General features: G+C 40.9%; 111 protein-coding genes, 1 pseudogene and 1 riboswitch (1 of these 113 running past the window's edge). Of the genes and pseudogenes, 25 read left to right on the plus strand and 87 right to left on the minus strand.

Annotated elements, in window-relative coordinates; translation table 11 throughout:
* Window positions 1-329: 329 nt before the first annotated feature.
* The 7 genes from rpsD to M1R56_RS01880 form a co-directional block, all read right to left on the minus strand.
* Complete coding sequence (gene rpsD, locus M1R56_RS01850) at window positions 330-941, minus strand: 30S ribosomal protein S4 (protein ID WP_000092756.1); 612 nt, start codon at window positions 939-941, stop codon at window positions 330-332.
* A gap of 194 nt (window positions 942-1,135) precedes the next feature.
* Window positions 1,136-2,188 carry a HAMP domain-containing sensor histidine kinase gene (locus M1R56_RS01855; protein WP_248034393.1) on the minus strand — a complete coding sequence of 351 codons (1,053 nt, stop codon included), beginning with the start codon at window positions 2,186-2,188 and terminating at the stop codon, window positions 1,136-1,138.
* Entirely contained in the window at window positions 2,188-2,883 is a 696-nt protein-coding gene (locus tag M1R56_RS01860; RefSeq protein ID WP_248034394.1) for a response regulator transcription factor, read from the minus strand. Before M1R56_RS01860 ends, M1R56_RS01855 begins: the two co-directional genes overlap by 1 nt.
* A gap of 123 nt (window positions 2,884-3,006) precedes the next feature.
* Window positions 3,007-5,601 (minus strand): fibronectin-binding SSURE repeat-containing protein, encoded by a 2,595-nt coding sequence (locus tag M1R56_RS01865; RefSeq protein WP_248034395.1) that lies wholly within the window; start codon window positions 5,599-5,601, stop codon window positions 3,007-3,009.
* A gap of 157 nt (window positions 5,602-5,758) precedes the next feature.
* A complete protein-coding gene (locus tag M1R56_RS01870) occupies window positions 5,759-6,424 on the minus strand; it encodes a TrkA family potassium uptake protein (protein ID WP_248034396.1) in 666 nt (221 codons plus the stop codon).
* A gap of 13 nt (window positions 6,425-6,437) precedes the next feature.
* Entirely contained in the window at window positions 6,438-7,814 is a 1,377-nt protein-coding gene (locus M1R56_RS01875; RefSeq protein ID WP_248034397.1) for a potassium transporter TrkG, read from the minus strand.
* A 32-nt stretch (window positions 7,815-7,846) separates the two neighbouring features.
* Window positions 7,847-8,611, minus strand: coding sequence for a nucleoside phosphorylase (locus M1R56_RS01880; RefSeq protein WP_248034398.1), 765 nt, complete (start codon window positions 8,609-8,611; stop codon window positions 7,847-7,849).
* Between the two features lie 187 nt (window positions 8,612-8,798).
* Between M1R56_RS01880 and M1R56_RS01885 the strand changes: the two genes are divergently transcribed.
* The 3 genes from M1R56_RS01885 to M1R56_RS01895 all read left to right on the plus strand — a co-directional run bounded on the left by M1R56_RS01885 (window position 8,799) and on the right by M1R56_RS01895 (window position 10,200).
* Window positions 8,799-9,251: a DUF3290 family protein gene (locus M1R56_RS01885; protein WP_248034399.1), complete on the plus strand. Its 453-nt coding sequence runs from the start codon at window positions 8,799-8,801 to the stop codon at window positions 9,249-9,251.
* Window positions 9,248-9,880 (plus strand): DUF421 domain-containing protein, encoded by a 633-nt coding sequence (locus M1R56_RS01890; protein ID WP_248034400.1) that lies wholly within the window; start codon window positions 9,248-9,250, stop codon window positions 9,878-9,880. Before M1R56_RS01885 ends, M1R56_RS01890 begins: the two co-directional genes overlap by 4 nt.
* Window positions 9,881-9,996: 116 nt before the next feature.
* Window positions 9,997-10,200 (plus strand): CsbD family protein, encoded by a 204-nt coding sequence (locus M1R56_RS01895; protein ID WP_000020982.1) that lies wholly within the window; start codon window positions 9,997-9,999, stop codon window positions 10,198-10,200.
* 162 nt (window positions 10,201-10,362) lie between these two features.
* On the opposite strand, the gene M1R56_RS01900 is transcribed toward M1R56_RS01895, so the two are convergent.
* From M1R56_RS01900 to M1R56_RS01915, 4 genes are all read right to left on the minus strand, one after another.
* Window positions 10,363-10,986, minus strand: a complete 624-nt coding sequence (locus tag M1R56_RS01900) for a TetR/AcrR family transcriptional regulator (RefSeq protein ID WP_248034401.1) — start codon at window positions 10,984-10,986, stop codon at window positions 10,363-10,365.
* Between the two features lie 39 nt (window positions 10,987-11,025).
* A complete protein-coding gene (locus tag M1R56_RS01905; RefSeq protein ID WP_001259055.1) occupies window positions 11,026-12,108 on the minus strand; it encodes an ABC transporter permease in 1,083 nt (360 codons plus the stop codon).
* 1 nt (window position 12,109) lies between these two features.
* Window positions 12,110-12,826 (minus strand): ABC transporter ATP-binding protein, encoded by a 717-nt coding sequence (locus M1R56_RS01910; protein WP_248034402.1) that lies wholly within the window; start codon window positions 12,824-12,826, stop codon window positions 12,110-12,112.
* A gap of 134 nt (window positions 12,827-12,960) precedes the next feature.
* Complete coding sequence (locus M1R56_RS01915; protein WP_248034403.1) at window positions 12,961-14,178, minus strand: carbohydrate-binding domain-containing protein; 1,218 nt, start codon at window positions 14,176-14,178, stop codon at window positions 12,961-12,963.
* A gap of 206 nt (window positions 14,179-14,384) precedes the next feature.
* Between M1R56_RS01915 and M1R56_RS01920 the strand changes: the two genes are divergently transcribed.
* Entirely contained in the window at window positions 14,385-15,161 is a 777-nt protein-coding gene (locus M1R56_RS01920) for a polyphosphate polymerase domain-containing protein (RefSeq protein ID WP_248034404.1), read from the plus strand.
* On the plus strand, window positions 15,154-15,837 hold the full coding sequence (locus tag M1R56_RS01925; protein ID WP_248034405.1) for a DUF4956 domain-containing protein: 684 nt from the start codon (window positions 15,154-15,156) through the stop codon (window positions 15,835-15,837). The genes M1R56_RS01920 and M1R56_RS01925 overlap by 8 nt, the downstream gene beginning before the upstream one ends.
* Before the next feature lie 143 nt (window positions 15,838-15,980).
* Here M1R56_RS01925 and M1R56_RS01930 read toward each other — a convergent pair whose 3' ends face one another.
* The 3 genes from M1R56_RS01930 to M1R56_RS01940 form a co-directional block, all read right to left on the minus strand.
* A complete protein-coding gene (locus M1R56_RS01930; protein WP_248034406.1) occupies window positions 15,981-16,544 on the minus strand; it encodes a sugar O-acetyltransferase in 564 nt (187 codons plus the stop codon).
* A gap of 250 nt (window positions 16,545-16,794) precedes the next feature.
* Entirely contained in the window at window positions 16,795-20,457 is a 3,663-nt protein-coding gene (gene rpoC, locus M1R56_RS01935) for a DNA-directed RNA polymerase subunit beta' (RefSeq protein ID WP_248034407.1), read from the minus strand.
* A 32-nt stretch (window positions 20,458-20,489) separates the two neighbouring features.
* Window positions 20,490-24,092 carry a DNA-directed RNA polymerase subunit beta gene (locus M1R56_RS01940; RefSeq protein WP_248034408.1) on the minus strand — a complete coding sequence of 1,201 codons (3,603 nt, stop codon included), beginning with the start codon at window positions 24,090-24,092 and terminating at the stop codon, window positions 20,490-20,492.
* Window positions 24,093-24,524: 432 nt separating this feature from the next.
* Here M1R56_RS01940 and M1R56_RS01945 point away from each other — a divergent pair, with 432 nt between their 5' ends.
* The gene (locus M1R56_RS01945; protein WP_248034409.1) at window positions 24,525-25,382 is read left to right on the plus strand and encodes a 5'-nucleotidase, lipoprotein e(P4) family; all 858 of its coding nucleotides are present in this window, start codon (window positions 24,525-24,527) and stop codon (window positions 25,380-25,382) included.
* A 143-nt stretch (window positions 25,383-25,525) separates the two neighbouring features.
* Here the strand turns inward: M1R56_RS01945 and M1R56_RS01950 are convergent, their stop codons facing one another.
* From M1R56_RS01950 to M1R56_RS02015, 14 genes are all read right to left on the minus strand, one after another.
* Entirely contained in the window at window positions 25,526-27,028 is a 1,503-nt protein-coding gene (locus M1R56_RS01950; protein ID WP_248034410.1) for a zinc ABC transporter substrate-binding protein AdcA, read from the minus strand.
* A 9-nt stretch (window positions 27,029-27,037) separates the two neighbouring features.
* Complete coding sequence (locus M1R56_RS01955) at window positions 27,038-27,844, minus strand: metal ABC transporter permease (RefSeq protein WP_153224529.1); 807 nt, start codon at window positions 27,842-27,844, stop codon at window positions 27,038-27,040.
* Window positions 27,837-28,541, minus strand: coding sequence for a metal ABC transporter ATP-binding protein (locus M1R56_RS01960; RefSeq protein WP_001269493.1), 705 nt, complete (start codon window positions 28,539-28,541; stop codon window positions 27,837-27,839). Before M1R56_RS01960 ends, M1R56_RS01955 begins: the two co-directional genes overlap by 8 nt.
* Window positions 28,541-28,981: a zinc-dependent MarR family transcriptional regulator gene (gene adcR / locus M1R56_RS01965; protein WP_248034411.1), complete on the minus strand. Its 441-nt coding sequence runs from the start codon at window positions 28,979-28,981 to the stop codon at window positions 28,541-28,543. The genes M1R56_RS01960 and adcR overlap by 1 nt, the downstream gene beginning before the upstream one ends.
* Window positions 28,982-29,225: 244 nt before the next feature.
* On the minus strand, window positions 29,226-31,262 hold the full coding sequence (gene nt5e, locus M1R56_RS01970; protein WP_248034412.1) for a cell surface ecto-5'-nucleotidase Nt5e: 2,037 nt from the start codon (window positions 31,260-31,262) through the stop codon (window positions 29,226-29,228).
* Between the two features lie 139 nt (window positions 31,263-31,401).
* Window positions 31,402-32,670, minus strand: a complete 1,269-nt coding sequence (gene dltD, locus M1R56_RS01975; protein WP_248034413.1) for a D-alanyl-lipoteichoic acid biosynthesis protein DltD — start codon at window positions 32,668-32,670, stop codon at window positions 31,402-31,404.
* Window positions 32,663-32,902, minus strand: a complete 240-nt coding sequence (gene dltC, locus M1R56_RS01980; protein ID WP_000351968.1) for a D-alanine--poly(phosphoribitol) ligase subunit DltC — start codon at window positions 32,900-32,902, stop codon at window positions 32,663-32,665. The genes dltD and dltC overlap by 8 nt, the downstream gene beginning before the upstream one ends.
* Window positions 32,903-32,915: 13 nt before the next feature.
* A complete protein-coding gene (gene dltB, locus M1R56_RS01985) occupies window positions 32,916-34,160 on the minus strand; it encodes a D-alanyl-lipoteichoic acid biosynthesis protein DltB (RefSeq protein ID WP_248034414.1) in 1,245 nt (414 codons plus the stop codon).
* Window positions 34,157-35,707 carry a D-alanine--poly(phosphoribitol) ligase subunit DltA gene (dltA, locus tag M1R56_RS01990; protein ID WP_248034415.1) on the minus strand — a complete coding sequence of 517 codons (1,551 nt, stop codon included), beginning with the start codon at window positions 35,705-35,707 and terminating at the stop codon, window positions 34,157-34,159. Before dltA ends, dltB begins: the two co-directional genes overlap by 4 nt.
* A gap of 20 nt (window positions 35,708-35,727) precedes the next feature.
* The gene (locus tag M1R56_RS01995) at window positions 35,728-35,859 is read right to left on the minus strand and encodes a teichoic acid D-Ala incorporation-associated protein DltX (RefSeq protein WP_000375187.1); all 132 of its coding nucleotides are present in this window, start codon (window positions 35,857-35,859) and stop codon (window positions 35,728-35,730) included.
* Window positions 35,860-36,086: 227 nt separating this feature from the next.
* Window positions 36,087-36,791 carry an MIP/aquaporin family protein gene (locus M1R56_RS02000; RefSeq protein WP_248034416.1) on the minus strand — a complete coding sequence of 235 codons (705 nt, stop codon included), beginning with the start codon at window positions 36,789-36,791 and terminating at the stop codon, window positions 36,087-36,089.
* Between the two features lie 70 nt (window positions 36,792-36,861).
* Entirely contained in the window at window positions 36,862-38,688 is a 1,827-nt protein-coding gene (glpO, locus tag M1R56_RS02005) for a type 1 glycerol-3-phosphate oxidase (RefSeq protein ID WP_248034417.1), read from the minus strand.
* A gap of 41 nt (window positions 38,689-38,729) precedes the next feature.
* Window positions 38,730-40,238 carry a glycerol kinase GlpK gene (gene glpK, locus M1R56_RS02010; RefSeq protein WP_248034418.1) on the minus strand — a complete coding sequence of 503 codons (1,509 nt, stop codon included), beginning with the start codon at window positions 40,236-40,238 and terminating at the stop codon, window positions 38,730-38,732.
* Between the two features lie 156 nt (window positions 40,239-40,394).
* Window positions 40,395-41,822, minus strand: a complete 1,428-nt coding sequence (locus M1R56_RS02015) for a helix-turn-helix domain-containing protein (protein WP_248034419.1) — start codon at window positions 41,820-41,822, stop codon at window positions 40,395-40,397.
* Window positions 41,823-41,986: 164 nt separating this feature from the next.
* Between M1R56_RS02015 and hslO the strand changes: the two genes are divergently transcribed.
* Window positions 41,987-42,859: an Hsp33 family molecular chaperone HslO gene (gene hslO, locus M1R56_RS02020; RefSeq protein WP_248034420.1), complete on the plus strand. Its 873-nt coding sequence runs from the start codon at window positions 41,987-41,989 to the stop codon at window positions 42,857-42,859.
* Window positions 42,846-43,826, plus strand: coding sequence for a tRNA dihydrouridine synthase DusB (dusB, locus tag M1R56_RS02025; RefSeq protein WP_248034421.1), 981 nt, complete (start codon window positions 42,846-42,848; stop codon window positions 43,824-43,826). Before hslO ends, dusB begins: the two co-directional genes overlap by 14 nt.
* A 250-nt stretch (window positions 43,827-44,076) precedes the next feature.
* Here the strand turns inward: dusB and tnpA are convergent.
* The 18 genes and pseudogenes from tnpA to M1R56_RS02115 form a co-directional block, all read right to left on the minus strand.
* A pseudogene (gene tnpA, locus M1R56_RS02030) lies at window positions 44,077-44,592 on the minus strand (IS200/IS605 family transposase).
* A 276-nt stretch (window positions 44,593-44,868) separates the two neighbouring features.
* Window positions 44,869-45,468: a response regulator transcription factor gene (locus tag M1R56_RS02035; protein ID WP_248034422.1), complete on the minus strand. Its 600-nt coding sequence runs from the start codon at window positions 45,466-45,468 to the stop codon at window positions 44,869-44,871.
* On the minus strand, window positions 45,469-46,566 hold the full coding sequence (locus M1R56_RS02040; RefSeq protein WP_248034423.1) for a sensor histidine kinase: 1,098 nt from the start codon (window positions 46,564-46,566) through the stop codon (window positions 45,469-45,471).
* Window positions 46,566-47,303 (minus strand): ABC transporter permease, encoded by a 738-nt coding sequence (locus tag M1R56_RS02045; protein WP_248034424.1) that lies wholly within the window; start codon window positions 47,301-47,303, stop codon window positions 46,566-46,568. Before M1R56_RS02045 ends, M1R56_RS02040 begins: the two co-directional genes overlap by 1 nt.
* Before the next feature lies 1 nt (window position 47,304).
* The gene (locus M1R56_RS02050; RefSeq protein WP_248034425.1) at window positions 47,305-48,189 is read right to left on the minus strand and encodes an ABC transporter ATP-binding protein; all 885 of its coding nucleotides are present in this window, start codon (window positions 48,187-48,189) and stop codon (window positions 47,305-47,307) included.
* Window positions 48,176-48,370, minus strand: coding sequence for a hypothetical protein (locus M1R56_RS02055; protein WP_223140270.1), 195 nt, complete (start codon window positions 48,368-48,370; stop codon window positions 48,176-48,178). The genes M1R56_RS02050 and M1R56_RS02055 overlap by 14 nt, the downstream gene beginning before the upstream one ends.
* Window positions 48,367-48,558 carry a hypothetical protein gene (locus M1R56_RS02060; protein WP_248034426.1) on the minus strand — a complete coding sequence of 64 codons (192 nt, stop codon included), beginning with the start codon at window positions 48,556-48,558 and terminating at the stop codon, window positions 48,367-48,369. The genes M1R56_RS02055 and M1R56_RS02060 overlap by 4 nt, the downstream gene beginning before the upstream one ends.
* A gap of 165 nt (window positions 48,559-48,723) precedes the next feature.
* Window positions 48,724-49,266 (minus strand): SP0191 family lipoprotein, encoded by a 543-nt coding sequence (locus M1R56_RS02065; RefSeq protein ID WP_248034427.1) that lies wholly within the window; start codon window positions 49,264-49,266, stop codon window positions 48,724-48,726.
* Window positions 49,267-49,276: 10 nt separating this feature from the next.
* Window positions 49,277-50,941 (minus strand): DAK2 domain-containing protein, encoded by a 1,665-nt coding sequence (locus M1R56_RS02070; RefSeq protein ID WP_248034428.1) that lies wholly within the window; start codon window positions 50,939-50,941, stop codon window positions 49,277-49,279.
* A 2-nt stretch (window positions 50,942-50,943) separates the two neighbouring features.
* Window positions 50,944-51,309 (minus strand): Asp23/Gls24 family envelope stress response protein, encoded by a 366-nt coding sequence (locus tag M1R56_RS02075; protein ID WP_000216431.1) that lies wholly within the window; start codon window positions 51,307-51,309, stop codon window positions 50,944-50,946.
* 150 nt (window positions 51,310-51,459) lie between these two features.
* Window positions 51,460-51,648 carry a 50S ribosomal protein L28 gene (rpmB, locus tag M1R56_RS02080; RefSeq protein ID WP_001140948.1) on the minus strand — a complete coding sequence of 63 codons (189 nt, stop codon included), beginning with the start codon at window positions 51,646-51,648 and terminating at the stop codon, window positions 51,460-51,462.
* Window positions 51,649-51,755: 107 nt separating this feature from the next.
* The gene (locus M1R56_RS02085) at window positions 51,756-52,430 is read right to left on the minus strand and encodes a hypothetical protein (RefSeq protein WP_248034429.1); all 675 of its coding nucleotides are present in this window, start codon (window positions 52,428-52,430) and stop codon (window positions 51,756-51,758) included.
* 4 nt (window positions 52,431-52,434) lie between these two features.
* Window positions 52,435-52,881 carry a LytTR family DNA-binding domain-containing protein gene (locus M1R56_RS02090; protein WP_248034430.1) on the minus strand — a complete coding sequence of 149 codons (447 nt, stop codon included), beginning with the start codon at window positions 52,879-52,881 and terminating at the stop codon, window positions 52,435-52,437.
* Window positions 52,882-52,999: 118 nt separating this feature from the next.
* On the minus strand, window positions 53,000-53,503 hold the full coding sequence (locus M1R56_RS02095) for a phosphatase PAP2 family protein (RefSeq protein ID WP_248034431.1): 504 nt from the start codon (window positions 53,501-53,503) through the stop codon (window positions 53,000-53,002).
* Between the two features lie 2 nt (window positions 53,504-53,505).
* Window positions 53,506-53,862, minus strand: a complete 357-nt coding sequence (locus tag M1R56_RS02100) for a DUF2200 family protein (protein ID WP_248034432.1) — start codon at window positions 53,860-53,862, stop codon at window positions 53,506-53,508.
* A 64-nt stretch (window positions 53,863-53,926) separates the two neighbouring features.
* Complete coding sequence (locus M1R56_RS02105; protein ID WP_248034433.1) at window positions 53,927-55,687, minus strand: ABC transporter ATP-binding protein; 1,761 nt, start codon at window positions 55,685-55,687, stop codon at window positions 53,927-53,929.
* Window positions 55,677-57,446, minus strand: a complete 1,770-nt coding sequence (locus tag M1R56_RS02110; RefSeq protein WP_248034434.1) for an ABC transporter ATP-binding protein — start codon at window positions 57,444-57,446, stop codon at window positions 55,677-55,679. Before M1R56_RS02110 ends, M1R56_RS02105 begins: the two co-directional genes overlap by 11 nt.
* Window positions 57,430-57,891: a MarR family winged helix-turn-helix transcriptional regulator gene (locus M1R56_RS02115; RefSeq protein ID WP_248034435.1), complete on the minus strand. Its 462-nt coding sequence runs from the start codon at window positions 57,889-57,891 to the stop codon at window positions 57,430-57,432. Before M1R56_RS02115 ends, M1R56_RS02110 begins: the two co-directional genes overlap by 17 nt.
* A 197-nt stretch (window positions 57,892-58,088) precedes the next feature.
* On the opposite strand from M1R56_RS02115, the gene M1R56_RS02120 reads away from it, so the two are divergent.
* Window positions 58,089-58,748 (plus strand): hypothetical protein, encoded by a 660-nt coding sequence (locus tag M1R56_RS02120; RefSeq protein ID WP_248034436.1) that lies wholly within the window; start codon window positions 58,089-58,091, stop codon window positions 58,746-58,748.
* Between the two features lie 221 nt (window positions 58,749-58,969).
* On the opposite strand, the gene M1R56_RS02125 is transcribed toward M1R56_RS02120, so the two are convergent.
* Together M1R56_RS02125 and M1R56_RS02130 are read right to left on the minus strand one after the other, a co-directional pair.
* Window positions 58,970-59,686, minus strand: coding sequence for a YebC/PmpR family DNA-binding transcriptional regulator (locus M1R56_RS02125; protein ID WP_248034437.1), 717 nt, complete (start codon window positions 59,684-59,686; stop codon window positions 58,970-58,972).
* Window positions 59,687-59,782: 96 nt separating this feature from the next.
* On the minus strand, window positions 59,783-61,153 hold the full coding sequence (locus tag M1R56_RS02130) for an MATE family efflux transporter (RefSeq protein ID WP_248034438.1): 1,371 nt from the start codon (window positions 61,151-61,153) through the stop codon (window positions 59,783-59,785).
* A 108-nt stretch (window positions 61,154-61,261) separates the two neighbouring features.
* On the opposite strand from M1R56_RS02130, the gene M1R56_RS02135 reads away from it, so the two are divergent.
* A complete protein-coding gene (locus M1R56_RS02135) occupies window positions 61,262-61,816 on the plus strand; it encodes a GNAT family N-acetyltransferase (RefSeq protein ID WP_248034439.1) in 555 nt (184 codons plus the stop codon).
* Window positions 61,817-62,167: 351 nt separating this feature from the next.
* Here the strand turns inward: M1R56_RS02135 and M1R56_RS02140 are convergent, their stop codons facing one another.
* The 7 genes from M1R56_RS02140 to M1R56_RS02170 all read right to left on the minus strand — a co-directional run bounded on the left by M1R56_RS02140 (window position 62,168) and on the right by M1R56_RS02170 (window position 68,568).
* A complete protein-coding gene (locus tag M1R56_RS02140) occupies window positions 62,168-62,362 on the minus strand; it encodes a PspC domain-containing protein (RefSeq protein ID WP_248034440.1) in 195 nt (64 codons plus the stop codon).
* 176 nt (window positions 62,363-62,538) lie between these two features.
* Window positions 62,539-63,693: a recombinase RecA gene (recA, locus tag M1R56_RS02145; protein ID WP_153224556.1), complete on the minus strand. Its 1,155-nt coding sequence runs from the start codon at window positions 63,691-63,693 to the stop codon at window positions 62,539-62,541.
* 41 nt (window positions 63,694-63,734) lie between these two features.
* Window positions 63,735-65,003 carry a competence/damage-inducible protein A gene (locus M1R56_RS02150; RefSeq protein ID WP_248034441.1) on the minus strand — a complete coding sequence of 423 codons (1,269 nt, stop codon included), beginning with the start codon at window positions 65,001-65,003 and terminating at the stop codon, window positions 63,735-63,737.
* 79 nt (window positions 65,004-65,082) lie between these two features.
* Window positions 65,083-66,102: an LCP family protein gene (locus M1R56_RS02155; RefSeq protein WP_248034442.1), complete on the minus strand. Its 1,020-nt coding sequence runs from the start codon at window positions 66,100-66,102 to the stop codon at window positions 65,083-65,085.
* 4 nt (window positions 66,103-66,106) lie between these two features.
* Window positions 66,107-66,628, minus strand: coding sequence for a GNAT family N-acetyltransferase (locus M1R56_RS02160; protein ID WP_248034443.1), 522 nt, complete (start codon window positions 66,626-66,628; stop codon window positions 66,107-66,109).
* Window positions 66,618-67,061, minus strand: a complete 444-nt coding sequence (tsaE, locus tag M1R56_RS02165) for a tRNA (adenosine(37)-N6)-threonylcarbamoyltransferase complex ATPase subunit type 1 TsaE (RefSeq protein WP_248034444.1) — start codon at window positions 67,059-67,061, stop codon at window positions 66,618-66,620. The genes M1R56_RS02160 and tsaE overlap by 11 nt, the downstream gene beginning before the upstream one ends.
* Window positions 67,062-67,146: 85 nt before the next feature.
* Window positions 67,147-68,568 (minus strand): NCS2 family permease, encoded by a 1,422-nt coding sequence (locus M1R56_RS02170; RefSeq protein WP_248034445.1) that lies wholly within the window; start codon window positions 68,566-68,568, stop codon window positions 67,147-67,149.
* Window positions 68,569-68,764: 196 nt separating this feature from the next.
* On the opposite strand from M1R56_RS02170, the gene M1R56_RS02175 reads away from it, so the two are divergent.
* Entirely contained in the window at window positions 68,765-69,577 is an 813-nt protein-coding gene (locus M1R56_RS02175) for a Cof-type HAD-IIB family hydrolase (RefSeq protein WP_248034446.1), read from the plus strand.
* Window positions 69,578-69,705: 128 nt separating this feature from the next.
* Here M1R56_RS02175 and M1R56_RS02180 read toward each other — a convergent pair whose 3' ends face one another.
* From M1R56_RS02180 to M1R56_RS02295, 24 genes are all read right to left on the minus strand, one after another.
* Window positions 69,706-70,143, minus strand: a complete 438-nt coding sequence (locus M1R56_RS02180; RefSeq protein ID WP_248034447.1) for an SP_0198 family lipoprotein — start codon at window positions 70,141-70,143, stop codon at window positions 69,706-69,708.
* A 146-nt stretch (window positions 70,144-70,289) separates the two neighbouring features.
* Window positions 70,290-71,528: a folylpolyglutamate synthase/dihydrofolate synthase family protein gene (locus tag M1R56_RS02185; RefSeq protein ID WP_248034448.1), complete on the minus strand. Its 1,239-nt coding sequence runs from the start codon at window positions 71,526-71,528 to the stop codon at window positions 70,290-70,292.
* A 354-nt stretch (window positions 71,529-71,882) separates the two neighbouring features.
* On the minus strand, window positions 71,883-72,188 hold the full coding sequence (locus M1R56_RS02190; protein WP_000017624.1) for a DUF1292 domain-containing protein: 306 nt from the start codon (window positions 72,186-72,188) through the stop codon (window positions 71,883-71,885).
* Between the two features lie 15 nt (window positions 72,189-72,203).
* The gene (ruvX, locus tag M1R56_RS02195) at window positions 72,204-72,623 is read right to left on the minus strand and encodes a Holliday junction resolvase RuvX (protein WP_049502846.1); all 420 of its coding nucleotides are present in this window, start codon (window positions 72,621-72,623) and stop codon (window positions 72,204-72,206) included.
* Between the two features lie 3 nt (window positions 72,624-72,626).
* Window positions 72,627-72,893: an IreB family regulatory phosphoprotein gene (locus tag M1R56_RS02200; RefSeq protein ID WP_000507060.1), complete on the minus strand. Its 267-nt coding sequence runs from the start codon at window positions 72,891-72,893 to the stop codon at window positions 72,627-72,629.
* Window positions 72,894-72,989: 96 nt separating this feature from the next.
* Window positions 72,990-73,562 (minus strand): SP0191 family lipoprotein, encoded by a 573-nt coding sequence (locus tag M1R56_RS02205; protein WP_075229630.1) that lies wholly within the window; start codon window positions 73,560-73,562, stop codon window positions 72,990-72,992.
* A 66-nt stretch (window positions 73,563-73,628) separates the two neighbouring features.
* Entirely contained in the window at window positions 73,629-74,027 is a 399-nt protein-coding gene (spx, locus tag M1R56_RS02210; RefSeq protein WP_000591165.1) for a transcriptional regulator Spx, read from the minus strand.
* A gap of 135 nt (window positions 74,028-74,162) precedes the next feature.
* The gene (mgtA, locus tag M1R56_RS02215; protein WP_248034449.1) at window positions 74,163-76,823 is read right to left on the minus strand and encodes a magnesium-translocating P-type ATPase; all 2,661 of its coding nucleotides are present in this window, start codon (window positions 76,821-76,823) and stop codon (window positions 74,163-74,165) included.
* 192 nt (window positions 76,824-77,015) lie between these two features.
* Window positions 77,016-77,169: riboswitch (M-box (ykoK) riboswitch) on the minus strand.
* Between the two features lie 53 nt (window positions 77,170-77,222).
* Entirely contained in the window at window positions 77,223-78,284 is a 1,062-nt protein-coding gene (locus M1R56_RS02220; protein ID WP_248034450.1) for a Xaa-Pro peptidase family protein, read from the minus strand.
* Window positions 78,277-81,108: an excinuclease ABC subunit UvrA gene (uvrA, locus tag M1R56_RS02225; protein WP_248034451.1), complete on the minus strand. Its 2,832-nt coding sequence runs from the start codon at window positions 81,106-81,108 to the stop codon at window positions 78,277-78,279. Before uvrA ends, M1R56_RS02220 begins: the two co-directional genes overlap by 8 nt.
* Before the next feature lie 332 nt (window positions 81,109-81,440).
* On the minus strand, window positions 81,441-81,833 hold the full coding sequence (locus tag M1R56_RS02230) for a type II toxin-antitoxin system PemK/MazF family toxin (protein ID WP_248034452.1): 393 nt from the start codon (window positions 81,831-81,833) through the stop codon (window positions 81,441-81,443).
* Window positions 81,823-82,338 carry a type II toxin-antitoxin system antitoxin SocA domain-containing protein gene (locus M1R56_RS02235; protein WP_248034453.1) on the minus strand — a complete coding sequence of 172 codons (516 nt, stop codon included), beginning with the start codon at window positions 82,336-82,338 and terminating at the stop codon, window positions 81,823-81,825. Before M1R56_RS02235 ends, M1R56_RS02230 begins: the two co-directional genes overlap by 11 nt.
* A gap of 422 nt (window positions 82,339-82,760) precedes the next feature.
* On the minus strand, window positions 82,761-83,180 hold the full coding sequence (locus tag M1R56_RS02240; RefSeq protein WP_248034454.1) for a DUF1492 domain-containing protein: 420 nt from the start codon (window positions 83,178-83,180) through the stop codon (window positions 82,761-82,763).
* A gap of 321 nt (window positions 83,181-83,501) precedes the next feature.
* Window positions 83,502-84,005: a hypothetical protein gene (locus M1R56_RS02245; RefSeq protein ID WP_248034532.1), complete on the minus strand. Its 504-nt coding sequence runs from the start codon at window positions 84,003-84,005 to the stop codon at window positions 83,502-83,504.
* A gap of 102 nt (window positions 84,006-84,107) precedes the next feature.
* On the minus strand, window positions 84,108-84,641 hold the full coding sequence (locus M1R56_RS02250; RefSeq protein ID WP_248034455.1) for a hypothetical protein: 534 nt from the start codon (window positions 84,639-84,641) through the stop codon (window positions 84,108-84,110).
* 361 nt (window positions 84,642-85,002) lie between these two features.
* Window positions 85,003-86,445 carry a DNA primase family protein gene (locus M1R56_RS02255; RefSeq protein ID WP_248034533.1) on the minus strand — a complete coding sequence of 481 codons (1,443 nt, stop codon included), beginning with the start codon at window positions 86,443-86,445 and terminating at the stop codon, window positions 85,003-85,005.
* Window positions 86,446-86,524: 79 nt separating this feature from the next.
* Complete coding sequence (locus M1R56_RS02260; protein ID WP_248034456.1) at window positions 86,525-87,385, minus strand: primase alpha helix C-terminal domain-containing protein; 861 nt, start codon at window positions 87,383-87,385, stop codon at window positions 86,525-86,527.
* A 140-nt stretch (window positions 87,386-87,525) separates the two neighbouring features.
* Complete coding sequence (locus M1R56_RS02265) at window positions 87,526-87,801, minus strand: XRE family transcriptional regulator (protein WP_248034534.1); 276 nt, start codon at window positions 87,799-87,801, stop codon at window positions 87,526-87,528.
* A complete protein-coding gene (locus tag M1R56_RS02270; protein ID WP_248034457.1) occupies window positions 87,794-88,135 on the minus strand; it encodes a DNA-binding protein in 342 nt (113 codons plus the stop codon). Before M1R56_RS02270 ends, M1R56_RS02265 begins: the two co-directional genes overlap by 8 nt.
* Window positions 88,116-88,346 carry a hypothetical protein gene (locus M1R56_RS02275; protein ID WP_248034458.1) on the minus strand — a complete coding sequence of 77 codons (231 nt, stop codon included), beginning with the start codon at window positions 88,344-88,346 and terminating at the stop codon, window positions 88,116-88,118. The genes M1R56_RS02270 and M1R56_RS02275 overlap by 20 nt, the downstream gene beginning before the upstream one ends.
* 1 nt (window position 88,347) lies before the next feature.
* Window positions 88,348-88,548, minus strand: a complete 201-nt coding sequence (locus tag M1R56_RS02280) for a hypothetical protein (protein ID WP_248034459.1) — start codon at window positions 88,546-88,548, stop codon at window positions 88,348-88,350.
* A 10-nt stretch (window positions 88,549-88,558) separates the two neighbouring features.
* Window positions 88,559-89,059, minus strand: a complete 501-nt coding sequence (locus tag M1R56_RS02285) for a hypothetical protein (protein ID WP_248034460.1) — start codon at window positions 89,057-89,059, stop codon at window positions 88,559-88,561.
* Between the two features lie 305 nt (window positions 89,060-89,364).
* On the minus strand, window positions 89,365-89,991 hold the full coding sequence (locus tag M1R56_RS02290; protein ID WP_248034461.1) for a Rha family transcriptional regulator: 627 nt from the start codon (window positions 89,989-89,991) through the stop codon (window positions 89,365-89,367).
* 14 nt (window positions 89,992-90,005) lie between these two features.
* The gene (locus tag M1R56_RS02295; RefSeq protein WP_000040966.1) at window positions 90,006-90,206 is read right to left on the minus strand and encodes a helix-turn-helix domain-containing protein; all 201 of its coding nucleotides are present in this window, start codon (window positions 90,204-90,206) and stop codon (window positions 90,006-90,008) included.
* 206 nt (window positions 90,207-90,412) lie between these two features.
* Here M1R56_RS02295 and M1R56_RS02300 point away from each other — a divergent pair, with 206 nt between their 5' ends.
* From M1R56_RS02300 to M1R56_RS02330, 7 genes are all read left to right on the plus strand, one after another.
* Window positions 90,413-91,036: a helix-turn-helix transcriptional regulator gene (locus M1R56_RS02300; protein WP_248034462.1), complete on the plus strand. Its 624-nt coding sequence runs from the start codon at window positions 90,413-90,415 to the stop codon at window positions 91,034-91,036.
* Window positions 91,037-91,094: 58 nt separating this feature from the next.
* Window positions 91,095-91,634, plus strand: a complete 540-nt coding sequence (locus M1R56_RS02305) for a hypothetical protein (protein ID WP_248034463.1) — start codon at window positions 91,095-91,097, stop codon at window positions 91,632-91,634.
* A 724-nt stretch (window positions 91,635-92,358) separates the two neighbouring features.
* The gene (locus M1R56_RS02310; RefSeq protein WP_248034464.1) at window positions 92,359-93,525 is read left to right on the plus strand and encodes a site-specific integrase; all 1,167 of its coding nucleotides are present in this window, start codon (window positions 92,359-92,361) and stop codon (window positions 93,523-93,525) included.
* 171 nt (window positions 93,526-93,696) lie between these two features.
* Window positions 93,697-94,641 (plus strand): magnesium transporter CorA family protein, encoded by a 945-nt coding sequence (locus M1R56_RS02315; RefSeq protein ID WP_000815631.1) that lies wholly within the window; start codon window positions 93,697-93,699, stop codon window positions 94,639-94,641.
* A 12-nt stretch (window positions 94,642-94,653) separates the two neighbouring features.
* Window positions 94,654-95,328 carry a DUF1129 domain-containing protein gene (locus tag M1R56_RS02320; RefSeq protein WP_006146142.1) on the plus strand — a complete coding sequence of 225 codons (675 nt, stop codon included), beginning with the start codon at window positions 94,654-94,656 and terminating at the stop codon, window positions 95,326-95,328.
* Between the two features lie 199 nt (window positions 95,329-95,527).
* Window positions 95,528-95,791, plus strand: a complete 264-nt coding sequence (locus M1R56_RS02325; RefSeq protein ID WP_004250486.1) for a SemiSWEET family transporter — start codon at window positions 95,528-95,530, stop codon at window positions 95,789-95,791.
* Window positions 95,792-95,944: 153 nt separating this feature from the next.
* Entirely contained in the window at window positions 95,945-96,982 is a 1,038-nt protein-coding gene (locus M1R56_RS02330; protein ID WP_248034465.1) for a S66 peptidase family protein, read from the plus strand.
* Between the two features lie 52 nt (window positions 96,983-97,034).
* Here the strand turns inward: M1R56_RS02330 and M1R56_RS02335 are convergent, their stop codons facing one another.
* Genes M1R56_RS02335 through mutL form a run of 3 tightly spaced genes read right to left on the minus strand, consistent with a single transcriptional unit; the run spans window position 97,035 to window position 100,169 of the window.
* Window positions 97,035-97,601 carry a DNA-3-methyladenine glycosylase I gene (locus M1R56_RS02335; RefSeq protein WP_248034466.1) on the minus strand — a complete coding sequence of 189 codons (567 nt, stop codon included), beginning with the start codon at window positions 97,599-97,601 and terminating at the stop codon, window positions 97,035-97,037.
* A gap of 9 nt (window positions 97,602-97,610) precedes the next feature.
* Window positions 97,611-98,204 (minus strand): Holliday junction branch migration protein RuvA, encoded by a 594-nt coding sequence (gene ruvA / locus M1R56_RS02340; RefSeq protein WP_248034467.1) that lies wholly within the window; start codon window positions 98,202-98,204, stop codon window positions 97,611-97,613.
* Window positions 98,205-98,219: 15 nt separating this feature from the next.
* Window positions 98,220-100,169: a DNA mismatch repair endonuclease MutL gene (gene mutL, locus M1R56_RS02345; RefSeq protein WP_248034468.1), complete on the minus strand. Its 1,950-nt coding sequence runs from the start codon at window positions 100,167-100,169 to the stop codon at window positions 98,220-98,222.
* Window positions 100,170-100,352: 183 nt separating this feature from the next.
* Between mutL and tyrS the strand changes: the two genes are divergently transcribed.
* Window positions 100,353-101,609 carry a tyrosine--tRNA ligase gene (gene tyrS, locus M1R56_RS02350; protein ID WP_248034469.1) on the plus strand — a complete coding sequence of 419 codons (1,257 nt, stop codon included), beginning with the start codon at window positions 100,353-100,355 and terminating at the stop codon, window positions 101,607-101,609.
* A gap of 76 nt (window positions 101,610-101,685) precedes the next feature.
* On the opposite strand, the gene M1R56_RS02355 is transcribed toward tyrS, so the two are convergent.
* Complete coding sequence (locus M1R56_RS02355; protein WP_248034470.1) at window positions 101,686-103,749, minus strand: heavy metal translocating P-type ATPase; 2,064 nt, start codon at window positions 103,747-103,749, stop codon at window positions 101,686-101,688.
* Window position 103,750: 1 nt separating this feature from the next.
* Window positions 103,751-104,029, minus strand: a complete 279-nt coding sequence (locus M1R56_RS02360; protein ID WP_000910909.1) for a DUF6110 family protein — start codon at window positions 104,027-104,029, stop codon at window positions 103,751-103,753.
* Between the two features lie 151 nt (window positions 104,030-104,180).
* On the opposite strand from M1R56_RS02360, the gene M1R56_RS02365 reads away from it, so the two are divergent.
* Entirely contained in the window at window positions 104,181-105,029 is an 849-nt protein-coding gene (locus M1R56_RS02365) for a putative RNA methyltransferase (RefSeq protein ID WP_248034471.1), read from the plus strand.
* Window positions 105,030-105,137: 108 nt separating this feature from the next.
* Here M1R56_RS02365 and M1R56_RS10085 read toward each other — a convergent pair whose 3' ends face one another.
* From M1R56_RS10085 to malQ, 3 genes are all read right to left on the minus strand, one after another.
* The gene (locus tag M1R56_RS10085; RefSeq protein ID WP_317627985.1) at window positions 105,138-105,344 is read right to left on the minus strand and encodes a hypothetical protein; all 207 of its coding nucleotides are present in this window, start codon (window positions 105,342-105,344) and stop codon (window positions 105,138-105,140) included.
* A 279-nt stretch (window positions 105,345-105,623) separates the two neighbouring features.
* Complete coding sequence (gene glgP / locus M1R56_RS02370; protein WP_248034472.1) at window positions 105,624-107,882, minus strand: glycogen/starch/alpha-glucan family phosphorylase; 2,259 nt, start codon at window positions 107,880-107,882, stop codon at window positions 105,624-105,626.
* 22 nt (window positions 107,883-107,904) lie between these two features.
* Complete coding sequence (gene malQ / locus M1R56_RS02375) at window positions 107,905-109,422, minus strand: 4-alpha-glucanotransferase (RefSeq protein WP_248034473.1); 1,518 nt, start codon at window positions 109,420-109,422, stop codon at window positions 107,905-107,907.
* A 418-nt stretch (window positions 109,423-109,840) separates the two neighbouring features.
* Between malQ and M1R56_RS02380 the strand changes: the two genes are divergently transcribed.
* The 5 genes from M1R56_RS02380 to M1R56_RS02400 all read left to right on the plus strand — a co-directional run.
* Window positions 109,841-111,109 carry an extracellular solute-binding protein gene (locus M1R56_RS02380; protein WP_075232327.1) on the plus strand — a complete coding sequence of 423 codons (1,269 nt, stop codon included), beginning with the start codon at window positions 109,841-109,843 and terminating at the stop codon, window positions 111,107-111,109.
* Between the two features lie 96 nt (window positions 111,110-111,205).
* Window positions 111,206-112,495: a sugar ABC transporter permease gene (locus M1R56_RS02385; RefSeq protein WP_282434658.1), complete on the plus strand. Its 1,290-nt coding sequence runs from the start codon at window positions 111,206-111,208 to the stop codon at window positions 112,493-112,495.
* A 1-nt stretch (window position 112,496) separates the two neighbouring features.
* Entirely contained in the window at window positions 112,497-113,339 is an 843-nt protein-coding gene (locus M1R56_RS02390) for a sugar ABC transporter permease (protein ID WP_045613887.1), read from the plus strand.
* Between the two features lie 310 nt (window positions 113,340-113,649).
* Window positions 113,650-114,450: a DUF1189 domain-containing protein gene (locus M1R56_RS02395; protein ID WP_248034475.1), complete on the plus strand. Its 801-nt coding sequence runs from the start codon at window positions 113,650-113,652 to the stop codon at window positions 114,448-114,450.
* Window positions 114,451-114,459: 9 nt separating this feature from the next.
* Window positions 114,460-115,343, plus strand: the 5' portion of a protein-coding gene (locus M1R56_RS02400; RefSeq protein ID WP_248034476.1) for a LacI family DNA-binding transcriptional regulator. Its footprint extends 103 nt past the window's final position; only the first 884 of its 987 coding nucleotides appear in the window; its start codon is at window positions 114,460-114,462; the stop codon falls past the right edge of the window.

A 115,343-nucleotide genomic window follows, 5' to 3' on the forward strand; every position in this document is an offset into this window, starting at 1 on the left:
CGTCTCATTCGAACAATGTATTACCTCATTACGCATAACAAACTTTACGATTACTCTTTGACCCAAAATCGATAAGGCTATCTATGCCGTATTATTATAACACCTTGTTTCAAAAAATACCAGATGAGGTGTTTTTTTAGCATGCCCTTTTATGGATCAATAAGTGGTAAAAATAAGACAGTAACCTCAGAATAGCTACTGTCTCATCTCTTTTTTTACTTAAGCTCCTTGATATACTTGACAAATGGTAGAAAAGAGCCTCATATTCTTGATTTCATATAAAGCAAAAAGCCCACTGTTGTAGGCTTTCTGTAAGATATTTCTTAAAATTAAAGCATTTTGTTGTAGAATTCAACGACAAGTGCTTCATTGATTTCTGGGTTGATTTCATCGCGTTCTGGCAAGCGAGTCAATGAACCTTCCAATTTTTCAGCGTCAAATGATACGAATGCTGGACGTCCAAGAGTTGCTTCTACTGCTTCAAGGATTGCTGGAACTTTCAATGATTTTTCACGAACTGAGATTACTTGACCTGGAGTTACACGATATGATGGGATATCAACGCGTTTTCCGTCAACAAGGATGTGACCGTGGTTTACGAATTGACGAGCTTGGCGACGAGTAGTCGCAAGACCAAGACGGTAAACAACGTTATCCAAACGGCGTTCCAAAAGAAGCATGAAGTTGAAACCAAGGATTCCGCCTTTGATTTTTGTAGCTTGTACGAACAAGTTACGGAATTGTTTTTCACCTACACCGTAAGTGAAACGAAGTTTTTGTTTTTCAGCTAATTGCAAACCGTATTCTGACAATTTAGAACGGTTGTTTGGTCCGTGTTGTCCTGGTACGTAGTTACGACGTGCCAATTCTTTACCTGTACCTGTAAGTGAAAGGCCAAGGCGACGAGCTTGTTTCCAAGATGGTCCTGTATAACGTGACATGTGAATGTCCTCCTGATATAAATAATATTTCGGTGGAAATAGTCACTTAGAAAGCCCTGATTCGTGCAGATGCCCTTCGCCTAAACAGCCAAGGTTACTTATCATAAGACACCTGTTGACGAGCTTCATGCTTTCCTGCTGATATTTCACACAAAATCCATTTTACCATGAATAGCTGGATTTGTAAAGGGGTTTTAGGCTTTATTTTCACTGCCAAAGAGGTTAAGAAGGAGGGTAAAGGTGCTTCCCCGTCCGTACTGGCTGGTAACTGTGATTTCTCCACCCAATTGATGGGCCAATTCACGCGCAATCGCAAGACCTAAGCCATGACCACCTGTTTTCATATTGCGCGAAGTTTCGACACGATAAAGGCGTTTGAAAATATTCTCCAAGTCCTCTGGTGCAATGCCCTGCCCCTCATCGGTCACACTGATTGAAAGCTGGTTCTTCTCCAGTTTAGCTACCACCTCCAGCTTAGTTCCTGGAGCAGAGTATTTAAAAGCGTTATTGACCAGATTTACCAAGATACGAGAAAGTTTGGCATAATCTCCTTCAATCCGGGCAGACTCTGAGATTACCTGCAAGTGGACATCTCGCTCCTCCTGCTCAATCAAGAACTGAAATTCACTCATACACTCAATCAAGAGCTGGTCCAAAAAAATGCTGTCTTTGCTGGTAGTTTCTACCTGATTTCTAGCTGTGTTTAGGGTCGAAAAATTCAATTCCTCAACCAGTTTATTAAGTCTTTCTGTCTGGCGTCCAATGGTTGCTAGATAATGGGCTTGCTCTCCCTCCTTGATAACCCCGTCCAAAATCCCTTCTATCGTCGCTTGGATCGAAGTGATGGGGGTCTTGATATCATGCGACAGCTGGGCAATCATTAATCCCTTTTCTCGTTCGCTTTCTTCTAATGAATCAAAGGTCGCCTGCAAATCATGGGACATTTCATTGAAGGCTTGGCCTAATTGCTGAAATTCTACAGGCCCTTGAACCTCCAGATTTGAAGGAAAATCCTTGTCCGCTACTCGCTTGGCATGTTCCTTAAGTTTGGCCAATGATGTAAAGACAGGCGATAGGAGAAAGAGACTAATCCCAGCACCGACAAAACTTGCCATGAGAGTCATTCCCACTAGGAAATAAATCTCTCTTTCGTCAATTAACATTCGCTGGACTGCCCAAAAAACCACGATAATCGTTAGAAGTGTTGAAATGATATAACCCACTAGAATATAACTTTTTAATTTCATTAACTACCTCGTGCTTTCTCAATTTTGTAGCCCAAGCCCCAAACGGTTTTGATGGTGGGAGTTTCTGCACTGGCATGTTTAGCCAACTCCTGTCGAAGAGCATGAATATGAACATTCAAGGTATTGGTATCATCCACATAATCTTCTTGCCAGACCTTTTCATAGAGGTCTGTCTTAGAGAAAACCCGCTCTGGATTACTAGCTAAAAGCCATAGAAGTTCGAAGGATTTGACTGTCAAATCAAGCGCCACATCTCCGACTTGGACCTCATGGCTACCGTGATTCATCCGTAAATCTCCGAGACTGACGACCTCTGTCTCACCTCCACGATGAAGGCGACGCAAGATATTGTGGACACGCAAAACCAGCTCACGTGGGCTAAAAGGCTTGGCAATAAAGTCATCTGCCCCTAAGCTCAGACCGTAAATCTTGTCCTGCTCACTGGTCTTAGCCGTAATAAAGAGAAAAGGCTGATCCGGATATTGATACTGGACCTCACTAATCAAATCATAACCATCCATCCGAGGCATCATGATATCTGTAATAATCAAATCAATAGGTTTTCGCTTGAATATTTCTAAAGCCTCTACTCCATCATGAGCCACCAAAACCTGATACCCTGCCTGAACCAGATAGCGTTGATGAATATCTGTGATTTCTACCTCGTCGTCAACGAGTAAAATTGTCTTTCCCATCTGTCTCTCCTTTGAAAAAAACAGTGCTATACCACAATAGTATAACACTATTTTAATCGCTTTACGAACATTCTAATCGCTATCTGGATTTTTCAAATCCTAGATAGAAAGTCTGTAGCTAGACTAGTCATTTTCCTCTTTTTTAGCTTTCAAACTGAGACCACCTAACAGTCCGGCCAAGGCGAGTCCAAAGAATCCAAGAGTAGCCATTGATGTTTGGGCTTCGCCAGTATATGGAAGCATGTCTTTTTGGTCTTTCATTTTATCAGCCATCATTGGATTTGACGCCTTGTTATTAGCTGCCATCTTGCCTTCATCAGACATTTTTCTTGAGGCTGCTGGAGCTTGATCTTGTTTCATGCTTGGTGTTGCCATAGGCTGGCTAGCATTCATGGTTTTATCCTGCTCTTTGTTAGGCATCATCTTATCCTGGCTAGCAGCTGGCATCTGCGATTTCATCGGAGTAAGAGACTGATGTCCATTCAAGTTTACTGTCAAATCCTTAGTCGCTACAAGGTTAGTTAAATCAGGCTTGCCGTCTTTTACACCGTAAACCTTGATGGTAGCCTTATAGCTTTGTGTACCGTTTTGTTTCAAGAGGTCTAGAAGCTCTTTATCAGATTTACCTTGGGTGCCGGCCAAATCCACTTCGTAGAAGTAGAGGCCTTTGCCCAATTTCTCTACTGGTGGGAGAGCTGGATTTTTTGCCGAACCGTTATCTGACCATGGAGCCTTGTCGGATGCTTTCAAAATCAGGCGAGTCAACATACCGTCACCGGCGAAGAATTCATACGGAATGACTTGGTTGACTCCGGCTGTGAATGGACCAGGGAAATTGGCTTTATCAAGGTAGGTAGCTGGGACATCTACTGTGGCTTTAGTGTTGTCAGCCACGCCTTTTTGAACTTCAGATGGAGTAGTCAAGCCATTCAAGTTGACATCCAAATCCTTAGTCGCTACAAGGTTAGTTAAATCAGGCTTGCCGTCTTTTACACCGTAAACCTTGATGGTAGCTTTATAGCTTTGTGTACCGTTTTGTTTCAAGAGGTCAAGCAGCTCTTTATCTGATTTGCCTTGAGTACCTGCCAAATCCACTTCATAGAAGTAGAGACCTTTGCCCAATTTCTCTACTGATGGGAGAGCTGGATTTTTAGCTGAACCGTTGTCTGACCATGGGGCCTTGTCTGAGGCTTTCAAGATAAGGCGAGTCAACATGCCGTCACCGGCGAAGAATTCATATGGGATAACTTGGTTAACACCGGCTGTGAATGGACCTGGGAAGTTGGCTTTATCCAAGTAAGTAGCTGGAACATCTACTGTGTCTTTAGTATTGTCAGCCACGCCTTTTTGGACTTCAGCTGGAGTTGTTAAGCCATTCAAGTTGACATCCAAATCTTTTGTCGCTACGAGATTGCTCAAATCAGCCTTGCCATCTTTAGCACCGTACACTTTAATGGTAGCTTTATAGCTTTGAGTGCCGTTTTGTTTCAAGAGGTCAAGCAAGTCCTTATCTGATTTTCCTTGAGTCCCTGCTAAATCCACTTCATAGAAGTAAAGGCCTTTGCCCAATTTTTCTACTGGTGGAAGAGCAGGATTTTTAGCTGATCCGTTGTCTGACCATGGGGCCTTGTCAGAAGCTTTCAAGATAAGGCGAGTCAACATGCCGTCACCAGCGAAGAACTCGTATGGAATAACTTGGTTGACACCAGCTGTGAATGGCCCTGGGAAGTTGGCTTTATCCAAGTAAGTAGCTGGTACATCTACTGTGTCTTTGGTATTGTCGGCCACACCTTTTTGTACTTCAGCTGGGGTGGTCAAGCCGTTCAAGTTTACTGTCAAATCCTTAGTCGCTACAAGGTTGCTCAAATCGGCCTTGCCATCTTTGGCACCGTACACTTTGATGGTAGCTTTATAGCTTTGAGTACCGTTTTGTTTTAAGAGGTCAAGCAAATCTTTATCAGATTTACCTTGGGTATTTGCCAAATCCACTTCGTAGAAGTAGAGGCCTTTGCCCAATTTCTCTACTGGTGGAAGAGCTGGATTTTTTGCTGAACCGTTATCTGACCATGGAGCCTTGTCAGAGGCTTTCAAGATAAGACGAGTCAACATACCGTCACCGGCGAAGAATTCATATGGAATGACTTGGTTGACACCGGCTGTGAATGGACCTGGGAAGTTAGCTTTGTCCAAGTAAGTTGCTGGAACATCCACTATGTCTTTGGTGTTGTCTGCCACGCCGTTTTGTACTTCAGCTGGGGTGATTGCTGGTTGCGCTTCACTTGCTTCATGGTCTTGTCCAGCAACTGTAGCTGCAGGACTTTCCACAGGTTTAACCGCATCTTCTGTTTGTTTCTTAGATTCTGGTTTTGCTTGCACTTCTTCTTTTGGCGCTACTGCTTGGTCTTTATCAGATACATCCGCTTTTTCTGTAGAGCTTGCAGTATCCAAGCTTGCTTTAGGTGTTGAGTCTACGCGTTCTGAAGGAAGAGCTGTATCGACGGCTTCTTTGAGAAACTCTACTGGTAAGTCGCTCTTTGCACTCTCCGAAGCTGCATCTGGCACAACTTGAGCAGGGGTCGGATTGACCACATCGGCACGTACCGAACTTGGTTGACCAACTAGGACAAAGAAGCCACTGGCAACAACAACTGAGGCAACACCGACACTGAGGCGGCGAATAGACCAACGAGTATATCTTTGATTTGGATTGAATTTCATAGGATTCTCCTTAGAGTTTTTCTTTATTTGATGACTCTAGTATAATCTCCTAAAATTAAAAAGGATTAAGAAAAAGTTAAAATTTTTCTTAAATCACTCTTATAAAATACTTATATTGACTCAGTAGTCGTTGAAAAAAAGAATAGTCCTTCCTCTTCTACTCACTGAGGTTTGCTAGGGTATCCAAATATTGGTTATTAATAACCGCCATGATGTAGGTATCGGCTTTCAAAAGGTCATTTGGTCCAAATTGAACATCCAAGGGAGCATTTTCATGATCACGAAAGCCAAGGATATTGAGATTGTATCGTCCTCGAAGGTCTAGTCGACTTAGGCTCTTGCCTTCCCACGACTGTGGAATTTTCATCTCGACAATTGAGACATTTTTGTCCAACTGAAAAACATCTACGCTGTTATTAAATAGAATAGTCTGCGCTAACGAGCGTCCCATCTCATACTCTGGTGAAATGACTGAGTCTGCACCAATTTTTTCAAGAACTTTTTTTGCTGTATGGCTTTTGACCTTGGCAATAACTGTCGGTACGCCTAAACTCTTGCAATGCATGACTGCAAGCACACTAGACTCTAGATTTTCACCAGTTGCGACAACTACGGTATCGCAGGTATCAATCCCTGCTGAGAGCAAGAGGTCTTCATCGGTTATATCTCCAACAACTCCACGAATCAAGACTGGTTCGAAATGATTGATTCGTTCCTCATGGTCGTCAATGGCGATAATATTTATATCATGCTGAGCAAGAGCGGTAAGGACACTACTCCCAAAAATTCCCAAGCCTAAAATTCCAATTGTTCGATCTGACATAGACTTTCCTTTCTTAACCAATAGTAATATCTGCTTTCATATAATGGATCATGTCTTTCTTATCTGGCTGATATTCAGCCAAACTGACTAATAGCGTGAGTGGGCCGATCCGTCCTATGAACATCAGTAGCATGACAAAACTAAGTGCTAACTTGCCTAACTCTGGTGTCAGATTGGCAGTCACACCAACCGTGGCAAGAGCTGAAATCGTCTCGAACATGATGTAGATAAAGCGCGGATTTCCCTCGGCTGTTATTCCTATTAAGATTAAGCCCGCTAAAAAAGTTATCAAGAAGATGATGAAAACACTGAAAGATTTCTGGACTGTTCGTGGTTCGATCGTTCTTCGAGCTATATTGGCATGTGGCAAGCCTAAAAGCTCACTGCGTGCAAAGATCAATAAGACAAAGAAGGTTGTGATTTTAAGTCCCCCTGCAGTTCCGCCAGGAGCCCCACCAAGAAACATTTGTAAAATATAAATCAGTAGTGTAACAGGTCTAGCTTGAGTATAATCAATAGAAGCAAAGCCTGCCGTTCTCATGCTAACTGTTTGGAAAAAGCTGACTAGCAATTTATCCGGGATGCTGAGATTGCCAATCGTTCCCGAATTGTTCCACTCTATCAAGAGGGTTGAAACTGTTCCCGTCAATAAAATTCCAGCTGTCAAGAAGAGAACCAATTTGGTATGGAAGCGAAGCCGACGTTTTTTCTTACTCAACCGTGTAGCCAGGTCAAACCAAACCATAAATCCTAGACCGCCTGTGATTATCAAGGCAGCAAGCACTAAATTAATCAACGGGTCAGTTTGAAAAGCTACTAAACTTGTACTTCCAAAATTATCAAAACCAGCATTACAAAAAGCTGAAACAGCTACGAAGATAGAGGTAAATACTCCTCGAACCCAACCAAATTCAGGAACAAAACGGAAACTTAGCAGGATGGCTCCTAGTCCTTCAATGAGAAAAGTCGTCAAGAAAATTGAGCGTATGAAAACCTTTAAAGACTGAGTTTCTCCATAATTAAAGCTCTCTAGAATTGTTTCACGGCTACGAAGACTAAGCTTTTGCTTACTTTGAATATAAAAGACCCCTATAAAGGTCATAAGCCCCAAACCACCAATCTGGATCAAAAACATACAGATCAACTGCCCCCAGATGTTATATGTTGTAGCTACTGGTTGAGTAAAGAGCCCTGTCACACAGACCATGGATACTGCTGTAAAGAGATGGTCAAAATAGGTCGCTTGGGAGCTTGTTGCTTGCACAAATGGCAGGCTCAAAAGGAGAGAGCCTACGAAAATAACCAAAGTAAAACTTAAAAAAATGCGACGGGCAGATGATAAACGCCCCAAGGTCGTGTTTATTTTTTCCGAAAATAATTTGAATAACATAGCTACATTGTACCATAAAATTGTTAAAGCAGTCACATATGACTAACAATTTCAAGACAGAGTTCCAAGGCCTTGTCAAAAGCTTCTGAACCCCAATCGCGACTATCATAATTTTCTAAATCCGCTAGAGAGTCGGCTGTAAATAGAAGTTGACCCCAAACTACTCCTCGAAGCTGGGCAACTGCTGCAAGAGCTGCACACTCCATCTCTACAACTGCACAACCTTCTTCCTTACGATAGGCAACTTTTTCAGCGGTTTCTCGATAAAATCCGTCTGTCGACCAAGTCATGACTTCTTCGTAAGGGACACCTAGTTGTTCCAAAACTTGCTCGATGGCAGAAACAGCTTCTACATGAACATCCATATAACGAGAAGGAGGTGCATAATGGTAGCTTGCTCCTTCATCCCGCAATGCTCTGACTGGAACTAGAAAGGCATTTTCTTCTATATTAATAAGCACCCCACAAGTACCGGTAGAGATGATTTTCTCCACACCGTAGCCAATCAACCAATCCATGAACTGGGCGGCTGGTGCAGAACCAACAGGAGCCTGGGTTAGACAAACTTTTTCACCTTTGTAGTCCATGACATAAACAGGATAAGTCTTTGTGGCAGAAATAAACTCCCCAACGCACTCTGCTCCCACTTCCTGAGCATAGCGGTCAATCTCCTCCTCCAAAAATGCATAGATGCACTTCCTTGGCAACTGTAAATCTAGGCCTTCATGGTTGGGCATGATAACTGCTTGAGGATTGTCATCAAACTCTAAAATAGGAATAGCGTGTTTCTGAATCATAGAATACCTCCTCTAAATTTTTACTATTGTATCAAATACAAAGGGAAAGTCAAGTTCTAGTCTAAGTTCAATAAACTTACTTTAAATAGGAAACAACAATTAAATGCTTTTTCCGTCATAATAAAATTGCTATATCTTAGGAATTATCTTATAATAGATTGAATTTTAAAAAAAGTGAGGGAGTTTTATGAAATTCTATTCCTATGACTATGTGCTCAGTCAGATTAGTCAACAGAATTGGGCCATGATTATCGTATCAGCTTTACTGCTTATCGTGACTGGATTTTTTGCATTTAAAGCTTTCAAAGATAAAAAAGGGAGCAAGTTCCGTGAATTATCGCTCATTTCTATTTTGACCTTAATCGCATTCGTTTTGATAAGCATTACGAATCTTCAAAACAACCAATCCAATGATAATCAATTTCGTAGTTCCTTACACTTCATCGAGATTGTATCAAAAGAGTTAGGTGTTGACAAAAAGAATGTTTATGTCAATACATCAGCTACAACTGATGGAGCTATTATTAAGGTTGACGACAGTTTTTATCGCGCTATTAGCGGAACAGACCCAGATAGCTATTTATTGGAAAAAATGGAACTCTATAAATCAGATGTTGAACTCGTGGAGGTTGAAAAATGATAAGCTTTTTTGCTACAATTGCAATTAAATTGGCCTTGGGGCTTCTTTCTCTTGTTTTTGTTATTAACGTAACAGGTAAAGGAAATCTAGCACCAAGTTCTGCAGTGGACCAAATCCAGAACTTTGTTCTCGGGGGTATTATCGGTGGGGTTATCTACAATAGTTCTATTACCATCATCCAATACATTGTTATCCTCATTATTTGGACTATTCTCATTTTACTCCTTAAATGGTTGAATACCAATGTTTCCTTCATCAAACATCTGATTGACGGAAAACCTACGATTATCATTAAAAATGGAACATTAGATCCAGAAGCTTGTCGCTCAAAAGGTCTTGCGGCTGCAGATGTAGCTCTTAAATTGCGCTCTCAAGGAATCTTTCAATTAAAGGATGTCAAGAGAGCTGTGATTGAGCAAAATGGACAGCTAATTGTTGTAAGAATGGGTGACGAAAATCCTAAGTACCCCGTCATTACAGACGGTGTTGTCCAAGTTGAAATCCTAGAAACCATTGGCAAATCCGAGGAGTGGCTAACTGAGAAATTGAAAGAAGAAGGTTTCGAAGAAGTCTCAAATATCTTTATTGCTGAATATGATAAAGGTCAATTGAATGTTGTAACCTATTAAAAAATAAACTGATGCTTTTCGTATCAGTTTTTTGCTTTTTAGCATAAAAGGGTATATACTTAAATTAATATCTGATGTAATTTAGATAATACAAAAAATTAACGGAGGTATCCCCCATGTCAATCGAAGAAAAATTCAACCAAGCTAAAGGTTCTGTTAAAGAAGGTTTTGGTAAACTAACTGGCGATACAAAAACTCAAGCAGAAGGAGCTGCAGAAAAAGTAGCTTCAAAAGCTAAAGAAGTTGCTGAAGATGCAAAAGAAGCTGTCGAAGGTGCAGTATCTGGCGTAAAAAACATCTTTAAAAAAGACGGAGAATAATTCTTTCTCGTCCTAATAACATAAGAAACTCTTATTCCAAGCTGTTAATATGCTAGGGATAAGAGTTTTTTCTTTAAATTATTATGTTTTTTAATATTAGAAAATACTTCTTATGATGTGTTGCTCAACCTAAAGCAAAAAGAACTAATTCCTATACTCCTCCTATTTCCACAAACCACCTAAGATTTGTTTTTCCAATAAGCCTAAGTCCTCTTCACTAATTTCGACATTGTCACCAATGATATATAGTTGAGAGAAGTAAGCTAACAATGGACCTATACAGATGCGAACCATTTGAGGAATCGTTATCTCTGGATTTACACGTGGATCTGCTAGCAATTCTTTATGAAGCACTCGAAGTTTATCTTGAATAGCATTCCAGATAAAAATCTGTTCATTTTTTAGTTTCTTATTTGAAAAACTCTCCTGCAGAATGATTTTCATCAAAGCACGATTTTTTTTGAGATAGCTCATACGATCGTGGACGAGATAACGAACCCTCTCTTCTGTCGTTTCAAAAGCTAAGAGTTCCTCAACAAAACTACCGAAAATGCCTGGGACTACAGGATGTAAAATAGCCGTCAGTAGATCATCCTTCGTCTTAAAATACTTAAACAAAGTTGCCTGGCTTAGTCCAGCACGCTCAGCTATGTGAAGAGTTGAGGTCCCATGGTAACTCCTAGTTGATATGAGATCCACTGCTGCCTGCATGATTTTTTTCTTTCCTTGAGGGTAATTCGCTTCTTCTAAGTAATCTTCAAACGATTCAAAAACAGTCTTATCCATCTAATCTTCACACCTTTTTAGCATTATTTATGTTGATTTCTAAACTTTACGATAACGACGCAATCCAACAATATTGAGAATTGTTAAAATGATCAAGAAAATCATTAAAACACCAAGATTTGGCAAAATATCACCAAGATTGTGTCCGTAAAGAATAATCTGGCTTATTGCATCACCAGAATAGGTTAATGGCAAAAATTTCCCCACAGTTGGAGCCCATGCTCCCATGGATGACAATGGAATAATCCCTGAGAAAAAGAGTTGAGGCATAATCACGAGAGGAATAAATTGCATCATTTGGAATTCTGATTTTGCTAGAGTAGACAAAAGAATTCCAAAAGCTAGTGCTACAAGAGCCAGTACCACATTAACTATTATAACATTTAAAATATTTCCTACAACTTCTACATCTAGTAGCCAAATTGCTGCTAAGACGACAACTGCCGTTTGAAAAATCGCAATAATACCGTAAGACAACATATAGCCATAGACAATTTCAGAACGTTTCACTGGGGTTGCTAACAAGCGATCCAAGGTTCCACTTGTGCGCTCTTTCAAAAGTGCCATACCAGAAATCAAAAAGACAAAGAAGAAGACCACAAAGCTAATTAAAATTGGAATCATACGTGCAAAGAATCCAGTATTTTTATCTCCATATTGGTAAGATTCTTTGATTTCAGGCGCCTTTGCATCTAATTTCAATTGTGGAAAAGCTTGTTTGACACGAGATAGTAACTGATCGGTGCCTTCACTGGCGATACTTGTTCGTAACACTTGTCGTATCATAGATGTCTTGGAGGCATCTGTATTTGCGTAGTCGACCTGATACTCACCGTCTTTATAAGAAATCACAGCATCGACTTTTTCATTTGCTAGCGCTTCTTTGGCCTGATCTAAGTCTTGATAAGTCTCGATGTCCACATGATCAAGCTCATCCATTTTCGTTATCAAACCAGTTGGTAGATCTTGTGTCGCTAACTTGACATTCACGGTTGTACTAGCTGAAAACATGAGGTTCATCAGCCACATAATAAATACCGGCGCTACAAACATCATAGCCAAGGTTCGTTTGTCACGAAGCAATTCTTTGATAACTTTTTTAGCAATAGCAATGGTTCTCATCTTACTCTCCTTCTGCTTTCAAAAATACTTCTTCAATACTTGAAACTTGATAACTTTCTTTTAAGTGTTGCGGTGTATCAAAAGCAATGATTTTTCCACCTAATAATAAGCCGACCTTATCCGTTAACTCTGCTTCATCCATAACATGGGTAGTAACTAATATCCCAACCCCATTGTCTCTAAGCGCGAATAATTCTTTCCAGATTTTCTTCCGAAGAGAAGGGTCGATTCCAACTGTCGGTTCGTCCAAAATCAAGAGCTGAGGATTCCCCAGAAGCGCGATGGCTAAAGACAAGCGTCGCTTCATTCCTCCAGAATAACCGGATACCGTTTTATTCAAATGCTCTGCCAGATCCACAACTTGAGCCACATGGGCAATTTCAGCTGTCAGATCTCTTTTGGATAGCCCTTTTAGCTGACCAAAAAATTCCAGATTTTCTTGACCTGACAAAGCCTCATATAAGGCATCTGACTGGGCCATATAACCAATATCTCCTAAAATATGACGATTGGGCATAGTATGATCCAATACCAAAGCAACCCCTCCGTCAGCTTTTTCCATCCCTAACATAGTCTTAATCATAGTCGATTTACCAGCACCAGACGGACCTATTAAGCCTATAATTTCTCCCGGCTGCAATTCAAAGCTGACATGATTCAAAACTACTTGACGACAAAAAGACTTATCCAAATCTTGTAAATGTAGCAATTTTTTCATATGCTTCCTCCTAGGTGAGTGTTTACTCACTTTTTAATCATGAGACTATTATAGTGAGTGAACGCTCACTTGTCAAGTAGAAAGTAGAAAATTGAAAAAAAATCTCCCTTCTCTTTCGAGAAAGGAGATTTTTTTTATGGTCGTCCACCAGGGCCTCCATTTCCTTGAGGTCCACCTCCACCAGGTATCGAATTGACAATCTCAGTCTGTTTTTCACCATTGAAATAGATATCTCCACCTGTGTAGGTCGCTGTTCCATCAAAGTCAAAGCCAGATTGACCAGTCATTTTGATGGTTCCTCCATTAACTGTGATATTCCCATTTGAGTCAATTGGATCTGTGTCCCCTTGGCCAACTTCAACGGTCAAATTCCCACCATTCATAGTAAAGAAAATTTCACTTTGTTGGGCATTTTTGTTGGCTGCATTGACACCATCATCCGTTGAATAGATGGTGATATCTCCACCGTTGATAGTGATTGACTTACCTTCAAGTCCTTCTGTAGAATTCTTAACAGTATAGGTACCACTATCGATGACCAAATCACCTGAAGCATGGATACCATCATCACCTGCAGTAACAGTGATGGTATTGTCAGAGAGATACATGGTTCCAACAGAAGTATCGTCATCATTATCAACCTTAACTCCGTCTTCCTTGGCATCGATAGTCATGGTTGTTCCAGTAATGTTAAGTTCGTCATTGACATTAAAGGCATCTCCGACTGCTGTGATATTGTAAGTACCGCCTGTGATGTGAAGTGTATCGTTGGCCTTGATAGCATTGTTTTTCTTACCATCTACATTGAGAGTTCCTTTACCATTGATGGTCAAGTCTACTTTAGAGAAGAGGGCCGCGTCAGCCTTGTCATCACTATTTGAAGCTGAATCTGAGAGGCTATTGGTTGTGCCATCTGCTAGAGTTAGGTAAACATGTCCAGCTGATGTTGCAGAAATAGCTGCATTGGTATTGGTCATTGTTACACCATTTAGAACGATGTGTGCGTCATCTGAACTTCCAGCTTCGATCTTGATTTGAACTCCATCAGATTGACCAGAAATCACATAGGTACCTGACTTAGAGATTGTAACGGTAGATCCTGATACGGCCACTCCGTCACCTGATACCGTCGCCGTTGACCCTGACAAAGTTACAGTTGCAGCTGTTTTTTCATCATAAGAAGTATCATAGTCCTTATCTGTAAAGTAACTAGTTGTTTTCTTATTGGTAGTCACTGTTGTCGTTGCAGTACTATTGCTAGCTGTTGTATTTGAAGTTGACTGGGTACAAGCTGTCACTAGTGCTAGAGTTGCTATACTCGTTAATAAGAATGTCCATTTTTTTGCTTTCATGCTCGTTTCCTCGACTTTCATTTTACATGCTCTTAGTCTACGTGACTTTCCTAAAATAAGCCTAAATTTTTTCTGAAAGTTTTCTTAAGTTTAGTTTCAATTAAGTTAAATTTAACAAAAGTTTTAGAAAAGCCTCCTAAAATCAAACACAAGCAAGTTTACCTTGTTTAAAAATAGTATAACCTAAGATTAGAGGAGAAGGAATTATGAAACCAATCGAAACAACTTTTAAACGGATTGAAACCAAATATATTATCTCCAAAGATAAACTAGACAAACTCATCCAAGATTTAAAGGAATATTTGGTAGAAGATGACTATCCAATTTCAACCATTTCAAATATCTACTTTGATACGGAAGACTTTGATGTCCTCCTAGATGATGATTTTGGAGCTAAGCGAAAAGAAAAGGTGCGGATGCGGACCTATCTCAGCCACCCCAAAGCAGATAGTCAAGTATTTTTAGAAATTAAAACCAAGGACCAAGAAGGAGTTGGTCGCAAATTTAGACTACTCTCAACTCCTATTTCTATCCTTAACTTTATGACCAAAGGGCACTTGGATGCTAGTATTACTGATACAGTTGTCATTGAAAAAGTGAAAAAGCTTCACCAAGATTACAAGCAGGCTATCAAGCCTCGTATGTACATCTACTACGATCGTTATTCATTAAAAGAAAAAAAATACATCGAGGGCTGCAACTATAATAAAATTCGTATCACCATTGACCAAAATCTAATCTATAGAGATGAAAATGTCAGTCTCTTTGCAGGAAATCAAGGGGCTCCTCTATTAGATGACAATACTGTGATTATGGAGATTAAAGCTCCTGGAAACAAACCTCAGTGGTTACAAGACATTCTAGACAAGTATGGTTTGATGGAGCACAAATTTTCAAAATACAGTTGTGCTTACCACAAATCTCAAGGTCTTCCTTATGCACCACGTCCCAGTATAGAAAGCGCAGGTATCGCTTATGCTTAATCTTTTTAATTCCATTTTCAACAACGCCACTGCAAGTGCAGATCCCTTCCAACTACTGCTGTCACTTCTAGTCAGTCTAGTCCTCGGTTTGGCACTTACTTGGACCTACAAATATCGAACCCTCTACACCAGAGAATTTGCTATCAGCTTGACTCTGCTTCCTTGCCTTATGACCTTGGTTATTTTTCTGGTCAATGGGAGCTTGGGTACGTCAATTGCTGTAGCCGGAACCTTTAGTTTGATCCGTTTCCGTTCTGCAACTAGTGGTTCAAGAGAACTGATTGCGATTTTCCTAGCCATGATTATCGGTCTAGCTTGTGGAACAGGCTATCTCTTCTTGGCTATTCTCTTCACCCTCTTTATCTTGGGTGTTTGGTTCCTTTTGGAAAATCAACAGGTCAAAACTGACAATCAACGCCGTAGACTTTTAACAATCACGGTAACTAATCAAGAGAAGATTCAAGATGCTATCCAATCTGCTCTTGACCAATTCTGCTCAGAAATTGACATGATTACGATCAATAGCACAAATGCAGGGGACAACCTTAGCATTGTCTATGAAGTCGAGCTAAAAACAGATGCCGATGATTTCCAAGTGACTAGCTATCTTACACAAAATATTGATCAATGCGATGTGGCATTGACTAAAAAAGCTAAAAAGAGAAAAAATCTCTAAAGACGAAAAACGAGGCTGGGATAAAAATTCCGACCTCGTTTTTTGCTAGCAATAAGTTTTTGATACTGATACTGAGACTGGTTAGGCTATTCGATTTCAAAGAGCTCTTTTGAAAAAGACTTCACTTTCTCTTTCTACAACTTTTAATTTCCTTTAACTGGAATCTCTTTGATAACTCGTGCTGGATTTCCTGCTAGAACTACGTTGTCACCAAAGGATTTTGTAATGACCGCTCCTGCTCCTGCAACGACATTATCCCCTAAAGTAACACCCGGAAGGACAATGACACCACCACCTGCCCAAAAGTTCTTACCAATCGTGATGGGTTTGCCAAATTCTAATCCCGAGTTTCGTTCATCGGGATCCAGCGGATGAAGAGGTGTTAAAAACTGACAATTAGGACCAATCATGGCATTATCACCAATAGTAATCGGACATACGTCCAACATGGTCAGATTCCAATTGGAATAAAAATTTTCTCCCAAATGAATATTGACACCATAATCCACCACCAAGCGAGTATTGATATAGAGATTTTCACCAGTAGAACCAAACCATCCTTTGATGATTCCCATACCTTTTACTGGATCTACCTCTTCATTAAAAGTGGCTTGCTTTTGTCGCGCTGTTTGTGCTAGAGAACGGAGGTCTGGGGCGAATGGGTGATAGGGTTCTCCCGCGATCATTTTTTGATATTCTGTTTTCATGTTTTAATTTCCTTGCTTTTTTAGATGATTGTAGCATAGTATTGTATCTCGAGCAAGTTAAAATAAGTCGCTCTTTATGAATTGAAAATGTGAGTAGAACGCAAACCTAACATTAAATACAAAAAGCGAGCAAAGCCAGTTTTCTGACAATCAGAATTCTGCCTTGTTCGCTTTTTTATCTAGTAGATCCTTCTTAAGAATCTATAGTGAATGATTAATCTTTTCATCTCAGATATTAAGTAACATCTACTTATTCGCTTACTTCAACAGTTTCAACGATTTCTTCTACAGTCGTATCAACTGGAGCATCTTCTTGTGAAGATGCCAGGTAAGACTCTTCGTTGACTGCTTGTGGTTCAAGGTTACGATAACGGGCCATACCAGTACCTGCTGGGATGATCTTACCGATGATAACATTTTCTTTAAGTCCAAGGAGATGGTCTTTCTTACCACGGATAGCTGCATCTGTAAGGACACGAGTTGTTTCCTGGAAGGAAGCCGCTGACAAGAAACTATTTGTTTCAAGTGAGGCTTTGGTAATTCCCATAAGGACTGGGCGACCTGTCGCTGGAACTCCACCTGCGATAAGGACATCTTTGTTAGCATCTGTAAAGTCATTGATATCCATAAGGGTACCCATGAGAAGGTCTGTGTCACCTGGATCCATGACACGGACTTTACGGATCATTTGACGAACCATTACCTCGATGTGTTTGTCACCGATTTCTACCCCTTGGCTACGGTAAACTTTTTGTACTTCACCGAGAAGATAAGTTTCAACTGACAAGACATCACGGACTGCAAGGAGACGTTTTGGTTGGATAGAACCTTCTGTAAGAGCAGCACCACGCGCTACTTGGTCCCCAACTTCGACACGCATACGAGCTGTAAATGGAACGACGTATTCCCCTTCGCCAGTTTCACCCTTAACAAAGACTTTCTTAGTACGAGTTGAAGCGTCTTCTTCGATAGCGGTAACTTGTCCTTTAACCTCTGTGATAACCGCTTCCCCTTTAGGATTGCGGGCTTCAAAGATTTCTTGGACACGAGGAAGACCCTGAGTGATATCGGTATTTGAGGCAACCCCACCCGTGTGGAAGGTACGCATTGTAAGCTGTGTACCAGGTTCCCCGATAGATTGGGCAGCGATTGTACCAACTGCTTCACCAACTTCAACCGCATCACCAGTCGCCAAATTGATACCATAACAGTGACGGCAGACACCATGACGAGTGTTACATGTAAATACGGAGCGGATGGTTACTTCTTCAACACCAGCATTGACAATTTCTCGTGCCTTGTCTTCTGTAATCAACTCATTTGGACCAATGATCACTGCACCAGTTTCTGGATGTTTAACAGTTTTCTTAGTGTAACGACCATTGAGACGTTCTTCAAGAGACTCAATCATCTCTTTACCTTCAGTGATAGAACGGATCAAGAGACCACGGTCTGTTCCACAGTCATCCTCACGGATGATCACGTCTTGGGCAACGTCAACCAAACGACGAGTCAAGTAACCTGAGTCGGCTGTCTTAAGGGCTGTATCGGTCATACCTTTACGAGCACCGTGAGTTGAGAAGAACATTTCGAGTACTGACAAACCTTCACGGAAGTTTGAAAGGATTGGCAATTCCATGATACGTCCGTTCGGAGCAGCCATCAGACCACGCATACCGGCAAGCTGTGAGAAGTTTGAGATGTTACCACGGGCTCCAGAGTCCATCATCATAACGATTGGGTTCTTAGGATCTTGGTTGGCAATCAAGCGTTTCTCAAGTTTTTCACGGGCAGCACGCCATTCAGCTGTAACAGCATTATAACGTTCGTCGTCTGTGATCATACCACGACGGAATTGTTTAGTGATTTGTTCTACACGTTTGTGTGATTCTTCGATGATTTCAGCCTTGTCTTCAACAACTGGAATATCGGCAATACCCACTGTCAATCCTGCAAGAGTTGAGTGGTGGTAACCGAGGTTCTTCATACGGTCAAGTAGGGCAGAAGTTTCTGTCGTACGGAAACGTTTGAAGATTTCAGCGATGATATTTCCAAGGTTTTTCTTCTTGAATGGAGGGTTAAGCTCAAGTTTGCTGATAGCCTCCTTGATATCTCCTCCTAGTGGCAAGAAGTATTTATCTGGAACACCTTCTGTCAAGTTAGCATTGTTTGGCTCTTGCAAGTAAGGTAGACCTTCTGGCATGATATCGTTGAAGAGAATCTTACCAACAGTTGTAAGCAAGACTTTATGTTTTTGCTCTTCTGTCCATGGTTTGTTCAAGCTATCTGTTGCGATACCAACACGTGAGTGAAGGTGAACATAACCATTGCGGTAAGCCATGACAGCTTCGTCACGGTCTTTGAAGACCATGCCTTCACCTTCACGACCAGCTTCTTCCATGGTCAAGTAGTAGTTACCCAAAACCATGTCCTGAGATGGAGTAACAACGGGTTTACCGTCTTTAGGGTTCAAGATATGCTCAGCAGCAAGCATCAAGATACGAGCTTCTGCTTGGGCTTCTTCTGAGAGCGGTACGTGGATGGCCATTTGGTCACCGTCAAAGTCGGCATTGTAGGCTTCACAGACAAGTGGGTGCAAGCGAAGGGCTTTACCGTCAATCAAGACAGGTTCAAAGGCTTGGATACCCAAACGGTGAAGGGTAGGTGCGCGGTTCAAAAGTACTGGGTGTTCTTTGATCACTTCTTCGAGGATATCCCAGATACGTTCATCTCCACGTTCTACCAAGCGTTTAGCCGCTTTAACGTTTTGCACGATATCGCGCGCAACGATTTCACGCATAACGAATGGTTTAAAGAGCTCGATAGCCATTTCACGTGGCACACCACATTGGTACATCTTAAGAGTTGGACCAACGGCGATAACGGAACGTCCTGAGAAGTCAACACGTTTACCGAGCAAGTTTTGACGGAAGCGTCCTTGTTTACCTTTGAGCATGTGGCTCAATGATTTCAGTGGACGGCTACCTGGTCCTGTAATTGGACGACCACGACGACCATTGTCAATCAAAGCATCAACCGCTTCTTGAAGCATACGCTTCTCATTTTGAACGATAATACCTGGTGCATTCAACTCAAGCAAACGAGCCAAACGGTTGTTACGGTTGATAACACGGCGGTACAGGTCGTTCAAGTCAGATGAGGCAAAACGGCCACCATCCAACTGCAACATTGGACGAAGATCTGGTGGAATAACCGGAAGGATGTTAAGAATCATCCATTCAGGTTTGTTTCCAGACTTGTAAAAGGCATCCAAAACATCCAAACGACGGATGGCTTTGATACGTTTTTGTCCAGTTGCTGTCTTCAATTCTTCTTTAAGTTCAGCAATTTCTTTTTCAAGATCTACTTGTTTCAAGAGGTCTTGGATAGCTTCGGCACCCATTTTAGCAACGAATGATCCGTAGCCATATTCACGCAAGCGCTCACGGTATTCACGCTCTGTCATGATAGATTTGTGTTCGAGTGGTGTATCCTTCGGATCGATCACCACATAAGCTGCAAAGTAGATAACTTCCTCAAGTGCACGAGGACTCATATCAAGGGTCAAGCCCATACGGCTTGGAATCCCCTTGAAATACCAGATATGAGATACAGGAGCTTTCAACTCGATGTGTCCCATACGTTCACGACGAACTTTTGTACGCGTTACTTCAACACCACAACGGTCACAAACAATCCCTCTGTAACGAATGCGTTTGTACTTACCACAAGCACATTCCCAGTCTTTTGTAGGACCAAAGATGACTTCGTCAAATAGTCCTTCACGTTCTGGTTTCAACGTACGGTAATTGATTGTTTCAGGTTTTTTGACTTCTCCATAAGACCATGAACGGACTTTACTTGGAGAAGCTAGTGTGATTTGCATACTTTTAAAACGATTTACGTCAACCACTATTTCTTCCCTTTCTATTCTAAGTGAGCTACTTATTCTTGTTCAGTAGCTTCTTCTGTTGCTTCCGCTTTTGCACCTTCTTCAGCTTCAAAAGCAGCTTTTGCTTCTTCAGCAGCTTTTTTACGTGCTTTTTCAAGGTCATCTACGTGGATGACATCTTCGTCCATGCCCTCATCAAGATCACGAAGTTCAACTTCTTGATCATCTTCGTCAAGGACACGCATGTCAAGACCAAGTGATTGCAATTCTTTAACAAGAACTCGGAAGGATTCTGGAACACCTGGTTTTGGAATTGGTTTTCCTTTTGTAATAGCTTCATAAGCTTTCAAACGTCCGTTGATATCGTCAGACTTGTAAGTCAAGATTTCTTGAAGGACATTTGACGCACCATAAGCTTCAAGCGCCCAAACCTCCATCTCACCGAAACGTTGTCCACCAAACTGAGCTTTACCTCCGAGTGGTTGTTGCGTAACGGTTGAGTATGGTCCGACTGAACGTGCGTGCAATTTATCATCAACCATGTGGTGGAGTTTGATCATGTACATGACACCAACTGACACACGGTTATCAAATGGTTCACCAGTACGTCCATCGTAAAGGATCGTCTTAGCATCGCTATCCATACCTGCTTCTTTAACAGTTGACCAAAGATCTTCAGAACTTGCTCCGTCAAAGACTGGTGTTGCGATGTGAATACCAAGGGTACGAGCTGCCATACCAAGGTGGAGCTCCATAACCTGACCGATATTCATACGTGATGGCACCCCAAGTGGGTTCAACATGATATCGACTGGAGTTCCGTCCGGAAGGTAAGGCATGTCTTCTACAGGAACAATACGAGAGACAACCCCTTTGTTTCCGTGACGTCCGGCCATCTTATCTCCAACCTTAATCTTACGTTTTTGAGCGATGTAAACACGAACCAGCATATTAACACCTGATTGTAATTCATCACCATTTGCACGTGTAAAGATCTTAACATCACGAACAACACCATCGGCACCGTGGGGTACGCGAAGTGAAGTATCGCGAACTTCACGAGATTTGTCTCCGAAAATAGCGTGCAAGAGACGTTCTTCAGCTGAAAGATCTTTCTCACCCTTAGGTGTTACTTTACCTACAAGGATGTCACCTTCTTTAACCTCAGCACCGATACGGATAATCCCCATTTCGTCAAGGTCTTTAAGGGCATCTTCACCAACGTTTGGAATTTCACGAGTGATTTCTTCAGGTCCAAGCTTTGTATCGCGTGTTTCTGATTCGTATTCTTCAAGGTGGACAGATGTATAAACATCGTCTTTAACCAAGCGTTCGCTCATGATAACGGCATCCTCGAAGTTGTAACCTTCCCAAGTCATGTAGGCAACGATTGGGTTTTGTCCAAGCGCCATTTCTCCATTTTCCATAGAAGGTCCGTCAGCGATAAAGTCACCTTTCTCTACAAGATCACCAACTCGAACAAGGGTACGTTGGTTGTAGGCAGTACCTGAGTTTGAACGACGGAATTTTTGAATGTGGTAAACATCAAGGGAGCCATCTTCACGACGAACTTCTACCTTATCCGCATCCGCATAGGTAACCTTACCACCATGTTGTGCAATAACTGCAGCTCCTGAGTCATGGGCTGCTTGATATTCCATACCAGTACCAACGTAAGGTGCTTTGGGATTGATCAAAGGAACAGCCTGACGTTGCATGTTGGCACCCATGAGGGCACGGTTGGAGTCGTCGTTTTCCAAGAAAGGAATACATGCTGTCGCAACGGCAACTACCTGTTTTGGAGAAACGTCCATGTAATCTACAACACTAGCTGGGTACTCTTGGTTGACCCCTTGATGACGTCCCATAACTGTTTTCTCAGCAAATGTGCCATCTTCGTTCAATTTAGAGTTAGCCTGTGCTACTGTGTACTCATCTTCTTCATCAGCAGTCAACCAAACGATTTCGTTAGTTACTTTTCCAGTTTCACGATCAACCTTACGATATGGTGTTTGAATGAAACCATACTTGTTGAGGTGTCCATATGAAGACAAGTTGTTGATCAAACCGATGTTTGGTCCCTCAGGTGTCTCGATTGGACACATACGACCATAGTGAGTGTAGTGCACGTCACGCACTTCATATCCAGCGCGGTCACGTGTCAAACCACCAGGCCCTAAGGCAGACAAACGACGTTTGTGTGACAACTCAGAAAGCGGGTTGTGTTGGTCCATGAACTGTGACAATTGAGAAGAACCAAAGAATTCTTTGATCGCTGCAGTTACTGGACGGATATTAATAATTTGTTGTGGTGTTAGTACTTCGTTATCTTGAACAGACATACGTTCACGAACGTTACGTTCCATACGTGAAAGCCCAAGACGCACTTGGTTGGCAAGCAATTCACCAACAGCACGGATACGACGATTTCCAAGGTGGTCGATATCATCCACACGACCAATACCTTCAGCCAAGTTGAGGAAGTAACTCATCTCAGCCAAGATATCTGCAGGCGTTACGATACGAACCTTGTCATCTGGATTTGCATTACCGATGATAGTTACAACACGATCTGGATCAGTTGGTGCAACAACCTTGAATTTTTGAAGAACAACTGGCTCTGTTACTACAGCAGCATCATTTGGAATGTAGACAATCTTGTTCAAATCGCCATCCAAATGGCTTTCAATGCTTTCAATCACGCTACGAGTCATGATTGTTCCAGCTTCTACCAAGATTTCACCTGTTTCAGGGTCTACCAATGGTTCAGCAATGGTTTGGTTAAGCAAACGTGTTTTAACATTGAGTTTTTTATTGATTTTGTAGCGACCAACTGCAGCCAAGTCATAACGACGTGGGTCGAAGAAACGAGCTACAAGCAAGCTACGTGAGCTTTCAGCAGTCTTAGGCTCACCTGGGCGAAGGCGTTCGTAAATTTCCTTCAAAGCTTCGTCTGTACGAGAGTCCATTGGATTCTTGTGAATATCTTTTTCAACAGTGTTACGAACAAGATCGCTGTCACCAAAGATATCAAAGATTTCATCATCGCCTGAGAAACCAAGCGCACGAACCAAGGTCGTAAATGGAATCTTACGAGTACGGTCAATACGAGTGTAGGCGATGTCTTTTGAGTCGCTTTCAAGTTCCAACCAAGCTCCACGGTTAGGAATAACAGTTGAACCGTAACCCACTTTACCATTTTTGTCTACCTTGTCATTAAAGTAAACACCTGGAGAACGCACCAACTGTGATACGATGATTCGTTCACCACCGTTGATGATGAAAGTACCCATCTCAGTCATGATTGGGAAATCACCAAAGAATACTTCCTGTGTCTTGATTTCGCCAGTTTCTTTGTTAATCAAGCGGAAGGTTACAAAGATAGGTGCTGAGTAGCTAGCATCGTGGATACGAGCCTCTTCAAGCGTATATTTAGGTTCTTTGATTTCGTAGCCAACAAATTCCAACTCCATTGTGTCTGTGAAGTTTGAAATCGGCAATACATCTTCAAATACTTCCTTCAGACCATGGTCTAGGAAATCTTTGAATGAATCTGTTTGAATTTCAATCAAATTTGGTAAGTCAAGAACTTCTTTGATTCTTGAAAAACTACGACGGGTACGATGTTTCCCGTATTGAACGTCATGTCCTGCCAAGATGATTCTCCTTTTTAAATAAAGTTCCAAGCTTAGTGATCTAAGCTAGTAATTATCGTTAGAGGGTTCTAAAAACCCTATCAACTTATCCCCCTCGACTAATTTTCAGAATCTTTAAATCTTTGTTACAATCACTAGAAAACCTGAAAAAAAGCACAAAAAGAGCAGCTAAATCTGACTTTTGTAAGAAGATTTAACTGCTGTGAGCCTTGCCTGGACAATATTTCAGACAAAACCTACGACAAATGATTATTTACATTATACCCTATTTAGTTAGATTTTTCAAGGGTTTTGAGAGATTTTTCTCTTCCTCTAATCCGTTAATTATCTACATCTTTCTTTGAAAAATCAAGTCCATATTTAGGAAAACGCTTGCCTTAACTATTCCCTCATGCTATACTGTTATTGAAATTAATAGACAGGAGACATTTTATGAAAACAGCTAAAACCACTCTTACAATCGTTTCTGCACTTGCATCTGTCATCTTATTGACCAGCTGCGCCACAAAATCCACAGAAACACAAACATCCGCTAATAACTCATCTGACAATCAGATTACAATGACTTACGACCAACTACGGTCTAGAGAAAATACCATGTCAACTCTCTGGTATCAAAAAGCGGCCGAAACAAAAGCCTTGTATCTACAAGGTTATAATGTTGCTACAGATCGTCTAAAGGAATTACTGAAAACAGAATCAGACAAGCCTTATTCGATTGTTTTGGACTTGGACGAAACGGTCCTAGATAACAGTCCTTATCAAGTTCAAAATGTCAAAGATGGAACAGCATTCACACCTGAAAATTGGGATGTTTGGGTGCAAAAAGCTGCAGCTAAAGCCGTCCCAGGTGCTAAAGATTTTCTTCAGTTTGCCGATCAAAATGGTGTCCAAATCTACTATATTTCTGACCGCTCAGTTGACCAAGTAGATGCTACCATTAAAAATCTAGAAAACGAAGGTATCCCTGTACAGGGACGTGACCACCTCATGTTCCTAGAGAGTGGTGTAAAATCTAAAGAAGGTCGTCGCCAAGCTGTTCAAGAAAAAACAAATCTTGTGTTACTATTTGGTGATAACCTTGTAGACTTTGCAGATTTTTCTAAAACTTCTGAAGCTGATCGTGACAAACAACTTGAAGAATTGCAAAAAGAATTTGGTGAAAAATTCATCATCTTCCCAAATCCAATGTATGGATCATGGGAAACAGCAGTTTACGGTGGTAACAAACTAGATGCCAAGGGACAAGTAGACGAACGCGAAAAAGCCTTACAAGGCTTTGACAAATAAAGTAAGCTTGAAACTGAATAAATTTATAAGCACATAAATAGGGACAATGGCTCTTTAACTTACAAAACTCAAAAAAAGCGGACAAGAGAGGATTCTGATAACCAGAAAACTTTCCTGTCCGCTTTTATCATGTGATTCGTATCTTAATGAGCCAACATTTCTTGAGCAATCTCTTGACCTGATAAGCCATCTGGATAGTAGGTTGGCCAGTTGTCCATCTCTTCAAAGAGGGCTTCTTGGCTAGTGCCTCCAAAGAAGATATGGAAATGTTCTGCCTTGACCGGAGCGATATTGTGGTCGCTAAACTGAACATACTTGAATTGCCCAGCGTCTGCATCCGTCGCTTCAAAGAGGAAGCGCACTCCTCGATTCCCTTTCTTATAAGTCAAAATTTTCTTGCCGACATACTTGTATGTATATTTCTTACTTTGATCACCTTGGATGAATTCCATAGTGTTATCCGTGATATTAATCTTAGATACATCGGTTTGATAGCCCTTTTGATAGTAGGCTTTGTATTCATCCTTGGTCATTTTACCAGTCAATTTAGCCTTGTAGTCAAAGACTTGATCTAGAGTACCATCTTCAAGGAAAGGATAGACTGACTGCCAGTTGCCAGCATAGTCACTTAAGGTACGATCCTTGACATCTGTATCCTCAAAGTAACCATTTTGAACGGTTTTAGTTTCCTCTGCTTTTTCTGGTTCAATTTCTGCCCCTGCCTGGTCAGTTGTTTGCTTGAGGGCCTTGAGATTTTTCTCCATGACAGAGATATAGTTTTCTCCAGCTTTCATGTCCTCTTCGGTCAAGCTTTCCAGAGGATTCAGAACGTCTAACTTAACTCCTGTTTCTTTTGAGAGAGTATTAGCTAGGGCTTGTGAGGCATTTTCTTCAAAGTAGATATAAGAAATCTTGTTTTTCTTGATATATTCGGTCAATTCTGCCAAGCGGCTTGCTGAAGGCTCCGCATCTGGGGAAAGACCTGAGATAGAAACTTGATTGAGTCCGTAGTCTAAAGCTAAGTAACGAAAGGCAGCGTGTTGAGTCACAAAACTCTTTTGTTTTGCACTAGAAAGTCCTTCAGTATAGGCCTTGTCCAAGGCTTGTAGTTTTTCGATATAGGCAGCTGCATTTTGCTCGAAAGTCGCCTTCTTATCTGGATAGTCAGCTGAAAGACTATCACGAATGTACTCTACAAGCTTAATGGCACGCGCAGGAGACAACCAAACATGAGGGTCATACTCGTGATGATGACCTTCTTCACCGTGATCATGGTCTTCCTCTTCTTCACTTCCTGGAAGAAGCAACATATCACCAGTCGCCTTGATTGTTTTTACTTTTTTCGCATCTAGTGAATCTAAAAGCTTGGGAACCCATGTTTCCATGTTCTCATTTTCATAAACAAAGGCATCAGCGTCTTGGATTTTAGCAACTGCCTTAGGCGATGGTTCATAATCATGTGGTTCTGTCCCTGCCCCAATCAAGAGCTCGACATTGGCTGTATCGCCTGCTACTTGTTTGGTAAATTCGTAGACAGGATAGAAAGTTGTGACAATATTTAATTTTCCGTCTGCCTGTTTTTGATTGGAACAAGCGACTAAGAATAGTGTCACAAGACTTGCCAAAAATAGGCCTAGTTTTTTCATTTTCTTCTCCTATTTGATAAAACGTTTGAGTAAGCTGACTAACAAAAAGACAACTACAAAGATAATGGTAATACTTGCACTCGGTGGTGTTTCTGCATAATAGGATATATAAAGTCCTGCCACCATACCTAGAAAACCAATAACGCTGGCAAGAATCATCACCGAACTAAAGTTCTTCCCTAAACGCAAAGCAATACTTGCTGGCAAGACCATGATAGTTGATACCAAAAGTGCTCCCGCAGCTGGGATCATGAGAGCGATAGCCACACCCGTTACCATATTAAAGAGAATTGACATGGTACGCACTGGAAGACCATCTACAAAAGCTGTATCCTCGTCAAAAGTTAAGATGTACATGGGTCTCAAAAAGAGGAAGGTCAGAATTAAAACAACCGCTGCAATGATGAAGAGCCCAATTACCTGCTCTTGACTAATAGTCACAATAGAACCAAAAAGGTATTGGTCCAAGCTCATAGAACTAGAGCTCTTACCCTTACTCATCACAATGAGTGAAACTGCAAGTCCTGTAGACATGAGAATAGCTGTCCCAATCTCCATAAAGCTCTTGTAAACCGTACGGAGATACTCAAGGAATACAGCCGCAATCAAGACAATGGCAATGGTCGAGATGGTTGGAGAAATCCCCAAAACCAAACCAAAGGCAACACCCGAAAGTGAGACGTGACTCAGAGTATCACTCATGAGACTTTGACGGCGCAAAATGAGGAAGGTCCCAAGGACTGGTGAAAAGAGACTCATGGCAATAACCGCTAAAAAGGCTCGCTGCATAAAATCATAAGAAAATAGATTAAGCATGTTCCACCTCCTGATCATTTTCATGGACATTGAAACAACGCCATGGCGAATCTTGGTCACGAACAAGGTGGATATTACGATCTGCGTAATCCTTAACTTCTTCAGGATCGTGGGTAATCATCAAAACAGCCTTACCATGATGGTGGGCACTATGGTGCATGAGCTCATAAAATTCATTCTTGGTACCTGCATCCATCCCTGTTGTCGGCTCATCCAAGATAAAGATATCTGGATCTGAAGCAAACATACGTGCAATGACCGCTCTTTGCTTTTGCCCACCAGAGAGAGAACCAATGCGTTTATCCCGATGTTCCCACATGCCAACTGAGTTTAAACTAGCCTTGATGTGTTCTTCATCATGGGCATTCAGACGACGGAACCAGCCCTTTCTTGGGTAGCGACCTGATTTGACAAATTCATAAACAGTACTTGGAAAGCCCGCATTAAAACTGGCGATCTGCTGGGGAAGGTAGGCAATTCTTAATTTTTTCCCATGAATATTTGTCTTTGAGATGGTTACTTTTCCAATTCTCGGTTGTAAAATACCTAGACTGGCCTTGATAAGAGTGGTCTTTGCCGCTCCATTTTCTCCAGTAAGGGTGACAAATTCCCCGCTGTCAACACTGTAATTGATATGCTCAAGCACAGGTTCCTTGTCATAATAGAAGGACAAATCCTCTACTGTGATGTATCTCATTACTTGATTTCTCCTACTAAAGCAGTTAAAAACCGCTGGATAATTTTTTGTTCGTTTGGTGTGAACTGAGTGGCAACCTGCTCATAAGTCAAGAGGGTATGTTCATGATGATGGTGGTGTTCCTCAGCAATAGGTCGAGCCAAGTCTGTCAATTGATAGAAGACAACGCGAGCATCCTTAGGATCCTTAGACGTTTCTAACATTCCCTCCTTAACTAGGGATTTGATAGCCTTTGTAACGGCAGCTTGACTGACATTGAGACGACGCGCCAACTCAGAGTTGGTGAGCGACTCCTCTGATAAAAGCATGAGAATATGCTCCTGGGTATTTGTCAAAGCCACATCACTGGTACAATGACCAACGAGAATTTCATGCTGGTTTTCCGCCTTGAGAATAATCTCATTTAAAAAACGATCGATATCTTTTGCCAACTGTCTCATGATTTGCTCCTTTCTCAGAACGGAATTTCTATAAATACAAGGTTTTCATACTCTTCAAAAATCAAATTCAAACCACGTCAGCTTCGTCTTGGCGTACTCAAGTACAGCCTGCGTCTCGCTTCCTAGTTTGCTCTTTGATTTTTATTGAGTATCACACCATTCCTTTACTAGTTAAGTATATCACATCCAAGCAAGGAGTCAAGAAAAAAGATGAAAACACCTGAGATGTTTTCATCCTTTAGAATTATTTTTCTTGTTTACGGCTAGTCCAGAGAGCTGTCGCTCCAAGAATCATACCAAGTAGCATCATGAAAATAGATTGCTCACTACCTGTATTTGGAAGTAGTTTCTCTGAGACTACTGTTTTCTTAGCAAACTTATCTGCAACCTTATAATCAACTTTTACAGTAGACGGTTGAGTCGGTTTTGTTGCTGGGTCTTCTTCTGGTTTAGCTGGATCTTGCTCTTTACCTTGCTCTTCTGGCAGTTTAAATGTTTTTGAATCCACAGAAATCGTGCGTGAATTTGGATTTACCTTTTCATACTGAGTCAAATCAGCTGTTTTGAGATAGTCTTCAAAGGCAGCATCCATTGAAGGACCTTCTTCTCTAGCACCACCAAGCATGGTATAACCGTCACCACCTGCTGCAAGGAAGTCATTGGTTGCTAGATAGTAGATTTTCACCAAATCTAGTTTTTCATAAAGACCAGTTGCACGATTCTTAACTTGAATAGCCAAGATACGTTTGCCTGCAGCTAGATTTGTATCGTAATAGACCTTGGCTCCTGAAATCTGTAAGAATCCGCCACTTGGTTCTAGCAATGGTTGACCATTTTCATCCAAGACAGTTTTTCCTGCCTTATCAACCTGCAAGATAGATCCGAGTGATTTTTCAAACATATCCAGAACTTGCTGACCAGTTACTTGAATTTGTGAGATGGTGTTTCCAAATGGCAAGACTGCAATGACATTTCCTTTTGTAATTGGCTTATCTTTGGAAATCGTTTCACGCAAGCCACCACCATTTGTCACAGCGATATCTGTTGGATGACTGAAGCCTGTTTGACCGTACTGATAGAGAGAATCTGCGACAACATTTCCAAGGTTTGTCTCGCGGACACGGACATTTTCACGGTCACCGTTCAATTCAACTGGGCTATTTGAAACAACTTCTACAGCATTTTCAGCGTCATATTTTTCTTTGATTTCTTTGACCATGGCTGCAATCTTTGGATTGGCTTCTAATTTCTTAGCATCTGCAGCAGGTACCTGGCTTGGATTTCCCAATAATTGACGAGATTTGTAAGTGATTTTACCAACGTTATGGAGATAGCTTCCTGTCTGGTTGTAGGTTACATTGTCCCCATAGGTAGTAGATTCTACTGTATGAGAGTGACCATCAATCACTGTAACACGCTTACCTTTCAAAAGAGGATTTTTTGAAAGTGCTTCTGCAAGGGTAGAACCACGCCATTCTACAGGCGTTGTTGTATCAACTCCCAAGTGAGCGAGAACAACATAATGTTTGTAGTCTTTGCCTTCTGCCAAGGCTTTAGCTTGAATTTCTTCGATAACCTTGTTAACCTCTGCAATAGGTTCTGTAAAGGTTACGCCTTTAACATTTTTAGGGTGGGTCTTAGTAGCTGTTTCAGGTGTTGTCACACCGATGACGACAAACTCATCACCTGCAACATCCTTGTTCTTATCAACAATTGTTGCTGCTTCAAATAGACGAGCTCCATTTACATAAGTATTTGAGCTAAGCAGTGGGAAGTTCAAGATTTCTTTGTATTTTTTAGCTTCGTCAAGTCCAAAGTCAAACTCATGATTTCCTACAGCCATAGCATCGTAGCCCATCTCGTTTAGGATTTTGGCACGAGCTTCACCCTTTGTTGAGTTTGAAATCGGCAGACCTTGGAAGGCATCACCTGCATCCACTACTAGAGTCGTTTGGTTGCCCTTTTCTCGCTCCTTCTCAATAACTGTCGCGAGCTTGGCATCTCCAATTACTCCTTTTTCTTCTACGATACGACCATGCACGTCATTGGTATGCAAGATAACAGTATCTGCTTCTTCTTTTTGAGGTGCAACCTCTTCAGCTGGTGTTGCCGTACTTGTAACAACCTCAGGAGTCGCTGCTACTACTGGTGCTTCTGCAGTATTTACAACTTCTGTAGCTTCTGAAGAACTAGTATTTTCTTCAGCATAGACCTGTCCAGCTAAAAAGGCTGGAGCTAATAGGGCTGTCGATAGGACAGGCAACAAAAAACGTTTATTCATATTGAAATCCCTTTCTCTTCTTTCTTCTACCATTATACGCTATTTAGCATCATTTTAAAACTTTTAACCTTTTTGAAGGTAACCTATCCGACATTTCATAAAAAAAGTCTGAACAAAAAGTTCAAACTCCTTTTCTATATTATTGAAAATCTTTAATATTCCCATCGTAATTTGCCCAATCCTGGCTAAAGAAGCGGTCATTCATTTGGTAACTAGGAGCTGTTGTCGGATTGCTCAAAAAGGGATTTACCACCTTATCAAATGCTAACCAGCCTAACCAACCGATATGAATCGTATCCTTAACAAAGTAGGGATCTCCACCATTTTTTGAAAAGTCAGCAATGTTGGTAAAACCCTGACTTTCCAACTGGTAACGAATTTTTTCAATAGAGTGTTGATACATTTCTTCGTTCAAACCTGTATAGTTCATCCATTTTTTATTGACAGGTTGAAAGACAAAGAGCACATTAACCTTAGACTTGGCGAATTGATCAAGCACTAGCTGCAAATCATTGTACTCACTTGATTGGAGAAAGTTATAATTCTTTTGATAGCCTTCTAAATTTTTTAAGTCCTTCTTAAGTTGAGTGGTATAAAAGTGGTTTTCCATTCCCAAATCATTATTGGTCGTATTTTCTTCTGCATCCTTACGTGCAATATTTTCCAATTCTTCATAAGAAAATTGCTCTGGGAGACTGCTCAAATATTTTTCAATATGATCTTTGTACTTTAATCGACCATGAATGGAGAATTGACCAAAAAGAGCAGCTTGTCTTTCATTGAACTCGGCAGAGAGATTAACCATCGTTTGATCAAAGTCTGACAATTGTTCATTCTTGGCCAGCTTCTCAACAATCCCCTTCATCGGTACTCTTGGATTTTTCTTCAAGAGTCTAGTAGCCGCATATTGAGCAGCCAGATCTCCGGATTGATTTTCCAAAAAGGCAGTCAACTGGTCATTGTTAAAAAAGCTTTGAAAAGTAGGCGAATCGTGCTCCTCTTTTGTAAACCATTGTGGAGAGATTACAAATACCGCTTGTTTGTTTTCAAGCTCAGATGTGATTTGTTGTAGTCCAAAGTACTGACTAAGAGAAGCTGCTCCTGCCTGCCCCATAAAATAAGGGCGATAGGAGCGATTATACTTTTCAGCTAATACTCCTGGATGCATGCTATCAAAACGAATCCATTCACTCGAACCCAAAAAGGGTATAAAACGCATATCAGGATCCGTAAGAGCTCTTACTTTTTGACTTCTTTCCTTAAAGCTTTCTGCACTTATCGAAGCGGCAGAGTATTTTTCCTCCATGAGATTATGACTTGGACTACTTGGATAGAAACAGATAAGAAGGCACACCAGCAAGCCCGCTACAAAGACAGGCCCGAAAATCAGCCACAAGCGTTTAAGCATTCTTTAACTCCGTAATCCCTGCTACGATTTTATTAGCTGTATTCCAGTCGTCACGACCAAATTCTGTAACTGGGACACGAATATCAAAGCGATTTTCGATTTCCACGATCAATTCAACGGTTCCCATGCTGTCCAAGACACCTGCGTCAAAAAGATCCTCATCCATCATGTCAGATACATCTTCCATAAATAATTCATCAATAATTTCAATAACTTCTGATTTGATATCCATTTTTTAATTCCTTTTATTTTTTAAACCATAAATCATTCAAAAATCCAGAAAAGATTAAGAATGAAACCATCACGACATGGAAGGTTATCACCATGCCAAGCAACTGAGCCCAACGGTTCTCAGGCAAGGGAGGTCGCCCTGCTTTCTTACGTTCTTTATTGAGCGTTTTTTTCTTTCGAACCCAGGCATCATTAATGACTAAGCCCACTCCATGAAAGAGTCCGTAGGCGATGTAAAACCAAGTTATCCCATGCCAGAACCCCATAAGGAGCATGTTCAGGATATAGGCGACACTTGAGGTCACATTTCGATTCTTAAAAAGCTTCTTTCTCGTCATCACCATGACCATGCGCATAAAGACAAAGTCACGGAACCAGAAGGATAAACTCATGTGCCAACGATTCCAAAACTCCTTCAAATCTCTTGACAAGAAAGGTTTGTTGAAGTTGATCGGACTACGAATCCCCATCAGATTTGAAATAGCTAGAGCAAACATGGAATAACCCGCAAAGTCAAAGAAGAGCTCCAGACCAAATGTGTACATGACTGCAACTACATAGTAGTTAAAGAAGCCACCTGTTTGTAAAGCTAAATTCTTTAGCGGTGGCAATAAAATCTCGCCTAAAATATGAGCTAGGATAAATTTATACAGAAATCCCCACATGATATACCGAACGGACTCGGCTAGCATATTCATCAACTCATCGCGCTCTGGAATCGTCTGATAATTTTCATTAAAACGTTTGAAACGATCAATAGGACCACTTGAAAATGTCGGCATAAAGAGAAGAAAACGCAAATACTCCCACATTTTCAAATCCTTAATGACTCCATCTCTGAGTTCGATGATGATTCCCACCGAACGAAATGTCAAATAAGAAATTCCGATAAAACCCAGCAAGGATTGTGTTCCGTTAATGGCTGTTTGCGCCTTTACAAATATAATTGGAAGTAAAGACAACAGACTAACCAGATAGAAAATCCATTTGCCATCTCGAATTTTTCGATACTGCTTGTAAAAAAGAACCAGTACTATTTGCCAAATTAGATAGATTCCTAAGGCAGCTAATTGATTGGTCTTGCCTCCCGTCAACATAGTGACTATAAAGAAGAGACTAACCAATATTTCATACCAGCCAAAACGTTTTTTGAAAAAAAGTCCGATAAAGATTGGCAAGGTAGCCGTAATTACGTACAAAAAATACTGCGGATTCCCATAAGGCTCAATATGAGGTAGCTGTTTTAGGAAATCCATCATCTATTATTCACCTCGTTAATCAATCCTTTAATATCAATCTTGCCATTTGGAGTTAATGGCAAATCTTGTCTATAAAGGAACTTAGACGGCATCATGTAAGACATCATGATATCCTCCAAGTCTTCTTTGATGGCTTTCGTGATATCAATTTCGCGCTCAAATTGTTCTTTGACCCCATCTTTTAAGATAACATAGGCCAAGAGATTTTGGACCTTGTGATCTTTATTATAACGCGGTACTGCGACTGCTGAGTCAATATACTTGGATTTGTTCAAGTTTTGAGAAACGTCTTCTAGCTCGATACGGTAACCGTTAAACTTGATCTGGAAGTCCATCCGTCCACCGTAAAGAAGAAGGCCTTCGTCCATCATGGTTCCGACATCTCCTGTATGGTAGGCTGGCAAACCTTCAAATTCGAAGAAAGCTTCAGCTGTTTTTTCAGGATTGTTCATGTAGCCTTTTGAAACAGCTGGACCAGATACGATGATCTCCCCTTGCTCACCATTTGGCAATTTGTTTCCTGCCTCATCAATGATGAAGGTTGGAGAATCTTCTTTGGTATAGCCAATTGGCAAGCGTTTAAGAGTCGCTAACATCTCATCTGTAATAGCGACTGCCGACAAAGCAACAGTCGCTTCCGTTGGACCGTAGGCATTGATGATGCGTGCATTTGGAAAACGCTCGCGCAATTTCTGAGCAGTTTTAACGGTCAACTCTTCCCCATCAAAGTAGAAATGGGTAATCCCTGGCATCTTTTCAGTATTGAAATCTTCAGACAACATGGCCATATCTGCAAAAGATGGTGTTGAAGTCCAGATAGCAATCGGAAGAGAAAAGATAGTTTCAAAGAGTTGTTTGAAGTCTTGAGTAATGGCTGACGGGAGGGCAAAAAGGGTTCCTCCAAGAGCCAAAGTCGGTGCCCAATACATGACAGACAAGTCAAAAGAATAGGGCGGTTGTGCCAACATTTGCGGACGCTCTGGCGTCGCAAATTCCTTGTCCGTAATCATCCAGTTGGTAAAGCTGAGCAGATTATCATGCGAAATCTGCACCCCTTTTGGTTTCCCAGTTGTCCCTGAAGTAAAGATGATGTAGTAATTATCATCGCCCTTGACTGGATGCGTCATCTCATAGCTTGCCCCTTGAGCAAAGGATTCTTGAACCTGAGCTAGATTCATCATCGGTGTAGAAACCTGCTTCAATGGAAAGTCTGAGATAGCAATAATCAAACTTGGTTCTGCAACCTCCAATATAGCCGAAACTCGCTCCAAGGCCGAATGACTGTCAATTGGAATGTAGGCATGACCTGACTTGGTCAAGGCTACAAAGGTAGCCAACATCTCATACTCCTGACCACCAAAAACGACTACAGGAGATTTTTCAGGTAAATCTAGTTGATCGATGGTTGCAGCCAAACTGTCTGAATCAGCCTTCAAATCAGCATAGGTACGTTCCTCACCAAGAACATTATAGACTGGAAAGCTAGGCTGAGTTTGGGCGAAGTGCTCAATCGCTTCAATCATATCTTTTATCGGTTTATTAGACACAGTTCGTTTTCTCCTTAAAGTTAAAATTCATTGTAGATAAAGCCACCCTGACCTTGACCTAGGTAACTAAAAAAGTAAAGCAAACCCAGTAGAACAATAAAATACAGGACCGTTTGCCCTAAAAAAATATATAATGGTTTCTTTCTATCCATGATCGATTTCTTTTCTGTAAATTTCCGTCAATTTTTCCACAAACAATTACTATTTTTTCTTGTTCCCATTTTACCACTTTATTCCCTCTATTTTCAACTGTTTACCATTTTTAGAAAGCACATTTTAGTTTATTTTAAGACAAGTTAAAATATTAATGTTTTGCCCTCAAAAAACAACAAAGTTTGAGAATCCAATCTCAAACTTTGTTACAAATAGCTCTTTTATCTTAGAAAAGTGAGAATACAAGCACAGCCAAGGCTGCACCGATAACAGGTCCCACAACTGGAATCCAGGCATAAGACCAGTCTCCATCTCCCTTGTTTGAAATTGGCAAGATACTGTGCATGATACGAGGGCCAAGGTCACGAGCTGGGTTCAAGGCATAGCCTGTTGTCCCACCTAGTGATAGACCGATACCGACAATCAAGGTTCCCACTGCAAAGGTTCCGATACCAGGCTGAAGGTCATAAAGCCCCAAAGCAAAGATTGTCAACACCAAAACAAAGGTTCCAAGGATTTCACTGATCAAGTTAGAAACTGTATCCTTTATGGCTGGACCAGTGCTGAAGGTTGCCAGGATATTGCCTGCATTTTCCTCTGCCTCATAGTGCGGCTTGAATTGCAACCAAACCAAAATCTGACCGAGCATAGCCCCTGCGAACTGAGCTAAGATATATGGAAATACGGAAGCCCAAGGCAGACCACCTTTTAAGGCCACACCGATGGTCACAGCTGGGTTTAAATGAGCTGGACTGAGCTTGCCAGATACAAAGACTGCAACCGCAACTGCAATCCCCCAACCCATAGTAATCACAATCCAACCTGCATTGTTGCTCTTGGTTTTAGGAAGAACTACACCTGCAACAACACCATTTCCTAGAAGAATCAGGATTAAAGTTCCCAAAAATTCTCCAAATAATTCTTTCATCATATCTTTGTCTCCATTTAAAAGAAGGAGAGAGAAAGCAAGGAACGCTTGTCTCCCTCTCTTCTAGTTTTTCTTAATTTTTTAATGCTGCCAAGTCATTTTGAGCAAGAGCTGCTTCGACATCAGCACGGTAAGTTGTTTTCTCTTCTTCTGTCCAGTCATAGAATCGTCCCATTTCATCCAAAACTGGCTCTAAGATGCTGTCCAAGCTATCACGCATGAAAAGCATGTGGTTGGTACGACGAAGGAGGAAGTCAACTGGGCTAAGAGCCAACTCATTGCGCATTGCATAGTGAAGGGACAAGGTGTCCGCCAAGCTGAGTCCTGGTGCTTGTTCTAAACTATGAGCAAGAGCAAAGACCTTCGGTGCATTTGAACCATAGAGATTTGCTAGGTAATGAGCTTCCTTGCTATCCAAACCACGTGACACTCCAAGTTGCGCAAAGGCTTCGATTTCTGAGTCCACATTTGCTGGATTCAATTCTCCACCTGAAACAGGGTAAGTCTTAGAGTTGATGAGTTTAAAGCTACGATCAAATTCTGCTTTGAGGATATCAACCACGCGCTCCATAGCTCCTTCTGCCATCTTACGGTAGTCTGTAATTTTACCACCAGCAAGGGTCAAAAGGCCATTGTCATCACGATCTAAGCTAGACCCACGAGAAACTGCAGATGGATCCAAATGTTTCTCTGATGTGCTGCTTTCAAGCTTGCTGACAGCAGATTCAACATCTTCACGCGTTTTTTCTTTCGATAGATAAGCTTCGACAGTCGCAATCAAGCTATTGAAGCTTTCATCGCTAATAGTTCCGTTATTTCCGCCATTGTAGTCAGAAGCGCTATTGCCTGCAATCAATGGACGAAGACCTGCCCAGCTGCTTTCGATATCATCAATGGTGATGTTTGCTTCTGGGAAGCGATTGTTGACAATGCCAAGCAGATAATCCACATCTTCTTGAGTCACTTTTGGATGCTCTAAATCACCTGTGTAGTCTGTATCTGTTGTACCGAAGTAGGTCTTGTTTTCACGTGGGAGAACAAAGACCATACGACCATCTCCCAAGCCTGTGTCAAAGTAAACTGGCTGTGAAACCTTGATCTTACTAGAGTCAACCACCAAGTGAACTCCCTTAGTTGGACGCATTTGTGAGAATTGTGTTCCCTGATTGGACAAATTACGCACCTTGTCGCTCCAAGGACCTGTTGTGTTGATAACCAGACGAGCCTTGATTTCAAAGACTTGGTCTGTCAACAAATCACGAGCTACAACACCTGTAATCTTGCCACTTTCGTCAAAGAGGAAGCCTTCTGCCTTCACGTGGTTGGCAATGAGGGCACCGTCTTGGTTGGCACGTTTGATATTTTCAATCACGAGACGCGCATCGTTATTACGGAAGTCAAGGTAAACTCCACCTCCTACCAAGCCTTCTTTCTTCAAGTTTGGCTGGCGTTCCAAGACTTCTTCTTTGCTCAAGACCTTGTTAGCAGCTGGCGTGTTGCTAACACCTGCCAAAAGGTCGTACAAGTCCATGGCTACTTTGAGACGGAAGAGGCTAAAGGTCGCTCCATCCTCATCGTAAACTGGCAAGAGCATTGGATCTGGTTTTGGAATGTGTGGAGCAATTTGTTGAACCACTGCACGTTCTGAAACCGTATCTGATACTACTTCTACGTCAAATTGCTTAAGGTAACGAAGACCTCCGTGAACCAATTTTGTTGAACGGCTAGATGTTCCTTCTGCGAAGTCCTGCATTTCGATCAAACCAGTTTCAAGACCACTAGCTGCCGCCTGCAAGGCTACACCAGCCCCTGTGATTCCTCCACCGATAATCAAGAGGTCCAGGGTGCGTTCCTGCATTTTTTTAATTGATAATTCACGTGTTTTCTTTGAAAATTCCATATTTACACACTTTCTAACTAAGTCGCTTTATTCTTCCAGTATTAGTCGTCGATTTCCGCAAAGACTTGAGTTGCTTTCACAGCCTTCTTCCAGCCCTTGTAGAGTTGTTCCTTGCGAGATTCGTTCATGGATGGTTCAAAAAGTTCTCCTGTCTCATTCAAGAGTTTCAACTCATCCAAATCCTTCCAGTAGCCTACCGACAAACCTGCTAGGAAGGCTGCTCCTAGAGCTGTGGTTTCCAAGTTTTTAGCGCGTGCAATGTCAATTCCTAAAATATCAGCTTGGAACTGCATGAGGAAGTTATTCATGGCTGCACCTCCATCCACTTTCAATACTTGAATAGCTGTTTGAGCATCCACTTGCATGGTGTCAATGATATCACGTACTTGATAAGCAATTGATTGAAGAGTTGCCTTGATAAAGTCTTCCTTACTTGTTCCACGAGTCAAACCAAAGACAGAACCGCGAGCATTTTGGTTCCAGTATGGTGCTCCTAGTCCTGTAAAGGCTGGAACTACATAAACTTCATCATTATTGTGAGAGTCACGAGCATATTTTTCAGACTCTGGTGAGTTTTCAACCATGCGAAGTCCGTCACGAAGCCATTGAATGGCACTTCCTGCGATGAAGATAGATCCTTCCAAGGCATAGTAAACCTTGCCGTTAATACCATAACCAATGGTTGTCAAGAGGTTGTTTTCAGACAACTGCATTTCTTCACCAGTGTTCATGATGATGAAGGAACCAGTTCCGTAGGTATTTTTAACCATACCAGGATCAAAAGCCAACTGACCAAAGAGGGCTGCTTGTTGGTCACCCGCCATACCAGAGATTGGCACTTCTCCACCGTAGAAATGGAATGGAGCTGTCTTGCCATAGATTTCAGAATTAGAACGAACTTCTGGAAGCATAACCTTAGGAATATTGAGGATTTCCAAAATCTCATCATCCCATTTAAGATCCTTGATGTTATAGAGCATGGTACGAGCTGCGTTTGAGTAGTCAGTTACGTGAGCTGCGCCGTCAGTCAATTTCCAAACCAGCCAAGTATCAATGGTACCAAAGAGCAATTCACCCTTTTCTGCTCGCTCTTGAGCACCTTCTACATGGTCCAAAATCCAACGAACCTTAGTCGCTGAGAAGTAAGCATCGATGATCAAACCAGTCTTCTCATGGAATTTTTCCACATAACCTTGGCTTTTTAGTTGTTCAGCCAGAGGAGCAGTTTGGCGTGATTGCCAAACGATAGCATTGTAGATAGGGAGCCCTGTTTTCTTATCCCAGACGACAGTTGTTTCACGCTGGTTGGTAATCCCGATTGCCTCGATTTGACTTGGTTTCACACCACTTTCGATGAAAGCACCCGCAATAACTGACTGAACAGAGTTCCAAATTTCATTGGCATTGTGCTCTACCCAACCTGCTTGAGGGAAAATCTGAGTGAATTCTTTTTGGCTAGAGCTGACCTTCTCGCCTTTTTTGTTAAAAATGATGGCACGAGAACTGGTAGTTCCTTGGTCAATAGCCATAATGTATTTTTCTTGTGACATGTGCTGTCCTCCTGATAAAATCTTGAGGGGGTTCCTCTTTACAGTAACTAGTATACAAAATAAAGCGCTTTCCTGTCTATCAATTTTTTTAAAATTTTAAAAAAAAGTGAGGAGATTGTGCGAATTTCACAAAAAAGACCTGAAAAATCAGGTCTTTTAGGCAAATAGCATCTGACGGATCGTAGCTAAATCTTCGATGTCCAAATCATTTTTCAAATAGTAGATAGGTGTTTGTTCTTTCTTATGGATAGGGTTATTGGTAACCAGCAAATCATAATGACGAGTACGGTCATAGGCTTCAATGCTAATGAAACGATTGTACTCCAAATATCGTTTTAAAAGGGCCGACATTCTCGAAAAGACAAGGAAGCCTGCTGTTAGATCTAGCCCTATTCTCAGATGTTTGCCTATATTTTCTGCCATATACTCCAACAACTGAAGCCATTCCCAAAGGATTTTTTTATCCAGATCCGTCCCCTGATGAAAGGCTGGCAAGGAGGCAAAAATTTTCTGAGCAATATCTCGAAAGTCATGCTCCATCAGCAAATAAGGGGGGCGATGCTCTATCTGATATTTGTATCGATCTTGCAAGATATAGCCCTTGTAGAGATAAACTTGACCACAGAGCTGGCTGAGTTCATAGGTGACATGGTCCTCTGTGTAGTCCCCCAGCAACTCCTCCTTCTTCATTTCCTGGATCATTTGTGTCAGCAAATCGGCTAATTGCCCTCCAAAACCAAGAATATACTCCATAGTATGAAGAGGAAAAATACGATGAGAAAGGAGAAATGAAAAGAATATCATCATCTCCCCATCTTCAGTTCCTAGAGGAATGTGCTGGCCACCAAAAAAAGAAGAAGCCTTGCCAAGTAAACGAAGGTAGAAAATATTGTCAAAATACCCTCGCATTTTTTCTTCTATAACCTGAAATTGACAGGCGTTAACCCGAAGGCGCTGTTGACTGATATGAGTCCAGAGAACCAAGTCCAATTTCTGACCCGAAGACAAGCTGGCACCGCAGATTTCTTCTAGAGTAGCAATATCCTGCTTTCTCTCAGCTTTCTGCATGTGACCTTCCCACTCCTGACTGGACCAGACCTTGCGGAAAAGGCAGAAATAAAAGTAACGAATCTGATGCTCTGGACCTCGCCAACGACCATTTTGGATGGATAAGTCAAACTCTGACAAAATATGATTCAAGCTAGACAAATGGCGACCAAACGTGGCCTCGCTAATCATTAATTCTTGAGCCAGTTGATGGGCTAGGAACTGTTGGTGATAGAGAAGGTAAACCAAAATTTGGTACTTAATGGCATTGTCTAGAAATAAGCTCCGAATCTCTCTCCCCTTTGTGGCAGTACCGACAGACAGACGCAGGCTTTCATCATCCAAGTGGATGGTCAGCTCTAACCCTCTTTCTAAAGCATTTTCGTTAATTAGAGAGATATACTTGGTTAAGGTCGCCTTTGAAAAACCTGTTTCTTCCATGGCTTCCTTGACTGTTGTCTGCGAATCTTGTAATAAAAAGGAAAGGACTAAAAATTGACCAGATTCGGCTTTTTCCATCAAATCACCTAAATACATTTGTTACCCCTTTCATTTTCTCCTACAAGCATAGCATAAATCTTTCAAATGCTGAAATAATCTGTTTCTCATTTTATTTTAAAGCTGATTTCCTCGTCATTATTCCTCAGAAACAGCAAACACACCACTCCCTCTTTGGGCATTTTTATGCTAAAATAGTAGCTATGGATAAAATTATTAAAACAATATCAGAAAGTGGATCTTTTCGTGCTTATGTACTAGACAGCACTGAAACTGTCCGCACTGCTCAAGAAAAACATCAAACTCAAGCTAGCTCAACTGTTGCACTTGGCCGCACCCTTATCGCCAGCCAGATTCTCGCAGCCAATGAAAAAGGAAACACCAAGCTAACGGTTAAAGTTCTTGGAACTAGCTCTCTAGGAGCCATCATCACCGTAGCTGATACCAAGGGGAACGTCAAAGGTTACGTTCAAAATCCTGGTGTTGACATCAAAAAGACTGCAACTGGTGAAGTTCTAGTCGGACCTTTTATCGGCAATGGTCAATTTCTCGTTATCACAGACTACGGCACTGGAAATCCTTACAACTCCATGACTCCCCTCATCTCTGGAGAAATCGGAGAAGATCTTGCCTTCTACTTGACAGAAAGCCAACAAACTCCGTCAGCAGTTGGACTCAATGTCCTTTTGGACGAAGAAGACAAGGTCAAAGTAGCAGGCGGTTTCCTTGTTCAAGTTTTGCCAGGAGCCAAGGAAGAAGAAATCGCTCGTTTTGAAAAACGCATCCAAGAAATGCCTGCCATTTCAACTCTTCTAGAAAGCGACGACCATATCGAAGCTCTTCTAAAGGCTATCTACGACGACGAACCATACAAACGTCTGTCTGAAGAAGAAATTCGTTTCCAATGTGACTGTAGTAAAGAACGTTTTATGAAGGCTCTTTCTAGTCTTCCAAGCTCAGACTTGCAGGAAATGAAGGACGAAGACCACGGGGCAGAAATCACTTGTCAATTCTGTCAAACAACTTACAACTTTAACGAAAATGACCTGGAGGAACTCATTCGTGACAAATCTTAATACACCCTTTATGATTGGCAATGTTGAGATTCCCAATCGTACCGTTTTAGCACCCATGGCCGGCGTGACCAACTCAGCCTTTCGTACCATTGCTAAAGAACTCGGAGCTGGACTCGTTGTCATGGAAATGGTCTCTGACAAGGGAATTCAATACAACAACGAAAAAACTCTTCACATGCTTCATATCGATGAAGGCGAAAACCCAGTCTCTATCCAACTATTTGGTAGTGATGAAGATAGCCTAGCACGCGCAGCAGAATTCATCCAAGAAAACACCAAAACCGATATCGTCGATATCAACATGGGCTGTCCAGTTAACAAAATCGTAAAAAACGAAGCTGGCGCTATGTGGCTCAAGGATCCAGACAAGATCTACTCTATCATTAACAAAGTTCAATCAGTCCTTGATATCCCTCTCACTGTCAAAATGCGTACGGGCTGGTCTGACCCATCTCTAGCTGTGGAAAATGCCCTCGCCGCTGAGGCTGCAGGTGTCTCTGCACTTGCTATGCACGGCCGTACCCGTGAACAGATGTATACAGGCCACGCAGACCTTGAAACCCTTCACAAGGTTGCCCAAGCTCTGACAAAGATTCCATTTATCGCTAATGGTGACATCCGTACTGTCCAAGAAGCCAAACAACGCATCGAAGAAGTTGGTGCTGACGCAGTCATGATTGGTCGCGCTGCCATGGGAAATCCCTACCTCTTCAACCAAATCAACCACTACTTTGAAACAGGAGAAATCCTCCCTGATTTGACCTTTGAAGACAAGATGAAAATCGCCTACGAACACTTGAAACGCTTGATTAACCTCAAGGGAGAAAAGGTTGCGGTCCGTGAATTCCGTGGACTCGCTCCTCACTACCTCCGTGGAACATCAGGTGCAGCTAAACTCCGTGGTGCTATTTCGCAAGCTAGCACACTAGCAGAGATTGAAGCTCTATTGCAATTAGATAAGGCCTAAACTTCTATACTACCTTTCAAGTAAGGGTTGATTTCTAGACCCTCTCATACCACCGTACCTGTCGTTCTGCATATGGCGTTTTAACGTATACCGTTCAAGGTAACAATCCAACCCCACCCATCAAACGGCTAGTTTGCATCAGAACGCTATAAGCCCAAATTACCAGCCAGCGCCTAAAGACGCTGGCTTTCACCTTGTTCAAGCCTTATTGCTCTTGATTCGCCACTTGCCTCTTAAAGAGGCTTTAGCATTACTTACCACTATCCCTAAAGGGATCCTCATATTCTTTTACACTCAATTTATCTAGTGCTATATCATGCTTTACTCGTTCTCAAATTTTTATACTCGTGAAGAAATCATACACTGGATAATTTCTTTACTCTTGAATATATTTCTTAATCGTGGCTTCATTAAGCCCTACTGCACTTACATAATAACCTTCCGCCCAGAAATGCCGATTCCCAAACTTATATTTCAGATTTGCGTGTTTATCGAACATCATTAGAGCGCTTTTACCTTTTAAATATCCCATGAAACTTGAAATACTAATTCTAGGTGGAATACTTTCCAACATATGAACATGATCTGGCATTAAATGGCCCTCGATAATCTCAACACCTTTATCACTACATAAGCGATGAAATATTTCGCCTAAACTACTTCGATATTGATTATAGATGACTTTTCGTCTATACTTAGGGGTGAACACAATGTGATACTCACAGTGCCACTTTGTGTGTGATAAACTATGAGACTTTTGTGCCATGGTTTTCTCCTTTCGCTTTACAATTGGCTTGAACACCTTTATTGTATCGCGTTTGGAGTTTTTTAGTATAACCTTCGACGCGCACCTCGCGGAGCGAGATGGACTATAGTAGATTGAATCTAGAATAGTACACTATGCCTGCTAAAAATATTTCTAGAAATTAGTTTGACTTTCCTAATCGATTTGTTCATACCTTATTTTAATCTACTATAATAGTCACATAACACCAAAAATCTCTTAGATCCATTTCTAAGAGATTTTTTCTTTCTCTCCCCCTCACAACCAACCTTTCTCTTCGGCAGTTTTGGCTGCTTCGGTTCGGTTGCTGGCGTCTAGTTTGGAGAGGATATTGGTCATGTAATTACGGACGGTGCCGTTTGAGAGGTAGAGCTTATCCGCAATTTCTTGGTTGGACAGCCCCTGTGCAACTCCATGCAAAACAGCGACTTCTTGCTCGGTCAAGGGATTGGGATGGGTCATCATGACTTCCATCAGCTCTGGAGAATATTCCTTGCGTCCCTCTAACACCGTATGCAGGGTTTGCATGAGTTCGGCGATGCTTCTCTCTTTCAAGACATAGGCGTCGACTCCTGCTTTGACCGCTCGTTCAAAATAACCTGGACGTTTAAAGGTTGTAACGATAACCACCTTTGTTTCAGGCACTTCTTGTTTGATCCACTCGAGCGCTTCTAGTCCCGTCTTGACTGGCATTTCGACGTCAAGAATAGCAATATCTACTGCTTCTTTCTCCAAAACCTCGATAGCCTCGGCTCCATTTTTTGCCTGCAAGACAGTCTCCACATCTGGTTGAAAGCTTAAGAGCTGGCACATGGCGTCTCTAAGCATACTTTGATCTTCTGCGACTAATACTTTCATCTACTTTCTCTCCTTATAAGGCAGATGCACGCGCACCTCTGTGGGATTTTTCAAACTGACCAGCTCTACTTGACCTGAGAAGGCTGCTGCACGGTCACGGACTGTATGGAGTTCATTTCCTTTTACAGTTGCAAAACCTTTCCCGTCATCTCTAACTGTCAGGACCAATTCCTGAGCTGTACGTTCAAGTTTTAGATAGGCTTTTTCAGCTCTGGCATGCTTGATGATATTGGTCGCCAGTTCTAACAAAACCATAGCAGCCGTCGACTCTACATCCTGGCTCAAACTAGCCTTGTCCAAGTGATTGTCAACCTCAACCTCAATGCCAGCAATTTCCAGCATCTTTTTGACAGTTTCAAGCTCTGAAGCTAGGGTCCGTGATTTGAGATTTTCCACAATGGTTCGTACTTCATTCATGGAATCCTTGCTGATCTGGTGAATTTCTTTTAGTTCCTTCTCCACCTGTGGATAGGCCTGCATCTGAAATAACTGCAAGGCTAAATCTGTCTTGACACTCAGCATGGCAAAGGTATGCCCCAGACTATCATGCAAATCCTGACCGATACGACTACGTTCATTTTCAGCAAGCAATAGATTTATCTGGGCATTTTGCTTGGCCTGAGCTTCTTTCAAATCCTCGACAATGCGAATCCGAACCAAGCCCAATGTCATCAAATCGACAAAAGTAAGAATCCCAAGCTCAAAGGCTACAACCTCAGTTTCGACTGACTGAAACACCATGAGTTGACCAACAACAAGAACTTGAGCAAGGAGAAAAGTCCAGACATGCAGAGAACGAAGACTCCGCACCCTGAAATGATAAATTAAGAGATTAGAAAGGTAAAAGAAAAACCAGATATAATTTACAGCAACAAAGGCAGTATTCCCAACTACATAAGTCAGCATGATCCCCCAGAAAAGCCAAGATAGGCGCTGGCTCTTAGTTGTTAAAATATCCAAATACGCCACTACAAATAGAATATCAATCAATAAATGCCAGACAGAAAGCCACCCAGTCACTACAGGTAGGATGGGGAAAATCATAAAAATTAAACTGACCCAAAACATATAATGTACGCTTTTCAGTCTTTCAAGCATTAAGCATTCTCCTTATGACCTTGAAGGTAAATAGTCAAACCAAATAAAACTGCTGAAAAAACAAGTAGATAAATTGTGGCTGATAGATTGATGCCACCCTCGTTTAAGAAGGTCTTGATCAATTCCATCAACTGATAGCTTGGTAGACGCTTCCCGATTGCTTGCATCCAGTCTGGAAATAAAGAGACGGGCATCCAGAGTCCACCTAAAACAGCCAAGCCAAAGTAAAGAAGATTACCTACGACAGACATCAACTGACTAGTTGGTAAGAGAGTCAAGGTCAAACCAAGCGCTACAAAGGCAATACTTCCTACTATCAGCAAAAGTGCAGCCCCAATCCAGTTTCCAAGAGACATATCCACACCTCTTACAAAATGCCCAACTGAGAAAACAACCAGAATTGAGACCAAATAATCAACCATCATACTTGTTATCTTTGATAGATAATATTCTACCATATTTACAGGGCTATGACGTAATATTTTCTGCCAGTTGTTGATCTTGTCGGTATGTAAAACAACTGGGAATGAAAAGATAGCTGTCGACATCATGGAAAAAGCCGTCATGGAGATGAGGTAGTCACGCATAAAATTAGCCGGTCCACCTGGTGTGTCCTGGTACATGCCTGAAAAGAATAAATAGAAGGCCGTCGGCATCCCTACGGATAATAGATAATAGACTAATTGTCGTTTGGTCAATAGAAATTCTATCTTATTTAATGCGATCCATCGTTTCATCTTAGTCATCTCCCTTCTGTGTTTCTTCAAAGATTGTATCCAGCAAGCTACGATTATTAACTTCGATTTCTTGAATCCTACAGCCTGCTTGCACTAACAGTTCCCAAAAAGCATCCGCTTCGCGTGTGACTACTTGTAGAGCATCTTGTTTTTGTGACCAGTTTTCAACCAAGTTTGACTGTTCAACAACTTCCTTGTAAGCCAGAGGTAGGATAAAGTGCTTTTCAATCTCCTCACTGCGCATAGCTAGAGGTGTCGTATCACGAATCAACTCTCCCTTATTTAAGACCAAGATTCGGTCCGCTGTATGCTCTACCTCTTCGATATAATGGGATGAATAGAGAATGGTGACCCCCTGCGCTTTTAGATCCTGGACAATTTCCCAAAAACGTTGACGAGTTGAGGTATCCATGGCTGCAGTAGGCTCATCCAAAAAGACAAGCTTTGGTTGGCCAATCAAGGTCAAGACAAAAGAGAAAAGACGCTTTTGCCCACCTGACAATTTTTCTGCCAACTGTTCTTTTTGTTGTTTGTCAAACTGTAATAGTTGATCGATCTCCTGATTGCTCAAGGGATTTGGATAAATGCTTTGAAAGAAAGCAATCAACTCTTTGACCTTTAATTTCTGAACGATAACATTTTCTTGAGGGAGGTAGGATCTTGTGTAGTCTAACTGAGAACTCGTCACTGGCAAGCCTTGGATGGATACTTGACCGCTTGTGACCAGTTTATCTCCCAATAAACAGTCCAAGAGTGTGGTCTTTCCAGCACCATTGGGCCCAATCAAGGCGACGCATTCACCTTCAGCTATCTCAAAGGAAATATCCTTCAAAATAGCCTTGCCCTTGATATTTTTATTTAGGCTTTCTACCTTAATCATGTTCATGATATTCTCCTTTCAGCCACTCCTTTCCCATCGGAAAGGCGATAAAAATCATAAATCCTAATCCCCAGGCACCACGAATGACTTGGTGAAGGAAGGCTTGGTCAAACCAACCTGTAAACATTTCGACCAACCATACCACTAGTGACAATCCAATAAAGAAATAGAGAATCGCTTTTTTCATTTTTCAAACTCCTTTTTCACATCTGAGACCAATTTCAATCCTTCTCGGATCAGCCAAGACATGATTCCAAAACTTGCAAATATCTCCCAAGGAAAATGATAAAAGCCTTCATCCAATCTTGAAAACATTAGATAAGTCATGACTCCTGCTGCTACTAAACTCATTGCGACAATTACTTTATGTTTCATTTTTTTCTTCCTCCATTTGATACATCTAGTATAATTCTTTGAAGGTAGAATCACTAGAAGCTTCTGTCATGAGGAGATATGACAAATGTCATAAAAAGTTCACTCAGCTAGGAAAATAAAGGTCTTTCCAAATCAAAAAAGGTCGGGAAATCCCGACCTCTCTTTTTATTCTTCTTTAAATCCCTGTAATTTTAATGCCGCGAATAGTGCATTAGGCTTTTTAAAGTCTTCTATACCATCCGCTAGTGATTTAAAGAAATATGTGTTTTTTACTTTATCTAAATCTGCTTTTTCAAGATCGAGTTCCATAACGACTCTCATCTTTTTGTCCTCGGTGATAAAATATTCTACATTAACACCAGGCTCGTCCTTGATTTCAAGATACTCTGGACTATCTTCCATAGCTTCACGGAAGATTGCTTGGAATTCTTCAGGAGTAACTCCAGCAGGAATCTCCATGTTCATTTTCCCGAGCATCTCCATCTTGAAGTGTTTAACAACATCCGTATAAACAAATGTCATAGTGACATCAAATTCATCCATTTTCCCTTTAAGGATTTTTGTTTTTTCTTCTTTTACCTGACTCGACTGACTAGATGAATCAACCGAACTTGCTGTACTACTTGACTCTGTTGTTGCGGTGTTGGTTTGACCACAGCCAGCAAGAGCAAGTAACGCTGCAAAAATCAATCCTAAAACTTTCTTCATTCAAAGTCTCCTATTCCACACTGAAAAGGTATGGATAAACCGGTTGTTGACCTTGGTGGATTTCTACTTCTACATCTTCGAATTCTTCTGCGATTTCTTGGGCAATTTGGTTAGCCAATTCTTCGCTTCCATCTTCACCGATATAGAAGGTTACGATTTCACTGTCTTCATCCAACATATGTTTCAATGTTTCAGTCAGAGTTTGGTGCATATCAGGGTTTGATACGAGAATCTTACCGTCTACCATACCAAGATTATCATTTTCATGAATTTCCAAACCATCGATAGTCGTGTCACGAACGGCTGTTGTTACACTACCACTGACCACATCACCAAGGGCTGCAGTCATGCGTTCTTTATTCTCTTCGATAGACTTGCTTGGGTCAAATGCCAGAAGGCTAGTCAATCCTTGAGGAAGGGTACGAGCTTCTACCACAACAGCTGGTTGTTCTAAGACTTCAGCTGCAGATTGAGCTGCCATAAAGATATTTTTGTTGTTTGGCAAGAAAATGATGTTGCGAGCATTGACTTGCTCAACAGCCTTGATAAAGTCTTCTGTCGAAGGGTTCATGGTTTGTCCACCTTCGATGACATAGTCCACACCTTGAGCACGGAAGATGTCTGCCAATCCTTGTCCAGCTACTACTGCGATAAGAGCATATTCTTTTTCTTCAGCTGGTTTGCTGACTTTAGCTTCTTTTTCCACTTGCGCTTCGTGTTGGTTACGCATGTTATCGACTTTAACCTTAACCAAGCTACCATATTTGAGACCTTCTTGCATGACAAGACCTGGATCTTCTGTATGGACGTGAACTTTAACGATTTCATCGTCATTGACAACAAGCAATGAGTCCCCAAGTTCGTTCAAGTAGTTACGGAATTCTTCGTAGTCAAAGTCTTTTGCATAAGTTGGGCCTTGCTTAAGGGCAACCATGATCTCTGTACAGTAACCAAAGGTGATGTCTTCTGTTGCCACATGTCCAGCTACAGACTTGTGGTGTTCAGCATTGATCATTTCACTCATGTTGGCTGGAGTCGCTACAAAGTCCTCAGAAGCGCTATATTCACCAGTAAGAGCTGAAAGGAAGCCTTCATAGATGAAAACCAAACCTTGACCACCTGAGTCTACAACTCCAACTTCCTTCAAGACTGGAAGCATATCTGGAGTCTTCGCAAGGGCTGTTTTAGCTCCTTCCAAGGCTGCACGCATCACCTCAATAGCATCATCTGTCTGCTCGGCTTTTTTCTTAGCACCGATGGCAGCACCACGTGATACAGTCAAGATTGTTCCTTCAACTGGCTTCATAACGGCCTTATAGGCTACTTCAACACCTGATTGGAAGGCAAGAGCTAGGTCTTTTCCTGTTAACTCTTCTTTTGTCTTGATGGCTTGTGAAAATCCGCGGAAAAGCTGTGAAGTGATAACTCCTGAGTTCCCACGCGCACCCATCAAAAGACCTTTAGCCAAGATACTTGCAGCCTCACCAACAGTTGAAGCTGGTTTGTCTGCTACTTCTTTGGCACCATTTTCGATAGTCATTCCCATGTTTGTTCCTGTATCTCCATCTGGAACTGGGAAGACGTTCAATGAGTTGACATATTCGGCTTGCTTGTTCAAACGAGTAGATGCAGCCTGTACCATTTCTTGAAATAAGCTTGTAGTAATATTTGACACGATTATTCTCCTACAACTTTGATATTTTGAATGTAGACATTCACAGTTTGAGCAGTGATGCCAAGTTGGTTTTCCAAACTAAAGCGTACACGCTCTTGGATGTTTTTTGAGACTTCACTGATTTTTGTTCCGTAGCTCAACACGGTATATACATCAACTGCAATGCTACCATCTTCGGCCGCTTTTACAACGACACCTTTAGAATAATTTTCCTTTCCAAGAAGGGCTTGGAAATTATCTTTGAGGGCTTTCTTACTTGCCATACCGACCACACCAAAAATCTCAGTTGCTGCACCGCCTACAACGGTAGCAATCACTTCATCTGTTAGTTCGATTTGACCATCTTTTGTATTAATTTTTACAGTCATTTTTTCTACCTCAACTAGTTGATACTCTATTTTATCATATTTCAAGCCAAGTGTAAAAGCAGAATACTGTATCGGCGGATATTTACTCCTTTGACGAGGCTTTTTGAACTCAGAGCAAAAGAAAAAGACCTGATGGCCTTTTACTCTTTATTAAACGCGTTCTACTTTACCTGATTTCAAAGCACGAGCTGAAGCCCAAACTTTTTTAGGTTTACCATCGATAAGTACAGTAACTTTTTGAAGGTTTGGTTTTACGGCACGTTTTGTTTGGTTCATCGCGTGTGAACGGTTGTTTCCTGATACAGTCTTACGACCTGTAAAGTAACATACTTTAGCCATTTGTGTTTTCCTCCTATTAGATCTAATATAGCGGATGTGCTAGCACCACATACTGTACTATGTTATCACACTTTCTCTTTTTTGGCAAGGAGATTGGAATATTTTTTTTATTTAACGTAAACAACTCCCAATTTCCCAAAAGCTACGTCTCCACGGATAATCAAAGTTTTGCTGGTTGGGGCTACAGGAGCATCTGCCTTGGCCGCACCACAAAAAGTTTCCACCTTCAGGTCCACTCTCCAGTGTTGGGGCACATAGATAACTGCATTCCCAAATCCGACTTCGATATTCAGAGTAGCAAAATCACCTAACATCTCTGCATTGTCATAATAGATTTTGGCATTCCCAAATCCGACTTCAAACTCGTCTTCTACCAATTCTTGGTCTTGCTTGTAAAATGTACCCGCCCCAAAAGCGACTTCCTTGTCTGTCAGAATAGTCTTTTCACCGTCATACCACCATTTTTTCCCATTCCAAGTTCTGTTAGTATGAGTCAGCATACTTACTCCAAGCACGATGAGAACACTTGCCCAGAACAGTGACTGATTGGGAATCGGTAGAATGTCATAAAAATGATTAGCAATCATGAGGGCCACTAGGGCTGTAAAAGAGGCTGAAGTTAAGTGACGACGCAACAAAGCTTCAACTGATTGGTAAGCAAAAAATCCAATACCGATCAAGGGCCAAATCTGCCCTCCTAGAGAAGGAATTCCAAAATTTCCCTGCAATAATACTAAAGCTGCCAATACTAGCAATACAATACCAAATGCTTTCTTTTTCATCTTCTTACCTCATGTTTCTTAGATTTTCTTTTAGGAGGGATTGGTAGTGCCGTGACACGTGCACCTCCTTGTGGGTCTGATAAAAGGAAATAGTGCCTGTCCCTGAGAAGGACTTGTCCACCGAGTAAACCTGCCGGATATTGGCAATGGTCGACTTGGATACCCGACTGAAATAGCAGGGGAGAATGGACTCCAACTCATAAAGCTTGAGTCGAACCTCGTAGGCTTCTTTCTGGGTATGAGCGTAAATCTTGCTACCTTCCGTCTCAAAAAAGAGAATTTCTGACAAGTCTAAGTAGTACTCACCCGTTCCCTTATAAAAGATCAACCTAGGAGCCTTGGTTTCTTGCAAGAGTCGTTGTAAGTCAGCTATTTCATCTGTCAGGGCTGCAGCCTTGATGACAATCTCTGTCTCAGTTAATTCACTATCAATCTCGATTCGTAACTTCATCCTATCTCCTTTCTGCATCTACTATACCAAAGCCCATAAGACTTTACAAGGGCAAAAAAGCAAGTGGTCACTTTTGACTCGTAAGTGGTTACGAGGCCAGGCCCACTTGCTTTGCTTTTTACAAAATAAAGAAGAGAATTCCCCAAAGGAGGCCACAGGCGTAGCCAACTAAAACATCCTTGGGATAATGAACGCCTCCTAAGACCCGCACAAGACCGAGAAGAGCTGATAAGACCAATAAAATCAACCCTGCAGGCAGATTTGCATGCACACAAGCCATGGAAATAATGGTTGCTGAAAAGACGTGGCGACTGGGCATTGAATTACCAGAACTATCCTTGTCTAGTAGAGGGACAAGCTCCCAAGACTCGTAAGGACGCGGTTGATTGATCCACTTACGAACTAGCGTCAATAGGACAAAGCCAAAAGCTGGCACCATGATATAAGCAGCAAGTTCTTGTCCCAAGCCCTTGTTCATAAAAGCTGTTCCCAACAAGGTCAAGTAAGCTACGGGCATCAGGACTGTCATCATGCGATTAAAAACTCGCATCAATTGTAATAGCTGTGGATGTCGAAGAAGGCTTGATTTCCTCTTTTCGTACCACTCTTGATAGTTTTTCATATCTATTTCTCATACTTTTCTAGGACCTGCTGGGCTGTTTTCCCTTTAGCAAGCCAGTCTACTAATTTGTCCAGACGACGGATTTCCTGCATCAGAGGATCCTCAATTTCCTCAATACGAATCCCACAAATCTTACCTGTAATCGCAATCCATTCAGGTACATAAGACGGTGCCTGTCGAAAAAAATCTCCGTAGGTAAGATCCCTATCCAGACAAGCAAGGATCTCACTCACTTCATAACCTGTCAGCCAACTGGTCACTTGGTGAACGGACTCTGCCCTTCCACCCTTTCTCTCAACCTTTGCAATCAAGGCTGGATAGACCGCAGAAAATTTCATATTGTATAATTTCTGACTCATACATTCCTCTTTCTATTATACCAGTATAAAGAAGAAAAAGAAGGCCGTCAAGCCTTCTTTGGTTTTATTCTTCTACTTCATCTTCTGTAAATTGACTATTGTAGAGGTCAGCATAGAAACCACCTTGAGCCATGAGCTCATCGTGATTGCCTTGCTCAATGATATTTCCATCTTTCATGACCAGGATCAAGTCAGCATTACGGATAGTTGATAAGCGGTGAGCGATGATAAAGGATGTACGTCCCTCCATCAAACGGTCCATGGCTTTCTGAATCAACTCCTCTGTACGTGTATCGACTGAAGATGTCGCTTCGTCCAGAATCAAAAGTGGAGAATCTTTGAGAAGCGCACGAGCGATAGTCAAGAGCTGCTTCTGCCCGACTGACAAGGTCACCGTATCATCCAAGACTGTATCGTATCCATCTGGTAAGGTTGTGATAAAGTGGTGGATTCCTACTGCTTTGGCAGCTTCAATCACGCGCTCATCACTAATACCAGTTTGATTGTAGATAAGATTATCACGAATGGTTCCTTCAAAGAGCCATGTATCCTGCAGGACCATTGAAAAGGCATCATGCACTTCTGAGCGCTTCATAGCCTTGGTATCCACACCATCAATGCGAATGCTTCCCTTATCAATCTCATAAAATTTCATCAAGAGGTTGACAATAGTCGTCTTCCCAGCTCCAGTTGGTCCAACAATAGCAACCTTTTGACCTGCATGAGCTGTCGCTGAAAAGTCATGAATGATGGTTCGCTCAGGTGTGTAACCAAAGGAAACTTGATCAAAAACTACTTCACCCTTCATACCAGACAATTGTGTTTCCTTATGAGATTCATCTTCCATCTCAGCTTCTCCTAGAAACTCAAAAACACGTGTCATGGCTGCACTAGCCTGTTGCAAGCTGGTAATCCCTTGAGCAATTTGTGATAAGGGTTGTGAGAAGGTACGAACATAAACCATAAAAGCTACGATAATCCCAATACTGATATGGCCTTCAAGAGCCAAGGCAGCACCGACGATAACAACCAAAACATAACTAAAGTTTCCGACAAAGAACATAGCAGGCATCATGATGCCAGAAATAAACTGAGATTTCCAGATACTATCATGTAGATTTTGATTCAAGCCTGCAAATGTATCTTTTGTTGGTTCCACAGCATTATAGCTGGTCACAACATTGTGGCCAGAGTACATTTCTTCTACATAACCGTTTACGGCCGCTAGGTTGTTTTGCTGGGCTTTAAAGTACCCCTGTGACTTAGCCATAATCACTGAAACCGCAGCAAAACCTACAAGGGTTGAAACAACTGTTACCAATGCCAAAATCCAGTTCATGCCAAACATGGTAATCAAAACAGCGATTAGCAAGAAGCTAGCTGAGATAACGGTCCCTAGACTTTGGTTGAGGGACTGTGCTGCTGTATCAACGTCATTGGTTACACGTGAAAGAGTGTCCCCTTGAGAATGACGGTCAAAATATCCTAGAGGCAAGCGATTGATTTTTTCAGCGATAGCTGTCCGCAAGCGTTTTGAAAAATGTTGGATACTCGTTGAAAAGATATAGGCTTGCGTATAGTTGAGAATGGCACCAAGCACATACAAAACAGCTAAAAAGCTGGCGATGCTAGACACAGCTACCAAATCGATTTCTGTAGCCAAACCGTCTGAGATCAAGTTGGTGATTTCCTTAATCTTAGTTGGTCCATAAACAGTGATGATACTTGAACATACAGCAGCCACAACTGCAACTAGTAGGGGAAGTTGGAGACCTGCTAGAAAAGGTTTATATTGTTTCCAAAGGGACGTCTTCTTATTTTCCATGTTCCAATTCCTCCTTCGATAGTTGTGAATAGGCAATTTCTTGGTAAACTTCATTAGTAGCAAGAAGTTCTTTGTGAGTGCCTTGTCCCACGACTTTACCCTGATCTAAGACTAAGATTAAGTCTGCATCCATGATGGTTGAGATACGTTGGGCAACAATCAACTTGGTCATAGATTGGTTTTTTTCAGCTAGTTCTTGGCGCAAGATACGGTCAGTCTTGTAGTCCAAGGCCGAGAATGAATCATCAAAAATGAGAATTTCTGGTTTACGAGCCAAGGCACGCGCAATAGCCAAACGTTGTCTTTGACCTCCTGAGAAGTTAGTCCCACCTTGAGCTACTTCTGAAGCTAAACCTGCTTCCTTATCTTCGATAAAGTTTTTAGACTGAGCCAACTCAAGAGCTTGCCACATAGCAGTCTCGCTTAGCGGAGTTTCTGAACTTTTACCAAAGTCGAGATTGCCCTTAACATCTCCTGAGAAAAGAACAGCTTTTTGTGGGATATAGCCGACTTTATTCCGCAAGTCTTCCAAATCATAATCCTGCACATTGACGCCGTCCACTAGGATTTCCCCATCCGAAACGTCATAAAAACGAGGCAAGAGATTCACAAGCGTAGATTTACCAGAACCAGTTGAACCGATAAAGGCGACCGTTTGACCAGCTTCTGCCTTGAAGCTAACATGTTCCACAACTGCTTCTGAATTTTTAGAATAGCGGAAGGTTACATCACGGAATTCTACTTGACCTTGAATAGAGGAATCTGCCGTCTGTGGTTGACTAGGATTTTCAATAGAAGAATGCAAGTCTAGCACTTGATTAATACGTCCTGCAGAAACCAAGGTACGAGGAAGGACGATAAAGAGAGCACCCATAAGCAAGAAGCCCATCACGACCTGCATAGCATAAGACATGAAGACCACCATATCACTAAAGAGTGGTAGACGGTCTGTCAGGCTAGCATCATTGATGATATAGGCACCAATCCAGTAAATGGCTAGACTCAAACCGCTCGAAATCGCCATCATAATAGGATTCATAATAGCCATCAATCGATTGACAAAGAGATTGAGACGAGTGACTTCCTCATTGGCTTCTTCAAATTTCTTATCTTGATAATCTTCAGCATTGTAAGCACGAACCACTCGAATCCCTGTCAAACTTTCACGAGTGATACTATTGAGTTTATCTGTCAATTTCTGGATGACAGATTGTTTTGGAAAGGCAAGCGTCATGAGAACAGTTGTCATCAGAACATTGACGATAACAGCAACCACTACTGCCCAGAGCCAGTATTCAGATTTGCCAAGGATTTTTCCAATGGCCCAGATAGCCATAATAGGCCCTCGAGTGACCACTTGGAGTCCCATCGTAAAGAGCATTTGAATCTGCGTAATATCATTGGTCGTCCGAGTCAAAAGACTAGGAATAGAGAAACGTTTGATCTCTGTCTGAGAGTAATCCAAGACACGATTAAAAATATCACTACGCAGATGAGCCGTGTAGGATGCTGCAACGCGAGCTGCAAAAAAACCAACTGTGACAGATGATAGAAAGGCTAATAGTGACAAGCCCATCATGTTCATAGCTGGTGACCAAAGTGCATCCAACTGCGTCCCTGGTGTCCCAAGTAATGCTGTAATTTCTGAAATGTAAGTCGGTACTTCTAACTCTAGATAGACCGAGAAACAGGTAAAGAGTATGGTCAAGAGAATCATTCCCCACTCTTTTCCTGTGATACGCTTAGCGAGTTTCTTCATCTTCCCCTCCTATTTTTTCTACATTGGCTTGTAGTTGAGCCATGACTTCCTCAAAAATAGCTAGTTTTTCCTCAGATACTCCATCGAGTAAACTGCGGTCAATTCGATCAAAGAAAGACTTGACCTGCTTCATTTGAGAGCGAGATTTTTCAGTCAAATGAACAAATTTTGCCCGTTTATCACTTGGGCTTGCCTCCAACTCTACCAAACCATTTTGCACCATACGCTTCACTAAATTGCTGGCAACTGACTTGGTGACATTGAGTTCTTGTTCAATATCCTTGATAAGTGTCAATTCTTGATCCTGCTCACGACGATCTAAAAAACGGAGAACCTGTCCTTGCGGCCCACCCATAAATTCGATACCACAACGCTTGGCTTCCTTTTGTACCATCAAATGTACCTGGTGACCAAAACGTTTAAAAGCTAACATCGGCTTATCCATGATTGCTCCTTTTTACACATAAATAGTTCTCACGAGAACCAATTGGTTTTCATGAGAACTATTTTATCATTTTCAAATAGGATGTCAAGAAAAAAGTTTCTATGGGAACTATTTCGATATAAATTGACAATAGTTGATAATTTATCTATAATAGGCACTAACTTGTCTGATTACACTAGAAATGGGAGAACTTTCAAATGAAACAAGAAGAGTATAAAACCTTAGGAACCCTTGCTGTCATTTTTGGAGCCCTGGCACTTCTTGGCTCTTGGATACCAATTATCAATGGTCTATCCTTTCTCTTTGGATTTGTTGCCTTGATCTTAGGAGTCATCGGCATTGGCCTCAATCTCCAAAATCAAAAAACATTAGCTATGATTGGTTCAAGCTTTGGCCTCATTTCCATTATCATTGTACTGATAAGCCAACTGCTATTCACTCCTATCTTCGCTGATTTTATAAGAGGCTATCGTAGCTCTTCTAATTATCTCATGGAAGAACCAACCAATGAAGATTGGCCAAATAGTACCATTGATGAATATGAAGAGGAAGAAGAGATCTTTACCTGGACTCAAGAACAGTTTGATGCCTTAATAGAGGGTGACCCTTCCAACCAAGGGCAAGGCGGTAGCAATTACAAAGACATTATCAGTGAACATGGGATTCCAGATTCTGAAGCAGATTCAAGTGACAGTGATTATGAAACCAAAAGAATCACCTATCTCTCCATCAGTTCAGATCCTAAGACAGTTATACTCACGTTCGTAAAACAAGAAAATGGCCAGTTTCTTCTGATCCGTAAATTCGCCATCGGACTAGATCGCAAAGAACAAACTGATTCTGGAGTGAAAATTTAACATAACTAAAAAGGTGCTGGGAATAGCAATCGGTAGACCAAGCCTCGATTTCTAAATCCCAACACCACGATATTTCCACAATCCATTGGATTATGGACAATTATAGATTACTAATAACGTTTTGAGCAAAAGAGATTTTCGTCTCTTTCCTGCCCTTTTGTCATCACAGGATAAACAAACCCCTTGAAAATATTGAATTTTCAAAGGGGTTATTTTTATTCTTAGAATCCGTCTACGTTTGTGTAGATTTTTTGTACGTCTTCGTCGTCTTCAAGGACTCCGTAGAGTTTTTCAAATGTTTCCAAATCTTCACCTGACAACTCAACTTCTGATTGAGGAATCATTTCCAATTCAGTTACTTGGAATTCTTCAATACCAGCTTCACGCAAAGCAACGATAGCCTTGTGAAGATCAGTTGGTGCAGTGTAGACAGTGATTGTTCCTTCTTCTGCTTCTACATCGTCTACATCGACATCTGCTTCAAGCAAGAGTTCAAAGATAGCGTCAGCATCTTCACCTGCAAAAACGATAACACCCTTGTTGTCAAAGAGGTAAGATACAGAACCTGAAGCTCCCATATTTCCGCCGTTTTTACCAAAAGCAGCACGAACATTCGCAGCTGTACGGTTAACGTTTGAAGTCAAAGTATCAACGATCAACATAGAACCATTTGGTCCGAATCCTTCGTAACGTCCTTCTGTAAAGGTTTCGTCTGTGTTTCCTTTTGCCTTATCGATTGCTTTATCAATAACGTGTTTTGGCACTTGCGCTTGTTTGGCACGATCGATAACGAATTTCAAAGCAGTGTTTAGTTCTGGATCTGGTTCACCTTTTTTAGCTGCTACATAGATTTCTACACCAAATTTTGCATATACTTTAGAGTTAGCTCCATCTTTAGCCGTTTTCTTAGCTACGATATTGGCCCATTTACGTCCCATTAGGAATCTCCTTTTTTCACATTTTAATCTTTCTTATTATAACACAAGTCTATCCGATTTTCACTAGAGGAAATGGATTTTCTTTTGTAAATTAAGCTAGGATTTCCCGCCAGTAGCCAAGAGTTTTTTGCCTTCTTTGATCCATGAATGTTTGGAAAGTGAGAAGTAAAGTTGGGCAGTCATAACTAGCCAGAGAAGGGGCTCACATAGAATCACACCTGTATAACCTGTCCAAGGAATAATCCAAGCGACGAAAATAATTTTACCAAAAAACTCGATAAAGCTTGATACAAGTGGCAAGAATTTTTGACCGAGACCCTGCAAGCTATTTCTATAGATCAATAAAAGACTCAAAAACGGATAGAATACCGAACTGATGCGTAGGTACAAAGCCCCATTTTCAATCAAGTAACCGTCTGTCGAACTTGCCAGAAAAGAAACTAGGCTAGGACTTGCAAAAAATAGGAATACACAAGCAAAGCTTGCCCAAGCCATACTGATATAACTCCCTAGTCGAAGACCGTGGACAATGCGATCTGGACGTTTTGCACCAAAGTTTTGAGAGATAAAAGTAGTCATCGATGCTGAGATAGCCGTCATTGGCAATAAGGCAAAGGCCATGATTCGGCGTGCTGCTGTCTGAGCACTGATAATGACTGCTCCAAAACTATTGACAGAGGATTGCAAAATAACACTTCCGACAGAGACGATTGAACCCATCAAGCCCATGGCTAGCCCCTGCTCTAAGAGATCGACATAGAGGGCCTTATTCCATTTAAAATCCTTCAACCTAGGAAGGAGCTCTGGAACACTCTTGCGAATATAGAAATAACAAAGGATAGCTGACAAGCCCTGGGAGATAATCGTTGCAAGACCTGCAGACTGAACCCCCAACTGCAATTGCGTAATAAAATACAAATCCAGAATGACATTAACGATGGCTGAGAAAATAAGAAAACCAAGCGCAGCAAGACTATCACCAACAGAGCGTAGCAAACCTGCAAAAAGATTATAAGCAAAGCTCACTCCCACACAGCTAACAATCATGGAGATATATTCATAGGACTGAGGGAGAATTTCTGCAGGTGTTTCTAGGTACTGTAAGAGTGGATAAAGACCAAAAAAGCCCATCAACATGACAAGCACACTCAAGATAATCCCTAAAATCCAAGTTGCTGCGACAGCTTCCTTAATCTTTTCAAAATTACGAGCTCCGTAGAGACGTGCAATAACAACACCCATCCCATTTCCAACACCGAGGGCGAAGCCGATAATCAAATCAAAAATGGCTGTCGTTGCTCCAACTGCAGCCAAGGAATCTTGCCCTAAAAAACGCCCAACAATCAAGATATCAGCTGTATTGTAAAGTTGCTGAAAGATATTGGACAGTAGAATCGGTAATGCAAAACTAATTAGCGCGGGAAGGATGGGACCATGAATCAGGTCCACCGTTGATTTTTTATTCATAAGGCTATTATATCAGCTTTCTAGTAGGGGAACAAGGGAGTTTGGATAAGAAAGCGTTGCCTAGATACAAACAATCTGGTATAATCGTGACAGAAAAGGAGGCCATGTATGAGCTTAACCAGCCAGTTAATTACAGATGTATTCCCAGACCTTGAGAAAGTTGACCAATTAAACAAGGAAGCCTTTCCTGAAGAAGAACGGGTCCCTTTGGAAGAATTTTTAAGTTACCAGGATAGAGATGATGCCCACTTTTTCGCTTTCTATAACGAGGAAGAATTTGTCGGCTTCGCTTTTGCCATTTCCAACCAAAAAGCTTTCTACATTAGCTTCTTTGCCATTATGCCACATCTCCGTAGTCATGGCTACGGGAGAGAAATCATTGAAAAACTCATTGATTTTTACCAACGTACCATTATTCTTGAAGTGGAGCGATTGGACGAAGACTGCGATAACCTTGAGCAACGAAAAGCTCGCATGGACTTTTATCTACAAAATGGCTTTAAAACTGCAAATGCCTTCTTAGAATACGAGGGATTGAGTTTTGAAATTCTCTATCGTGGCGACCATTTTGATGAAGAGGCCTATCGGAATATATTTCAAAAATTACAAGAAGAGAATTACTTCGACTTTCGCATCGAATACCGACGTTTTAGTGAACACTAATCTAGATTGCAACCTTGAATCTCCATTAAAGATTTGTAATTTTCTCTGTAACCAATATACAATCACCTGTCGTAGGTGATTTTTTGTTATTCCCAAATAAGATGAAAACTTGGAAAAAATTATTCTCGCATATCACAAATAAGAGGCTGGGACAAAAATCCTAGCCTCTCAATTGTCTTTGGATTATCGAGCAAGACGCAGTGGTTGAGTGGGCTCTACTACGCTGATTTCATCAGCTTTTACAGCCCTACTCAACTTTACGGAGGTGGGACGACGAAATCGAATTCTAACGAATTACCGATTTCTGTCCCACTCTCTTATCATGATTTGTCTCATAAAGATGCACTAAGTTTACGCTTTTGTTCCAGCTTCTGGCATGATCAGCCAGAGAATGAGATAGGCAAGAATTCCTGATCCACCTAGTAATGTGAAGAGAATCCAAAGTCCACGAACAAGTGTTGCATCAATATCTAAATAGTCAGCAAGACCTGCACAAACACCTGCAATTTTTTTATCTTGAACATTGCGAACTAAACGTTTTTCCATACCAACAATCTCCTTGGCATTACTTTTATTTTCAATTTATTTTATCATCAAATCAAATCTTTTGCAATAGTCTTCCTCATTTTTACTGTGAAAATCTGTCATTCCTGCTCTCATAACCTTGTTTCTTTATTCTCATATAGCAGAAAAAGTGGGGATTCCTCCGCCACTTTTACTTTTTAATCTTCAATTTCGATTTCAAGATCATCGCCAAGGTCAAGAGTCACTTCTTGATTAGCTACTTCTACTTCGGGAGCCTTTACTTTTTCATCGGCTACTGCATCGTCTTCAATCAAGCCAAACTTGACACGAACTTGGTGGTCAATCTCATCAAAGACTTCTGGATGATCTGCCAAGTATTTCTTTGCATTTTCAGAACCTTGACCAATCTTTTCGTCTTTATAAGAGTACCATGCTCCTGCCTTCTTGATGATGTCAAGATCACTTGCAATCTTCAAAAGCTCACCAGTTCTTGAAATTCCTTCTCCATACATGATTTCAACAAAGGCTTCTTTGAATGGTGGAGCTACCTTGTTTTTAACAACCTTAATCTTGGTTTCCTTACCTACGCTCGTATCTTTTTGATCACCAGTTCCCTTGATTTGTGTGCTTCCACGAACATCCAAACGGACAGAAGCGTAGAATTTAAGGGCACGTCCACCAGGAGTTGTCTCTGGATTACCAAACATAACTCCTACTTTTTCACGCAATTGGTTAATGAAGATAGCAATTGTCTTAGTCTTATTAATAGAAGCTCCAAGTTTACGCATAGCCTGGCTCATCATACGAGCTTGAAGACCAACGTGGCTATCTCCGATATCTCCATCGATTTCCGCACGAGGTACAAGAGCAGCAACTGAGTCGATAACAACAAGGTCAACTGCACCTGAATCAATCAATTTCCCAGCAATTTCAAGACCTTGCTCCCCTGAGTCTGGTTGTGACAAGAGCAATTCGTCAATGTTAACCCCAAGAGCTGCTGCATAGGCTGGGTCAAGCGCGTGCTCCGCATCGATAAAGGCAGCAATTCCGCCTTCTTTTTGGGCTTGCGCTACCGCATGAAGGGCAACCGTTGTCTTACCAGATGATTCTGGACCGTAGATTTCGATGATACGTCCCTTTGGATAACCACCTGATCCGAGTGCAATATCAAGAGCCAAAGAACCTGAGCTCATCACTTGGACCTTTTGCTCTGCACGTTCACCCAAGCGCATGATTGATCCCTTACCGAAATCTTTTTCAATCAATTTAAGGGCATCGTTTAGGGCTTTTTCACGATCAGCACCAAATTTTTTGCCAATTTCGTCTAATTTTTTTGTTGGTTTTTTCGCCATTTTATTCTCCTGTATTCTAATAGTCCTTAGACCTTCTTCTATTATAACAAATCTCCATCACTTAATAAAGCTTTGCGAACTAGGTTAAAGGCATGTAATACTGCAATTTCTCGCACATCTGCACGACTTCTACCTGCGATATTGGCCTGGATAACTTCTGCCCCCGAAGCTTGCGCCAAAGCAATAAAAACTGTACCTGCTGGATGTCCTTCTAGGCTATCTGGTCCAGCCACTCCTGTCAAACTAATGCCAAAATCTGACTGGGTCTTGATTCGCGCCTGTTCAGCCATTTTTTCAGCAGTAAAGGCTGAGACGACTCCGTGTTTTTCCAATTCAGCCTGTGGAATATCAAGCATCTTAGCTTTTTCTTCAAGGCTATAAGTCACAAAACCACCTTTAAAGATAGCAGACACACCTGAGAAATCAGCCAAAGTAGCTTGAAAAAGACCTGCAGTCAAGCTTTCTGCTGCAGTGATAGTTTTCTTTTGCTTTTTCAACTCTTCTACTACCAGACTAGCCAAGCTGGTTTCTTCCCCATAGCCATAGCAAATTTCTCGAAGTGAAACGCCCTCAAAAGTTTCTCTTTCAAGGATTTTTTGTTCTAAAGTATCTAGAACACGATCTGCTTCTTCTTGACTCTTAGCCTTGGTCGATAAGCGAAGGGTCACTTCCCCAGTTTTAGCATAAGGTGCCAAGGTTGGATCCGTCTGCTGGTCAATCAAATCTGATAGAATGGTCACTAGCTGGCTCTCACCAATCCCAAAAAAACGTAGCACACGTGAATAGAGCTTAGATCCCGTTGTCAATCTTGGAAGCAACTCATTTAAGACCATAGGTTTCAATTCACTTGGAGGTCCTGGTAGGACAACATAGGTGACACCCGCCACCTCAATCATGCCACCGACTGCTAGACCCGTTTCGTTTGGTAATGGAGTTGAACCTTGAACGATTTGAGCCTGGCGTTCATTATTTGGAGTACGAGCATAGTCTGGTCGGTGAGAAAAAAAGTCATCTAGCTTAGCCTGGGCCTGAGGATCAAAAGTCAAGTCACGTCCTAAAAATTGGGCTAAAGTTTGCTTGGTCAAATCATCTTCCGTTGGCCCCAAACCACCTGTTAAAATAACTAGACTACTTCGATTCTGAGCAATTTCTAACAAGGATAAGAGACGATCCTCGTTATCTCCTACAGCTGTCTGAAAATAGACATCTACACCGATTTCAGCCAACTTTTCAGACAAGAATTGCGCATTGGTATTGACAATTTGACCTGTCAAAATCTCTGTTCCAACAGCTATAATTTCTGCTTTCATTTTTTCCTCCTACTTACCTATTCGGATTTCTTTGAAAAAATCGCAGGATAATTCCTACGATTTGATGGATAATTTCTTGTTATTCTGACTCTTCAGAAGATGGTGGCAAGTGGCCAAAAAGATTCTCATACAAGACTATATTGGTCTCCAAATTCGTAACCTCTGGTTGTCCGAGCGAACGGCGTAAAAGATTTTGCATCTCTAACATATGCTCAGATGTCACGATTTGGTAAGAAGTCCCTTGAAGCATTGCATCCTCTCCACGCAATTGTTGAGACTCAATATTCTTAAATGAATCTTGATAACCCATCAACTGAGGAATGGTTGTTGTTGTAATTTCGATATTTGTCTGCATATTGTCACTAAGAGCCTTCAGAATCTCTTGATAGTGACTCACACTGTTCAAACTAAGAATCTTCTCGACAACTTTTTGAATCACTTCACGCTGACGTTTTTGACGGCCATAGTCTCCTTCTGGATCCTGATAACGCATACGTGAATAAACAAGGGCTTCTTCACCATTTAGCTTTTGTTCACCAACACCGATAGAAATCGTATTAAATGGTTCCTGATCTTGGATAGAGATTGGGAAACCTAGAGTGTTGTTCACTGTAATTCCACCTACTGCATCAACCATTCTTTGAAGTCCATGCATGTTGACCATCACATAACGGTCAATGTGGATATTCATCATTTTTTGAATCGTTGAAATAGACAACTCTGCTCCACCATTGGCGTAGGCAGCATTGAGTTTAGCCTCCGTTACACTACCATCTGGCTGCTGGATTTGTGTGAGAATATCACGCTCCAAACTCATCATGACTGTCTTCTTGGTTTTAGGATTCACCGTCACCAAGATCATTGAATCACTATTACCAGCCCATGGATCTGTACGTTCAACATTCCCTGTGTCCACTCCCATAAGCAAAATCGTCAGAGGTTCAGTCGCTTCAATGACCTTGGTTTCTTCACCGATTTTTTTATAGGTTTTAGCTAAAGTTTGCGTACTTTGCTGATAAATTGTATAGGCATAAGCACCTACACCTAGCACAGTCACAAGGACCAAACCCAAAAACATTCCAATTATTTTTTTTACCATACTCTTATTCGTCTATCAGTTGACCCATTAGGTAAACATCTAGAAACTCTCCTCCTTCTATACAAGCACCACGTTCCTGTAATCCTTCTATGATAAAGCCCATTTTTTCATACAGATGCACCGCGGCAAGATTTCTTTTTTGAACTGTCAATTGTAACCGTCGAATACTACCACTTGATTTGGCCCATTCAATAGTTTCTTCCATCAAGATACTACCGAGACCATTTCCCCAGTAAGCTTTTTTTATTCCTAAAAAGACATCTCCAATATGACGGACTCGCGGACGTTGATCAGCTGTTATATTGATGATTCCTACTAACTCATCATTCAAAAAAGCGAGTATGGTAATTTGATTATCCGACTGGGCCTGCTTATCCAAAAAATGTTGCATTTCAGACTCACTCATTGTAATCCCATTTTCATCCAGACTGGTAAAACTGGACTCTTGACCAATTTGATCTAAGAGAGCAATGACCGCCGAAGCATCCTGGGCTTCCGCTTCACGGATTAAAAGATCATACTCCATCCGTCAATCCTTTCAAAAGTTCTGTAGCTCTTTGGCCATGAGCATGAAAGACGATTTCTCGGCCCTCATCTTTTTTAAGGATTTCTAACTCCAGATAATCCGATGGAAGATTGCCCCCCAATAGATGTCCCCACTCAATAACCGTTACACCTGAACCAAAAAGAAATTCATCCAAGTCGATAGAATCTGCATCACCTTCGATACGATAAACATCTAAGTGATACAAGGGTAGACGTCCTTCATATTCTCGAACAATGGTATAAGTAGGACTCTTAATCATTTGATGAATGCCTAATCCCTTAGCCAGACCCTTTGTTAGCATTGTTTTCCCAGCACCTAATTCACCAGTCAAAATCAACACATCATTTTTTTCTAACAAGTGCCCTAGCTTTTCCCCAAGTGCAACCAACTCATCTTCATTTTTTGTGTACATGTATTTATTATACCAAAAAGTTTTATTTTGTGATATTTCCATCAACAAAAAAAGAGGAGACTCCCCTCTTTTTTTGTTTTTGTCATTAGTTAAGAGCCATACTGATATAGTTCAAGATAAACAAGGCATCCAAAATCCAAATCATGACATGCACATCTTTCACTTGACCTTTGACAACTTTCGTTAAAGTATAAGTTAAGAAACCAACGGCAATCCCTTGTGTAATTGAGTAGCTGAATCCCATAAAGATAGATGTGAAGAAAGCTGGAACAGCTTCAGCCATATCATCCCAAGGAATATTTTTCAAGTTAGAGAGCATCATAATTCCGACAATAATCAAAATTGGTGCAGTTGCAGCTGTTGGAACGATTGCTAGAAGTGGGCTAAAGAAGCTTGATAGGGCAAAACAGATGGCAACAACCAAAGCTGTCAAACCAGTACGTCCACCAGCACCGATACCAGCTGCAGACTCAACATAAGTTGTAACGTTTGAAGTACCTGCAATAGCACCTACTGAAGTTGCCACCAAGTCAGAGTAAAGAGCCTTATCCAATTTAGCTGACTCATGGTTTTCACCACTTGTTGCAATGATACCAACTTTTTCACCAGTACCGATAAGAGTACCGATAGTATCAAAAATATCTGTCAATGAGAAAGCAAGAATGGCCATCAAGGTTTCTGGCAAACGAGAAGTGTTTGAAATCAGAGATCCCAATCCTTCTGAACCAAGAGCAGCACCAAACAAGGTTCCTAGGTCATTAACGGCTGATGAAAGATTATTGCTTGCAAAGTCAATGCTAGACAAATCAACAAGACCAACAGCAATGGCAAGAACTGTCGTTGTCAAAATAGAAAGGATGATACCACCTTTGATCCCCTTAACAACGAAGAAGATAGTAATGGCAATACCTGCAAGAGCTACCAAGACAGCTGGCGTGTTGAAGTCTACCAATCCTGGAACAGCTGCTGAGTTTGCAGTAAGTGCTGCTTGAGCCTTATCTGCTCCTTCACCTGCTACTGTATAAGTACCTGGGTCAATCGAGAATTTCAAGAGACCAGCATTCTTAATCCCAACATAAGCAAGGAAAACCCCAATACCAGCTGAAATTGCTGAACGAAGTGTTGTAGGAATAGACTCAATGATCATTTTACGAACATTGGTCAATGTAATAATCAGTGAAATAATCCCACAGATGAAGACCATTCCAAGGGCTTCTTGCCATTTATAACCCATCCCAAATACGACGGTAAATGTGAAGAAGGCATTGAGTCCCATACCTGGAGCTTGCGCATATGGCAAGTTAGCATAGAAAGCCATCATCAAAGTTCCCACAACAGAACCGATGATTGTTGCCAAGAATACACCTTGAACAGGCATTCCTGTTTGTGAAAGCATTTGAGGGTTTACAAAGAGAATATAACTCATTGCAAAGAAAGTTGTTAAACCAGCAAGAATTTCTGTACGGACGTCTGTCCCGTGCTCTTTTAGTTTAAATAGTTTGTCCATTTTTAATCTCCTTTGTCATTTTACGAACAATATGACTATTATACCACCAATCATTCATATTTTCAAGATGTTTTTACTGAATCATAAAAATCTTATCCGATACTTTTCTCCTTCTTTTTACTTATTATCAGCTTTTCTAGTCACTTTCTGATATAATAGAAAACATCTTATCTGAAACTAGATTCGGGAGGATTTTATGACTAAAAAAATGATTGCCGTCGATTTGGACGGAACCTTGCTAAACTCTGAAAACAAACTTTCTGACTTTACTATTGAAACGATTAAGAAAATCTCAAAAAAAGGCCACCAAGTTGTTATCGCAACTGGTCGCCCTTACCGTATGGCTAAAGATTTTTATGACCAACTTGAACTTGAAACCCCTATGATCAACTTCAACGGTTCACTCACTCATCTGCCAGGTAAGACTTGGAAATATGAAAAGTGTCTGACTGTGGACAAAAAATACCTCTTGGATATCGTAAAACGAAAAGAGGAGATTGAGGCAGACTTTATCGCAGGTGAATACCGTAAAAAGTTTTACATTACGGCTCCAGACAAAGAAATTGCCAACCCTAAATTATTTGGTGTTGAAAACTTTCGCCCTGAAAATCAATTCCAGTCTAACTTAGTGACCAAAGGGCCTAACTGTATTCTATTACAAACTAGGGCAGACGATAAATATGCACTAGCAGAAGAGATGAACAGCTTCTACAAGCAGCAACTCAATATTAATACTTGGGGTGGCCCCTTAAATATCCTTGAATGTACTCCCAAAGGAGTTCACAAGGCCTTTGCCCTTGAATATCTTCTCAATGTCATGAATATAGACAAACAGAATTTAATTGCCTTTGGTGACGAACATAATGACCAAGAGATGCTTTCTTTTGCAGGTAAAGGCTATGCCATGAAAAACGCAAATCCTGCTCTGTTACCTTTCGCAGACGAGCAATTACCATTGACCAACGAAGAAGATGGCGTCGCTCAGTTTTTACAAGAACGATTTCTTTAATTTCACTCATTCTATACTTTTGTGGTAGACATTAGCTATCTTAAAAGTATGGAATTTTTTTGAGCTCAAAGTCAACGAAAAAGGATTTGCACCTGTTTTAGCCAGATCCAAATCCCAACAAATGATGTCTATTTCTTTAAAACGATACGATCAGAAGTCTCATGGTCCATGTCATCGATAATAATCTGGTTCTCTTCTGCCACATAAATCTTGATATCGTCTCCAATAAAGACTCTCTGATTTTCTGGTTCGAAGGTCACCTTCTTAACCTCTTGATCTCCGTCCGCTTCAACGTCTGTCCACGTTCCGGTATTTCCAGTGACTACAAGAGTAATGCTATCACCCTCGTCTTGGCCCTTGTAGGTCCCATCTATATTAGTAGTTGTGTCAGTCTTTGCACTAGTAGTAGAACTAGAAGCACTGGTTTCTGATACTTGACTAGTGCTCGCTTCAGAGCTAGTGCTTGCTTGGGATGAAGGTGTCGACTTAGTTGTTGACGAACAAGCAACTAAAAGACTAAGACTTGCTACAGTAGCAAGAGAAAGTGTAAATATTTTTAGTGACATAATGTCTCCTTTCTTTCAGGAGATAAAGGCAGAAAAACTGCAGAACTATTCTACTTATACTATATCAAAGGAGATAAAGGCAGAAAAACTGCAGAACTATTCTACTTATACTATATCAAATAAAAGAAACAAGGTCTATCAAGCAACTATGTTTTTATAAGGTAGGCACGAACCTCAGATATAAAATAGAGAGAACCTGTCACAAATAGCAAGTCTTTCTCCCCTGCAGACTTTTCAAAATCATCTATAAAATCTCGATAGGAAGCAACTCTATGATATCCACTTAAATCCTGCTCCTCCAAAGAGCCTTGATAGTCGAAGCTCGTCACATAGAGAGCTGTATCAGGTAAATGATCTGTCAAATAAGTTAACATTCCACTATAATCCTTACGCTTTAAAGCTCCAAAAAGGATTTGAGGTTGATGACCTTGCTGAATTTTTTGCTGGATAAATTCAACTAACCGCTCCAAGGCTGGTAGATTGTGGGCACCATCTAGATAAATGTGCTCCGTAACAGCTTCTAGACGCCCAGCCCAACTGGTTGTTTTCAGAGCACACCGGACAACTTCCTCATCGACCTTTTCACCTCTCTGATTCATAAACAATAGAAAAGCCTGCAAGGCAAGAGCTGCATTTTCCTCTTGATAAGCTCCTTCCAAACCCAGTTTTAGTCGGGTCAAGTCCGCAAGAGAAGAAGAAAAATGTCCTGATTTGAAAGAAAAATCTCGGTCAGCTTGGTAGAGAGTTACATCTAAATCTTCTGCTATCTTTTGACAAACGAGCTGGGCTTCAGGAGCTAAGTTTGCAATCACTGCTGCTCTTCCTTGCTTAAAAATTCCTGCTTTCTGTTCAGCGATTTCTTCCAGACTATTGCCCAAGGTCTCCTGGTGATCTAGGCCAATTGATGTAATAACTGCGATCTCTCCAGTAACCACATTGGTCGTGTCAAGCAAGCCACCAATTCCAACTTCTAATAGAACTAGATCCACCCCTTGTTCTTTAAAATAAAGCAAAGCAATCACGGTTAACAACTCAAAAAAAGATAGCTGGTCATGTGTTTCTAGAAGTCTTTGCTCCATTTCCTTAACTTGATTTGCTAAACGGATAAAGTCTGCGTCCGATATGGGTTGACCATTGATACAAATCCGATCATGGATGCTAACAATGTGGGGCGAAGTAAAGGTCCCCACCTTCTTACCATGAGAAACAAAGAGCTCTCTCATAAAGGCAATGGTTGAACCTTTTCCATTTGTCCCTGTCACATGGATAATTGGATAGGTTTGCTCAGGATTCCCCAGCAAATCTACTGCTCTTTGCATCCGTCCCAATCCTGTTCTAAAATTCAATCCAATCCGACTATGGAGCCATTTTTCTACTTCAATCATGCTTGTCTCCTTAACAAAAAAGCGAAGATTCTCTTCGCTTTTTACTCATTTTGCTAGATACTAGCTAAATTTTATTTTTAGCGTCAGGCTAAAAACGTTCCCCGGACTTACTGACGGTTTTTATTTTTAGCGTAAAGGTAAAAATGTTCACTGAACATTCCAACTCTTCCCAATTTCTGAGTTGGGCTGATACAGTCTCCCAGACTACCTGCGTGTCTAATTTCTAGCGCTGGGCTAAAAACATCCACCGAACTTACTGACGGTTTTTATTTTTAGCATCAGGCTAAAACGTCCACTGGACTGACTTGCGGTCTTCATTTCTATCGCAAGGGTAAAAACGTTCCCCGAACGTTTTTACTCCTCCATAAAGCTGTTGAAGACTTCTTCAATCATGTTCCATTCATCTTCTGAATCTTCAGGGATTGGTTGCAATTCGCCTTCTGTTCCATCTTCGTTTTCGATGAATGAGTAAGCTTGGATTTCAACTTCGCCGTTTTCATCTTCTTCTGCGTTAACTGGTACAAGAAGGACATAGTTTTTACCAAATTCTTCTTTTCCGTCAATAGTCAAAAGAATTTCAAATAAAGTTTCGTTTCCTTGCTCATCTACAAGTGTAATAAGTTCACGTTCTTCGTGATCGTGGTTGTGATCGTGTGACATAGTTTCTCCTCTGTCTTAAAATTTTCTATCTAAATAATTTTGCAAAATCAATTGAGCAGCTAGTTTATCAATAACTTTTTTACGCTTATTGCGACTAATATCTGCTTGCTCAATCAACATACGCTCTGCAGCGACCGTAGTTAGGCGTTCATCTTGATACTCTACCGGTAGACCAAAGAGTTCTTCTAGTTTAGCCCCATAGGCTTGACTGGCTTCCACGCGCGGTCCGCTGGTATTGTTCATGTTTTTAGGCAAACCAACAACAAAACGGTCTACCTTATAGGTTTCAACGAGTTCCTTGAGGCGTTCAAAACCAAACTGACCTTGATCTTCATTGATTTGGATGATTTCAAGCCCTTGTGCCGTAAAACCTAACGGATCGCTAATCGCTACTCCTACCGTTTTGGAACCAACGTCCAATCCCATAATTCTCATAGATTATAGATCGACTCCTTGTCCTTTAAGGTAGTAGCGAACCAGTTCTTCAACGATTTCATCTCGCTCATACTTACGGATTTGATTTCGTGCATTGTTATAACGAGGAACGTAAGCTGGGTCTCCACTGAGAACATAGCCCACGATCTGGTTAATAGGGTTATAGCCCTTTTCATTCAAAGAAGCATAGACATCTGTCAATGTTTCACTGATTTCTTTTTTATTGGAATCGTCCAATTTAAAACGTACGGTTTCTTCAGTAAATCCCATTCTAACACCCTCTTTCCTTAGAATAGTACTATTATAGCACATTCGCGGTCGTTCTACAAATCACACAGTCTGATTCTGCTGATTTTCTCTGACTTTTTACTGGACTGTTGCCCCATTTGCAACACGATTAGCAATATAGTCCTCTGGTTCGTTTTTCAATAGATTTTCCAGTCCAACATTCTTCAAGTATTCGTTTTCGCTGGCTTTTTTAATATCCATCGTTTGGAAATCATAGCTAGTCTTGGTTTCCATTTCTTTCTCATTTAAAAGAGTCGTTTCAATGGTAAAGCCTGAAATTTTTCGAGCTGCTTGAACAGACTCATCCTTGTCCTCAGCTTCTTTAAGAGCTTTTTTAGCTTCATCTAATCCTCGTTCAGAAATATAAGTTTTTAAATCTTCTGATACAGGACGTTTCTGCTGAATGGTCAAGCTTAAAAATTGATTGCCTTTGTAAGTAATGATTTGAGTTTGCTGAGCACCACTCTCATCAGCTGGCAACACCAAGGTCTTGGTCACAACCGTATTCTTGGTTGCATTTTCTAATACGGGCAAGGTTGACTGCAGGGCTTCTTGAGAACTCTCAGTAGTTGAAGCTGCTGTTTCTTTTTTCTGACCACATCCAACGAGCAAAAATAGTGCTGCGAATGTTCCAATGACTAACTTTTTCATAAATCCTCACATGTTATCCAATTTAAATATTAGAGAAGGCTAGGAGTCACTCCCAGCCTTGATGTTTTATAGAGCCGCACGTAAACGCGCTTCTGCATTTTCCACATTACGGACAGAGCGTGGCAAAAAGGCACGGATATCGTCTTCTTTATAGCCGACTTGTAGGCGTTTCTCATCTACAAGAATCGGACTTTTCAAGATACGTGGTGTTTCCATAATCAGGTTGAGCACTTCATTCACACTCAAATCTTCGATATCAACACCAAGGGCCTTTGCATAACGATTTTTCGATGATACGATACTTGCAATTCCATTATCTGTTTTTGTCAAAATATCAAGTAATTCTTCTCTCGTGATTCCTTCCTTACCGAGGTTTTGTTCTTTATAACTTAACTGGTGGGCATTGAGCCAGGTCTTAGCTTTTTTACAGCTAGTACAACTTGAGACTGTATAAATTTTAATCATGTACCTACCCCTTTCGCTACATGTTACTATCAGTTTAATCTATTATACCATAAAAAACATCGGACTTGCGACCTATTTTTGAAAAAGTTTCACTTTTTTCGTGTTTTTTTAACTTTTTTCTTGACAAAATACGAACTATAACCATTCTTTATATTTTTTTATATAAAAATTCTTGATTGTTGTGACACATATCATATATAAGAAAATAGTGAGGGTTAAGAATAGGAAATAAGGAAGTCCTAATGGAGCTAAACGAAGAATATTTACTAGCGGTCCATAAGGCAGACTCGTTACAAAAAGGGCTGCAACCAAAGTTGTCAAGATTACAAGCCAAGCTGGTCTGCTTTGCACAAAAGGAACTTTTGCTGTACGAAGCATATGGATAACCATGGTTTGAGACCACATAGATTCGATGAACCATCCTGTTTGGAACAAGATAATAAACTGAAGGGCAGATTCTGACCCATGAACATAGTGATGACCTGTTACCAAAGGAACAATGATAAAGTAGAGGAAGATAAAGGTCAAAATGTCAAAGATAGATGAGATTGGACCCATCCAAACCATAAATCGAGTAATGGATTTTGCTTCCCATGTATGGGGTTGTTTTAGGAAGTCTTGATCCACATTATCAAATGGCAATGCCACACAGGACAAATCATAGACTAGGTTTAGGACAATGAGATGAACAGGAGCCATTGGTAAAAATGGTAAGAAGATACTCGCAACCAGTAGTGAGAAGATATTTCCAAAGTTTGAACTAACGGTCATCTTGATGTACTTGGTCATGTTGGCGTAGACCTTACGACCTTCAACGATACCAGTTTCAAGAACCATAAGATCCTTGTCAAGCAAGATAACATCCGCTGTTTCCTTTGCGATATCTACTGCTGTATCAACGGAAATTCCAACATCTGCCACCTTCATAGATGGGGCATCATTAATACCGTCACCCATATAACCAACACCGTGACCATTTTTCTTTAACTGTAGAATAATCCGCGCTTTTTGGTCAGGAGATAATTTGGCAAAGACTGTTACTTTTTCAACCACTTCTGCCAATTCTTGGTCTGTCATTTGATCAATGTCAGCACCTAAGAGCATATGTTCAACGTCCAATCCAACCTTTTCACAGATAGCTTGGGTTACTTTTTCATTATCTCCAGTTAAAATTTTTGTTCTGACACCATGCTCAAGCAAAGCTTGGATAGCGGGTGATGCAGATGGTTTTGGTGGATCCAAGAAGGCAAGGTAACCCGTAAGGATCATATCACTTTCATCATCCACAGCATAGGCATAATCTTCACGTAGACCTGACTTGTAGCCAACACCTAATACACGTAAACCTTGACGGTTTAATTGACCAACTTCTGCCAGTACTTCTTGGCGAATACCTTCCGTAATAGGGATTATTTCTCCACGATATTCCACATGTGTCGAAATGGTCAACATTTCTTCCAAGGCGCCTTTGGTCACCATACTAACAACATTGCTATCATCTTTGACGATAACACTCATGCGTCTACGTTCAAAATCAAATGGTAGTTCGTCGATTTTTTGGAAGCTGGTGTCTAGATTTTGTAGGATAACATGTTCCTTGGCTTCTTTTTCAGTTCTACTGATGATGGCACGGTCCATTAAGTTTTTCAAACCTGTTTGAAAATGTGAATTTAGATAAGCTCTTCTTAAGACCGCCATATCCAAATCACCATGGATATCCAAGGGGTATTCTAAGACAATCTCATCTTGCGTTAGAGTTCCAGTTTTATCCGTACAAAGGATATCGATTGCTCCTAAGTCTTGGATAGCATTGAGTTTTTTGATGACTACCTTTTCCTTGGCCATGATAATGGAACCTTTTGCTAAGCTGGCTGTAATAATCATCGGAAGCATTTCTGGTGTCAGTCCGACACCCACGCTCAAGGCAAACACTCCAGCTTCTAGCCAGTCTCCATCGGTCAATCCATTTGCGAAAAACACGATTGGAACCATGACAAGCATCAAGCGGATCAAGAGCCAAGAAATGCTGTTCATTTCACGTTCAAAAGAAGTTGGCTCATCATAGGTGTTGAGAGTTTGTTCGATGGCTCCCATCATGGTGTCATCACCAACAGCTAGAACCATAGCTGTAGCACTTCCTGAGATAACGTTTGTCCCCATGAATGCCAAGGATTCTGCTTCTAAAAGACTCTCTACATTTTGATTAGTAGCTTTATTTAAAGCAAGTTTTTCTACTGCATCACTTTCTCCAGTCAAACCTGACTGTTGAACAAAAAAGTCGCGGGATTCAAATAAGATGACATCTGCTGGAATCATATCTCCAGCACTCAATTTCACGAGGTCTCCCACAACCAAGTCATCGATGGGTAACTCTTGTTCAAGACCATCGCGAATAACAGTTGCTGTATTGACAATCATTTTTGAAAGATTGGTTGTTGCCTTATCGCTTCGCAATTCTTGGACAAAACGAATACCTCCTGAAATCAAAACCAAGACAACGATAATAATAGAGGTCGTTGGATCTTCTTGACCAGGTTTGGCAAGCCAGACATTTGTAACGAGAGAGATAAAGGCAATCACAAGCAAAATGATTGTGAAAGGATTGATGATGGACTCGTAAATCTTTTTAAAGATGGAATCCTCTTGACCTTTTGTGATGGTGTTTTCACCATATAGGTCACGGTTTTCTTCGACTTGTTCTTGGTCTAAGCCTTTTAGACTTGTATGGTAAAAAGCTAGACTATCTTTTAATGGAGTTTGAATAGCTGCTGCTAGTCTTTCTTTTGTAGTTTTCATTGGTTTCTCCTATCTGTATGAATGGTGATTTCATACACGGGGACCAATCACTTTATAAGGACAGAACGACACAAATCAGCGATTGGCTGTGTATGTGCGGTTCTGGATGATCGTCAATTTGCATCGTTTGTCTCCTTTCTTTGTTCTAAAACAGCAGAAAATCCTACCATAAAATGGCAGGACTAAAAAACTTATTATCTGTTTTCGTTCAAGCTTTAACTCCATAGGGCGATGTAATGAGCTTAGTCTTGACCTTCGCGACCATGACTGTTGACCAACGAGTAGTGTCTCCACTGCTTTGCGGTAGTCATCCGTATCCCTATGGTAGCCTCACCTACCGTTTTCGCCTTTCAGTATAAACCTTTAACTAGTAAAAGTCAACGATTTATCTCATTTTTCTTAGATTACGATTAATTCTTTTGGAGCAAGGGTTAATAACTCACAACCGGTATCTGTAATCAGGATGTCATCTTCAATACGAACCCCGTATTTACCTTCAATATAAATACCCGGTTCATCAGTCAAGACCATACCAGTTTTGATAACTTCTTTGGAAGTTTGGCTAAAGTAAGGTTCTTCGTGGATATCAAGTCCAATCCCGTGCCCGATACCGTGTGTAAAATATTCTCCATAGCCTGCTTCCACAATAATGTCACGAGGAATCTTATCAAAGTCACGGAAACCTAAACCAGCCTTAGCTTGGTCAATCAATGCTTGGTTGGCTTTTAGAACTGTATTGTAAATCTCTGCCTGCTCGTCACTGACATGACCGAGGTAGATGGTCCGAGTCATATCACTCACATAATGCTCGTAAAGGCACCCAAAGTCCATAGTGATAGCTTCGCCTAGTTCTACTGGCTTGTGCATTGGGTGAGCATGGGGTTTAGAAGAGTTAATACCGCTCGCTAGAATGGTATCAAAAGACAAGCCAGATGCTCCCAACTCACGCATGCGGAAGTCAAGGAAGTTGGCAATTTCAATTTCTGTCTTCCCTGGCTTGATAAAGTCAAGAGCATCGCGGAAAGCTTGGTCTGAGATAGAACAAGCCTTGCGAATCGCTGCAATCTCCGTCTCATCTTTAATCATGCGAAGACCTTCAACAAACTGAGTTTGTGGAAGCAAGTCCAAACCCGCAAAAGCTGCCTGCATACGGTGATAATAAGACACTGAAATCTCGTCCTCAAAACCGATTCGAGACAAGCCCATGTCCTTAACAATGCCAGCAATGACAGCCAATTCATCACGGTCAGCCACAATCTCAAAACCACTGGTTTCTTGCTTGGCTGCAATGATATAGCGAGAGTCTGTCACCAAGACCTGACGGTCACGGCTGATAAAGACTGTTCCGTTTGAACCCCAAAAACCAGTCAGGTAATAGACATTTTTAAGGTTATTGATGATGATGCCATCTAATTCTTTTTCTTGCATTTTAGCTAGAAATGCTTGTACACGTTTATTCATGATGTAACTTTCCTTTCAAATAGTGTCCTGTGTAGCTGGCTTCGTTGGCCGCTACTTCTTCTGGAGTTCCTGTTGCGATGATGGTTCCACCGCCGACACCTCCTTCTGGGCCTAGGTCGATAATATGGTCTGCTGTTTTGATAACATCCAGATTGTGCTCAATGACGAGAACTGTATTGCCATCATCGACAAAGCGGGACAAAACGGTGAGTAGACGAGCGATGTCCTCAGTATGCAAACCAGTTGTCGGTTCATCTAAAATGTAGAAAGACTTGCCTGTTGAGCGCTTGTGGAGTTCACTAGCCAACTTCATACGCTGGGCCTCTCCTCCAGAAAGTGTCGTAGCTGGTTGTCCCAAGGTCACATATCCTAGACCAACATCTTTGATGGTCTGAAGTTTGCGTTGAATTTTCGGAATGTGTTGGAAAAATTCTACTGCATCGTTGACCGTCATATCCAAGACTTGCGAGATATTCTTTTCCTTGTAGTGAACTTCTAGGGTTTCACTATTGTAACGAGTCCCATGACAGACTTCGCAAGCTACGTAAACATCTGGCAAGAAGTGCATCTCAATCTTGATAATCCCGTCACCCGAGCAGGCCTCACAGCGCCCACCCTTGACATTGAAACTGAAACGCCCCTTCTTATAGCCACGAATCTTGGCTTCATTTGTCTGGGCAAAAAGGTCACGTATATCGTCAAAAACTCCTGTATAAGTCGCAGGATTAGACCTCGGTGTTCGTCCAATTGGACTCTGGTCAATGTCTATCAGACGGTCGATATGTTCAATCCCTGTAATGGATTTAAACTTACCAGGCTTGTCTGAATTGCGATTGAGCTTTTGAGCAATGGCTTTTTTGAGGATACTGTTGATTAAGGTCGATTTCCCTGAACCAGATACACCAGTCACAGCGATAAATTTTCCTAAGGGGAAGCGCGCAGTAATATTTTGTAGGTTGTTTTCACGCGCTCCTGTCACCTCAATAAAACGACCATTTCCAACACGGCGCTCTTCTGGCACTGGAATGGCACGTTTGCCTGACAAGTACTGGCCTGTGATAGACTTGCTGTTGCGAGCCACCTGTTTGGGCGTACCTGCAGCAACAATCTCCCCACCAAATACTCCCGCACCGGGACCAACGTCAATCAGATAATCAGCCTCACGCATGGTATCTTCGTCATGTTCCACTACTATAAGAGTATTGCCCAAATCACGCATCTTTTTGAGACTGGCAATCAGACGGTCATTATCCCTCTGGTGAAGACCGATTGACGGCTCGTCTAGAATATAAAGAACACCTGATAGGTTAGAACCAATCTGAGTCGCCAAGCGAATACGTTGGCTCTCCCCACCTGATAAAGTTCCTGCCGAGCGAGAAAGGGTTAGATAGTTGAGACCCACATTATTGAGGAAAGTCAAGCGGTCCTTGATTTCCTTGAGGATAGGACGAGCGATAATAGCTTCATTTTCAGATAGAGTTAGTTGATCAAGGACCTCCAAATGGTCTGCGATGGAGAGGTCTGAAATTTCTCCGATATGGAGCCCTTTTTCTCCCCCTACTCGAACAGATAAGGCTTGGTCATTGAGACGATAACCATGACAAGTGCCACAAGTCAGCTCGTTCATATAGAGACGCATCTGTGTACGAGTGTAGTCGCTATTGGTTTCATGATAGCGACGCTTGATATTTCCAAGCACTCCTTCAAATGGAATGTCGATATCACGAACTCCGCCGAATTCATTCTCATAGTGGAAATGGAATTCTTTCCCATCTGAACCATAGAAGATGAGATGTTTATCCGCCTCAGACAAGTCCTCAAAAGGCCTATCCATATCCACTCCAAAAGCTGTCATGGCTTGTTCCAGCATATTTGGATAATAGTTAGAAGAGATCGGATTCCAAGGCGCTAAGGCTCCCTCACGAAGAGTCTTACTAGCATCTGGTACGACTAAGTCCGTATCAACCTCTAGCTTGATCCCCAAACCATCACACTCACTACAGGAGCCAAACGGTGCATTGAAGGAGAAGAGACGGGGTTCTAGCTCTGGAACCGTAAATCCACATACTGGACAAGCATAGTGTTCTGAAAAGAGCAACTCTGAATCATCCATAGTATCAATAACGACATAACCTTCAGCGATACGGAGAGCTGCTTCAATCGAATCGAAGAGACGACTACGGATACCTTCTTTGATAATGATACGGTCTACCACCACATCAATGTTGTGTTGCTTATTCTTTTCAAGTTCAGGAACTTCAGTCACGTCGTAGACAACTCCATCGACACGGACACGGACGTAACCATCCTTTTGAATCTTTTCAATCAGCGTCTTATGCTGACCCTTTTTCTTACGAATAACAGGAGCCAAAATCTGCAGACGCTGGCGCTCTGGCAATTCCAAAACCTTGTCTACGATCTGTTCGACAGACGAAGCCTTGATAGCCCCATGTCCATTGATACAGTAGGGTGTCCCTACACGTGCATAGAGAAGACGTAGATAATCGTTGATTTCCGTCGTTGTTCCAACCGTCGAACGAGGATTTTTACTAGTCGTTTTCTGGTCAATGGAAATGGCAGGGCTGAGACCATCGATAGAGTCCACATCTGGCTTTTCCATATTGCCCAAGAACTGACGGGCATAGGCTGACAGACTCTCAACATAGCGACGCTGCCCTTCTGCATAAAGGGTATCAAAGGCTAAACTAGACTTTCCTGATCCAGATAGTCCCGTCACCACAACTAGCTTGTCACGCGGAATTTCCACATCAATATTTTTTAAATTATGGGCGCGTGCCCCATGGATGACAATCTTATCTTGCATATTACTTCTTTCTAGTTCATTGTTGCTTTCCATTATACCAAAAAAAGTGAAATTCTATTACCAAAAAAGCCGATTTTGTAGTATAATAAAAAACTGCTTATTTTATGTTTCCTTAGGGCTTTCTAACCCTTATATCACGCGCTTTTTAACAAAAATCACTAATATTACTTTTTACTACTTGCTCCCCCAAAGTACGCAAAAAGGGGAGCAAAAAAGCCCCACAAAAGGGCTAAAATTTGATGAGTTCAGCAGGCAAGATTTAGCACCCTTTGAAGGGTGCTTTTTATATAAGATATTTTTATAAAAAAACTATCAACTACGAGCATTAATTTTTATTTCACATCAGAAATATACTCTTTAGCAAGACTGATAATATGTTCCCATAAATCAGGATAGCTGTCTTTCAAATTGGAAATTTCTGGAACTCCTAAATTATTTTGATGGATGGTCATAAACTTACCACAACGAATATAGCATTCATCTTTAGTCAACTTCAAAAGTGGATACATATTTTTTGTGACTTCAACATCAAACTTTGGATCGATATTTTTTTTATTGCTAATTGATGAAATTGGTAAAACAGTAAAATCACTGAATCCTGATTCATTTTCAGCTTTTAAAATAAGGACTGGTCGAGCTTTATACTTTATCGAACTAGTGCTGACATCATAATATGGCATCCGTGAAGACTTTATAGTACCAACAAGAGAAGAATTATCCCGCAAGATAAACCTCCTCATTAAAGTCATCGAATTCATCTAAATACATATCATATTGATGGTCATAAACTCGGACTTTTTCCGCATCTTTTTTGATATCTTCTTTAGAAATGATTTTATTTCCGATTTCGCTATCGTTTAGACCATTACGGCTGTTTTTCCATGATAATTCTTCATGAGATAAATTTCTAAGATACCACGCATCATATTGACTGTATTTATTGATAACGCTCTCAATGATGTATTTATCTGTTTCACTCAGTGATGAGCTATCACCATCGTAAGGAACATAGGATTGTTCAAAAAAATAGCGCAACTCTACAAGAACTGGTCCATGTACCCATCCCTCAAAATCGCTAGAAAAAAGGGGGGCACCAGTTAAAGCAAAACTTTCACGTTGTGCGAAATACATCAACTTCTGTAATTTTAATTCTTGCGTTTCGAATCTTGAGTTAGACATTTGTTCATAAGCATAAATCAAATATTTTGCGACATCAATTGTCTTGCTCATATCTTCTTCCTCCTTAGTCATACAAATAAAAACACAAGTACCACATCTGTCACCTGTGTTTGTTTTTTTGTTAAATTATATAACCGTTTTTAATATAACTTTTTTTAAACTTTTTGTCAATGATTTTAATCATTTTTTGTAAACTAAATATGGTTATTTAGTTTTATATTATTGACGAAATATGTACATACTTTTCCATACTTTAATTTCTGATTGCTGATAGATATATTATACCATGAAGCGCGTGGGTTATGGGCTTATGACCTCGCAAAAGCCCCCATATTCGTTTCTAAGGGCTTGTAGTTTATACATGGTGTTTTTAGTTGTCCAGTACGAAAATAAATCAAAATAGCAGGTAAATATGGAGCCTATGCCTACATTTGCCTACTCACATGCTTCTAATTCTTGTAGTAAGGTTTAATCTAAACAGTATTTTTCACTCTGGCCAAGTTTTCTAAAGCTTGCTTTCTAATTCTATATACGTTAACCTTGCTTATCTTCAACTCCTTACAAACCTGAGCCAAAGGGAGGTTATTCACATATAACATTGTCAATACTAACCATTCCTCAATTTCATCTAACTGGTCTATTAAATCTATGACTTCTATACGCTCATTCACAATAGCGTTGAGCTGCTCTATTACCTCGTCTTTTAGTTGCAAGGTTTCAAGTAGCTTATTTTCAGTAGTATTTGTTTTGCTGGTTGTTACTCTTATGTCAGTTTGGTTAGATCCAGCTAATAGTCCATGGTTTAAACTGTCTAGCTTTAATTGCAATTTTTTAATGATCATATCTGACTTTTTACAATTCTTCAGCTTTTTCTCAATCTGTTCAACGTTCACGCTGGGACTCCTTTATACTTTTTTTGTGGTTGGAAAAGGGATAATTGAGTAGTAGCTTTATCGATCAAAAAATCAAGCTAAACACTTAGTAAAACCACATGCTACCAACTTCAAAAACATTTCAAAAAAGGAATTTTCTGCACAAACGAGGGCGGCGTTCTTGTACTTTAGCAAAATATACCCCCGTCTAAAAATAAAGGGGGTAGCTCTGCCTCCTGTCTCGTATTCATACATGTTTAGTATCTTGTAATTGAACTGTTGTAACTGTGATCTTTATTTTGATTTTTTTGAAAATGTTCCAAAAAACTACTTCATATTGTCTCACAATCTCAATCCATTCAGCCAAAAACTATCTCCTTTCTTGGTGTAGTTCACAAACTTTTGATAATGCTTATAATACTTGTCACGTTTCATATATTTTGGTCTTTCAGGAAAACCATCGAACATATATCCGCCACGTTTGGGACTCCAACCTGGTTCTACCTTTCTAGCTTCCCTCAGCGCAAGCTCCCAATAGTATTGGCAATCTGTCTTACTTCGGTTCAGTGTTGATTTGTGTATTTTCTGGCATGATCCACAACCATATAGCAAAAATCTCTTATAGAGTTTTCTGCATCGATTACCACAAATAGGACAGAGAAAGAAGTAGCGATTTCCTCCCTTAGTTCCTGGTATGCTTGCTAAATCAAAATGATCACGATCAAAGGTGATATACAGATTATCTAGGTCTATTTCTAGTTTTCTACCGTCCAACTCAGCTATTCCATAACTAATATTCTTGCCTTTCATTGGCTTTATAAACGTTTCTATGGTTATTGATTTTATAATTTCCATTCGTTCAAAATACCTTTATATAGAAAAACCCAAATCGATTGGGTTCAGTAGCAATGAAACCACAAAAAGAGGCTAGCGCCTCTCTTGATAGTTCTAGCTTTCTGTCTCTGCCACATAATCAGCAAGACCTTTATATTCGCCTTCTACGTCCAGCTTTTGGAGTAGGCTAATACTTTCATCGCCCAGCATTTCCAACGTACCAAAAGCGGTCATAGAGTCCATAGGGATAGGCTCATCAGAAAGCAAGCGATCAGCATAGTCTAATAGTTCTAGCTCGTAGTCTGTAACCTTATTGAGCAAACTCTCAAAATCCTCTGACTCTTTGAGTTGAAGCACGCGCTCCCGTTTGTAACATTCTTCAAACGCTGCAGCCTCTCCTGGTTGTTTGTGGTAGTCTTTAAAGCTGTCACAAATACGCTTGAAAGTCTTGTTTAGCTTGTGATCTTCCACATACTCAGCAACAAGCGTGCCTTTATCCTTGTAGGTCAATGAGATTACAGGCTGGCAATATGTCCCAGTCATGTATCCCAGTAGCGCGTGACCTGCTACTTGAGCGGTCGCCTGATCACAAAAATAGTAAGTGAAAGTGAATGTTTTTGCTTTGTCTGAAAATGTTTTTAATGTCATGTTGTTTTTTCCTCTCTTATTTTAAGGTAAATTATGTAATTTTTGCAATCTGTTGACCTTCTTTGGTATTTTGTTGACCTTCTAGGTAACATAGTTCACCCTTACTGCCACAAGGGTTTAGGTCACTTTGTTACCATGTTGACCTTCTTTTGAAGTCCTTGCCCTTATATATATAAATACTATTTTTTCCTATATAGAGAGTTAAAAAGAAGGTAACAAGGTCAACATAAAGGCTATAAAACTAGTGCTATCAAGGGTTTAGGATGTTGACCTTCTTTAAAACAAGGTCAACAAGAAGGTCAACAAATTTCGTAAAAACCCAGTCATATCAATGGTTTAGAGCGTTATGAGAAGGTCAACATTATTCTTTTTTAGTTATAGCGTGATTTACTCGACCCAATTTAGGTCTCTCAAACTCCAACGGATCCAGTTTGTCAAAATCTTCAATCCTAACACGAGCTTTTTTAAGTTGATACTTATTAGGTGTTAACTGTTGTAGGTGTCTGATAGTATCTTTTCCTGCCCCGTAAACATTGGGCTTGGGTATGCCCATATCTTCAGCATAATGTTTCAGTGATCTGGTCAGTATAAAAACGGGTACCACGTCCAGCTCATGCCAACCTCTTTCCATGTATTCATGCTTAACCCATGAAAGTAAGTAGTCATTATCCTCTTGGTATTCTTCTAGCAGGTCTTTGACTGATTTAGGTTCGATAAAGTGAGTAAATGGCTCTTGATTGATAGCTTTGTATAGGGCATACTCTAGGACTTCCTTGTTTGCTAAAAACTCGTTTTTTATCCAAGGTTTTTCCTTTTCCCCATTAAAGTCCGCATTGAAAGGTACGATCATAATTCTACGATACCAGCCTTTTGTCTTGTTCCCACCATTGGGGATATAGTTGCCTGAAAAGATGTTGAATAGCTTAAAAGTAGCTTCAAAAGCTGGCCGACCTTTTGGATTGACTAGAACGGTGTCGCCACTAGTGATACTCATTAAATCCGACGGATTTTTTAAGTATTCGTTAGGTGCTTCATCCCCAATATTACAAACTTTGCCTACCAGGGTTTCTAGGTTATGCTTTTCAGCAAACTGTGCAGGTTTTAAGGCTGATATATTGCTTTCTCCTATCAGATTGATAAGGAAGCGCTGAAATGTTCCCTTACCATTGTTACCGTCCCCGTAGAAGATAGCAAACTTATTTAGGGTATGGTTAGGGTTAATAGCTTCAAGTATAATCTGCCAAAATAGTGTTACCAGTTCACTGTCATTACAGGCGATTGAGTTTAACCAATCATCAAAGGTTTTACCTTCTCTATCTCTTGGAACATGTGTGGGCGCGTGGTAAGCCGTGCTTATCTTACTTGTAATTACATACTTAGGACTAAAAGGGAGTAGTTCCTTTGTTTTTAGGTTAATAATTCCATTTTTTACAGGGATAAGGTCAGCACTTTCTAAAGGCTTTTGTATCTTTGTCAGTGTTCTAACCATTAACTTAATCTGAGGCCACTCTCTGGGTTTAATTCTCACGTCAAAAGTCTTACACAAAAGATTGAAAAGATCATTACTAGCGGTATAGATACCTTCATCTAAATCATAGATATAGAGTAGGCTATAATCAGCTATGTTGCTCTTGCTGATAAAAGTAAACGTGACAATCTCGCTCAGTATTTTAGCTACTGTGAATGTTTGGGGCATAGCAACCTTTTCAGTAACGTCCCCTGTGGACTCGTTTACCTTTGTTTCGGTATGTTCTGCCCGCCATTCTTCACCAGCTTTAAAGATACGATTTTCTAATTCCTTCATCGTTCTAGAAGGCTGTTCTTGTTCTCTCACCTCCAAGATTTCACTTTTTAGGTTTTCTAATTCTTCTAGTTCTATGGTTCTACCCTCTCTTTCTGTATTCTGCCCGTGCTATGCTACTGAATGTACGATCTAGTTCCTCGATTGGTAAAGGTTCAGCCGTCACGCTATTGGCTATCTTTGTAAGTTCGTAGGCGGTTTCTAGATCACAATCAACCCACTTATTAAAGAGTAAGCCTACAAATCGTGTAAGTGCCACGTTACGCCCTCCCTCGTCTCCAAATCCGTTGAAAAGCGTGTCAATGATTCTCATGGTCATTGATCTCTGGCCACTCGTTCTGGGTGTGAATTTTCCAGTAGTTTCTTGCTTCGCTCTTGGTTCAACCTTGGGGACTGGATAATCTAGGCCGTGCTCGACAATTTTCTGATATTCTGATGGTTCTCCTGTTGTTACTGGTAGCCCTTGGAGTTGTGACCAGGTCAGACTGGCCATGTCAAAGGATATCCCTATCTTGTCCGCTATCTCCTTGACTACCTGCTTATAGGTTGCCTCATTCATCACGTTGTCAGGCTTCACCACAAGGCGAAAACGGGGCTTTTCTAAACAATGTTTGATAGTGGGGTATAAAATATAGGAGTAGCCAAACAAGGCGCTAGAAACGGCTTCTATGAAGTCCTCAGACGTGCCCTGTATATCGTCATAATCAAGAAAAATCAAATCCCGATAGATTAGACTGGAGTTGTTTCGCTTGTAACTGCCATTCTTTTCTGGTGTCACTTTCCCACTGATACAGTAAGGCGCTTGTGTACGTTTAAATTCTTCAATGTTTGCCCCTTCAGGGACTACCAAAGGCTTAAAGCGTTCAATGTACTGGAACGGCTCAATCTTATCAAATGGATAGACAAGATTACTCTGAAAGCCTTTAGCCTCATAAATTGTCATACTATCGCCCCTTTTTGCGTTTTTTCTTCAGTTTCTTCAGTTGTTTCCGTTCTTTGAGTTGCTTCAACTTTGGGAGTCTGTCCTTGGTTTTATCTTCCTGGGCTAACTTCATACCCTCATAAGCTGGTTCTGTCATGTATCTACCCATTTTCTACCCCCAGAAACTTCCAGATGTCAGAAATTCTATAATAGATTTTCCTAGTATCTTCTAGTGGGGGCTGGTATCGTCTTAGCCCAGCATCTTCCCACTTTTGGAGTGTCTTGTACTTTATATCTAACTCGTCCATGGCTTCCTGAGCTGAGATTAACCCTGTCAACCGTAGTTTGAGTATAGCACGCGCATCCAGGTATTTTTCTACAAGGTTTAAAACGCCATGAGCTAACTCGTTTTCACTTTCTTTGCTTAAACTAAACATATTCATCCGCTCCCTTCAGTAGTTGCTTGTAACTCTCTAAATCAGCATTTAAAAGGACTGTTAGGCGTTTCTGTTCTTCCTGTACCTGGTTATAGAATGCCTTTGCTCCGTCCAGTAGCTCCTCTTTGTTAGCTGGGATAAAGTAGCCTCTGAAAGCTCCGTGACGTACCCCGATGATAGGAACACCGTAGCGCGTGATTAGGCGACTGATAATGTCCTGTACAGTTCTTTCTGCCAGCTTGGTGATTAAGCTGATTTCTGCCCCTGTGATGGAGTTTTCAGCCCCCACTTTGATTAGTCTTAATACTCGCTTGTCATTCTCTGTCAGACTCATTCAATTCCTCCCCATAGTTGACCCCTGCAAGCTGGATATAACGGCCATAATCAGGGTTTAAATCCTCGCTAGGTGTTTCTATCGTCTGTTTGTTTTCTCGCTCAATTTGGGCGCTTTTTTGCCGGTCTCGGTGGTTTAGATAGAGTAGTAAACCAATAAGTACCACAAGAAAGATAATTGCCTGTGTGTTGGTTAAATCTAGTTCGTTCATGTTATGCCCTCGCTTTATAGTTCTTGATGTAGTCCACTTGGTCGCTTCGTCCCATCTTCAGGAAGTCGTCCACCTCTTCAGTGCTTACTTTTCGATCTACAAAATCAGAGATAAACTGGAAGAGGTTAGGGTGTCTCTCCTTGATTTCAGCCATTCGTTTATCAAATTCTGCTTGTGTCATGTTGTCTAAGTCTAGTGTCATTTTATTGCTCCTAATCAATCATCATTCCACGAGTATATAAGGATGAGTCTGTCCATGAATCCAAAACGTTCTTTTTCCCTCGTTTTTTCTTTGCGATATCAACCGCTATGACTTCCCAAACGTAATTTAATAACTGGCTTTGATTCATCGGGTAGGCATTTTCTTTAGTTATTTCAGCTAGGTAAGTGTTTAAGAAAAGAAAACCATCAAAGTTGGAAAGTAGCTTTATAAACTTAGTATCCCCCCAAAAATTTCTGTAAGAAGACTCTTCTCGTCCTTCTAGTTCACCTATTACCTCAGCAATCACCCTCTGTTTCATCCTTTCCGTCTGTTCCTTTAGCGTTTGCTGTTGTTCATGGTATTCTGTGCTAGTTAGTTCATTATAAACATCATCCAAGTCATTCAATACCCTACTGATTGCTCTTTTAGCTATGATATTTCTAACCCCTGTAAGACTTCCTTGTATTTCTTCTAAATCTGTTGAAATAGCTTCGAATTTATCTGCTAACATGTTTTTTACCTTTGTTTCTATGTTGTGTAATTGCCCTGATGGCCTTTTAATTGTCGTTTCCTATACAGTATTAGCACCACTCCAAACGCTGGGCGATTGCCCCAAGTTGGCGAACGCATGGAGTGATGACCAGTTTAAAGAGTTGGCGCTCTCCGTATGGTCAAAATGTCCTAAATATGCTATAATTTAGGTATAAATCTTTACTAAAACCCTTTTAATAATAGCTTGCCTGCGTTGTTAAATTCGTTTTAGTGTTAGTGTGAAAGGCTTTGCTGATTGGTCTCGGTAAGCCTTTTTTGTTTCAATCACGCGCATTTAGGGCGTGGTTTTTTATTTCTGAATACCATGGACTTGATTTCCTGATAACTCATATTCAAGCCAATCATGGCTATGACCATGTCCTCAAATGCCTGGTACTGCTCCAGTTCCTCACTGGTCAAGCTATCAATGCCGTTATAGCCCCCACGTTCTTCCCTCAACTGCTTGGCGTTCCTGTCGGTTACTGCTTTCAGTAGCAAGTTGTTCATGGTGCTATGCGCGTGCTTTGGTGCTTGTTCCCAGTTCTCAATGCTGTCATACAAGGCTTTTCTTTTTGGCTTTTCTATCGCCCTCTGCATACGAAACTTAGAAAGTTCCTCACGCATTTCAAAGAATGCTTTGACCAGGTTGGTTTTGAAGTTGGCCACTTGCTCGGTATTCTTTAAGAATGTAACTAACAAGGTCGCTTGTTGCTCATTCAAAATATAGTCCTTGGTATTCTGGCCACTCTCCATAGCTTGGATTTTAAATCCAACCTTTCCGAGCTGTTCAAACCTTGCTTGATGTTTGCGGATCGTCTTGGTTATTGTGTGATGTTGCAATCCCGTGTATTCTGCAACAATACTGCTCAGCGTATACGGCTCTTTCTTGCCGTCCATGTAGACTAGTTCCATTGGTTTGCTCCTTTCTAGCTATAAAATAGTTCATCTATGGTTATATCTGATTTGATTTCTGCAACCATTGACTTAATCGCTAGGCGTTCTTTGTCATTGAATGGCGTTTTACCTAATTCTTTGTTGTTGTATGACTGCAAAGAAATTTTTAGTTTGTCCGCCATCTGTTGCTGAGTCAGTCCTAACATAACCCGATAGCCTCGTAGTTTGCTCATAGCTTTCCCCCTTTCTAAAAAATCCCCCCTCCATGAATAGATTGAAAGTGTGAAAGGTTGGAGGGGTTTGCACATTTTTTCTGTGCTTAAATTGTATGATACACAATATTTTTTCTGTTGTCAACTATTTTTTTAATTTTTGCACAAAAAAAATGTACTTTTTCTAAGATATAGTATATAATCATCTGTGAAAGGTGTGATAAAACATGAATAGATTGAAAGAATTAAGACAAGAAAAAAAGCTATCTCAAAAAGAGTTAGCTGAAAATATTGGGGTTCATTATCGGACTCTTCAAAATTGGGAAAACGGAGAAAGCCAAATCAAACCAGAAAAAGCCCAGCAACTAGCTGACTACTTCGGGGTAAGTGTTGGATATATGTTGGGGTATATTGATGATTCTGAAATATATGACGATGAAGTTGTAATAGAACCTGAAAAGGGGATGATTTTAGCTTACTCTTTGGAACGTTCTAACAAAAAGCTCCAGGAAAAGATGTTTAAAGACTTCATTACATTTTTCCGTGATAACACTATCTTTGTCAGTGATGAAGAAATTTTATCTCTGTACTCTATGGTGCAGTCTGCCAATCTTAATAATTCCACACCAAGAGGTACACATTTTAATAATTTACTTTTTTCTAATACCGACGAAGCCAAACAAATAATCAAATCTTACTCATTTGTTTTCGGTAACGAGTTTGCTAGAAATGATTTAGATGAGCAAATTCACGGATATATCTCTGAAGAAACCAGAACAAAAGAAAAAACTGCAAAACTCTTGAAAGTCTTGCAATCAGCATATGGCGAACGCGACTACTTGGAGTATTAAGCGCACCATCGGCGAAGTCGTGGACATATACAGAGAGAATTAAAAAAGGAGAGCATCCATGAAAAAACTACTAACCACATCAGCAATCTTGCTTACTGCTACTGTTCTAGTAGCTTGCTCTAACAATCAATCAGCTACCAAAGATAGCTCGGAGCAACCAAAAACTGAGCAAAAAAACACTACTTCAACAAATACAAAAGCCAAAGTAGACAACAGTAAATATGATGATCTGATTTCTGAAATCAAATCAAAATTAGATCCTGAATCAACTGGAGCAATAAGCGTAAAAATTCAAAACAGCGTAATCGATTCAGATTCATCCGAACCGCATGACGCAATCATGATTTTGCTAACTGGAACGGCTAAGGATAGCATAAAAGAAACTCTGGATGCAGTTAATTCTAATTCTGCTACTACTGACCAAAACAATGCAATCACTTTGATTCGTATGGCTATTTCTGAATTTGCTAAAAAGTTACCAGACGACAATACTACTCTTTCCCTTGGGTATGAAAAATCTGCTGATCAATACGACTTAATCGCAAAATCTTCAAAACAAAAAGATATTATCCCTGTTGGCGAAATCATCGTACAATAAAAACTCCCCCATATTCGCCAATAGCAACCATCTTTTCATGGTCTATTGTGCAAAAACAAGGGAAATTGCAAAATAGCAATAAAAAAGACAAGTCAACAAATGCTAACTTGTCTATCAACCACTCCCTTCCCCTTTTTAGGGTGTTAGAAATGTTAGTTTTCCAACTATTAAGAACTAATAGAAACGGGTTTGGAATTTTTTACCCCATCGCTTTTTAGGGACTCAGAAAATGAAGGAAATTGTTTTTTTCCAGTATTCTTGAAAATCCGACTTTTTTCCAACATTTACCCGTATAAGCTCTATATCTACCAATTTTACGGAGTAGAATCTTGGTACGCCAGAGAATTACAAACCATTCTAGAATATATGGAGCGGCGTAACTTTAACCAAGTTATAGACAAAGCAAAATAGGCTGTGAAGACTCCGGAAAATCGTGGTTGCCAAGGTTGCGAAAGATAAAGTAAAAGCAGAATACCAGCTATTCAACAAAACTCAAAAAATAAACTCGAACTTTGAAAAAATTTTAAATACAGACCTGTTTACTATAAACAAGCCCATAATAGCCCCATATCCGCCTTATTTCCAACTCTGGTATTATTTACCGCCTGACTCTTTAAAATCGAATGTGGGGCAAACTGTGAAGCCCTGACATGATATAAACCACAATCTAAAACCTTTTTAATAATAGCTTGCCTGCTGATGTATTTTAGAAAGGTTTATCATCATGAAAATAACTGAAGTTATAAAAAAAGACGGTAGTAAAGTCTACCGTGCTAATGTATATCTAGGAATTGACCAGGTAACAGGAAAGAAAGTTAAAACTAAGGTAACAGGTCGGACGCAAAAGGAAGTTAAGCAGAAAGCCAATCAGGAAAAAATAGCTTTTCAAAAAGCAGGATCTACTAGACAAAAAGCTAGTACCATAACAAGCTATCAGGAATTAACCAGTCTCTGGTGGGAAAGTTATAAAAATACTGTTAAGCCAAACACTCAAGGCAATGTTAGAAAGCTAATCGATAATCATATATTGCCTAATTTTGGGGCCTACAAGCTCGATAAGCTCACTACTCCACTTATCCAGTCAATTATCAACAAACTTGCTGACAAGACTAACAGAGGGGAAAAGGGGGCTTTTCTACACTATGACAAGATACATGCTTTAAACAAACGTATCTTACAGTATGGCGTAACCATGCAAGCTATACCGTCCAATCCTGCCCGTGATGTTGTTTTACCTCGTAACACTCAGAAAGCAAAACGACAAAAAGTAAAGCACTTTGAAAATCCAGAATTAAAAAAGTTTCTTGGTTATCTCGATAATTTAGATAGCAATAGATATCGTTATTACTATGAGGCAACGCTCTATAAGTTCCTATTGGCTACTGGTTGTCGCATCAATGAAGCTTTAGCCCTTTCCTGGTCTGATATAGATTTAGATAATGCCATTGTACACATCACCAAAACACTAAATCGGGATCTAGAAATCAATAGCCCAAAATCTAAGGCTAGTTATCGGGATATAGATATAGATCAAGCGACTGTTAGCATGCTGAAACAGTACAAACTACGCCAAACTAAAGAGGCCTGGAAGATAGGACAACGTGAAAGCGTGGTATTCTCTGATTTCATTCATGAATATCCTTGCAGTTCAAAACTTAAAAGAAGATTGCTAACACATTTTAAGCGTGCTGATGTTCCTAACATTGGCTTTCACGGATTCCGTCATACTCACGCTAGTTTATTGCTTAACTCTGGCATTCCTTACAAAGAATTTCAGCACCGTTTAGGTCATTCTACTTTATCCATGACTATGGACATTTATAGCCACCTCTCAAAAGAGAATGCAAAAAAAGCAGTCTCATTCTACGAAACTGCACTAAAAGCACTATAAGGGGAGCAAAAAGGGGAGCAAATTCCAAAATCAACATTTCAAGACAAAGTGAAAAGCCAATAACAACGGTGTTTTTGTAAGATTTTGTTTGAAAAAAGCCGATTTTGTAGTATAATAGTACGGTGTCAAAAATCACTTAAACACAGAATAGATTAGGAAAGGATAGGAGATATGAAACAAGTCTTTCTCTCAACAACAACTGAATTTAAAGAGATCGATACGCTCCAGCCGGGCACTTGGATCAATCTCGTCAATCCTACCCAGAGCGAATCGATGGAAATCGCTTCTGCTTTTGATATTGATATCGCTGACCTCCGTGCACCACTCGATGCGGAAGAGATGTCACGTATCACCATCGAAGATGAGTACACTTTGATCATCGTAGACGTCCCAATCACAGAGGAAAGAAATAACCAGACCTACTATGTGACTATTCCCTTGGGGATTATCATCACAGAAGAGGCTATTATTACCACTTGCTTGGAGCCTCTACCACTTCTTGATGTCTTTATCAATCGTAGGCTTCGAAATTTCTATACCTTCATGCGTTCGCGCTTCATCTTCCAAATCCTCTACCGCAATGCGGAGATTTACCTAACAGCCCTCCGTTCAATCGAACGTAAGAGTGAGCAGATTGAAAGCCAACTTCACAAATCTACTCGAAACGAAGAATTGATTGAACTCATGGAGTTGGAAAAGACCATCGTCTACTTCAAAGCTTCACTTAAGACAAATGAGCGCGTGATTAAAAAATTGACCAGCGCAACTAGCAATATCAAGAAATATCTCGAAGACGAAGACTTACTGGAAGATACCTTGATTGAAACGCAACAGGCCATCGAGATGGCGGACATCTATGGAAACGTCCTTCACTCTATGACAGAGACCTTCGCTTCTATTATTTCAAACAACCAGAACAATATCATGAAAACCTTGGCACTTGTGACCATCGTTATGTCCATCCCGACCATGATTTTCTCAGCTTACGGAATGAACTTTAAGGATAATGAAATTCCTTTAAACGGAGAACCGCATGCTTTCTGGCTCATCGTCTTTATCGCCTTTGCTATGAGTGTTTCTCTCACTCTTTACCTCATCCATAAAAAATGGTTCTAAACAGGAGTTATTATGTCACAGATTGATTTAAAAGAATTAACCAAGAAAAACCAAGAATTTATCCACATTGCAACCCAACAATTTCTCAAGGACGGAAAAACCGACGCTGAAATCAAGGCCATCCTTGAAGAAGTCATTCCTCATATCCTTGAAGAACAACCAAAAGGTGTAACTGCTCGTTCAATTTACGGAGCACCAACTCACTGGGCTCACAGCTTTAGCGAAAAAGAGCAATACGAGAAAGAACATCCAAAGGAAAACGACGATCCAAAATTGATGATGTTGGATTCAGCCCTTTTCATTACAGGACTGTTTGCAGTAGTTAGTGCCTTGATGAGCTTCTTCTCAAACCAACCAGTGGCTTACGGTTTGGTAACACTCATCAGTGTAGGGGCCTTCGGAGGAGTTGCCTTCTACCTTCTCTACCACTTCATCTACCGCTACTACGGACCAGATACTGACCGTAGCCAACGCCCTCCATTCTGGAAATCACTTTTGGTCATGCTAGCAACCATGTTTGCATGGGTCTTCATCCTCTTCTTGAGTAATTTCCTTCCACAAGCCATCAACATTAGTCTCCCACCACTTGTTTTGTTGGTGATTGGAGGAGCTCTCCTTGCCCTACGTTTCTACCTCAAAAAACGTTTCAACATCAAGAGTGCAAGTGCAGGACCTGCTAGATATTAAGATAAACAATAAAAGTAGTGTGTTTTGTAGACAGACTACTTTTTTGTAGTTCCAAATCATTTTTTGATTCTCCAAAGAAAAGTAGCCACATTTTCTAATAACATTCTAATGTAAAGTCTTCCCTTAGAATCCCAAGGTTTTACCCTTGAATCCAAGCTGTTTTTCTGTTATACTAATAAAGCAATAAGGAGAAATATATATGACTAAACAGAGAATTAATCAAATTGTCGGTTCAATTGGTGCCTTTATCGGGATTATTGTATTTATAGCCTACATCCCCCAAATTTTTGCCAATTTACAAGGGAACAAAGCTCAACCATTCCAACCTTTATCAGCAGCTGTTTCTTGCTTAATCTGGGTCATTTATGGATGGACAAAAGAGCCTAAGAAAGACTGGATTCTAATCATTCCAAACTCGGCTGGGGTTATCCTTGGCGGACTGACCTTCCTTACTGCTCTATAAGAATGCAACTACTATAAAAAATGCAACCACATCGAGCGGTTGCTTTTTTGCTTACTTTTGTGATCTAAAAGCCTTTTTCTGATTCTAATTCTTGTTGTTTCCCCTCTTCTTTTGTGATACAATAGCATCAATTTATTTCTAGGAGGATGAGATATGATTTCTACTATTGGTATTGTTAGTTTGTCTAGTGGCATTATCGGAGAAGACTTTGTCAAACACGAAGTGGACTTGGGTATTCAACGTCTCAAGGATCTAGGACTCAATCCTATCTTTTTACCCCATTCGCTAAAAGGCTTAGATTTTATCAAAGAACATCCTGAAGCACGTGCAGAGGATTTGATTCAGGCCTTTTCTGATGATAGTATCGACATGATCCTATGCGCCATTGGTGGAGACGATACCTATCGCTTACTACCTTATCTTTTTGAAAATGACCAACTACAAAAGGTTATCAAACAAAAAATTTTTCTTGGCTTCTCGGATACGACCATGAACCATCTCATGTTGCATAAACTAGGAATTAAGACTTTTTACGGCCAATCATTTTTAGCAGACATTTGTGAGTTAGACAAAGAAATGTTGCCATATAGCCTCCACTACTTCAAAGAATTGATTGAAACGGGAAGAATCTCGGAAATCCGCCCTAGTGACGTTTGGTATGAGGAAAGAACTGACTTCAGTCCCAAGGCACTGGGAACTCCTCGTGTCAGCCATGCAAATACTGGTTTTGAGTTGTTACAAGGCACTGCTCAGTTTGAGGGAGAAATCCTTGGCGGTTGCCTCGAATCCCTCTACGATATCTTTGACAACTCTCGATATGCAGATAGCACAGACCTCTGCCAAAAATACAAACTTTTCCCTGACTTGTCAGACTGGGAAGGAAAGATTCTCTTGCTAGAAACAAGCGAAGAAAAGCCTGAACCTGACAACTTCAAAAAGATGTTGCGGACTTTAAAGGAAACTGGTATATTCGAGGTCATCAGTGGACTCTTGGTCGGGAAACCTATGGATGAAACTTTCTATGACGACTATAAAGAGGCACTATTGGATATCATTGATAGCAATATCCCAATTGTCTATAATCTGAATGTTGGACACGCGACTCCAAGAGCAATTGTCCCCTTTGGAGTTCACGCCCATGTAGATGCAACAGAGCAAGTCATTCGCTTTGACTATAACAAAGAAAGCTGAGATGAATTTCTCAGCTTTCTTCTATATTCTCAGATGTTCTAGACATCTAACGTCACTTATTTCCACTTTTCCATTCACAATCATTCTCATGGTCATCAACTAGCCCTGCAGCTTGTAGAAAGGATAAAACAGCGACTGGTCCTGTGAACTTGAAGCCAAGTTTTTTGAGTTCCTTGGATATTTTTTCAGACAAAGGCGTTTTGGCTGGTGCTTGACTGTAGTCCGGGATATCATTAACGATGATTTTCCCATCTACAAAAGACCAGAGATAAGCATCAAAAGAGCCATACTCTTTCTGAACTTGTAGAAAGGCCTGGGCATTAGCTCGCGTCGCAAAAATTTTGGCGCGATGACGAATGATAGCTGGATTTTCTAACAAAGATTCCAGTTCTTCATCCGTCATGTCTACAACAGCTTGAATTTGGTAACCATGAAAAGCTTGACGGAAAGCTTGGCGTTTGTTGAGCACCGTTTCCCAAGACAGGCCTGCCTGATAGGTTTCCATGCACAATAACTCAAAAAGCGCTCGATCGTCATGTAGGGGTTGACCCCATTCCTCATCGTGGTAGGCTACATACAGAGGGTTGTTCATTTTAACCCAGCCACAGCGTTTTGACATAGAAATCTCCTATTTCACCAACATCTTAAGGGCCGACTTGATATAATTCTCTGCTGTATCTGTCGTTCCTTCAAAGAATTTCTTAATTTTCTTGAGCTCTGTTGCCTTGTAGCCCAGTGCCAACATGGCTTCCATGGCTTCTTCCAATTCTTGGTTGTCACTACTAGATGGAATTGTAGCCTTAGCAGGGAGATCGTCTCCTGCCACAACCACCTTACCTTCTAGGTCCAAGATCATCTGTTGGGCTGTTTTCTTCCCGATTTTAGGGAACTTGGTCAGGTAGGTTATATTCTTGGTCTCGATGGCTTGAACAAGCCCTGCATTGTCATCAGCTGCAATGATAGCCAGAGCTGATACAGGACCAATGCCCGACACCGAAATCAAGCTGAGAAAGAGTTTTTTCTCGTCTTCTGAACGGAAACCGTAAAGTAGATGAGCGTCTTCGCGAATAACTTGATGCACATAGATTTGCGCTTCTTGATTGACTTGTCCTGAGTAAGCATAAGGATTGGCTACGTGTAAGATGTAGCCGATGCCGTTAGCTTCTAGAACGATGTATTTAGCAGTAATTTTGGTAATAATACCCTTTAGATATTCGTACATAGTTTTCCCTTAAATTTAGTATTTTCCTAGTTCTCGTAGGCTAGTATGATTTTCTTGAATGCGACGGAACATCTTTTCCATGTCTGACTTGGTAAAATGCACCAAAACAGGACGTCCGTGTGGACAGTTGTAGGGGTTGTCACATTGAGAGAGCTGATAGAGGAGTTGTCTAGCTGAGTGGTCATCGATACGATGGTTGGCTTTGATTGAGCGTTTGCAGGACATCATAATGGCCAGCTCTGCTCGGTATTTCTTGATAGAAACTTCCTTGGTCAAGAGGAGCATATCACACATCTCATAGATACCAGACTCGATTTCCTCCTCTGCCATCCAAATAGGATGTTCCCTTAGGATAAATTGGTTCTCCCCGTACTCTGCTAGAAAGACGCCAACGTCCTCCAAGAGAGGCATTCTTTCCTTGAGACGAAGGGCATCATCCGCAGGAAATTCAAAGATATAGGGCACTAGGAGTTGCTGCTGGCTCTGGTCAACATTGCCAATACTTTCGCGATACTCCTCATACTTAACCCGCTCCTGAGCTGCGTGTTGGTCTATGATGTAAAGCCCATCTCTACCTTGGGCAAAGAGATAGGTCCCGTGCATTTGCCCAAAAAATTCCAACTCTGGGAAGCTTGACGTTTCTTCTCGCTCTAGCTTGTCATAAGCCTTATCCAAACTAGCCATATCTAACTCAGGATGATCCAGTTGGTCGTAGCTGATAGGCTTTCTCTCTGCAAAATGCAGTTTAGCAGGCTTGGTCAGCTGGTCCAAGGTTTCCTTGGCAAACAAGGTCAAATCCTGTCTTTCTTCCGTCAGATTCACCTGATGGTCTGCCACCTCAGCTTGAGGCGGTCTTGTCAGCTCCGTTTGCTCGTAGTAGAGATTATTTTCTTTAAGTGGGAGAATGGTTTGCTCTACCTTTTCACGATTGCGAACAGTAGATTTTGCCAGATTTTCCAAGGCATCTGGAATCAAGGTCTGTTCCTTGAGACTCTTTGCAATAGCTTCTGAAACCAGCGCCATTAGTTCTCTTTCCTTGGAAATCCGTACCTCTTGCTTGGTTGGATGCACATTGACATCTGCTAGATAAGGATCGATATGGATGTGAATAACAGCTAGCGGAAAACGCCCCACCATGAGCTTGCTACCATAGCCATCTAAAATAGCTCGATTGAGTAGGAAGTTTTTGATATAACGGCCATTGATAAAGAGACTGATGTAGTTACGATTAGCCCGTGTCAATTCAGGCAAGGACACAAAACCTGAAATTTCAAAGTCTAGGTCAGCATTCTCAATCTCAACCATTTTTTTAGCACTGGCTAAACCATAAATTCCAGCAATGGCTTGACGCAGTTGACCCGTACCAGCTGTTCGTGTCATTTCCTTGCCATCACTAATCAGGCTAAAAGAAATCTCCGGATGGGCTAGCCCCAGACGATTGACAATGTCAATGATATGAGACAACTCTGCCTGCTGGCTCTTCATATACTTAAGACGAGCCGGTGTATTGAAAAAGAGGTCTTCCACACAAACCTTAGTCCCAATAGGACTAGTCGCTGGGCTAATCTCTTCAACTTCTCCCCCACGAGCCACTAACTTGGTCCCGTGACTTGCTCCATCCACCGCAGTCAACAAGGTTAAGACACTGACAGATGCGATAGAGGGCAGGGCTTCACCACGGAAACCGAGGGTCCGAATCCGAAAAAGATCCGCTTGATTCTTAATCTTACTGGTCGCATGACGACGGAGAGCCAACTCGACTTCATCGTGGGCAATTCCGTGACCATTATCTGTTATTTGGATTTTCTTAAGACCAGCTTCTTCAATCTCAACGATAATCTGGCTTGAGCCAGCATCAATGGCGTTTTCAACTAATTCTTTGACAACGCTAGCAGGACGCTCGATAACTTCTCCTGCTGCGATCTGGTTGGCCAAGACTTCTGGCAATTCAATAATATGAGACATCTTTCAGCCCCTTTCTCAACTGTTTTTATCTATTTCTCTGAAAATAAGCTAGTGCTATTATACCATATTTCACTCGTTTCCAAAAAAGTCCGAGTAGCAACTTTCTTCCCGATTTTACTAGGTTATTTGCTAAGTTTGTGGTACAATAGGTAGAAACAATATTTTATAAAGGAGAAAAGACACATGCACATTTTTGATGAGCTAAAAGAGCGTGGTTTGATTTTTCAAACGACTGATGAAGAAGCTTTGCGTAAAGCCCTAGAAGAAGGTCAAGTTTCTTATTATACTGGCTACGATCCAACTGCTGACAGCCTTCACCTAGGCCACCTTGTCGCAATCTTGACAAGTCGTCGTTTGCAGTTAGCAGGTCACAAACCTTATGCGCTCGTTGGCGGTGCTACTGGTCTCATCGGAGATCCGTCCTTCAAAGATGCTGAGCGTAGTCTCCAAACAAAAGACACAGTAGATGGCTGGGTCAAGTCTATCCAAGGACAACTTTCTCGCTTTCTTGACTTTGAAAATGGTGAAAATAAAGCTGTCATGGTCAACAACTACGACTGGTTTGGCAGCATCAGCTTCATTGACTTCCTCCGTGATATCGGAAAATACTTCACTGTCAACTACATGATGAGCAAGGAGTCCGTGAAAAAACGGATTGAAACAGGGATTTCTTACACTGAGTTTGCCTACCAAATCATGCAAGGTTACGACTTCTATGTCCTTAACCAAGAGCACAATGTAACCCTCCAAATCGGTGGTTCTGACCAATGGGGAAATATGACTGCTGGTACCGAATTGCTTCGTCGTAAAGCCGACAAGACTGGTCACGTTATCACTGTTCCACTGATTACAGATGCAACTGGTAAGAAATTTGGTAAATCAGAAGGAAACGCAGTTTGGCTCAACCCTGAAAAGACTTCTCCATACGAAATGTACCAATTCTGGATGAATGTTATGGACGCTGATGCTGTTCGCTTCTTGAAGATTTTTACCTTCTTGTCACTGGATGAGATTGAAGACATCCGCAAACAATTTGAAGCAGCTCCACACGAACGCTTGGCGCAAAAAGTCTTGGCTCGTGAAGTTGTTACACTTGTTCACGGCGAAGAAGCTTACAAAGAAGCCCTCAACATCACTGAGCAACTCTTTGCAGGAAATATCAAAAACCTTTCTGTCAAAGAGCTCAAACAAGGACTTCGAGGAGTGCCAAACTACCAAGTTCAAGCAGACGAAAACCACAATATCGTGGAACTTCTCGTCTCATCTGGTGTGGTTAACTCAAAACGCCAAGCACGTGAAGACGTCCAAAACGGAGCTATCTACGTCAACGGCGACCGCATCCAAGACCTTGACTATGTCTTGAGTGATACTGATAAGTTAGAGAACGAACTGACTGTTATCCGTCGTGGGAAGAAAAAATACTTTGTATTGACTTACTAAGCTGTTCAACATTTACCTATAAATAAAGGAGTTAACCTCGAGAAAGGTAACTCCTTTTTGTTGTTGATAACCACACCTATCTAGCCTTAATAGACAAGCTACGCAGTACAATGCGTAAGGTTGTTAGATTATGTAAGATAGAGAGATTTGAAGGACTGAGCCAATTAAACAAGCCAAAGCCAATCAAACTACTATTTACGACAACGGTATCTTGAATATTCTTCTTAATAAGTGTTTGCAAAGATGATGATAGCGAATCCAACTCTTGGAAGAAATCCAAGCAATTATCTAACAATAAGATATCACTCATCTGCTTAGAAATATCTGCACTCTCATTCATCACCACACCGATATCTGATAGAGTTAGAGCCGCTGAGTCATTCAACCCATCCCCAACCATCAAAATAGTGTGACCTGCTTTCTGCAGTTCCTCTACTAACTTAAATTTTCCATCAGGTTTCAAGTCTGTATAAACCTGATCAAAAGGCAAATCTTTGACTAATTCCTCTGTCCTAACCAAGGTGTCCCCTGTTGCTAGAATCAATTTTTTCCCTTGAGCCTTAAGTTTCTCCAAGGCTACTTTTGCTTCTTTTCTCAAAGGAGTATGAATGCAGAACATTCCAATCAATTCATTCTGATAAGCCAAGAATAAGAGATTGTAGTGACTCTTGTACTCTTCAATTAAAGCATTTTGTTCTGAACTGATATGAATCTGCTCATCCTGCATCAAGACATAATTTCCAATAAGAACTGGTTGGCCATCGATGTGAGACTTGATTCCCTTGCTTGCGATATATTGGAGTTTCCCATGCATTTCCTCATGTTCAATTCCCTCTATCTCAGCTTGCTTGACAATGGCATTAGCGATAGGATGATAGATGTGTTCCTCAAGACAGGCACTTATTCTTAAGATTTCTTCCTCACTATAGTCTCCAAAAGGTAACACCTTTTCAACTATAGGATAGCTAGTTGTGATTGTCCCAGTCTTATCAAATAAGAAGGTATCGACTTCCAGATATTTCTCCAGAACATCCCCATCCTTAATCACCATTTCACGGTTCAACCCCTCCTTGATAGCTGTCAAATAAGCTACAGGAGTAGAGATTTTCAAAGCGCAGGAGAAATCGACCAATAGGAAAGAAATAGCCTTAGAAAAAGAACCTGTTAATAGGTAAGTCAGACCAGCACCCAAGAAATTATATTTGACGACCTTGTCCGCCATTTTGATGAAATAGCGTTGTTTCGTTTTCTTGTTTTCTTCAGATTTCTTCATCAACTCAATCAGTTGTAAAATACGGCTGTTCATCTGATTATCGGTTACACGAATGCGTAACTCTCCAGTTTCTAATACTGTATTTGCACAAACCAAATCAGACTCTCTTTTTTCAACTGGAAAACTCTCTCCCGTCAAGGAGCTTTCGTTGACCATACCTAAACCTGAAACTACTTGTCCATCAAACAGAATTTCATTTCCTTGAGATAAGATCAAGACATCTCCTATTTGAACATCGGAACTCTTGATACTAACAACCGTATCTCCCTGTACTAGAAATACATCGCTCTCTTTTGCAAGAAGACTTTGTTCTAAATCTGTTGCAGTTTTTTTCAAAGACCACTGATCTAAATGATTCCCCAAATCAAGCATAAACATGATATTGCTAGCTGTCTTGGATTGGTTCATAAACAAGGACAATAAAATCGCCGAACAGTCCAAGACCTCCATCGTTAGTTCCTTACGCGCTAGTGTTTGATAGGCTTCTCTGATATAACCCAAAGCCTGATAACAAGTCCATATATAGCGAATAGGATACGGCACAAAACTACGAAAAAGCACACGCTTAATCGCTGCACCTGAAACAATAGAATAAGCACTCTCTTCTCTACGAATGGGAAGAGTCATCAACTCAGAAACTTTCCCTTTATCAATTCTTTTTAAAAAGGCTTCTGCATTATCTAATACAGAAAAGCCTTCTTTTATGCGTAGAGTAAAGTGCTGTTGATCCATGTAAAACTGGATAGACTCAATCCCCTTTTCATCTCTCGCCAAGGAACGAAGATAGTCTTGAATATCCAAGGTGAGTGAAAAAGAAGATGATAGTCGGATATGTTGGTATCCTCTATGTAGCACTTTAAAAGACATATTATTCTCCTATAAGGCTATCTAATTGCTCTTCTTTTTTCTCTTGCTCGTACAAATATTTGGCATCTTGCAAGACATCGTCTCCATGTTGCTTCACAACAGAAACAGACGCATCTAGCTCGTCCTTCAATTTGTAAGCCTTAGCCAAAGCTTTAGAATAACCTTTTTTAGCTTCCTTACTTGCTAAGATTTTCAAGCCAAGGGTACCAAATGCAACACCACCCAAAAAGAGTGATGATTTTTTCGCAACTTTTGCAACGGTTAGTACTTCTTTTAACATACTTATTTCCTCCTTATCATTATTATATAGCAATTTAGATATAAAAGCAATTTCATTCCATAAATTGGAGAACTAGTTTTATTTCTACTGAATCTCCCATCTACTTATTCCTAAAGTTGCTTTCATTTGCCTCTTTTGATACACTTAAACTATGAATACAAACCTCAAACCTAAACTCCAGCGTTTTGCTTCTGCTAGCGCTTTTGCCTGTCCCGTCTGCCATGAAAACCTGATCTTGGTAGAGTCTAGTCTCAAGTGTAGCAACCGCCATTCTTTTGACCTAGCAAAATTCGGATATGTCAATCTAGCCCCTCAAATCAAGCAATCCGCCAACTACGACAAGGAAAACTTTCAAAACCGCCAGCAAATCCTAGAAGCTGGATTTTATCAGGCTATTCTAGATGCCTTATCAACCATGATTTCTAGCTTAGAAACGAGTCAAACAGTCTTGGATATCGGCTGTGGCGAAGGTTTCTACTCTCGCAAACTCCAAGAACTGCACCCCGACAAGACCTTCTACGCCTTTGATATTTCAAAAGATTCGGTCCAAATCGCTGCTAAAAGTGAAACCAACTGGGCAGTCAACTGGTTTGTTGGTGACCTGGCTCGCCTTCCTATAAAAGACGCCAGCATGGATATCCTACTTGATATCTTCTCACCTGCCAACTACGGAGAATTCCGACGAGTCTTATCAAAGGACGGCATCTTAATCAAGGTCATTCCTACTGAAAACCACCTCAAGGAAATCCGTCAAATGGTACAGGACCAGCTGACAAAGAAGGATTATTCAAACCAAGATATCAAAAAACACTTCCAAGAACACTTCAGCATCCAATCTAGTCAGATAGCTTCTCTGACCAAGTCTATCACAGCAGAGCAAAGGCAAGCCTTACTCAGCATGACACCCCTACTCTTTCACGTTAACCAAAGCAAGATTGATTGGAGCCAACTGACAGAGATTACTATCGAAGCAGAGATTCTAGTTGGGAAAGCACTGTAAATAAATTTTTGAAATAATACAAAACCCGCACCTCTTCTTGAGATGCGGGTTTAAATCGCGATTTTTCACTGTCTTTCCGAAAAGTATAAAAAATTTTGACCTCTCCATTTATTTTCGATTTGAAATGACAAATTTATCAATAAATAGCAAGTGATATAAGGCAAGTGATGCCCCATAACAACATCCATGAAAAGAGATTTCTTGATGAGTCAGTGGAAACGAAGAACTATTACCCGTATAAAGGCATGACCAAATTACAAGAAGAATCCAAAATAAATCAGTCCATTTATATTTTGAAAAATATTTTTTCCACATAAAAACACCCTCTTTCTTTATTACAATACTATTATAATACTGTATGTAAACGAATACAAGAAATTTGAGGTAGCATCTAAGAAGAACCTCAGGTTTAAAGGTAGTAAAACCAGCCTTCTTAGTGTTCTCTAGGTCTAATTTTTAAGACTAAAAATTATTAACAAATTATTTTTTCTTTTGAGACCAGTCAACCTCAAGTCCATAACATTCAAAAAAAGCGAATTTCATTTGAAACTCGCTTTTTTGCTAGATAGTGTAATAACTATTAAATTGTATATCTTAGTTCAAGTGCCAGATATCTTCGTTGTACTGAGCGATTGTACGGTCAGATGAGAAGAATCCTGCTTTGGCAATGTTGACGATCACTTTATCCAACCATGCGTCACGGTTTTCGTAGTCAGCAAGCATTTGCTCTTTCACTTTGATGTAGTCTTCCAAATCAAGAAGAGTCATGAACCAGTCTTTGTTAATTAATTCGTTATAAAGACGTTCCAAGCGTTCAATCTTACCAACTGCAAGAACAGCGTCGCTCACGATAAAGTCAACCAATGGTTTGATAGTTTCACGAGCATAGAATTCGCTTGATTTGTAAGCTGATTTTGCGTAAAGATCGATAACAGTTTCTGAATCTTCACCAAAGATGTAGATGTTTTCGTCTCCAACCAACTCAGCGATTTCCACGTTAGCACCGTCCATAGTACCAAGAGTCAAAGCTCCGTTCAACATGAATTTCATGTTACCAGTACCTGAAGCTTCTTTAGAAGCAAGTGAAATTTGTTCTGAGATATCACATGCTGGGATAAGGAAGCTTGCTGCAGTAACGTTGTAGTTTTCAACCATAACTACTTGCAAGTGTGGAGCTACTGCTGGATCGTTAGCAATCACTTCTGACATGCAAAGGATCAAGTGGATGATATCTTGAGCGATTGTATAGGCTGGAGCTGCTTTACCACCAAAGAAGACTGTGATTGGACGAGCAGGGATATTACCAGCTTTGATATCAAGGTATTTGTGAATCACGTACAAAGCGTTCATTTGTTGGCGTTTGTACTCGTGAAGACGTTTGATTTGGATATCAAAGATAGAGTTTGGATTGATTTCTACACCTTGGTGTTCTTTCAAGTGACGAGCCAATTTACGTTTGTTGTGAGATTTGATGCTTTCCAATTTTTCTTTGACAGCTGCTTTATCTTCATAAGACAAGAGTTTTTCAAGCTCATCTGCTTCATGGTGCCAACCATCTCCAAGAATCTCATCCAAGTAGTGAGACAATCTTGGGTTAGCATGCATGAGCCAACGACGGAAAGTAATACCGTTTGTTTTGTTGTTGAATTTTTCTGGGTAAAGGTCATAGAAGGCTTTCAACTCAGAATTTTTCAAGATTTCAGTATGAAGTGCCGCTACCCCGTTAACACTGTATCCGTAGTGGATATCCATGTGAGCCATGTGAACACGTCCGCTCTCATCGATAATTTGAACAGCTGGGTCTTTGTATTCTGCTTTAACTCGACGGTCCAATTCTTTGATGATTGGTACCAAGTGAGGAACCACTTCTTCCAAGAATTCAAGAGGCCATTTTTCAAGGGCTTCAGCAAGGATTGTGTGGTTTGTGTAAGCAGTCATGCTACGAACGATAGAAATTGCTTCATCAAGTTCGATACCACGTTCAGTCAAAAGACGGATCAATTCAGGAATCACCATTGATGGGTGAGTATCGTTGATTTGTACAACTGCGTAGTCAGCAAGGTCATGCAAGTTGCTTCCTTTTTCGATTGCTTCATCGATGATCAATTGTGCACCGTTTGAAACCATGAAGTATTGTTGGAAGATACGGAGCAATTCACCTTGTTTGTCGCTATCGTCTGGGTAAAGGAAAAGAGTCAAGTTGTGAGCGATATCTGTCTTGTCAAAGTCGATACCATCTTGGATGATTGAAGAATCAACTGAATCCAAGTCAAACAAACGCAAACGGTTTTTAGTAGCAGTTTTGTAACCAGGTACATCGATATCGTAAAGAGTAGATGTCAATGTAAAGTGTGCAAATGGCACTTGGTAGCTACGGCTTGAGCGAACCAACCAGTTTTGGTCAGTCAACCAAGCGTTAGGAATTGTTTCTTGTTGGTTGTTTTTAAGCACTTGTTGGAAAAGACCGTAGTGGTAGTTAAGACCAACACCGTCACCATTCAAACCAAGTGTAGCGATTGAGTCGATAAAGCAGGCTGCCAAACGTCCCAAACCACCATTACCAAGTGATGGTTCCAATTCTACTTCTTCGATTTCGATCAACTCTTTACCTGCGTCAGCAAGTTCTTTTTTAACTTCGTCATAAAGACCAAGGTTAATCAAGTTGTTAGACAAGAGTTTACCAATCAAGAACTCAGCTGAGATGTAGTAAACTTTTTTCTTACCAGTGTTGACTGGTTTTTGGCTACTAGCAAGTTTGCTGTAGTTAAGAAGAGCAAGATAAAGCTCTTCGTTGCTGCATTCTGCGATAGATTTATTGTAACGATTTTGTACAAATTCTTTTAATGGTAACATTTTTGTGTCTCCTGATAATGTCTTATTTCTTTAATTCTACCAAATTTTCATTGATACGGCGATAAATTGTAGTCAAGTCAAGCAAAGTTTCTTCGACAGCAGGAGTCAATTGTTCCTCTGTCATACGCCATGACCAGTTTCCACCAAGAGTAGATGGGAAGTTCATACGAGCTGAACCATCCAACTCTAGCAAATCTTGCATAGTGGCAATCGTCATGAAACTTACTGATGCGAAAGCTGTACGAAGCATAGCATGCACCACTGTTTCGTACTCTTTACGGTTTGTGTAGCGAGCCATATACTCACGAGTTGGATCATCAATCTCATCACGGTACCAACCAAGAACAGTGTTGTTATCGTGTGTTCCTGTATACATAACTGAGTTTGCTGGTGCCAAGTGTGGGCTGTCGATACTTTCGTGTTCTGGATTGAAAGCAAATTGAAGGACTTTCATTCCTGGGAATCCAGTGCGCTCACGAAGCTCGATGACTTCATCAGTCATGAATCCAAGGTCTTCTGCGATGATGTTCAAGTCACCAAGTTCTTCTTTAACAGCTGCAAAGAGTTTGTAATCAGGTCCTTTCACCCATTTACCAGGTGCCGCTGTTTCAGAACCCGCAGGAATTTCCCAGTAAGACTCAAATCCACGGAAGTGGTCGATACGCACGATGTCGTAAATCTTAAAGCTTTCACGCAAGCGTTCAATCCACCATTTATAACCATCGCGATCCATTGCTTCCCAGTCATAGATTGGATTCCCCCAAAGCTGACCTGTCTCAGAAAACTCATCTGGTGGGCATCCTGCAATGCAAGTTGCTTTTCCGTTTTCATCAGTTTTAAAGAGGTGTGGATTTGCCCACATATCGCTTGAATCTTCAGCAACATAGATTGGCATATCCCCTACAATCTCGATGTGGTTTTCGTTAGCGTATGCTTTCAATTTCAACCATTGTTGGAAGAAGAGATATTGGGTTACTCGGTGGAAAACAAGTTTGTCTGCCAATTGTTCACGGTAGCTTTCAAGAGTTGAAACTTTGCGAGCACGAGCATCAGCATCTGGCCATTCAGTCCAAGCAAGGTTGTCAAAATGCTCTTTGATCGCCATATACTCAGCAAAGAGTTCAAGCCATGATTGGTTCTCTTGAGCAAATTTTTCAAAATCTTTGACATCTCCAACTTCAAGGAAACGTTTAACTGCTTTTTCTAGAAGCGGACGACGTGCGTAATAAATCTTAGCATAATCAACTTCAGTTGGGTTGCTACCGAAGTCTACTCCCTCAAGATCACTTGCTTCTAACAAGCCTTGCTCTACCAAAACATCAAGATCGATAAAATGAGTATTTCCAGCAAAGGCTGAGAAAGATTGATAAGGAGAATCTCCGTAGCTTGTTGTTCCTAATGGAAGGATTTGCCAGTAACGTTGTTTAGTACGAACCAAGAAGTCAACGAAATCATAGGCGCTTTGACCAAATGATCCGATTCCGTAAGCCCCTGGAAGTGATGAGATGTGCATCAACACACCACTTTGACGTTTTTTCATAATAGCACCTCAAGTGTTTGTAGTTAAATATTTCATTTTTACTTGGCGCAAACGTTTGCGCCAAGTAAAGTATAACCCATTTCAAAAAGAAATGCAAGCGTTTCAACAAAAAACTTTTCAATTTATTTACTTTATAGCTTTTTTAAAAAACTATATTCTTATTTTTTCACCTCTACAAAAACATCTACAAACTATGCAAACGTTTCCCTTAAATTATTCTTGAATTGAAATTTATATGATTTCATCCTTTCCTTCCTATTATATAACCAATTTTAGAGATTAACCAGTTACAAGCTTTTTAAATTTTTTTCAAAAAACGCTTGCAACCGTTTTCTGTTTGTGCTATACTAAGTTCATAAGAGAAAACGTTTGCGTTTCCTTGAAATCAAAATTTGTTATTCTTTAGGAGGAATACACTATGTCAACTAAATTCATGAAGAGCGCAGCTGTACTTGGTACTGCTACTCTTGCTAGCTTACTTTTAGTAGCTTGTGGAAGCAAAACTGCTGATAAAACTGCTGACTCTGGTTCATCAGAAGCGAAAGAAATCACTTTCTACGTTGAAGATCAATATAAAGCTTTTGCAGAATCAGCTGCCAAAGCTTACGAAAAAGAAGCTGGTGTAAAAGTTACTATTAAAACAGGGGACCAATTAGGTGGACTTGACAATCTTTCACTTGATAACCAATCAGGTAAAGCTGCTGACGTCATGATGGCACCATACGACCGCGTAGGTAGCCTTGGTACTGACGGACAACTTTCAGAAGTAACTTTGAGTGACGGTGCTAAAACAGACGATACTACTAAGTCTCTTGTAACTGTTGGTGGTAAAGTTTATGGGGCTCCAGCCGTTATCGAGTCACTTGTTATGTACTATAACAAAGACTTAGTGAAAGAAGCTCCTAAGACATTTGCTGACTTGGAAGAACTTGCTAAAGATAGCAAATATGCCTTCGCTGGTGAAGACGGAAAAACTACTGCTTTCCTAGCTGACTGGACTAACTTCTACTACGCATATGGACTTCTTGCTGGTAATGGTGCCTACGTGTTTGGACAAAACGGTAAAGACCCTAAAGATATTGGTCTTGCTAACGATGGTGCTATTGCAGGTATCAACTACGCTAAAACTTGGTATGACAAATGGCCTAAAGGTATGCAAGATACTGAAGGTGCTGGAAACTTGATCCAAACTCAATTCCAAGAAGGTAAAACAGCTGCTATCATTGATGGACCTTGGAAAGCTCAAGCATTCAAAGATGCTAAAGTAAACTACGGTGTTGCAACTATCCCAACTCTTCCAAACGGTAAAAACTACGCAGCCTTTGGTGGTGGTAAAGCTTGGATCATCCCATCAAGCACTAAGAACCTTGAAGGAGCTCAAAAATTCGTAGACTTCCTTGTTTCAACTGACCAACAAAAAGCATTCTACGATGCAACAAACGAAATCCCAGCTAACACTGAAGCTCGTACTTACGCTGAAGGTAAAAATGATGAGTTGACTACTGCTGTTATCAAACAGTTCAAGAACGCTCAACCAATGCCAAACATCTCTCAAATGTCAACAGTTTGGGACCCAGCTAAAACAATGCTCTTTGACGCTGTAAGCGGTAAGAAAGATGCTAAAACAGCTGCAAATGATGCTGTAACATTGATCAAAGAAACAATCCAACAAAAATTTGGTAACTAATTGATTGATTCAAGGGGGATTTAAAACTTATCCCCCTTGATTTTTAGATATTAACAGAACTCAGCTTGACGTTCACATCTTATGAAAGGAGCACTCATGGAACAACAACCAAGAAAAGCAGCCTTGCTTTCATTGATTCCTGGGTTGGGGCAAATCTATAACAAACAAAAAGCCAAAGGTTTTATCTTCCTTGCTGTAACATTAGCTTTTGTCCTCTATTTTATAGTACTTGCAGCACCTGAATTGAGCAACTTGATCACACTCGGTGAAAAACCTGGCCGTGACAACTCTCTCTTTATGTTGATTCGTGGTGCATTTCACTCTATTTTTGTAATTGTTTATCTAGCATTTTATATTCTCAATATTAAAGATGCTCATACCATTGCAAAACGTATCAATAATGGCATTCCTGTCCCATTGACACTTAAGGATATGATTAAAGGTATCTATGAAAATGGATTCCCATACTTGCTCATTATCCCATCTTACGTTGCCATGACATTTGCCATCATCTTCCCAGTTATTGTAACCTTGATGATTGCCTTTACTAACTATGATTTCCAACATCTACCACCAAATAAACTCTTGGACTGGGTTGGATTGACCAACTTCACAAATATCTGGAGCTTGAGTACCTTCCGTTCAGCCTTTGGCGCCGTTCTTTCTTGGACTATTATCTGGGCTTTGTCTGCATCAACTTTACAGATTGTAATCGGTATCTTCACAGCTATTATTGCTAACCAACCATTCATCAAAGGGAAACGTATCTTTGGTGTTATCTTCCTTCTGCCTTGGGCAGTTCCAGCCTTCATCACTATCTTGACATTCTCAAACATGTTTAACGATAGTGTTGGTGCTATCAATACTCAAGTTTTGCCACTTTTTGCTAAAGTTCTTCCATTCCTCGACGGGGCACTCATCCCTTGGAAAACAGACCCTACTTGGACTAAGGTTGCCTTGATTATGATGCAAGGTTGGCTTGGATTCCCTTATATCTATGTCCTTACTCTCGGTATCCTACAGTCTATTCCAAACGACTTGTATGAAGCAGCTTATATCGACGGTGCAAACGCTTGGCAAAAATTCCGCAACATCACTTTCCCAATGATCTTGGCTGTTGCGGCACCTACTTTGATTAGCCAATACACCTTCAACTTCAACAACTTCTCTATCATGTACCTCTTCAATGGTGGTGGTCCTGGTAGTGTCGGTGGTGGAGCTGGTTCAACCGATATCTTGATCTCATGGATTTACCGTTTGACAACAGGTACTGCTCCACAATACTCTATGGCTGCTGCCGTTACCTTGATTATTTCAATCATTGTCATCTCTATTTCTATGATTGCCTTCAAGAAACTACACGCATTTGATATGGAGGACGTCTAAGATGAATAACTCAATCAAACTAAAACGTAGACTGACTCAAACCCTCACTTACCTCTACTTGATCGGACTTTCAATCGTCATTATCTATCCTCTTTTAATCACGATTATGTCTGCCTTCAAGGCTGGTAACGTTGTGGCCTTTAAACTCGACAGCAATGTCAACTTTAGTCTTGATAACTTCAAAGGGCTCTTTACAGAAACCTTGTACGGGACATGGTACCTTAATACTTTGATCATCGCTTTGATCACTATGGTCGTTCAGACAAGTATTATCGTGCTTGCTGGTTATGCCTACAGCCGTTACAATTTCTTGGCTCGTAAACAAAGTTTGGTCTTCTTCTTGATTATCCAAATGGTGCCAACAATGGCCGCTTTGACTGCCTTCTTCGTTATGGCCCTTATGTTGAATGCCCTTAACCATAGCTGGTTCCTCATCTTCCTATATGTCGGTGGTGGTATCCCTATGAATGCTTGGTTGATGAAAGGTTACTTTGACACCGTGCCAATGTCTCTCGATGAATCTGCAAAACTGGATGGTGCAGGACACTTCCGCCGCTTCTGGCAAATCGTTCTCCCTCTCGTTCGCCCAATGGTTGCGGTACAAGCACTCTGGGCCTTCATGGGACCTTTCGGAGACTACATCCTCTCTAGTTTCTTGCTTCGTGAGAAAGAATACTTTACAGTTGCCGTTGGTCTCCAAACCTTCGTCAACAATGCGAAGAACTTGAAGATTGCCTACTTCTCAGCAGGTGCTATCCTCATCGCTCTTCCAATCTGTACACTCTTCTTCTTCTTACAAAAGAACTTCGTTTCAGGACTTACAAGCGGTGGCGACAAGGGGTAATATACCCCCGCCACCCTTTTTCATTGTTAATACTCTTCTAAAATCAAATTCAAACCGCGTCAACGTCGCCTTGCCGTACTCAAGTACAGCCTTTGGCTAGTTTTCTAGTTTGCTCTTTGATTTTCATTGAGTATAAACTAATGCTGATATAGTCTGATGAGAAACAAGAGATTATTAAGAATCTCCTCATTGTTAGTTGATAAATTTTATTAATAATCTACTTTCAACAAGGATTCGTCTCCCCTGCTTGAAATAAAACACATTTCTCTATATAATACTCGTATAGAAAAATGCCTATAGAAAGAGATTTATGTTATCATATCCATTTTCTTATTTTAATAGTACCTGGGGATTCCGTAAGCCCCTATCTCAACGTTTTGGTCTCAACTGGTTTCAACTGATTTTTACCAGCATTTTCCTGATCAGCTTGTCTATGGTCCCTATTGCCATCCAAAACAGTTCTCAGGAAACTTATCCTTTAGAAACTTTCATCGATGATGTCTACACTCCTTTGACGGATAGTGTAGTTCAGGATTTGGCTGCCAATGCTAAGATTGTAGATGGTAAGTTGAGCTATACGGGTTCAACCCCTCATCAAGCTTCTGTTCAAATCGGAGACGCTTCTAGTTCAGACTTTCCTGAGGAATTACTTCTTAACTTTGAACCTGAGCAACTCGTCATCAGTAAGCAAGGAAAAGAATTGACTAGCATTCGCTATCATGCGATCACGACTGAGAGCTTCCAAAGCAAGGAAAGCTTAACACAAGCCATTTCTAAAGACTGGTATCAACAGAATCGCGTCTATATTAGTCTCTTTCTTGTGCTAGGTTCTAGCTTCCTCTTTGGACTTAATTTTTTTATTGTTGCTTTAGGTGCTAGCCTCTTGCTCTACTTCACGAAAAAATCACGTCTCTTTTCATTTAAAACTTATAAAGAGTGCTATCATTTCATTTTGAACTGTTTAGGATTACCAACCTTACTTGCCATGATTCTCGGTCTCCTAGGCCAAAATATGGCAACTTTAATTACTGTTCAAAACATTTTATTTGTTCTATACCTGGTCACTATCTTTTACAAAACGCATTTCCGTGATCCAGACTACCATAAGTAGGAGATTATTATGCCTGTTACGATTAAAGACGTGGCCAAGGCTGCAGGGGTTTCACCCTCAACCGTAACCCGTGTTATTCAAAATAAATCAACCATTAGCGATGAGACTAAAAAACGAGTTCGAAAGACAATGAAAGAGCTCAATTATCATCCTAACCTCAATGCCCGAAGCTTGGTTAGTAGTTATACTCAGGTCATTGGTTTAGTTCTTCCAGACGACTCCGATGCCTTCTATCAAAATCCTTTCTTTCCTTCTGTTCTACGTGGTATTGCACAAGTTGCTTCAGAAAATCACTATGCCATCCAAATTGCAACTGGAAAAGATGAAAAAGAACGCTTAAATGCAATTTCACAGATGGTCTATGGAAAGCGTGTAGACGGTCTTATCTTCTTGTATGCCCAAGAAAATGATCCCTTGGTAAAATTAGTTTCAGAAGAGCAATTTCCTTTCCTCATCCTTGGAAAATCCTTGTCCCCTTTTATTCCGCTTGTTGACAACGATAATATTCAAGCTGGTTTTGATGCGACAGAGTATTTCATCAAAAAAGGATGCAAGCGAATTGCCTTTATCGGAGGTACTAAGCGACTCTTCGTAACACTAGACCGTCTGACAGGTTACGAGCTAGCTCTAAAACAACACCAACTTCCTCTCGATACTAATCTGACTTACTTTGCTACTGAATTTCTTGAAGATAATGGTTATCGCTTTAGTAGACTTCTCTTCAAACACAATCCAAATATTGACGCTATTATTACCATTGATAGTCTCCTTGCTGCAGGGGTCTGTGATTACATCGCAAAACACCAACTGGATGTCCCTGTCCTCAGCTTCGACTCAGTCAATCCCAAGCTCAACTTGGCGGCCTATGTCGATATCAATAGTTTGGAGCTTGG

It is taken from the genome of Streptococcus sp. oral taxon 431, assembly GCF_023115445.1.
In the GTDB taxonomy this organism is placed as follows: Bacteria; Bacillota; Bacilli; order Lactobacillales; family Streptococcaceae; genus Streptococcus.

Bases quoted from the DNA above. Each gene is read 5' to 3' on its own strand.
- rpsD (WP_000092756.1), bottom strand. From the start codon at position 941: ATGTCACGTTATACAGGACCATCTTGGAAACAAGCTCGTCGCCTTGGC.
- M1R56_RS01855 (WP_248034393.1), bottom strand. From the start codon at position 2,188: ATGAAATTAAAAAGTTATATTCTAGTGGGTTATATCATTTCAACACTT.
- M1R56_RS01860 (WP_248034394.1), bottom strand. From the start codon at position 2,883: ATGGGAAAGACAATTTTACTCGTTGACGACGAGGTAGAAATCACAGAT.
- M1R56_RS01865 (WP_248034395.1), bottom strand. From the start codon at position 5,601: ATGAAATTCAATCCAAATCAAAGATATACTCGTTGGTCTATTCGCCGC.
- M1R56_RS01870 (WP_248034396.1), bottom strand. From the start codon at position 6,424: ATGTCAGATCGAACAATTGGAATTTTAGGCTTGGGAATTTTTGGGAGT.
- M1R56_RS01875 (WP_248034397.1), bottom strand. From the start codon at position 7,814: ATGTTATTCAAATTATTTTCGGAAAAAATAAACACGACCTTGGGGCGT.
- M1R56_RS01880 (WP_248034398.1), bottom strand. From the start codon at position 8,611: ATGATTCAGAAACACGCTATTCCTATTTTAGAGTTTGATGACAATCCT.
- M1R56_RS01885 (WP_248034399.1), top strand. From the start codon at position 8,799: ATGAAATTCTATTCCTATGACTATGTGCTCAGTCAGATTAGTCAACAG.
- M1R56_RS01890 (WP_248034400.1), top strand. From the start codon at position 9,248: ATGATAAGCTTTTTTGCTACAATTGCAATTAAATTGGCCTTGGGGCTT.
- M1R56_RS01895 (WP_000020982.1), top strand. From the start codon at position 9,997: ATGTCAATCGAAGAAAAATTCAACCAAGCTAAAGGTTCTGTTAAAGAA.
- M1R56_RS01900 (WP_248034401.1), bottom strand. From the start codon at position 10,986: ATGGATAAGACTGTTTTTGAATCGTTTGAAGATTACTTAGAAGAAGCG.
- M1R56_RS01905 (WP_001259055.1), bottom strand. From the start codon at position 12,108: ATGAGAACCATTGCTATTGCTAAAAAAGTTATCAAAGAATTGCTTCGT.
- M1R56_RS01910 (WP_248034402.1), bottom strand. From the start codon at position 12,826: ATGAAAAAATTGCTACATTTACAAGATTTGGATAAGTCTTTTTGTCGT.
- M1R56_RS01915 (WP_248034403.1), bottom strand. From the start codon at position 14,178: ATGAAAGCAAAAAAATGGACATTCTTATTAACGAGTATAGCAACTCTA.
- M1R56_RS01920 (WP_248034404.1), top strand. From the start codon at position 14,385: ATGAAACCAATCGAAACAACTTTTAAACGGATTGAAACCAAATATATT.
- M1R56_RS01925 (WP_248034405.1), top strand. From the start codon at position 15,154: ATGCTTAATCTTTTTAATTCCATTTTCAACAACGCCACTGCAAGTGCA.
- M1R56_RS01930 (WP_248034406.1), bottom strand. From the start codon at position 16,544: ATGAAAACAGAATATCAAAAAATGATCGCGGGAGAACCCTATCACCCA.
- M1R56_RS01945 (WP_248034409.1), top strand. From the start codon at position 24,525: ATGAAAACAGCTAAAACCACTCTTACAATCGTTTCTGCACTTGCATCT.
- M1R56_RS01950 (WP_248034410.1), bottom strand. From the start codon at position 27,028: ATGAAAAAACTAGGCCTATTTTTGGCAAGTCTTGTGACACTATTCTTA.
- M1R56_RS01955 (WP_153224529.1), bottom strand. From the start codon at position 27,844: ATGCTTAATCTATTTTCTTATGATTTTATGCAGCGAGCCTTTTTAGCG.
- M1R56_RS01960 (WP_001269493.1), bottom strand. From the start codon at position 28,541: ATGAGATACATCACAGTAGAGGATTTGTCCTTCTATTATGACAAGGAA.
- adcR (WP_248034411.1), bottom strand. From the start codon at position 28,981: ATGAGACAGTTGGCAAAAGATATCGATCGTTTTTTAAATGAGATTATT.
- nt5e (WP_248034412.1), bottom strand. From the start codon at position 31,262: ATGAATAAACGTTTTTTGTTGCCTGTCCTATCGACAGCCCTATTAGCT.
- dltD (WP_248034413.1), bottom strand. From the start codon at position 32,670: ATGCTTAAACGCTTGTGGCTGATTTTCGGGCCTGTCTTTGTAGCGGGC.
- dltC (WP_000351968.1), bottom strand. From the start codon at position 32,902: ATGGATATCAAATCAGAAGTTATTGAAATTATTGATGAATTATTTATG.
- dltB (WP_248034414.1), bottom strand. From the start codon at position 34,160: ATGATGGATTTCCTAAAACAGCTACCTCATATTGAGCCTTATGGGAAT.
- M1R56_RS01995 (WP_000375187.1), bottom strand. From the start codon at position 35,859: ATGGATAGAAAGAAACCATTATATATTTTTTTAGGGCAAACGGTCCTG.
- M1R56_RS02000 (WP_248034416.1), bottom strand. From the start codon at position 36,791: ATGATGAAAGAATTATTTGGAGAATTTTTGGGAACTTTAATCCTGATT.
- glpO (WP_248034417.1), bottom strand. From the start codon at position 38,688: ATGGAATTTTCAAAGAAAACACGTGAATTATCAATTAAAAAAATGCAG.
- glpK (WP_248034418.1), bottom strand. From the start codon at position 40,238: ATGTCACAAGAAAAATACATTATGGCTATTGACCAAGGAACTACCAGT.
- M1R56_RS02015 (WP_248034419.1), bottom strand. From the start codon at position 41,822: ATGTATTTAGGTGATTTGATGGAAAAAGCCGAATCTGGTCAATTTTTA.
- hslO (WP_248034420.1), top strand. From the start codon at position 41,987: ATGGATAAAATTATTAAAACAATATCAGAAAGTGGATCTTTTCGTGCT.
- M1R56_RS02035 (WP_248034422.1), bottom strand. From the start codon at position 45,468: ATGAAAGTATTAGTCGCAGAAGATCAAAGTATGCTTAGAGACGCCATG.
- M1R56_RS02040 (WP_248034423.1), bottom strand. From the start codon at position 46,566: ATGCTTGAAAGACTGAAAAGCGTACATTATATGTTTTGGGTCAGTTTA.
- M1R56_RS02045 (WP_248034424.1), bottom strand. From the start codon at position 47,303: ATGAAACGATGGATCGCATTAAATAAGATAGAATTTCTATTGACCAAA.
- M1R56_RS02050 (WP_248034425.1), bottom strand. From the start codon at position 48,189: ATGAACATGATTAAGGTAGAAAGCCTAAATAAAAATATCAAGGGCAAG.
- M1R56_RS02055 (WP_223140270.1), bottom strand. From the start codon at position 48,370: ATGAAAAAAGCGATTCTCTATTTCTTTATTGGATTGTCACTAGTGGTA.
- M1R56_RS02060 (WP_248034426.1), bottom strand. From the start codon at position 48,558: ATGAAACATAAAGTAATTGTCGCAATGAGTTTAGTAGCAGCAGGAGTC.
- M1R56_RS02065 (WP_248034427.1), bottom strand. From the start codon at position 49,266: ATGAAGAAAGTTTTAGGATTGATTTTTGCAGCGTTACTTGCTCTTGCT.
- M1R56_RS02075 (WP_000216431.1), bottom strand. From the start codon at position 51,309: ATGACTGTAAAAATTAATACAAAAGATGGTCAAATCGAACTAACAGAT.
- rpmB (WP_001140948.1), bottom strand. From the start codon at position 51,648: ATGGCTAAAGTATGTTACTTTACAGGTCGTAAGACTGTATCAGGAAAC.
- M1R56_RS02085 (WP_248034429.1), bottom strand. From the start codon at position 52,430: ATGAAAAAGAAAGCATTTGGTATTGTATTGCTAGTATTGGCAGCTTTA.
- M1R56_RS02090 (WP_248034430.1), bottom strand. From the start codon at position 52,881: ATGAAGTTACGAATCGAGATTGATAGTGAATTAACTGAGACAGAGATT.
- M1R56_RS02095 (WP_248034431.1), bottom strand. From the start codon at position 53,503: ATGAAAAACTATCAAGAGTGGTACGAAAAGAGGAAATCAAGCCTTCTT.
- M1R56_RS02100 (WP_248034432.1), bottom strand. From the start codon at position 53,862: ATGAGTCAGAAATTATACAATATGAAATTTTCTGCGGTCTATCCAGCC.
- M1R56_RS02105 (WP_248034433.1), bottom strand. From the start codon at position 55,687: ATGGAAAATAAGAAGACGTCCCTTTGGAAACAATATAAACCTTTTCTA.
- M1R56_RS02110 (WP_248034434.1), bottom strand. From the start codon at position 57,446: ATGAAGAAACTCGCTAAGCGTATCACAGGAAAAGAGTGGGGAATGATT.
- M1R56_RS02115 (WP_248034435.1), bottom strand. From the start codon at position 57,891: ATGGATAAGCCGATGTTAGCTTTTAAACGTTTTGGTCACCAGGTACAT.
- M1R56_RS02120 (WP_248034436.1), top strand. From the start codon at position 58,089: ATGAAACAAGAAGAGTATAAAACCTTAGGAACCCTTGCTGTCATTTTT.
- M1R56_RS02125 (WP_248034437.1), bottom strand. From the start codon at position 59,686: ATGGGACGTAAATGGGCCAATATCGTAGCTAAGAAAACGGCTAAAGAT.
- M1R56_RS02130 (WP_248034438.1), bottom strand. From the start codon at position 61,153: ATGAATAAAAAATCAACGGTGGACCTGATTCATGGTCCCATCCTTCCC.
- M1R56_RS02135 (WP_248034439.1), top strand. From the start codon at position 61,262: ATGAGCTTAACCAGCCAGTTAATTACAGATGTATTCCCAGACCTTGAG.
- M1R56_RS02140 (WP_248034440.1), bottom strand. From the start codon at position 62,362: ATGGAAAAACGTTTAGTTCGCAATGTTCAAGATAAAAAAATTGCAGGT.
- recA (WP_153224556.1), bottom strand. From the start codon at position 63,693: ATGGCGAAAAAACCAACAAAAAAATTAGACGAAATTGGCAAAAAATTT.
- M1R56_RS02150 (WP_248034441.1), bottom strand. From the start codon at position 65,003: ATGAAAGCAGAAATTATAGCTGTTGGAACAGAGATTTTGACAGGTCAA.
- M1R56_RS02155 (WP_248034442.1), bottom strand. From the start codon at position 66,102: ATGGTAAAAAAAATAATTGGAATGTTTTTGGGTTTGGTCCTTGTGACT.
- M1R56_RS02160 (WP_248034443.1), bottom strand. From the start codon at position 66,628: ATGGAGTATGATCTTTTAATCCGTGAAGCGGAAGCCCAGGATGCTTCG.
- tsaE (WP_248034444.1), bottom strand. From the start codon at position 67,061: ATGTACACAAAAAATGAAGATGAGTTGGTTGCACTTGGGGAAAAGCTA.
- M1R56_RS02170 (WP_248034445.1), bottom strand. From the start codon at position 68,568: ATGGACAAACTATTTAAACTAAAAGAGCACGGGACAGACGTCCGTACA.
- M1R56_RS02175 (WP_248034446.1), top strand. From the start codon at position 68,765: ATGACTAAAAAAATGATTGCCGTCGATTTGGACGGAACCTTGCTAAAC.
- M1R56_RS02180 (WP_248034447.1), bottom strand. From the start codon at position 70,143: ATGTCACTAAAAATATTTACACTTTCTCTTGCTACTGTAGCAAGTCTT.
- M1R56_RS02185 (WP_248034448.1), bottom strand. From the start codon at position 71,528: ATGATTGAAGTAGAAAAATGGCTCCATAGTCGGATTGGATTGAATTTT.
- M1R56_RS02190 (WP_000017624.1), bottom strand. From the start codon at position 72,188: ATGTCACACGATCACAACCACGATCACGAAGAACGTGAACTTATTACA.
- ruvX (WP_049502846.1), bottom strand. From the start codon at position 72,623: ATGAGAATTATGGGATTGGACGTTGGTTCCAAAACGGTAGGAGTAGCG.
- M1R56_RS02200 (WP_000507060.1), bottom strand. From the start codon at position 72,893: ATGGGATTTACTGAAGAAACCGTACGTTTTAAATTGGACGATTCCAAT.
- M1R56_RS02205 (WP_075229630.1), bottom strand. From the start codon at position 73,562: ATGAAAAAGTTAGTCATTGGAACATTCGCAGCACTATTTTTGCTCGTT.
- spx (WP_000591165.1), bottom strand. From the start codon at position 74,027: ATGATTAAAATTTATACAGTCTCAAGTTGTACTAGCTGTAAAAAAGCT.
- mgtA (WP_248034449.1), bottom strand. From the start codon at position 76,823: ATGAAAACTACAAAAGAAAGACTAGCAGCAGCTATTCAAACTCCATTA.
- M1R56_RS02220 (WP_248034450.1), bottom strand. From the start codon at position 78,284: ATGAATAAACGTGTACAAGCATTTCTAGCTAAAATGCAAGAAAAAGAA.
- uvrA (WP_248034451.1), bottom strand. From the start codon at position 81,108: ATGCAAGATAAGATTGTCATCCATGGGGCACGCGCCCATAATTTAAAA.
- M1R56_RS02235 (WP_248034453.1), bottom strand. From the start codon at position 82,338: ATGAGCAAGACAATTGATGTCGCAAAATATTTGATTTATGCTTATGAA.
- M1R56_RS02250 (WP_248034455.1), bottom strand. From the start codon at position 84,641: ATGACATTAAAAACATTTTCAGACAAAGCAAAAACATTCACTTTCACT.
- M1R56_RS02255 (WP_248034533.1), bottom strand. From the start codon at position 86,445: ATGAAGGAATTAGAAAATCGTATCTTTAAAGCTGGTGAAGAATGGCGG.
- M1R56_RS02260 (WP_248034456.1), bottom strand. From the start codon at position 87,385: ATGACAATTTATGAGGCTAAAGGCTTTCAGAGTAATCTTGTCTATCCA.
- M1R56_RS02265 (WP_248034534.1), bottom strand. From the start codon at position 87,801: ATGTTTAGTTTAAGCAAAGAAAGTGAAAACGAGTTAGCTCATGGCGTT.
- M1R56_RS02270 (WP_248034457.1), bottom strand. From the start codon at position 88,135: ATGAGTCTGACAGAGAATGACAAGCGAGTATTAAGACTAATCAAAGTG.
- M1R56_RS02275 (WP_248034458.1), bottom strand. From the start codon at position 88,346: ATGAACGAACTAGATTTAACCAACACACAGGCAATTATCTTTCTTGTG.
- M1R56_RS02280 (WP_248034459.1), bottom strand. From the start codon at position 88,548: ATGACACTAGACTTAGACAACATGACACAAGCAGAATTTGATAAACGA.
- M1R56_RS02285 (WP_248034460.1), bottom strand. From the start codon at position 89,059: ATGTTAGCAGATAAATTCGAAGCTATTTCAACAGATTTAGAAGAAATA.
- M1R56_RS02290 (WP_248034461.1), bottom strand. From the start codon at position 89,991: ATGGAACTAGTCTACATGGACGGCAAGAAAGAGCCGTATACGCTGAGC.
- M1R56_RS02295 (WP_000040966.1), bottom strand. From the start codon at position 90,206: ATGAGCAAACTACGAGGCTATCGGGTTATGTTAGGACTGACTCAGCAA.
- M1R56_RS02300 (WP_248034462.1), top strand. From the start codon at position 90,413: ATGAATAGATTGAAAGAATTAAGACAAGAAAAAAAGCTATCTCAAAAA.
- M1R56_RS02305 (WP_248034463.1), top strand. From the start codon at position 91,095: ATGAAAAAACTACTAACCACATCAGCAATCTTGCTTACTGCTACTGTT.
- M1R56_RS02310 (WP_248034464.1), top strand. From the start codon at position 92,359: ATGAAAATAACTGAAGTTATAAAAAAAGACGGTAGTAAAGTCTACCGT.
- M1R56_RS02315 (WP_000815631.1), top strand. From the start codon at position 93,697: ATGAAACAAGTCTTTCTCTCAACAACAACTGAATTTAAAGAGATCGAT.
- M1R56_RS02320 (WP_006146142.1), top strand. From the start codon at position 94,654: ATGTCACAGATTGATTTAAAAGAATTAACCAAGAAAAACCAAGAATTT.
- M1R56_RS02325 (WP_004250486.1), top strand. From the start codon at position 95,528: ATGACTAAACAGAGAATTAATCAAATTGTCGGTTCAATTGGTGCCTTT.
- M1R56_RS02330 (WP_248034465.1), top strand. From the start codon at position 95,945: ATGATTTCTACTATTGGTATTGTTAGTTTGTCTAGTGGCATTATCGGA.
- M1R56_RS02335 (WP_248034466.1), bottom strand. From the start codon at position 97,601: ATGTCAAAACGCTGTGGCTGGGTTAAAATGAACAACCCTCTGTATGTA.
- ruvA (WP_248034467.1), bottom strand. From the start codon at position 98,204: ATGTACGAATATCTAAAGGGTATTATTACCAAAATTACTGCTAAATAC.
- mutL (WP_248034468.1), bottom strand. From the start codon at position 100,169: ATGTCTCATATTATTGAATTGCCAGAAGTCTTGGCCAACCAGATCGCA.
- tyrS (WP_248034469.1), top strand. From the start codon at position 100,353: ATGCACATTTTTGATGAGCTAAAAGAGCGTGGTTTGATTTTTCAAACG.
- M1R56_RS02355 (WP_248034470.1), bottom strand. From the start codon at position 103,749: ATGTCTTTTAAAGTGCTACATAGAGGATACCAACATATCCGACTATCA.
- M1R56_RS02360 (WP_000910909.1), bottom strand. From the start codon at position 104,029: ATGTTAAAAGAAGTACTAACCGTTGCAAAAGTTGCGAAAAAATCATCA.
- M1R56_RS02365 (WP_248034471.1), top strand. From the start codon at position 104,181: ATGAATACAAACCTCAAACCTAAACTCCAGCGTTTTGCTTCTGCTAGC.
- M1R56_RS10085 (WP_317627985.1), bottom strand. From the start codon at position 105,344: ATGTGGAAAAAATATTTTTCAAAATATAAATGGACTGATTTATTTTGG.
- glgP (WP_248034472.1), bottom strand. From the start codon at position 107,882: ATGTTACCATTAAAAGAATTTGTACAAAATCGTTACAATAAATCTATC.
- malQ (WP_248034473.1), bottom strand. From the start codon at position 109,422: ATGAAAAAACGTCAAAGTGGTGTGTTGATGCACATCTCATCACTTCCA.
- M1R56_RS02380 (WP_075232327.1), top strand. From the start codon at position 109,841: ATGTCAACTAAATTCATGAAGAGCGCAGCTGTACTTGGTACTGCTACT.
- M1R56_RS02385 (WP_282434658.1), top strand. From the start codon at position 111,206: ATGGAACAACAACCAAGAAAAGCAGCCTTGCTTTCATTGATTCCTGGG.
- M1R56_RS02390 (WP_045613887.1), top strand. From the start codon at position 112,497: ATGAATAACTCAATCAAACTAAAACGTAGACTGACTCAAACCCTCACT.
- M1R56_RS02395 (WP_248034475.1), top strand. From the start codon at position 113,650: ATGTTATCATATCCATTTTCTTATTTTAATAGTACCTGGGGATTCCGT.